Raw genomic sequence first — 111219 nt, 5'->3', positions numbered from 1 at the left:
AGCAGGTCCTGCTCCATCGTGAGCGACACCTCGTAGGCCTTCTTCGCCAGGACCTGGCCCTTGCGGGTGAGGCGCACGTGCTGGGCGCGGCGGTCGGCCTCGCTGCGCACGCGGGTGATCAGCTCGCGTTCCTCCAGCCGGTCGAGCAAGATGGTGGTGTTGGGCGCCGACACGGCCAGCGCCTGGGCGAGCTGCTTTTGCGTGACGTCGGTGTTGTGCAGCACCAGCATCAGGATGGTGAACTCCACCGGGCGCAGCTGCAGCGGCTCGCCGATGTGCTTGAAGAAGATCTTGCGCGTGGGCACCTCGGCCTGGGCGAGCTGGTAGCCCAGCACATGGCGCAGGCAGGTCGCATCGAGGCCGTGGTGGATGGGGTCGCTGGCGGGCGGGCTGGTCATGGCCGCGCCAGTGTACTGGGCGTCGCGCCCGTCCAAGACCATGGTCTTCACCCGGGCTGGGACACCGGCAGCCTGGCCTGGCGTCGCCCCACCTGCTGCAGCCGCCAACCCGCTTCGGGCAGCAACCACTCCAGGCCGTAGCGTGCCGCATCGAACCGGGTGGCGTAGCCGGCATCGGCGCGGCGGGGGGCGGTACAGCGCGCCGTGCGCAACCAGGCCCAGCCCATCAGGACCCAGCCGAAGGCCTGCAGGTAATCGTCGGCCACGCGGTAGGCCCAGGTCGGGTCGTCCTGCCGGCCCACGTAGAGACGGGCCGTGGCCTCGCGCAAGGCATCCACCTGTGCCTGCAACACGGCCGCCAGAGGCTGCAGCTCGGGACCGTCGGCCCGCACCGGTTCGGCGCGGGCGGCCTCGATCTCCCGGTCGATCACGCCCATGACCTCGGCGAAGCGGTGGCAGCCATCCTCGAAGAGCTTGCGCTGCAGCAGGTCGATCGCCTGGATCTCGTTGCTGCCCTCGTAGATCATCGTGATGCGGCTGTCGCGCACCGCCTGCTCGATGCCGTGGTCGCGCAGGTAGCCGTGACCTCCCCAGACCTGCAGCGCTGCATTGACGGCATGGTGGGCCGTGTCGGTGAGAAAGGCCTTGACCACCGGGGTGAGGAGCTCCACCAGCCGCCGGGCCCGTCCGCGCAGCGCCGGCTCGACGTGGTGCTCGGCCTCGTCCAGCCACACCGCCGTGGCCAGGGCCAGCAGGCGCTGGCCTTGAGCCAGGGCCTCCAGCCGCCACAACGTGCGCTGCACCGCGGGATGTTCGGCAATCGCGCTGGTGAGGCCGTCGCGGCGGCCAGGCGCACGCGACTGATGCCGCTGCTGCGCATAGCGCCAGGCATTCTGGCGCGCCATCTCCAGGTGGCCCAGACCCTGAACGCCCACCAGCAGGCGGGCGGCGTTCATCATCACGAACATCGCGGCCAGCCCGCGATGGGGCTCACCCACCAGCCAGCCCGTGGCGCCGTCGAAGCGCAGCACGCAGGTGGCGCTGCCGCGGATGCCCATCTTGTGCTCGATGCCGTCGCAATGCACGGCATTGCGCTGTCCGCCGGGCAGGATCTTCGGCACCAGCGCCAGCGACAAGCCCCGGCTGCCCGGTGGGGCATCGGGCAGGCGCACCAGCACGAGGTGCACGATGTTGTCGGTGAGGTCGTGTTCGCCGCCGGAGATGAAGATCTTGCTGCCGCTCACCTTCACTTCGCCGCCGGATTCGATGGCATCGGCCGCCACCCCGACGGGTTCGGCCCGTGTGCGCACCAGGCCCAGGTCCGAGCCGGCCTGGGCTTCGGTCAGGCACATCGTGGCCAGCCACTCGCCGCTGACGATGCGCGGCAGGTAGCGCTGTTGCAGCTCGGGCGTGCCGTGCGAGCGCAGACACTCGTAGGCCCCATGAGCCAAGCCCGGGTACATGGCCCAGGCATGGTTGGCGCTGTGCAACATCTCGTTGAGCGCCAGATGCAGACCAAGAGGCAGCCCCTGCCCGCCCCACTCGGGGCTGCACGCCAGCGCCGGCCAACCGGCCTGGACATAGGCCCGGTAGGCCTGGCGGAAGCCAGGCGGTGTGCGCACCTCGCCGCCGTGCCAGGTGCAGCCCTCGCGGTCGCCGATGGCATTCAGCGGCGCCAGCACGCCGGCTGCAAAGCGGCCGGCCTCTTCCAGCACCTGCCGCACGGTGGCGGCGTCGGCATCGGCATAGGGCGGCAGGCTCGCCCATCGCGCAGGGGCGTCCAGCAGGTCTTCCAGGACAAACTGCAGCTCACGCAGCGGCGGAATATAAGACCACATCGGGAACAGGACGCAAAACATGCTGGGGCACTTCTTGCCAGCAGACACCGCGGATCCGGCTCGGCCGGTCCGCGGGTGCCGCCCCCTCGAGGGGGGGCTGAACGACGCGAAGTGCGCAGGGGGGGTCGTGAGCCCTCAAGCCTCCGGCTTGAAGCCCACGCGGTTCACGATGGGGCCCCACGCAGCATTCTCGCGTTTGACGGCTGCGGCCAGTTCGGCCGGCGTGTTCGCGCCCGCCTCCACGCCCAGTTGGGCGAAGGCCTCGATCACGTCGGGCGCACTCACCGCGGCCTTGATGGCTTGGGCGGCACGCTGCGTCACTTCCGCCGAGGCTTTGCCGGGCAGGAAGAAGCCGTACCACTCGTTCATCTCCAGCGCCTTGAAGCCCTGCTCGGTGTAAGTGGGCACCTGGGGCGCAAATCGCGAGCGCGTGGCCCCCGAGGTGGCGAGCAGGCGCAGGCGGCCGCTGGCCAGATGGGGCAGGTAGTCGCCCACCGGCGACGAGAAGGCCGCCACCTGGCCACCCAGCAGGTCCTGGATGCCGGGGGCCGAGCCGCGGTAGGGAACGTGGTTGAGCGGCACGCCACTTTCCTTGGACAGCAGGGCCCCCAGGAAGTGCGGCGGCGAGCCTGCGCCGGGCGACCCATAGTTGGCGCCCGCGGGGTTGGCCTTGGCCCACTCCAGGTAGCCCTTGATGTCCTTCACCGACTCGGGCACGGCCGGCCCCACGCCGAAACCGAAGACAATGGTGCCGGCCGTGCACACCGGGGTCACGTCGTCGGGTGTGTAGCTGAGCGAGCGGTAGATGTGCGGGTACAGCGTGATCATCGCTGCCGGTGTGAGCAGCAGATGGGCTCCGTCGTTGGGACTGCGCTTGAGTTCTTCGACCGCCAGCCGGCCGCCCGCCCCGGGCTTGTTCTCGACCAGGGCCACGCGCGCATAGCTGCCGCGCAATTTGTCGGCCACGCGGCGCGAGACCGCGTCGGTGGTGCCGCCGGCCGGAAAGCCGCACAGCACGCGCGCGGTGTCCAGGGTCTGGGCCAGGCTCGGGCCCGGGGCGAACCCGAGACCCGTGGCCGCGGCGGCACCGCCGTAGGCCAGGAACTGTCTGCGATCGATCATGCTTGTCTCCTCTGTTTGGGGGGTCGATCAGGAATCGGACGGCCGCTTCAGCGCGGTGGCAGGCGCAAGGCGCCGTCCAGGCGGATGACCTCGCCGTTGAGCGAGGCGTTGGTGACGATGTGCGCGGCAAGCTGGGCAAACTCCTCGGGCTTGCCCAAGCGCTTCGGGAAGGGAATGGAGGCGGCCAACGACTGCTGCACCTCCTGGGGCAACTCGTGCAGCAGCGGCGTGAGGAAGAGCCCCGGCGCGATCGTGCACACGCGCACGCCGAACTGGGCGAGGTCACGCGCCAGCGGCAGCGTGAGCGAGACGATGCCGCCCTTGGACGCGGCATAGGCCTCCTGACCCACCTGGCCATCGTAGGCCGCCACCGACGCCGTGTTGACGATCACGCCGCGTTCTCCGTCGTCCAGCGCTTCGAGCTTGAGCATCTGCGCGGCCACGAGGCGGATCACGTTGAAGGTGCCCACCAGGTTGACGTTCACGATGCGCTGGAAGTCTTCGAGGGGCATGGGCGTTCCGTCCTTGCCCACCAGGCGCCGCGCACCGCCAATGCCCGCCACGTTCATCAGCATGCGCGCAGGGCCGTGGGCTTCGCGGGCGGCATCGAGCGCGGCGTTCACGCTCGCGCTGTCGGTGATGTCACAACGCAGCGCCAGGCCGCCGATCTCGGCCGCCACGGCCTTCGCCGCCGCCTCGTTGATGTCCAGCACGGCCACCTTGGCGCCACGCCGGGCCAGTTCGCGGGCGGTTTCGGCGCCCAGGCCCGAGCCGGCGCCCGTCACGAGCGCTGCCAATCCGGAGATCTTCATCGTCGGTCCTGCCAGTCTTTGCGGGGAAGGATCACATCGGGGTCGCCGGCCTGCCCCCGGTACAGCGCCTCGACCAGCGCTTCGCGGCAACGCAGCACCGCGCGTTGGTTGATCGAGCCCTTGTCGGTGATCTCGCCCTGGTCGATCGAGGGGGGCTCGACGAGCACATGGGCACGCGCCACCCGGTTGGCGCTGCCGGTGCCCTCGCGCCACAGGCGATCGACCAGCGCCTGGAAGAATTCGCGCACCACCGGGTGATGCAGCACCTCGGCCACTGGCACGTGGGTGCCCAATCCAGCCAATTTGCGGCATTCGTCCACGCGGGGGAAGACCAGCATGCCGATCTCGTCGCGGTTCAGGCCCGTGATCACGGCGTCCTGCACGCAGGGCGCCCCCAGCGCGATGATCTTCGCGCGCAGTGGGCCCACGCTGACGAAGGTGCCGGTGGAGAGCTTGAAATCCTCGGCGATACGGCCGTCGAAGAGCAGGCCCTTCTGCGGATCGGCCGGGTCCACCCACTTCACGGCGTCGCCGGTGCGGTAGTAGCCCTCCTCGTCGAAGGCCTCGGCGCTGAGCTCCGGTTGACGCCAGTAACCCGGCATCACGTTGGGGCCACGGAAGCGGATCTCGGTCTTGCCATACCGGGCATCGCCGTCGGGCACGAGCTTTACCTCCACGCCCGGGCAAGGCAGGCCGATGTGGCCCGAGCGCACTTCGCCCGCCCTGAGCGCAAAGGTGCATGAAGGTGCGGTCTCGGTCATGCCCAGGCCGGTGAAGATCGGGATGCGTTCGCCCACGGTGCGCTCGGCCAGGCGGTCGAGCTGGTCCCACACGGCCTGGCTCAAGCCCGCGCCGGCGAACATGAAGGCCTTGACCTTGCGGAACAGCGACTCGCGCAGCACCGCGTCGTCTTCCATCGCCGCGGCGATCTCCTCGAAACCCTTGGGCACGTTGAAGTACATCGTGGGCGAGATCTCGCGCAGGTTGCGCAGCGTCTCGGCGATGCCGGCTGCCGTGGGCTTGCCCTCGTCGATGTAGAGCGTGCCACCGTTGTAGATCGCAAGCCCCGTGTTGTGGTTGCCCCCAAAGGTGTGGTTCCAGGGCAGCCAGTCCACGAAGACCGGCGGCTCGTCGGCCAGAAAGGGGAAGGCCTGGCGCTTCATCTGCTGGTTGGCGCAGAGCATGCGCTGGGTGTTGATCACCCCCTTGGGCGCCTTGGTGGACCCCGAGGTGAAGAGGAACTTGACGATGGTGTCGGGCCCGACCTTGGCGTGAGCGGCCTCCACCTCGGCGCCGGGCGCCGTGTCGAGCAGCGCGGCAAAGGGCGTGACGCGCCGGCCGGGAAGCTGGCCCTCGGTGAGGACCACCTCCACGTCCGGCCCGACCACCGCCTCGATGGCGCGGCCAAAGCGCGCGTCGGACGCGAACACCAGGCCTGGCGTGACGGTGTCCAGGATGTGGCGCAGCTTGCCGAAGTCCTGCGACACCAGCGAGTACGCTGGCGAGACCGGTGTGTAGGGGATGCCGGCCCACATCGCCCCCAGCGCCAGCGTGAGATGCTCCAGGTCGTTGTCGGACAGGATGGCCACCGGGCGCTGCGGCGACAGCCCGCGCAGCACGAGCGCCTGGCCCACGGCCTGGGCGCGCGCAAGCATCCGGTCGTAGCTCAGGTGACGCCAGGGGCCGCGCGTGCCGTCGGGCCGCCGCTCGCGCTGGGCGACCAGCGTGCGGTCGGGCGCCACGCGGGCCCAGTGCTCCAGGCGGTCGGTCAGACGCGCCGGGTAGGGCTGCAAGGCCTTGGTGGAGCGCAGCACGACGCTGCCATCCGGACGGCGTTCCACGGTGGCCGACAGGCAAGCCCCGACCGGCGTGGCACGGTAGCGCGTCATGACTTGCCCACCTTGCCCGCCTTGCCTTCCAGGAAGGCGCGCATGCGGTCCTTGGCGGCCGGGTCGCCCTGGGCAATGGCCGCGGTGAGCGACTCGACGAACAAGCCCTGGGCCTGCGACATCTCGGCGATGCGCGGCAGGGCCTGCATCACCGCAAAGTTCGACAACGGCGCATTGCTGGCGATCCTGCGTGCCAGTTCGATCGCCTTGGCCACGCCCTGGCCGTCGCCCACGCGGTAGTGCGACAGGCCGGCGGCCTGCCCCTCGTCGGCGTCGAGCACACGCCCGGTGAGCATCATGTCGGTCATGCGCGAAACACCGATCAGTCGCGGCACGCGCGCCGAGCCGCCGCCGCCGACGAAGAGGCCGCGCTGTCCTTCGGGCAGACCGTAGAACGTGGAGTCCTCGGCCACGCGGATGTGGGTGGCCGCCGCCAGCTCCAGGCCGCCGCCCACCACCGCACCGTGCAGCACGGCCACCACCGGCACGCGGCCGAACTGGACCTGCTCGAAAGCCGCATGCCAGGTGCGTGAATGCTCGATGCCCTCGGCCACGCTGCGCTCGGCCAGCTCGGACAGGTCGAGCCCGGCGCAGAAGTGCTCGCCCTCGCCGCTGAGCACCACGGCACGCGTGTTCTCGGGTAAGTGGATGAAGCAGGTGTGGAGCTGGGCCACCAGGGTGTCGCTCAGCGCGTTGCGCTTGGCCGGGCGGTTCAGGCGCACATGGGTCACCGGGCCGTCGTGCTCGATCTTGAGCAGATCAAGGGCGGCCAGCACGGCGTTGGAGGCGGTCTCGGAAGGCATGGGCATGATGTCGATCAATTGATTAACAAGAATAAGCAATTTGCCAAATCCTAGATCAAGGGTTTACCCGCGAACCAGATCCCAGACGCCCCGCCACAGATCTCAGATATCAGGGATTTCCCTGGCATTTCCGGGGGATGTGCGGGGTTACACCGGCCGATCCTGCCTCGCAGGCGTACGATCCCAAGGCTCACCATTTTTGTTACTTTATTGAAGTAATTGAGCCGCCATCCGGAGCCCGCCCGTGAAGACCGAAAACCTCATCGCGATCGACGTCCACACCCATGCCGAGGTGTCCTGCTGGAACCCCTATGACAGCTATGGCGAAGAGTACGACCGGGCCGCGGACAAGTACTTCCGCTCGAGCCGGCGCCCCACCATCGACGAGAGCATCGCCTACTACCGCGAGCGCAACATCGGGCTGGTGATGTTCATGGTCGACGCCGAGGCCCAGCTGGGCCGGCGGCGCATCCCGAACGAAGAGATCGCCGAAGCCGCCCAGAAGAACAGCGACATCATGATCGCCTTCGCCTCCGTGGACCCGCACAAGGGCAAGATGGGGGCGCGCGAGGCCCGCAAGCTGATCGAGGAGCACGGCGTCAAGGGCTTCAAGTTCCACCCCACGGTACAGGGCTTCCACCCCTACGACCGCATGGCCTGGCCGCTGTACGAAGTGATTGCCGAGCACAAGCTGCCGGCCATCTTCCACAGCGGCCATTCGGGCATCGGCTCGGGCATGCGCTGCGGCGGCGGGCTGCGGCTGGAGTACTCCAACCCCATGCACCTGGACGACGTGGCGATCCACTTCCCCGACATGCAGATCGTCATCGCCCACCCGTCCTGGCCCTGGCAGGATGAGGCGCTGAGTGTGGCCATGCACAAGCCCAATGTGTGGATCGACCTGTCAGGCTGGAGCCCCAAGTACTTCCCGGCCCAACTGGTGCAGTACGCCAACACCCTGCTGAAGGACCGCGTGCTCTTCGGCAGCGACTACCCGCTGATCACGCCCGACCGCTGGATGAAAGACTTCGAGGCAGCAGGCTTTCGCGACGAGGTCAAGCCACTGATCTTGAAGGACAATGCAAAGCGGCTGTTGGGCCTCGCGTGACGAGCAAGCCAGGCGGCCAAGACCCGTCGAGTGCGCTCAGACGTCCGACGAGGCCGCACCATCGCCGGAGACGGCGGCGCGCGCGCAAGCCACCTTGTGGAGCAACTCCAGCAAGATGGCATGCTCGCCCGCCGTCAAATGCGCAGCCATGGCCTGACGCTCGGCATCGAGGATGCGCTGCGTGGCCGCGCGTGCCAAAGCCTGCCCTTGCGGCGTGGCATACAGCAGCAGTGAACGCCGGTCGTTGGCGCTGGGTGTGCGCCGCACCAACCCTCGGGACTCCAAGCGATCGATCCACATCGTGATGTTGGGCGCCGTCACCGCCAGCGCCCGCGCCAGACGGGCCAGCGAGCCGCCGGGGTTCTCGACGATCAGCGTCAGCACGGTGTACTCCACCGGGCGCAATCCGAAAGGTTGCCCCACCTGGGCCTTGAAAACGGCGTCGGTGACGATGGCTGCTTGCGCCATCTGGTAACCCAGTACGTCATGCAGCCGGGCCTCTTCGAGACGGCCGGCCGGTGTGGTGTCTGCGCGATGAAACCGCTTGGAGGGCATGTCCCGGATTGTGCCGGCTCGCCAGACCTCTGCCCACATGATGCAGTAGCTGAACGATTCTTATGGGCACTTAGGGTAAGCACCCCTCTCGATCGCCCTGGTTATTAATTAACTTAACTAATGTTCAGGGCGAGCTCGCTCGTCATGAACGACTTGCATTCGACATCCAAGAAGGAGACAAACTCATGCCTGACTCGCCCATCCAACGGACCGCGATGGCCTGCGGCCTGGCCTTGTGGGCCCTGAGCTTCACCGCCTGCGGTGGCGGCTCTTCTGCGCAGCCGCAGATACCCCGGCTGAGCCCGGCCGTGCCGGCCACCTATGCGGGCGCCTGCGAGACCTTGTCCGACACGCTGGCCAGCCTGCCCAACACCCGCATCACGTCGGCTGCACTCGTCGCAGCGGGAAGCTTGAGCGTCGGAGGACAGCCCGTGGCCGAGCACTGCCTGGTCACGGGCCACATGTTCGAGCGCACCGGCCCCATCGATGGCGCCCGCTATGCCATCGGCTTCGAAATGCGTTTGCCGCGCGCGTGGAACGGGCGCTTTTTCTACCAAGCCAATGGCGGCCTGGATGGCAATGTCGTGACGGCCACCGGCAGCTTCGGCGGCGGACCACTCACCCACGCCTTGCATCAAGGATTTGCCGTGCTCAGCTCGGATGCAGGGCACAGCGCCTCGCAAAACCCCTCGTTCGGGCGTGATCCGCAAGCGCGCCTGGACTACGGCTATCAAGCCGTGGGCAAGCTCACCCCGATGGCCAAAGAGGCCATCCGGCGCGTCTATGGCAAGGCCCCTGATCGTTCGTACATCGGCGGGTGCTCCAACGGCGGGCGCCACGCGATGGTGGCTGCCGCCCGTTACGCGCAAGACTATGACGGTTATCTCGTCGGTGCGCCAGGCTTCAATCTGCCCTTGGCGGCCGTGGCCAACATCTGGGGGGCCCAGCGTTACGCCACCGTGGCCACCGATCCCACCAATCTGTCCACGGCCTTCACACCGGTGGAGCGGCAGCTCGTGGCTCAGGCCGTCTTGGATCGCTGTGACGCGCTCGATGGTGCCGTCGATGGTCTCGTGCAAGACACCACGGCCTGTCAAGCGGCTTTCGATCTGTCGCGCGATGTGCCCACCTGCACCGGTGCACGCGACGGCAGCTGTCTGAGCGCCGAGCAAAAGGCAGTCATCACCTCAGTGTTCGCAGGCGCCACCACCAGCGGCGGCACACGTTTTTACGCGAGCTTTCCTTACGACCCCGGTCTGAGCGGCAGCGGTGTGGGCTTTTGGGAGTTCACCGCGCCGCTGGCCCTCGACTCAGGCGCCGTGGGCATCGTGTTCAAGGCGCCGCCGGAAAATCCGGTGGGTTTCAACGGCCCGGCGTTTTCCTTGAACACACCCGTGGACACGCTGTACGAGTACATCCACAGCACCTCGCTGAGCTACACCGAATCGGCCATGAGTTTCATGACGCCGCCCAACCCCAGCCAACTGTCCACGCTGCGTGACCGGGGTGCCAAGATGCTCGTCTACCACGGGGTGGCCGACGCCATTTTTTCGGTCGACGACACCATCCGCTGGTATGAATCGCTCAGCGCCAACCATGGCGGCGATGCTTCCAACTTCGCACGCGTTTTCCGCGTGCCCGGCATGGGCCATTGCAGCGGCGGCCCCGCCACCGATCAATTCGACGTGATCACGCCTTTGGTGCAGTGGGTCGAACAAGGCATCGCACCGGATCGCATCGAGGCTCGCGCCCGCGGTGCTGGCAACCCCGGGGGTGTGAATGCCGAAGTGCCCGGCGAGTGGGCCCCCGATCGCAGCCGACCGCTGTGTCCTTACCCCCTCGTGGCCCGCTACGGCGGCTCGGGCAGTTTGGACAACGCCGACAGCTTCGTGTGTCGCTGAGGCCAGCCAGATCTTCCCCCCCAAATGAGCGGCAGGATGCGTGAAATTCTGCCGCACCCCCCGCATTGCGGGGCTCCACGATGGGCGCCAACGTCCGATACTGACATCGGGCAAGTCCACCCGAGTGTGGAAAGCCGGTGGCTCCAGGCCACCCGCTCATCCGGTTGCAAGGCAGTGCGCCAGCAGTCGGTCTTGCCCGCCAACACCTGTCGGCCCCCGGTTGGGGGCCGACGTCTTTTCGGTCGCTGGCCGCCTTACTCTTCCCCCCACGGCAGCATCAAAGTCACCATCAGCAGCGACTCGAACTCCTGGCGGAACCGGTCGGTGATGGCCTGCGGGTCGGGGCAGAGCTTGCGGTCGGTGATGAGGCCGAACTGCACGCCGCCGCCGTAGGAGAGGATGCTCAAGCCCATGCCGATGTCGCCGGACTGGGGCACCCAGAACATCACCTGTTCGAGCGTGGCGCCACAGAACTTGAGCGGCTCGCGCGGGCCGGGCACGTTGGTCATCACGGCCGTGGCCTTGCGGGCGAAGTAGTTCAGCAAGGTGTGCTGCACAGGCTTGATCAAAAGGCCTGCCATCGCCAGCACGGCAAAGGCCAGCAAGGGCTGGTAGCTGCCCTTGAGCTCAGCCATGCGCGCACGCACGGCCAACACGCGTTCGATGGGGTTGGCGATGCCGATGGGCAGCACCAGCGGCACCAGGCCGAAGCGGTTGCCGAGTTGATGGGCCTCGGCCAGCGGGCGCAGGTTCACCGGCACCATGACACGGATGTCTTTGCCCGTCGGGTCGTCGCCGTGCGCGGCCAGGTAGCGGCCGATGGCCCCGGCCGCGCAGGCCAGCACCACGTCGTTCACCGAGCAGCCCAGGGCCTTGCCGATGGCCTTCACGTCGTCCAGCGGCACAGGCTCGCCCCAGGCCACGCGCTTGGAAGGGCCGGGCTTGCCCTTCAGCCGTGTGGGCGAGTCGTCGCTCATCAATGCAATGGCGGCGGCATCGCTCACCACCTGCACGCCCATGCGCGCGAGGTCGATCGATCCCTGCAGCGGCAGGCCAGGATGGGCCATCAGCTCCATCGACTTGGCCATGCCCTGGCCGGTCAGGCCGATGGCCTTGACCGTGACGTCGGTCAGGGGCTTGAGCACGGCGTCGCTGAGCCAGTCGCGCTCGTCGTCGGGCCGCGGCTCGCGCAGCTTGGGCAGGCTGCCGCCATCGGTGAGCGAGAGCATCACCGTGATGAGCGCGATGCCGTCGGCGATGCAGTGGTGGATGCGCGCGATCAGCACGCTGCCGCCGTCGAAGTCTTCGACCAGACGCAGCTCCCACAGCGGGTGGGCCGGGTCCAGTGGGGTGGCGGCCAGTTCGGCGATGCGCGCCTGCAGGGCCTGCATCGGCGACTGGCCGCGCCGGGGCTTGAGGGTTTCGGCCCGCACGTGGCGGGCGAGGTCGAAGTCGGGGTCGATCACCCAGCTCGCACCCAAGGGGTCCTCGACCACCTTCTGGCGGAAGCGCCGGTACTTGAGCAGGCGCTGCTCGATACGTTCTCGCAAGGCCTGCAGGGTGATGCGCGGACGCAATCGCCACATGCCCACGATGAGCATCAGGTTGGCCTCGGTGTCCATGCGCAGCCAGGCGGTGTCGACCCGGGACATGCGCTGCGTCGTTGCGGGCATGCGTTCGTTCTTTCCTTGAGGAGCCCGCTCTATTCTCGGGGCGGGAAGCGCACTAGCATCTGCACCGCAGCAATATGCGTCAATCGACGTTTCCACCAACCTTGAGGAGCCCCCCATGGCCGACCTGCAAGCCGCCTTCGAGAAGGCCGTCGCCGAATCCAAGTCCCTGCCCGAGAAGCCGGACAACATGACCCTGCTGAAGATCTATGCGCTGTACAAGCAGGCCACTGTCGGTGACGTGGAAGGCTCGCGCCCGGGCTTCACCGACATGGTGGGCCGCGCCAAGTGGGACGCCTGGAATGCCCTGAAGGGCCAAAGCGCCGACGAGGCCAAGCAAGCCTACATCGACCTGATCGAAAGCCTGAAGTGAAGGGCCGCGGCCCGCGCGGCCGCCTCAGCGCATTGCCGGAGTGCATCACTTCTTTCTGGCGGCGGCCTTCTTCGCAGGGGCGGCCGCCTTTTTCCGGGCAGCGGCCCCCTTGCGCGCCTCCAGCGCCAGCAGGCTGTCCAGGTTCTTCCGGATCTCGGCCTCGATGGTCTTGGCGAAGGCCCCCAGCAGGAAGCCAAGCTGGGCCTGCAGCTCGAAATGGTCGGCCGCCACGGTCAGCGTGCCCTTGACCCCAGCGCGGGTGAAATGCACGACGTCGCAGTCCTCGCCCTCCTCCACCGTGCAGTCCATGCCGAACTTCTCCTCGGCATCCTCGGCCCATTGCCAGGCGATCTCGCGGGCCCGGGCCAGGCCGAGCTGGTGTTCACGGTGGATGGCAATCTCGCTCATCGCGCAGGGTCCTTGTCGGCGATCATGGGGGACGTGAGGGCCTGGCGGCGCTCGTCGCGCGGCCGCTGGGCCAGCTCGCGCACGGCATCATAAAACCGCGGAAAGCTCCGGCCCCTTGCGTCGAAAAGCCGCTCGAAGCCGGGCACCAGCTCGGTGTAGGCCGCCAGCACGGCCAGCGAGGCGCCATTGGCTTGCTCGAACCAGCGGTCGTAGCCGGCAAAGCCCTCCCAGGGGCCGGCCTTCAGGCGCGCGTGTTCGGCGCGCATCGCGGCCAACACCTCGGCCTTGCCGCGGCGCTTGTCCTCGTCGCTGCCGGGGCCGGCATAGACCTCCGCCAGGCGGGCGCGGTAGCGCAGGGTCAGGGCCTGGAAATCGCGCCGGCGGGTGTCGAAGCGTTCGTATTCCTCACGCACCGCCGGGCTGGCATGCTGCTGCAGCCATCGCTGCACACCGAGGCGCTCCACCGCGGTGGCGAAGGATTCGTTGAAGGGGGTGTCGTCCTTCACGTAGACCACATGGTGGGCCAGTTCGTGGAAGATGAGGCGCGCCAGTTCGCCCTCCGGGTAGCCGATGAAGGTGTTGAGCAGCGGGTCGCCACCCAGCCATTCCAGCCGGCCCAGCGTGGAATAAGCAGGCACGCCGTAGACGCGCACGTCGTAGCCCTGCGCGCGCAAGCCTTGGGCGAAGGCTTCGGCCTCGTCGCGGTCATAGTAGCCGCGGTAGCCCACGCAGCCCACCACCGGGAAACACCAGGTCTTGAGGGTGAGGCTCAGCTCGGGCACCGCCACCACGTTCCACACCGCGGCCGACCGGCCCAGGTCGGCGTAGCCGCGGTAGCTGCGGGTGTCGGGCAGGGCGAGTTCGTCCACCGCAAAGCGGCGGATACGCTGGCTCAGGAGCAGGCGCTCGCGCAGGCGCTCGGGCGTGGCGCCGTCGGCCAGCCAGTGCTCGACCGGACGGGCCTGCTGCATCAGGCTCAGGTGGCCGTGCACCGTCTGGGCCAAGTAGCCCACGGTGCCGCAGCCCGCCACGGTCAGGCCGCCGCCCAGGACCAGGGCCGCCACGCCGACCACCGCCCACAGACCTCGCCGGCGCATCGCCACCCCCGGGACCTCAGCGCACCGCCGGCGCCGCGGCCACCTCGACCAGCACGTCGTAGAAGCAGGGCGCACGCCCGAGGTCGGTCAGACGCTGGTGGGTGACTTCGTTGACATTGCTGCCGCGCAGGCCCAGCTTGCGCCACCAGATGCCCAGGCCGTTGACCACGCCCGGGCGGGCCCGGTCACTGACACGCGCCGTGCACCAGTATTCGCCACGGTCGTTGAACACGCGCACCACGGCGCCGTCGGCAATGCCGCGGGCGGCGGCATCGTCGGGGTGGATCTCCAGCAGCGGCTCGCCCTCGATGTCGCGCAGGCTCTGCACGTTCACGAAGCTGGAGTTGAGGAAGTTGCGCGCCGGCGGCGAGATCATCGCCAGCGGGTAGCGCGCCGCCAAATGCGGCGTGGCGGTGGGCGACTCGTGGTTGGGCAGGTAGTCGGGCACGCCGTGGCGCGGCGAGTCGATCTCGCAGCGCCCGCTGGCGGTGGGAAAGCCCCCTTCGGCGAAGGGTGCCTCGGGCAGTGGCAGCTTGACCCAGCCCTGCTGGCGCAACTGCGCCAGCGTGATACGTCCGCCGAAGGCCTGGGCGGCGATCTCTTCGTCCGTCTCGGCGAAGCAGGGCTCGGTGTAGCCCATGCGCGCGGCCAGGTCGCGAAAGATCTGCGTGTTGGGCCGGGCCTGCCCCACCGGCGCGATGGCCGGCTCGTTGATCAGCACGTCGGTGTGGCCGTAGCTGGTGTGCACGTCCAGGTGTTCGAGCTGGGTCGTGGCCGGCAGCACATAGTCTGCAAAATCGGCCGTGTCGGTGAGGAAATGCTCCAGCACCACGGTGAAGAGGTCCTCGCGGGCGAAGCCCTGCACCACCTTGGGCGACTCGGGGGCCACCGCGACCGGGTTGCTGTTGTAGACCACCAGCGCCTCGATCTTCGGACCGAAGCCGGGCGAGGCCTCGCGCAGCAGGTCGTCGCCGATCGTGCTCATATTGATCGTGCGGGGATCGCGCCCGGCCAGCAGCTCGGGGCGCTGCAGCGCAGCACGGTCCACCGGGAACCAGCCCGAACTCGACAGCAGCAGGCCGCCGGCGCGATGGCGCCAGGCGCCGGTCAGGCAGGGCAGGATGGCGATCAGCCGCACCGCGTTGCCGCCGCCACGGGCGCGCTGCATGCCATAGTTCAGGCGGATCGCCGCGGGGGTCATCGTGGCGTAGTCGCGCGCCAGACCACGCACCGCCTGCGCCGACACGCCGCATTCGGCCGCCGCCCGCTCGGGCGGCCACTGCAGGGCCCGCTCGCGCAGGGCGGGCCAGCCCAGCGTATGGCGCTCGATGTAGTCGTCGTCGAGCCAGCCGTTGACGATGAGTTCGTGCATCAGCCCCAGGGCCAGCGCACCGTCGGTGCCGGGGCGCAAGGCCAGGTGCTCGTGGCACTTGTCGGCCGTTTCGGTGCGGCGCGGGTCGATGCACACCAGCTTGGCCCCGCGCCGCTTGGCCTCCTGGGCCACGCTCCAGAAGTGCAGGTTCGAGGCGATGGAATTGCTGCCCCAGATCAGGATCAGGCGGCTCTCGGCAAAGTGCTCGACATGCATGCCGACCTTGCCGCCGTAGGTCGCCATGAGAGCCTCGGCCCCGGCGCTGGCACAAATGGTGCGGTCCAGGCGCGAGGCGCCCAGGCGGTGGAAGAAGCGCGCCGACATGCTCTCGCCCTGCACGAGGCCCATGGTGCCGGCATAGCTGTAGGGCACGATGGCCTGCGGGTCACGCGATGCGATGTTCGACAGGCGCTGCGCGATCGCGTCCAGGGCCTCGTCCCAGCCCACCCGTTCGAACTGCCCCGCGCCCTTGGGCCCCACGCGCCTGAGCGGGTGCAGCACGCGCTGCGGATGGTAGGTGCGTTCCACGTAGCGCGAAACCTTGCGGCACAGCGCCCCGTGCGTGGAGGGGTGTTCGGGCCGCCCTTGCACACGCACCGCACGGCCGCCTTCGACCACCACCTGCATCGCGCAGGTGTCGGGGCAGTCGTGCGGGCAGGCCGCGCGCACGATGCGCGCGCCGTCCGCGGCGGCAGGGGACGTCATCATCCGGGGCTCCAGGGCAGGAAGGGTCTTGCGAACACAGGCAGGATCGACAAGGCTACACTGAATCATCGCCATTGCGTGCGGTTGTCCCATGAAGCTGATCGACTCCATCCTGGCCGACGCCGCGGCCGTCACCGCCATCCGGCGCGACATCCATGCTCATCCCGAACTGTGCTTCGAGGAGGTTCGCACCGCCGACGTGATCGCGCGCGCGCTCACCGACTGGGGCATACCCATCCACCGCGGTCTGGGCACCACCGGTGTGGTGGGCATCGTCAAAAACGGCAGCAGCCCGCGCGCCATCGGTTTGCGCGCCGACATCGACGCGCTGCCCATGACCGAGAAAAACCAGTTCCCCCACGCCAGCCGGCACCCCGGCAAGATGCACGCCTGCGGCCACGACGGCCACACCGCGATGCTGCTGGCCGCAGCCAAGCATTTCTCGAAGCACCGCCATTTCGACGGCACGGTCTATCTCGTCTTCCAGCCGGCCGAAGAAGGCGGCGGCGGCGCGCGCGAGATGATCAAGGACGGCCTGTTCGAACGCTTCCCGATGGAGGCCATCTTCGGCATGCACAACTGGCCCGGCATGGCCGTGGGCCAGTTTGCGGTCAAGACCGGCCCCATCTTCGCGTCCAGCAACGAGTTCCGCATCGTCATCCGCGGCAAGGGCGGGCATGCGGCGCTGCCGCACAACACCGTGGACCCGGTGCCCGTGGCCTGCCAGATGGTGCAGGGCTTCCAGACCATCATCACCCGCAACAAGCGGCCCATCGACGCCGGCGTGATCTCGGTGACGATGATCCACGCCGGCGAGGCCACCAACGTGGTGCCCGATGCCTGCGAGATCCAGGGCACAGTACGCACCTTCACGCTGGAGGTGCTCGACCTGATCGAGCAGCGCATGGGCGAGATCGCCCGCCACACCGCGGCGGCCTACGGCTGCGAAGTCGAATTCAGCTTCCACCGCAACTACCCGCCCACCATCAACCACCCCGAAGAGACCGCTTTCGTGCGGCGCGTGATGGGCGAGGTCGTGGGCCCCGAGAACGTGCTCGACTTCGAGCCCACGATGGGCGCCGAGGACTTCAGCTACTTCCTGCAGCACAAGCCCGGCGCCTACTTCCTGATCGGCAACGGCGACGGCACCCACCGCGAAGGCGGCCACGGCCTGGGGCCTTGCGTGCTGCACAACCCCACCTACGACTTCAACGACGAGCTGATCCCGCTGGGGGCCACGCTGTGGGTGCGCCTGGCCGAGGCCTGGCTCAAGCCGTCCGCTTGAGGACCCCGCATGGACCCCACCGCCTCCAGCGCCTTCTCGCAAAGCTACGCCGAGGCCCGCACCAAGTTCCTCGCGGCCTGCGAGGCCCTGGGCCTGGACGTGGAATCGCACATCCACCCGATGCTCGGCCGCGACGGCGAGCTGCTCGCGATGGACGTGGTGCGCCACGGGCCGCGCGACGCCCAACGCCTGCTCATCCTGTCCAGCGCCTGCCATGGCGTGGAAGGCTTTGCAGGCTCGGGCATCCAGATCGCCCTGCTGCGCGATGCGCGCTGGCGGCAGGCCGTGCAGGCCTCGGGCGTGGCCGTGCTCTACATCCACGCGCTCAACCCCTATGGCTTTTCGTGGTGGCGTCGTGTCACGCAGGAGAACGTGGACCTCAACCGCAACTTCCACGACTTCTCCCGCCCCCTGCCGCGCAATGACGCCTACGACGAGATCCACGCCTGGCTGCTGCCGCGGCAATGGCCGCCCGGGCCCGAGGTGGAGGCAGCGATCCAGGCCTACATCGAGCGCCACGGGCCGATGGCCTTCCAGGCCGCGGTCTCACAGGGCCAGTACACGCACGAAGACGGGCTCTACTACGGCGGGCGCAATCCCACCTGGAGCAACGTGACGCTGCGTCATGTGCTGCGAGAACACGGACGCCAGGCCGCCGACATCGCCTGGATCGACCTGCACACCGGCCTGGGGCCCTGCGGCCATGGCGAGCGCATCTTCGCTTCGCGCAACGACGCCACCGAGCTCGAGCGGGCACGGCGCTGGTGGGGCCCCGAGGTCACCTCCATCTATGACGGCTCGTCCAGCTCGGCCGAGCTCACCGGCATGATGTGGCTGTCCATCTTCGACGAGTGCCCGCAGGCCCGCTACACCGGCATCGCGCTGGAGTACGGCACCGTGCCGGTGCTCGAGGTGCTCCACGCCCTGCGGGCCGAGCACTGGGTGGAGAACCATCCCGAGGTGGACGACGTCCGCCGCGCCGCCTTCAAGCGACAGTTGCGCGATGCCTTCTACGTCGACACCGACGACTGGAAGCGCCGGCTCGTCGAGCAGGCCTTCGACGCCGGCCTGCAGGCCCTGAGCGGCCTGCGCGCAGGCGCCTGAGCGGCACCCGCCGCCCACTCGCGTTCAGCCCATAGTCAGCCTCGCGATCGCCCCGCCCCGGCCGGGCCTTCGCAGCGGTGTTCACCTTCGAGACAAGGGGCCCGGGGAAACGCTGACTGCGGATCGGACAGTTTCCCGACCACGAGACATGCGGGGCGACCCGAAGTCCACCGTCTTTCTCCTTTCGCGACAAGCACTTGGTCTGGCTGTCCCAGCGTGGCACAGGCCTTGCGCTGGGAAGAGCATCGTCCGGCCTCGATGCCGGGCGGTGCCGTACACAAAAAGGAGACACCGATGGTCCGTTGGCTGCGCGCCCTGGTTCGAGCCCTGCTCGAAGCCGAGCTCTTCGGCGTGGCCGCCGGCGCCTACACCGGGGCCGAACGGCGCGAATGTCAGGGCAAGCTGCACATCGGCCCAGGGCGGCACCCTCTTCCTCGACGAGATCGGCGACATGCCGCTGGGCGTGCAGGCCAAGCTGCTGCGCGTGCTGCAGGAAAAGGAGCCAGTACGAGCGCCGCCTGATCGAGCAGGCCCTGGCGGAATGCCGCAGCGTGGCCGCCGCCGCGCGGCGCCTGGGCATGGGCCGCGCCACGCTGTACCGCAAGATGGCAGCCTACCAGTTGGGACGCACGGCGCGCTGATTGCGCCTCACGCCCGCAGCCGCCGCAACAGCCCGGCCGTCGAGGCATCCAGTCCCGCGGTGTCGCCCGAGACCAGGCGCGGCAGCAGGTCGTTGCACAAGGCCTTGCCCAGCTCCACACCCCACTGGTCGTAGGAATTGAGGCCCCACAGCGCACCGCTCGTGAAGACACGGTGCTCGTACAGCGCGATCAGCGCGCCCAGGGCGCGCGGCGTGAGCCGCTCCAGCAGCAGCGTGGTGCTGGGACGGTTGCCCGGGAAGGTGCGGTGGCGCGCGATCGTCGCCGCATCCAAAGCACGGCTGGCCGTGGGGGCCTGCTCGCCCAGCGCCTCCTCGGTGGTCTTGCCCCGCATCAGCGCCTGCGCCTGCGCCAGGCCGTTGGCCAGGAGCTTGGCATGCAGATCGGCATGGCCGTGCGTGGGCGTCTTCACCAGGATGAACTCCACCGGGATCACGTCGGTGCCCTGGTGCAGCATCTGGAAATAGGCATGCTGGCCGTTGGTGCCGGGCTCGCCCCAGACCACCGGCGAGGTGCCATAGGGCAGCGGCTGGCCGTCCAGGTCCACACGCTTGCCGTTGGATTCCATCTCCAGTTGCTGCAGGTAGGCCGGCAGGCGTTTGAGGCCCTGGTGATAGGGCGCCACGCTGCGGCTGGTAAAGCCATGGAAGTTGCGATACCACACATCGAGCAGGCCAAGCTGCACCGGGAGGTTGCGCTCCAGCGGGGCGGTGGCGAAGTGGCGGTCCATCGCATGCGCGCCGTCGAGCAGGGCACGGAAGTGCTCGCGGCCCAGCGCGATCGCCACCGGCAGCCCGATGGCCGACCACAGCGAATAGCGCCCGCCCACCCAGTCCCAGAAACCGAAGGTGGTGGTGATGCCGAACGCGGCCGCCGCCTCGACGTTCGTGGTGGTGGCCACGAAATGCTTCGCAGTGTCGGTGCCGCCTTGCTGGACGAACCACTCGCGCGCCACGCGCGCGTTGGCCATGGTCTCCTGCGTGGTGAAGGTCTTGGAGGCGATGATGAAAAGCGTGGTGTGCGGCTTCAGACCGCGCAGCACCGGCTCGATGTCGTGCCCATCCACATTCGAGACGAAGTGGAAGCGCAGCCCCCGATGCACAAAGGCGTCGAGCGCCGGCACCGCCATCTGCGGGCCCAGATCCGAGCCACCGATGCCGATGTTCACCACATCGGTGAAGCCGCTGACCGCCGTGTCGCGCACCCCTTCGGCATAGGCCAGCAGGCGGTCGAGCACCCCGTGAACCTCGTCGCTGAAGGGGCCCTGGCCGCGCGGGGCGCGCAAGGCCGTGTGCAGCACGGCGCGGCCTTCGGTGACATTCACCGCCTCGCCCGCCAGCATTGCGTCGCGCCGCGCCTGCAGGCCGCACTCGCGGGCCAGCTCGGTCAGCAGGCGATGCGTGGCCTCGTCCCACAGGTTCTTCGAAAGATCCGCAAAGACCTCCGGCGCCTCCACGCTGAAGCGCTCGAAGCGCGCCGGATCGCGTGCGAAGGCTTCGCGCAGGTCCAGGTCGCGGCCGTGGGCCTCGAAATGCCCCCGCAAGGCCGCCCAGGCCGTGGTGCGATCGCAGCGGGTCATGCCACCAGCTCCTGGATCAGGGTGTCCAGCTTGGCCGCATCGGCCGCGAAGGCGCGGATGCCCTCGGCGAGCTTCTCGGTGGCCATCGCATCCTCGTTGAGCGCGTAGCGGAAGCTGGCTTCGTGGTAGCTCACGGCCTTGAGCGGCGTGCGCTGCGCAACCTGCGGATCCAGGTGGCGCGTGACGGGGGTGTCGCTCGCCTGCAACTGGGCCAGCAGCTCGGGGCTGATGGTCAACAGGTCGCAGCCGGCCAGGGCGAGGATCTGGCCCACGTTGCGGAAGCTCGCGCCCATCACCTCGGTGGGGATGCCATAGTGCTTGTAGTAGGTATAGATCTGGGTCACCGACTTCACGCCCGGATCGTTCACCCCGGCATGGGCGGCTTCGTCCCATTGCGACCCGGCCGCCTTCTTGTGCCAGTCGTAGATGCGGCCGACGAAGGGCGAGATCAGCCGCACACCGGCCTCGCCGCAGGCCACGGCCTGGCAGAAGGCAAACAGCAGCGTCAGGTTGCAGTGGATGCCCTCGTGCTCGAGCGCACGCGCGGCCTGGATGCCCTCCCAGGTGGCGGCGATCTTGATCAGCACGCGCTCGCGGGCGATGCCGGCCGCCTCGTACATCGCGATGAGGCGCTGCGCGCGCGCGATGGTCGCCGCGGTGTCGAAGCTCAGCCTCGCATCCACCTCCGTGGACACGCGCCCGGGCACCACCTTCAGGATCTCCTGGCCGAAGGCCACGAGCACCCGGTCCACCAGCTCGTCCAGCGCACGCCCCGGATGGGCACGCACCGTGGCCTCCAGCAGCGGACGGTACTCGGGCTGCTGCACGGCCTTGAGGATCAGCGAGGGATTGGTGGTCGCATCCCGCGGTGCGAACTGGGCCAGTTGCTTGAAATTGCCGGTGTCGGCCACCACGGTGGTGTACTGCTTGAGTGCGTCGAGTGAGTTCATGGGAGGGGGGTCGAAGAGAGGGCCCGGTGCAGGGTGCATTGTCGCCGCCGCCGGGCCGAGACCGCGGCGGTGTCGCAGTAACAAGATTACCCGGTAACTCCATCGTAACCTCTCCCGGAAAGCCCCAGCCCGAGCGGTCCACGCGAGTTCGTATTGACGAAACCACCGCTTCGTCGCATGATGCGTTTGTAATTGAATTACATCGACGTGCCCACGCAGGCCCGGTCCGTCGGTGACACCCGCTTACACAGTCCATCCCATCATGTCCTTCGATCTCGTCTTCTTCGGCGGCACCGGCGACCTCACCTGGCGCAAGCTCATGCCGGCCCTGTTCCAGGCCTTCCGCCACGGCAAGCTGCCTGCCGGCGGGCGCATCCTCGCCGTGGCCCGCGACGAGCGCAGCGACGACGAGTACCGCGCCTGGCTGAAGGCGCACTTTGAGGACGTCGAGAGCCCCAAGCGCCCCAGCGACGAGGAGTTCGCCCGCTTTGCCGAACGCCTCTTCTACCGGCGCATGGACCTGTCCCAGCCCGAGCACTACGCCCACCTGAAGGCCTGGCTGGACGAACGCGCGGCCGACACCGTGGTGTTGTATCTGGCCACCAGCCCGCACCTCTTCCCGGTGATCTGCGAACAGCTCGGCGCGGCCGGCCTGAATGCGCCCCACATCCGTGTGGTGCTGGAGAAGCCGCTGGGCCACGACCTGAAGAGCGCGCAGGAGATCAACCGCGTCGTGCGTTCGGTCTTCGACGAGAACCAGGCCTTCCGCATCGACCACTACCTGGGCAAGCCCTCGGTGCAGAACCTGATGGCCCTGCGCTTCGGCAACGCCCTGTTCGAACCCTTGTGGCGGCGCGAGAGCATCGCCAACATCCAGATCACGCTGGCCGAGAGCATCGGCGTGGGCACGCGCGGCGACTTCTACGACCGCACCGGCGCGCTGCGCGACATGGTCCAGAACCATGCGCTGCAACTGCTCACGATGATCGCAATGGAGCCGCCGGCCACCAACGACGCCGATGCCATCCGCGACGAAAAACTCAAGGTGCTGCGCTCGCTCAAGCCCTTCACGCCCGAATCGGTGGCCCGCGACGTGGTGCGCGGCCAGTACCGCGCCGGCAGCGTGGGCGGGCAGCCCGTGCCCGGTTATCTCGAGGAGGCCAAGGTGCCCGCCGACAGCCGCTGCGAGACCTTCGTCGCGCTGCGCACCGAGGTGCAGAACTGGCGCTGGGCCGGTGTGCCCTTCTACCTGCGCACCGGCAAGCGCCTGGCCGCACGCGACGCGCAGATCGTCGTCAACTTCCGCCCCGTACCGCACCCCATCTTCCCTGGCGTCAACCAGCCCAACAAGCTGGTGATCAAGCTGCAGCCCGAAGACGGTCTGGAACTGCACCTGCTCGCCGCCAAGGGCACCGGCCAGCAAGAGGCGCTGGCGCCGGTGTTCCTGGACCTCGACTTCGACAAGGCCTTCCCCACCGAGCGCGTGGGCGCTTACGAGCGATTGCTGCTCGATGCGATCGCCGGGCGGCTCAACCTCTTCGTGCGCAGCGACGAGCAGGAACAGGCCTGGCGCTGGGTCGAACCCATCCTGGACACCTGGGCCCGCGACAGCACCGGCCCCCGCCCCTATGCCGCCGGGAGCTGGGGCCCGGCCGCCGCCAGCGCCTTGGTCGCACGCGACAATTTCACCTGGGCCGAAGAGGCTTGACGCCCTCCGCAGCGCCGCACCCGCCCTTTGCAGGAGCCCGCCCCATGCTCGATCGCATCAAAGCCTCGATCCCCGCCCTGCCCCCGGCCGAGCAGCGCGTGGCCAAACTGGTGCTGGCCGACCCGCGCAGCTTTGCCAGCCTGCCGGTGGCCGAACTCGCCGAGCGGGCCCATGTGAGCAAGCCCACCGTCGTGCGCTTTTGTCGCAGCGTGGGCTACGACGGCCTGGCCGACTTCAAGCTCAAGCTCGCTGGCACGGTCAACGAAGGCGTGCCCTTCGTGCACCGTGCGGTGGACGAGGACGACAAGCCCTCCGACCTCATCGTCAAGGTGATCGACAACGCGGTGTCGGCCCTGCTGAAGTTCCGCAACGACGCGGCCAGCCATGCCTTCGAGCGCGCCATCGAGGCCCTGACGGCTGCCGGCAAGAGCGCTCGGCGCATCGAGTTCTATGGCGTGGGCAACTCGGGCATCGTGGCCCAGGACGCCCAGCACAAGTTCTTCCGGCTGGGGGTGAACGCCGTGGCCTACAGCGACGGCCACGTGCAGGTGATGAGCGCCACGATGCTGCAACCGGGCGACTGCGCGGTGATCATCTCCAACTCCGGTCGCAGCCGCGACCTGCTCGATGCCGCGGAGATCGCGCGCAAGAAGGGGGCCACCACCATCGTCATCACCGCCAGCGGCTCGCCACTGACCCACCATGCCCAGATCCTGCTGGCGGTGGATCACCCCGAGGACTACGACCGCTACAGCCCGATGGTGTCGCGGCTGCTGCACCTCACCGTGATCGACATCCTCACCACCGGCGTGGCCCTGCGCCTGGGCGAGCAACTGCGCCCGATGCTGCAGGAGATCAAGCGCAACCTGCGCGCCAAGCGCTACGCGACCTCGGACTGAACACCCGGCGGCGCGCCGTCGGGCAGCAAAGCGGCCACACCGTACAGGCCGGCCAGGGCGCGCAGCTTGGGCGGCAGGTGGCGCACCTCGAAGCGCTTGCCCCAGGCCCGGGCCAGACGGTGGCATTCGATCAGCACGGCCAGGGCCGAGGAATCGAAGCGCTTGAGCGCGCCGGCATCGACCACCAGGGTCTCGCCCTCCTGAGCCCTCAGGCCCTGGCGCAGCATGCGCACAGTGTCGCGGGCCTCGGCAACCGTCAGCGTGGCCGGCAGCAGCAGCATCGTGCCGTCCTCAGCCGCGGGCAGCCGCCGCCACCTTGTTGCGCTCGGCCAGGCTGTTGATCAGGCCGTCGATGCCGCCCTTGCTGATCTCTTGGGCGAAGGTGGAGCGGTAGTTCTCCACCAGCCAGATGCCCAGCACATTGACGTCGTAGATCTTCCAGCCGTCGCCGGCCTTCTCGAGGCGGTAGTCCATCTGGATCGGCTCACCCGCACCGCGCACCTGCGTGCGCACGATGACCTCGGTATCCTCGGGTCGCGCGCGCATCGGCAGCAGGTGCACCGACAGGTCCTTCACCTGGCTGAGCGCACCGGCATAGGTTCGCACCAACAAGAGCTTGAATTCCTCTTGCAGGCGCTGCTGCTGCGCCGGCGTGGCCTGACGCCAATAGCGGCCGACGGCCGAGGCCGTCATGCGCCGGAAGTTCGTGTGGGGCAGGATCTTGCTGTCCACCAGGGCGATGACCTTGTTCAAATCGCCGTTTTGCAGCGAAGCGTCCTTTTTCGCCGTCTCCAGGATGTCGTTGGACAGCTCGCGGATGAACACATCGGGGGCCTGGGCAGCGGCCTGGGCGAGCGGCGCGGCCATCCAGGCGGCCCAGGCCAGGCCCAGGGTGGCGAAGTGGCGTCGATTCATGCAGTGAATTCCCTTCCTTGTTGTGGTGCGGCGGGGCACCGGACCTGGTTATGACCCGCAGGGGCCCGCAGGGTTCGCCGATCCGGCTCGATTGTGAACAAACGTCACCCGGCGACGGACTGGAAGCAATTCCTTACCATTGTCGCCCCTTCGCTCACGGGGCCGAGGCCGCCGGCGCCGGTGGGGCGGCAGCCTCGGCGTCCCAATCGTCCTCGTCCTCGGACGGCGGGTTGCCATCGTAGACCAGGTTGCGGCGGCGCTGCAGCCAGGCATCGCGGGTGAAGAGGTATTTGTCCAGCGCCACGTCGTCCAGCATACGGGTCGCGCCCAGCAGGCGCGCACGCGTGTCGACGATGCGCAACCCGGTCAGGCCGTAGGCCGTCGCGGCGTCCTGGGTGAGATGGCCGGTCGCGGTGGCCTGCATGTCCAGCGGCAGCGCCGCGGTGTCGCGCAGCGTCGACGGCCCCAGGAAGGGCAGCACCAGGTAGGGCCCGGGGCCCAGCCCCCAGCGGCCCAGGGTCTGGCCGAAGTCTTCCGGCTCGGCGCGCAGCCCGGCCTCGCTGGCGATGTCCAGCACTCCGCCAAAGCCGAAGAAGGTGTTGAGGCCCACCCGCAGCGTGCTGTGCAAGCCGTTCTCGATCTTGAGCTGCAAGAAGCTGTTGACTGCCGACCACAGGTCGCCGATGTTGCCGAAGAAGTTGCTCACCCCCTTGCGCACCGGGCCGGGCACCACGTCGCGGTAGGCCCGGGCGGTGGGTTCGAGCACCGCGCGGTCCACCGCATCATTGAAAGCAAAAACCTTGCGGTTGAGCGGCTCGAGGGGGTCGTTCGGGTGGGTCGTCGCACAGCCGGCGGCCAGGCCGAGGCTGGCGACGAGCAGGATCAGGCGACACGGCCGGCGGTGCATGGACGTCTCCTTGCGCGCAGTGCTCAGGGGCGCGAACCGCCGGCGCCGTCGCCGGCCTCGGCCGCACGGTTGAACAGGAATTGGCTGATGAGGTTCTCGAGCACCACCGCCGATTGGGTCTGGGTGATCGTGTCGCCTTCGGCCAGCACCTGCTCTTCGGCCCCCGGCTCCAGCCCGATGTACTGCTCACCCAGCAGCCCGGCCGTCAGGATCTTGGCCGAGCTGTCCTTCGGAAAGGCGAAGCGCTTTTCCAGGCTGAGCGTGACGCGGGCCTGATAGGTCTGGTCGTCGAAGGTGATCGACTCGACCCGGCCGACCACCACGCCGGCACTGCGCACCGCCGAACGCGGCTTGAGCCCGCCGATGTTGTCGAAGCGGGCCTGCACGCGATAGGTCTCCTCGAAGGACAGCGACAGCAGATTGCCCGCCTGCAGCGCCAGGAATAGCAGGGCCGCGCCGCCCAGCAGCACGAACAGGCCCACCCACACATCATGTCGAGACTGAGGCATCACACCACTCCTGCCGCCGGCGCCGCCGCCCGCGGCTCATCAGATCGAGAACATCCAGGCGGTGAGCATGAAGTCCAGGCCCAGGACGAACAGCGAAGCCACCACCACCGTGCGCGTGGTGGCCCTCGAGACCCCCTCGGGCGTGGGCTTGGCCTCGAAACCCTGCCACAGGGCGATGAAGCTCACCGTCACGCCGAACACGAAACTCTTGATCAGGCCGTTGCCGACGTCAGACCACACGTCCACGCCGGCCTGCATCTGCGACCAGAAGGCTCCGCCGTCCACACCGATCATCACGACGCCGACGATCCAGCCCCCGATGATGCCCACCGTGCTGAACACCGCCGCCAACAGGGGCATCGCGAGGATGCCGGCCCAAAAGCGCGGCGCCAGCACGCGCTGCACCGGATCGACGGCCATCATCTCCATCGCCGCGAGCTGCTCGCCGGCCTTCATCAGGCCGATCTCGGCCGTCAGCGAGGTGCCGGCACGGCCGGCGAACAGCAAGGCCGTGACCACCGGCCCGAGTTCGCGCACCAACGACAGCGCCACCATCAGGCCCAGCGCCTCGGATGACCCGTAGCGCTGCAAGATGTAATAGCCCTGCAGCCCCAACACGAAGCCCACGAACAGGCCCGACACCGCAATGATGGCCAGCGAGTAATTGCCCAGGAAGTGGATCTGGTCCACGACCAGGCGCGGCCGCGCAAAAGCCTTGCCGCCCAATGCGAACAGATGGATCAGCAGGCGTGCCGCGCGGCCCAGCTCGGCCAGGAAGCCCCGCACGGCGCGGCCCACCCGCTGCGGATGCAACCAGCCGATCATGCGCGCCCCCCGGGCAGCCGGTAATCCTCGGCCACGTCGCAGGCCGGATAGTGGAAACGCACGGGGCCATCACCTTCGGCACCCACGAACTGGCGCACCAGCGGGTCATCGGTCGAACGCATCTGCGCCGGCGTGCCCTGGGCGGCAATGCGCCCATTGGCCAGGAACACCACGTGGTCGGCGATCAGGAAGGTCTCATCCACGTCGTGCGAGACCACCAGGCTGGTCACGCCCAGGGCCTGGTTGAGCTGGCGGATCAGGCGCGCGGCCACGCCCATCGAGATCGGGTCGAGCCCGGCAAAGGGCTCGTCGTACATGATGAGGTCCGGGTCGAGTGCGATCGCGCGTGCCAGCGCCACGCGCCGCGCCATACCGCCCGAGACCTGGGAGGGCATCAGGTCGCGCGCGCCCCGCAGGCCCACCGCATCGAGCTTCATCAGCACGAGGTCGCGGATCATCTCCTCGCTCAGCTGCGTGTGCTCGCGCAATGGGAAGGCCACGTTGTCGAAGACCGAGAGGTCGGTGAACAAGGCGCCGAACTGGAACAGCATGCCCATGCGCCGGCGGATGGCGTACAGCGCATCGCGATCCATCGCCGCGACGTCCACGCCGTCGAAGAGCACCTGGCCCGCTCTCGGCTTGACCTGCCCCCCGATGAGGCGCAGCACCGTGGTCTTGCCGCCGCCGGAAGTGCCCATCAGGGCCACCACCTTGCCGCGCGGCACCACGAGGCTCACGTCCTCCAGGATCATGCGCTCGTCATAGCCGAAGCTCACCCCGCGCAGTTCGACCAGCGGCGGCGGGGGCGTCTCGGAGGCGAGGGTGTGATTCAGCATGCCGGACAAAAAAGCCGGTGGGGATGAGTCACCGGCCCGCCGATGATAGGGGAAAACACGGGAGCGGTCCGGCTGCAGCACGGGCCCCCGTCCCCGAAGGTCCGGGGAAAGTGTCGCGCCGGCGCAACACCCAGGCGCCGGTCGAGTCCTGCTCGCGCCCCCAGACACCACAGCCCCCTCGACGGTGGCCGTGGCGGCCAGGGCCTGTCAGCACCGCGAAGGGCGGTGCACGGGTTTCAGCGCGGCAGGTCGCTCGTGCCCATCAGGTACTCGTCCACCGCGCGGGCGGCCTGGCGGCCTTCGCGGATGGCCCAGACCACCAGCGACTGGCCGCGGCGCATGTCGCCGGCGGCAAAGACCTTGTCGACGTTGGTGCGGTAGCCGCCGATGAAGTCGGTGCTGGCCTTGGCATTGCCGCGGGCGTCCTTGTCCACACCGAAGGCCTCGAGGACGGAACCCACCGGGCTGACAAAGCCCATGGCCAGCAGCACCAGGTCGGCCTTGAGCACCTGCTCGGTGCCCGGCACCTCGGTCATCTTGCCGTCCTTCCACTCGACGCGCACGGTCTTCACGCCGGTGACGCGCCCCTTCTCGCCGAGGAACTCCTTGGTGGCGATCGCAAACTCGCGCACACAACCCTCCTCATGGCTGGAGGAGGTGCGCAGCTTGTAGGGCCAGTAGGGCCAGGTCAGCGGCTTGTCCTCGTGCTCAGGCGGCATGGGCAGCAGCTCGAACTGGGTCACGCTCTTGGCGCCGTGGCGGTTGGAGGTGCCCACGCAGTCGGAGCCGGTGTCGCCGCCGCCGATCACGATGACATGCTTGCCCGCGGCGGAGATCTGGTTCTTGAGCTTGTCGCCAGCCACCACCTTGTTCTGCTGGGGCAGGAATTCCATCGCGAAGTGGATGCCGTCGAGGTCGCGGCCCGGCACCGGCAGGTCGCGCGACTGTTCGGCCCCGCCGGCCAGCAGCACGGCGTCGAAGTCCTTGCACAGTTGCTCGGCGCTGAGGGTTTCCTTGGCCCAGTTGGTGACCTTGGAGCCCTCGGGCATCCGGCCCACCAGCACGCCGGGGCGGAAGCTCACGCCCTCGGCCTTCATCTGCTCGATGCGGCGATCGATGTGCGACTTCTCCATCTTGAAGTCGGGGATGCCATAGCGCAGCAGGCCGCCGATGCGGTCGTTTTTCTCGAACACGGTCACGTCATGGCCGGCACGCGCCAACTGCTGGGCCGCGGCCAGGCCGGCCGGGCCGGAACCCACGATGGCAACCTTCTTGCCGGTGCGGTGTTTCGGCGGCTGCGGCACCACCCAGCCTTCGGCCCAGGCACGGTCGATGATGGCGTGTTCGATGGACTTGATGCCCACCGGGTCGTCGTTCACGTTGAGCGTGCAGGCCGCCTCGCAGGGAGCCGGGCAGACGCGGCCGGTGAACTCGGGGAAGTTGTTGGTCGAGTGCAGCACCTCGATGGCCTGGCGCCATTGGCCGCGGTAGACCAGGTCGTTGAAGTCCGGGATGATGTTGTGGATGGGGCAGCCGTTGTTGCAGAACGGCGTGCCGCAGTCCATGCAGCGCGCACCCTGGATCTTGGCCTCGTCCTCCTTGAGGCCGATGACGAACTCCTTCCAGGTCTTCAGACGCTTCTCGACCGGCTCATAGCCCTCTTCGAGGCGCTCGTACTCGAGGAAGCCAGTGACTTTTCCCATGTGTTGAACTCCTGACGTGCGGCTCAGGCCTTGGCCTTGGTGGACTTGGGCTTGTCGGCGGCTTTGGCCCGCTCGATGGTCTGCGCCGCCTCGACGCGGGCGTGCAGCTCGCCCAGGGCGCGCTTGTACTCGTGCGGGAAGACCTTGACGAACTTCGCGCGGGCCTCCTCCCAGTGGTCGAGGATGTCGCGCGCGCGCTGCGAGCCGGTCCAGCGGTTGTGGTCCTGCACGAGCTTGCGCAGCAGCTCCTCGTCGGTCTGGCCCTTGTGCCAGATCGCCGGGTCGACGCTGGCGCGCTGCTCGGCCGCGGGCAGCACCTTCTCCAGGCCCACCATCGCGGTGTTGCAGCGCTTGGCGAACTGGCCGTCCTCGTCGTAGACGTAGGCGATGCCGCCGCTCATGCCCGCGGCGAAGTTGCGGCCCGTCTTGCCCAGCACGACCACGGTGCCGCCGGTCATGTACTCGCAGCCGTGGTCGCCCGTGCCCTCGACCACCGCCGTGGCGCCGGACAGTCGCACAGCAAAGCGCTCACCGGCCACGCCGCGGAAGAAGGCCTCGCCGCTGGTGGCGCCGTAAAGCACCGTGTTGCCGACGATGATGTTGCGCGTGGCATCTCCACGGAAGTCGATGCTGGGTCGCACCACCACGCGGCCGCCGGACAAGCCTTTGCCGGTGTAGTCGTTGGCATCGCCGATCAGGTACAGCGTGATGCCCTTGGCCAGGAAGGCGCCGAAGCTCTGGCCGCCGGTGCCCTCCATCTGGATGTGGATGGTGTCGTCGGGCAGACCCTCGGGGTGGCGGCGGATCAGCTCGCCCGAGAGCATCGCCCCCACGGTGCGGTTGACATTGCGCGCGGTCTCGATGAACTGCACCTTCTCGCCTTTGTCCAGTGCGGGCCGCGAACGCTCGATCAGGCGCACGTCCAGCGCGCGCTCCAGCCCATGCTCCTGGGATTCGACGTGGTGGCGTGCCACGTCCTGGGGCACTTGCGGCTGGTGGAAGATGCGGCTGAAATCCAGGCCGCCGGCCTTCCAGTGCTCGATGCCGCGACGCATATCCAGCAGGTCGGAGCGGCCGATCAGGTCGTCGAACCTGCGGATGCCCAGTTGGGCCATGATCGAGCGCGCTTCCTCGGCCACGAAGAAGAAGTAGTTCACCACATGCTCAGGCTTGCCCTGGAACTTGCGGCGCAGCACCGGGTCCTGCGTGGCCACGCCCACCGGGCAGGTGTTCAGGTGGCACTTGCGCATCATGATGCAGCCCTCGACCACCAGCGGTGCGGTGGCGAAGCCGAACTCGTCGGCCCCCAGCAGCGCGCCGATCACCACGTCGCGGCCGGTCTTCATCTGGCCGTCGGCCTGCACGCGGATGCGCCCGCGCAGGCGGTTGAGCACCAGGGTCTGCTGCGTCTCGGCCAGGCCCAGCTCCCACGGCGTGCCGGCGTGCTTGATCGACGACCAGGGCGAGGCGCCCGTGCCGCCGTCATGGCCGGCGATCACGACGTGGTCGGCCTTGGCCTTGGCCACACCGGCGGCGATGGTGCCCACGCCCACTTCCGACACCAGCTTCACCGACACGTCGGCCCGCGGGTTGACGTTCTTGAGGTCGTGGATGAGCTGCGCCAGGTCCTCGATCGAGTAGATGTCGTGGTGCGGCGGCGGACTGATGAGGCCCACGCCAGGCACCGAGTAGCGCAGGAAGCCGATGTACTCGGACACCTTGCCGCCGGGCAACTGGCCGCCCTCGCCGGGCTTGGCGCCCTGGGCCATCTTGATCTGGATCTGGTCGGCGCTCACCAGGTACTCGGTGGTCACGCCGAAGCGGCCCGAGGCCACCTGCTTGATCTTCGAGCGCAAGGAGTCGCCGGCCTGGAGTTCGTAGTCGGCCTCGATGACTTTGGCGCCCACGACATCGGACACCTTGGTGCCCTGCTGGATGGGGATGCCCTTGAGCTCGTTGCGGTAGCGCGCCGGGTCCTCACCGCCTTCGCCGGTGTTGGACTTGCCGCCGATGCGGTTCATCGCAATGGCCAGCGTGGTGTGGGCCTCGGTGGAGATGGAGCCCAGGGACATCGCGCCGGTGGCAAAGCGCTTGACGATCTCGGACGCGGGCTCGACCTCCTCGATGGGGATGGCCTTGCTCGGGTCGAGCTTGAACTCGAACAGGCCGCGCAGCGTCATGTGGCGACGCGACTGGTCGTTGATGATCTGGGCGTATTCCTTGTAGGTGTCGAAGCGGCCGGCGCGCGTGCTGTGCTGCAGCTTGGCGATGGCATCCGGCGTCCACATGTGCTCCTCGCCCCGCGCACGCCAGGCATATTCGCCGCCGGCGTCGAGCATGTCGCGCAGCACCGGGTCGTCGCCGAAGGCTGCCATGTGCATGCGGATGGCTTCTTCGGCCACCTCGAACACACCGATGCCACCCACCTGCGAGGCCGTGCCGCGGAAGTACTTGTCGACCATCTCCTTCCTCAGGCCGATGGCCTCGAAGAGCTGGGCGCCGCAGTAGGACATGTAGGTGGACACGCCCATCTTGGACATGATCTTCGACAGGCCCTTGCCGATCGCCTTGACGTAGTTGTGGATGGCCTTCTCGGCCGACAGCTCGCCGGGCAGCTCGGCATGCATGGCCGCCAGCGTCTCCATGGCCAGGTAGGGGTGCACGGCCTCGGCGCCGTAGCCAGCCAGCACGGCAAAGTGGTGCACCTCGCGGGCCGAGCCGGTCTCGACGACCAGGCCGGCCGTGGTGCGCAGGCCTTCGCGCACCAGGTGGTGGTGCACGGCCGACAGCGCCAACAGCGCGGGGATCGCCACCTGGCCGCGGCTCATGTAGCGGTCGGTGATGATGAGGATGTTGTGGCCGGTGCGGATGGCGTCCACGGCCTCGGCGCACAGTGAGGCGAGCTTGGCCTCCACACCTTCACGCCCCCACTGGAGCGGGTAGGTGATGTTGAGCTCGTAGCTCCTGAACTTGCCGCCGGTGTGGCGCTCGATCTGGCGCAGGCGCGCCATGTCGTCGAAGTCGAGGATGGGCTGCGAGACCTCCAGGCGCATCGGCGGGTTGACCGCGTTGATGTCCAGGAGGTTGGGCTTGGGGCCGATGAAGGACACCAGCGACATCACGATGGCCTCGCGGATCGGGTCGATCGGCGGGTTCGTGACCTGGGCGAAGAGCTGCTTGAAGTAGTTATAGAGCGGCTTGTTCTTGTCCGACAGCACGGCCAGGGGCGAGTCGTTGCCCATCGAGCCGATGCCCTCCTCGCCGGACTGGGCCATCGGGCTCATCAGGAACTTGAGGTCTTCCTGGGTGTAGCCGAAGGCCTGCTGGCGGTCGAGCAGCGATTCGGTGAACGTCGGCGGCTCGCCCACCACGTCGATCGAATCGAGCTTGATGCGCACGTTCTCGATCCACTGGCGGTAGGGCTTGGCCGAGGCGTAGAGGTTCTTCAGCTCCTCGTCATCGACGATGCGGCCCTGCTCGAAGTCGATCAAGAACATCTTGCCCGGCTGCAGGCGCCACTTCTTGACGATCTTGTTCTCGGGGATGGGCAGCACGCCGCTCTCCGAGGCCATCACCACCAGGTCGTCGTCGGTGACGATGTAGCGCGCCGGGCGCAGGCCGTTGCGGTCGAGCGTGGCGCCGATTTGGCGGCCGTCGGTGAAGACCATCGCGGCCGGGCCGTCCCAGGGCTCGAGCATCGCGGCGTGGTATTCATAGAAGGCGCGGCGGCGTTCGTCCATCAGCGTGTGCTGCTCCCAGGCCTCCGGGATCATCATCATCGCCGCATGGGCCAGCGGGTAGCCGGCCATGGTGAGCAGCTCCAGCGCGTTGTCGAAGGTGGCCGTGTCGGACTGGCCCTCGAAACTGATCGGGTAGAGCTTGGGCAGGTCGTCGCCGAGCACGGGCGACTTCATCACGCCCTCGCGCGCACGCATCCAGTTGAAGTTGCCCTTGACGGTGTTGATCTCGCCGTTGTGCGCCACCATGCGGTAGGGGTGGGCCAGTGGCCACTCGGGGAAGGTGTTGGTCGAGAAGCGCTGGTGCACCAGGGCCAGGGCCGAGACCACACGCGGGTCCTGCAGGTCCTTGTAGTAGGTGCCGACCTGATCGGCCAACAGCAGGCCCTTGTAGATCACCGTGCGGCAGCTCATGCTGGGCACGTAGTACTCGCGCGAGTGGGTGAGCTTGAGGCGCTGGATCGCACTGGAGGCCGTCTTGCGGATGACGTAGAGCTTGCGCTCCAGGGCATCGGGCACGATGATGTCCGGGCCGCGGCCGATGAAGATCTGACGGATCACCGGCTCCTTCTCGCGCACGGCCGGCGACATGGGCATGTCCTTGTCCACCGGCACGTCGCGCCAGCCCAGCAGCACCTGGCCCTCGGCCTTGACGGCGCGCTCGAGTTCCTGCTCGCAGGCCAGCCGCGAGGCATGCTCCTTGGGCAGGAAGATCATGCCCACGCCGTACTCGCCCGGCGGCGGCAGCTCGACGCCCTGCCGAGCCATCTCGGCACGGTAGAACTCGTCGGGGATCTGGATCAGGATGCCCGCACCATCGCCCATCAGCTTGTCGGCCCCCACCGCACCCCGGTGGTCGAGGTTCTCGAGGATCTTCAGCCCCTGCTCAACAATGCTGTGGGCCTTCTGGCCCTTGATGTGGGCCACGAAGCCCACGCCGCAGGCATCTCGTTCGTTCCGGGGGTCGTACAGGCCCTGTTCGGCCAGGGCACGGATTTCTTCGGGGGTGGCTCCCCCATGGGCGGCCTGTGGCATGGCGCACTCCGGGTCATCGTTAGGGATTCCGCGAGAGTACTGCAGCCACCCGGGGACTTCAAGCGCAATTAAATGGGGTCAGACTCTAATTAAATGGTTCACCAATTCGGTGCGCAATTAAATGGGGACATACTTAAGGCGCGGGCGACTTGCGGGGGCGTCCCCGCGGGCGCGGCTGCACGGGACGGTTCGAGGCCTCGGCCAGGCGGGCGAGGAAGCCGGGGCTGCCCAGCCCCCAGCCGCGCCCGCAGGCCGCCTCCAGGGCCTGGATGCGGCGCGTGTCGAGCCCCTCCTCGGTGCGCCGCGCATAGGCCGCCTCGCGGTCGAAAGGGGTGTTGCCCAGCCGCCAGATCTCGGCGTGTTCGCTCAGCAGCGGGTCTCGCAGCCGCCCCAGGTGGTGGGGCAGGCTGGACCAGGCCCAGTCGTGCGGCCGGGCACACAGGCCCAGGCGCACCGGCAGGGCCTCGATGTACAGGCACAGGTCGATGAAGCCGGTTTCGGGCTCGACGATCGTGACCCGGTAGCGTCCATCCCACAGGCTGCCGCGGCGCGCATGGCGGCGGTTGAACCAGGCCCCGTGGCGGCGCCCGATGGACTGCATCATGCGCGACAGGCCCTCGGGCCGCTCGGGCACCACCAGGAGCTGCACCTCGCGGGGCACCAGCACATAGGCATGCACGGCCACCCCATGCGTGCGTGCCGCGTCACGCAGAGCCTCGAGGTAGGCGCGGTGGTCGGCCTCGTCGCCGAATACCGGCTGTCCGGCGTGCGCACGCAGGATCACGTGGTGGGGCAGGCCGGGCAGAACGAGGCGGGGCAGTCGGGCCATGGGCAAGGCCGGGTCGGCGAGATGGGGTTGCGGCGATGATATCGACGCGGCCGCCCTATCATCGACGCACCAGGCGGGGCCCTTTGCCTTGCCGCACCGCTGCTCACACCATGTCTGCCGACCTGCACCTCGCCGTGGTCGGCGCCGGGCCCTGCGGCCTGGCGCTGGCCCTGCTGGCCGCGCGCGAACTGCCCCGCGCCCGCATCACCGTCTTCGACGCCCGGCCGCCCGGGCATGACGTGGCGGCCGATCCGCGCACCCTGGCGCTGTCGCTGGGCAGCGTGCAATTGCTGCAGCGCCTGAAGGTCTGGCCGGCCGCTGCCGTCGAGCCGATCCGGCGCGTGCATGTGTCGCAGCAGCAACCGCTGCTGCTGGCGCCGCGCCAGCCCGAGGTGGTGATCGACGCCCTCGAGGAAGGGGTGCCCCTGTTGGGCGCCGTGCTGCGCTACGGCAGCCTCGTGGCCCCGCTGCAGCAGGCCTGGCAGCAGGCCTGTGCTGCCCAGCCGCAGCGCCTGGCCCTGCGGCTGGGCACGCCGGTGCGCTCGCTGAAGAACCTGGGCGGCGCGGTCGAGCTGGACGCCGACATTGCCGAGCGCTTTGACCTGGCGGTGGTGGCCGAAGGGGGGGTCTTCGCCGACCAGGCCCGCAAGGCGCTGAGCCACGACTATGCCCAGACGGCCTGGGTGGGCCAGGTCACGGTGCGCGGCCTGCCGGCCGGCACGGCCTACGAGCGCTTCACCGCCCACGGCCCGGTGGCGCTGTTGCCGCGCGGGGGCGAGGAGGCCGCGCTGGTGTGGTGCGTGCCGCGCGACGACGATCCGGTGCAGCCGCTCGACGATGCGCAACGCATCGCCGTGCTCAACCATGTGCTGCATCCCGACACCGGGCGCGTGGTGGCGATCAGCCCGCTCAAGGCCTTCGCGCTGGGGCTCAATGCCGAGCGCAGCCTGGTCGAAGGCCGCACGGTGCGCATCGGCAACGCCGCCCAGACGCTGCATCCGGTGGCCGGCCAGGGTCTGAATCTGGGCCTGCGCGATGCCTTCGAGCTGGTGCAGCGGCTGCGCCGTCACGAAAGCGATGTGGACGCGGCGCTGCGCCGTGTGGCATGGGCCCGCGCGAGCGACCGCTGGGGCACCATCGCCGTCACCGACTTTCTCGCACGCAGCTTCACCTGGAGCCTGCCCGGTCTGGGCACGGCCCGCGCACTCGCGCTGGCGGCGCTGCAGCGGCTGTCGCCGGCCAAGTCGCTGCTGGCGCGGCAAATGATGTTCGGCCGGCGGTAGCCAGCCCACCCCCTGGACGCGGCGCGCGGCGCGCGCAGGGGGCGTTCACAGGTCCGGCTCGTCCGCGGCATCCGGCGGGTCGGTCAGCGGGATCTCCACCGTCAGCACCGTGCCGCCGCCTGCAGCAGGCCCGATCTCGAAGCGCCCGCCAAAGGCATCGACCCGGTGCTTCATGCCGCGCAGGCCATGGCTCTTGAGCTTGCGCGTCTGGGCCGGGTCCAGCCCCACGCCGTCATCACGCAGGCGCAGCAGCAGGCGGTCGTCGCGCGTTTCGAGCACCAGGTCGACCCGGGAGGCACGGGCGTGCTTCTGCACGTTGGTGAGGGCCTCCTGGACCAGACGGAAGACGGCAATGCTGCGCTCGCGGTCGAGGTCCAGGGCCTCGGGCAGGTCGCGCTCGATGCGCAGGCCCGACTGGGCCTGCACCTCGTCGGCCAGGGCGTCGAGCGCGGCGACCAGGCCCAGGTGGCTGAGCGTGGAGGGCATCAGCCCCTCGATCACGCGGCGCTTGAGCTGCACGCCCTGCTCGAGGTTGGCCTGCACACGCTGCAAGGCCTCGATCGCGCCTTGCGGCGGCTGCAAACCGCGGCGCAGGAGCATCGAGACGTCCATCTTGCTGGCCGTCAGCAGCGCCCCGAGCTCGTCGTGCAGCTCGCGGGCCAGCCGGGCCTTCTCCTGCTCGGCCACCTCCTGCAGGTGGGTGGCCAGCTCCGACAGCTCGCGTGTGCGCAGGCGCACGGCGCGTTCCAGCCGGTCGCGCTCGTCTTGCAGGCGCTGGGCCATGCGCTGCTCCTCCTCGAACTCGCTGCGATAGGCCTGGAAGAGCAGCACGAGCAGCATCAAGCCGGCCGCCAGCGTGGCCAACGAGACCCAGCGCTGGCGCTGCAGCTCGGTGGCCGCCTCGGCCTCGGCGCGCTCGAGCAGGGCGCGCTCGCGCGCAACCATGCGGCCGATGGCTTCACGCAGGCTGCCGTCGGGCACGGGGTTGGGCCGCAGCGCCGCCTCGACCTGCGCGGCCGGGGCGGCCGGTCCCAGGGCGTCGAGCCGCGCCAGTTCCTCGCGTTCGCCGTCGATGTAGCGCAGCGTCACTGCGAGATCGTCCGGGTCGGCGCGCAGCGCACCGCCTTCGAGCAGGGGCTGGTGCATCGCGCCGATCTGCTGCAGCGTGGAGCGGTGGCGCGACAGGCTCTCGGACGTGCGCGTGAGCAGGTACTCGGCCTGCGTGGCATCGGCGCGGGCCGCCAGGAAGGACAGGCTGTTGAGGTTGGCCGAGAACACCCGCGAGCCCTTGAGCTCGGCGTAGGTGCGCTCCAGACGCTCGTAACCGCGTTCGGTCACCCACAGCATGCCCGCCCCCAGGGCCAGGGCCAGCGGCAGCGCCAGCTTGAGCACGGCCAGGCGGCGCAGCAGCCGGGCGGGCACCTGGCCGGAGCGCGCGGCGGCGGCCTGCACCTCCTCGTGAGCCTGACGCAGCCGGCGCAGGGCCTCGCGCCACAGGCTGCGCAGCGACCAGGACGAAGGAACGGGTGAGGGCCTCATCGATGTCAGCGGATTCCGACAGGCCGGCGGGGTGGAGGGATGACACGGGCCGTCACGCCGCGTTTCTACCATGAGCCCATCGGTTACGGCTGGTCCCACCAGCGGTGGCCGTGTCGCCACGGATCCCTCCTCCTCCCCCCGCTCATGTCCGTGGTGTTTGGAGGGGCTGCATGGTGCAGCCCCTCGTTTTCTTCCCGGAGGTGCGCATGCCCGAGTCCGACTTGGCGAACCCCGCCGTGCTGTGCCAGACTGGGCGCCCCCTGGCTTGGCACCCTCGCATGGAACGCAAACGCATCTTGCTGGCCGACGATCACCAGATCGTGCGGGCCGGCCTGCGCCAGTTGATCGATGCCGAACCCGACCTGGTCGTCGGCGGGGAGGCCTCGACCAGCGCCGAGACCCTGGCCCTGCTGCGTGAAGGCGCCTGGGACCTCGTGCTGCTGGACATCTCGCTGCCCGACCGCACGGGCGTGGACACGCTGCGCCTGATCCGCCACCACCTGGGCGAGGTGCCGGTGCTGATCGTCAGTGCCTTCCCTGAGGAGCAGTATGCGATCAACCTGCTGCGCGCCGGCGCCAACGGCTATTTGAAGAAGGACGCCGACGGCGCGGAGATCCTGCGCGCCATCCGCGTGGTGCTGCAGGGCCGGCGGTACCTGAGCCCCGTGGTGGCCGACCTGATGGCCGAGCGGCTGGACCAGCCCGGCGCCGGGCCGGCCCACCAGGACCTCTCCGAACGCGAGTTCCAGGTGCTGTGCAAGCTCGCCTCGGGCATGTCGGTCACGCAGATCGCCGACGAGCTGTTCATCAGCGTCAAGACGGTGAGCACCTACCGTGCGCGGCTGCTGGCCAAGTTGCAGTTGTCGAGCAACGCCGACCTGACGTACTACGCGGTCAAGAACGGACTGATCCAGTAGGCCTCGGGGGTGTGCACGTAGGCCCGCGCCTACAGACGTGCGAGGCCGGCCGCGCTAGGCTTGTTCCATCATGAATGCCAGCCCGTCCGCCGCCGCCCTCACCCGCGTGCCCGCACCCCCGCGCGCGGTGCTGGTGATCGAGGACTCGGCCCTGATCCGCGAGCGCCTGGTTGAGCTGGTGCACAGTTGCGAGGGCTTCCGGGTCACGGCCCAGGCCGACACCGAGGCGGGAGCCCTGGCCGCGCTGCGCGAGCAGGCCTTCGATGCCGTGGTGGTGGATCTGCAATTGCGCGAGGGCAGCGGCTTCGGGGTGCTCCAGGCCCTGCAGCGCCTGCAGCCGCGGCCGCTCACGCTGGTGCTGACGAACACCGCCACGCGGGCGGTGCGGCTGCGCTGTGCGGCCCTGGGGGCCGAGCATTTCTTCGACAAGTCCTACGAGTTCGACCACGTGGCGCTGGCCCTGCAGGCGCTGCGTGAGCCAGCCCCGCCAGACAAGACCCCATGACGCGCTGCGATGCAGCGCGTTGCGTGGCCCGCCCTGCCTAGAATGGGCCGGTTCCTCCCCCTTCATTGATCACAGGAGAACGACATGTCTGCCAATTCCCCCACCGAAGCCGCCGCTGCCGCCGCCGAACGCACCGGGCAGGCCGCCCGCCGTGCGGCCCGCGGGGTGAGCCAGGCTGCGCACGACAGCGCCACCACGCTGGAGCGCGAATGGGCCGACCTCAAGGCCGACCTGGCCGAGCTGATGTCCAACCCCGCCGTGCGCGACCTGCCCGAGGTGCGCGCACTGAAGGAAAAGCTGCAGGACTCCTTCCACCGCGCCAGCGAGGCGGTGGCCGACGTGACGCACGACATCGGCCGCCGGGTGCGCCACACCGCGGCGGTGGCCGACGAGTACGCCCACGAAGAGCCCTGGAAAGTGGCCGGCATCGCCGCCCTGGCCGGCCTGCTGGTGGGCGTGCTGATCGCCCGCCGTTGACGGGCCGGCCCGCGGCATCCCATGCTGGCGCGGCTGTTCGCCCCCCAGATCGATGCGCTGGTCGAACGGCTGCAGCGCGGCGTGGCTCTGGGCGTCGAGGTGGCTGCCGACCGGGTGGCCCTGGCCCAGCTCGAATGGCAGGACGAGAAGCGGCGCCTGGCGCGGCTGCTCGTGAGCCTGCTGGCGGCCGTCTGGCTGGCCGGCCTGGCCGTGACCTTCCTCGGCGCACTCGTCATCATCGCCTGCTGGGACACGCCCTGGCGCGTCGGGGCCGCCGCCGGGGTGGCGCTGGCCCTGTGCCTCGGCCTGGCCTGGGCCCTGGCCCAGGTGCAGCGCCTGCTCAGGCAGGGTGAGCAGTCCTTCGTTTTGCTGCGCCGCGAGCTGGCGGCCGATCTCGAGACCCTCAGGCGCCTGCGCGAGGGCGAGGCCCCGTCGGCACCGCAGGCCGGCGATGCGGCGCCTTCGACCCCTCCCTCCCACCCATGAGCGCCTCGCCCTTGGACCACTCGGCCGAACAGCAACACCGCGATGCCGAGCGCGAACTGTTGCTGCTGCGCATGGCGCGCCAGCGCGCACAGTTGCGCGCCCTGGTGGCCCCGCGCCCGGCATCCGCGCCGCGCGGGGCGGCTGAGCCGCCCGACCATGATCTCGGCCCCGGCGATGCCGACTGGCCGGCCCATCCCCGCCTGAGCACGGCCTTCCCGCGCAGCCAGAGCCTGCGCTGGATCCTGGCCAACCCGGGGGCCCTGGCCCTCGGGGCCGTGGTAGCGGCGCTGGTGCTGGTGGCGGGCCCGCGCCGGGTCGGCCAGGCGCCGGTGTCGGTCACGCGCGCGGCCGTGGGCTTCATGCGGGGCCTGCGCGAGGGCCTGGCCTGGCTGCAGCCGCTGCTGCCGCTGCTGGGCGTGTGGCTGAGCCGGCCGCGGCCGGTGCGTCCCCCGCGCCGCCCCCCTGCCTGGCCGCGCGAGCGCAGCGCCCACCGGCGCCCGCCGGCCGACGATTCGCCCTTCTTCTGACCCCGGCGCCGGGGCTCACAGCTGGCGGTGCGCCAGGGCCGGCAAGCGCTGCCGCACCTGCGCCATGCGCGTCGTGTCGATGTCGGCCCAGGCCACGCCCTCGCCGTCCTCCACACGCGCCAGCACCTCGCCCCAGGGGTCGACGATCAGCGTGTGGCCGTGGGTGCGGCGCCCGTTCTCGTGGCGCCCGCCCTGGGCTGGGGCCATCACGTAGCACTGGTTCTCGATGGCCCGCGCACGCAACAGCACCTCCCAGTGCGCCTGGCCGGTGGTGTGGGTGAAGGCCGAGGGCACGGCAATCAGGTCGCACGGCGGGCGCATCAGCGCCCGGTACAGCTCGGGAAAGCGCAGGTCATAGCAGATGCTCAGGCCCAGGCGCAGCGCGGCACCCTGGCGCGGCTGCACATCCAGCGCCACGGGCTGGCTGCCCGCGCGCAGCACGACGCCCTCGTCGTAGAGCCGGGGGCCCTCCGGGCCCTGCTCCTCGTAGCGAAAGAGGTGGATCTTGTCGTAGCGCGCACGGCAGCGGCCCTGCGGGTCGAAGACGAGCGTGGTGTTGGTGACGCGCTGCGCCTCCTCGGTGCGCAGCGGCAGGCTGCCGCCGATCAGCCAGACGCGGTGCTCGCGCGCGGCCTGCGCCAGCCCCTGCTGCAGCGGCCCGTCCCCGGGGGGCTCGGCCAGTGCCAGCTTGTCAGCGTCAGCCCGCCCCATGAAGGCGAAGTTCTCGGGCAGGCCCACGAGTTCGGCCCCTTGCGCGGCGGCCTGGGCGATGAGGGCCCGGGCGCGCTCGAGGTTGTGGGCCGGACGGGTCGAGGACACCATCTGAACGGCGGCGATGCGCATGGACGCTCCTTTCTTGCGGCAGGGCTCAGCCCCCCGGGGCGGCCGCGGGGCCAGGGCCGCGCGTGGCCGCCGGCGCCGAGGGCGAAGAGGCCCCGGGACGGGGCACGGCCTGCACCTGCGGGTCGCCCCAGGGGCCGGTGATGCGGAACTCGCGTGTGTTGGCCTCGATCATGGGCTTGCGCAGGAAGAGCTGCGCCAGGAAGGAGCCCAGGCCGACGGCCGGGTTGATCGCGGCATAGACCAGCGAGGCGCCACCGGCGTTGATCTCGGGCACCACGACCACGCGCAGCTCCTGGGTCTCGTGGTGCAGGTCGGCGCGGCCTTCCATCAGGACGGCGGCGGCCACGCTACGCATGCGCAGGTTCTCGGTGTGGGCCACGCCACGCTCGATGCGGATGTCGCCGCCGAAGTCGTCGAAGACGAAGCCTTCGCTGAAGACATCGCGGAAGTCGAGCATCAGCCGGCGCGGCAGGGCTTGCAGGCTGAGCACGCTGACCAGCCGCGCCGCGCCGGGGTCGGCCTTCAGGAAGCGGCCACGCTCGACGTCCACGCGCAATTGCCCGTCCAGGCTGGCCAGGTCGGGTGCCAAGGGCGGGCCCTGCCAGCCGATGCGCCCGCTCGCGCGGCCCTTGCCGCCGCTGAGCACGCCCGCCTGGCCCCATTGCTCGAGCAGGGCGCCGCTGTCGGCCACGTCGAGCTCGAAGTCCAGCTCGGTGCGGGCCGTCGCCGCACCGACACCTTCGCGCACGGCCAGCCAGGCCCCGCTGGCCCCGAGGCGGGCCACGGGGTTGTGCAGCGACAGGCGCCGCAGCCGCCACTCGCGGAACTCGCCGGTACGCCGGCTCTCGGCCTGCACCTCCAGGCGCCCGAGGGCGCGCGAGCCCCAGCGGAAGTCCTCGACCTCGATGTCCAGGGCCGGCGCTGGACGGTCGGAGACGGCCGTCACGGGGGCCGGCCCGTCGCCCGGGTCGGCCTCGGGCCAGTTCAGGCGGGACAGCCGGGCCTGGAGCTGGCCGCCCGTCGCCCCGGGCTGCCATTCGATGCGCCCGTCGAGCTGGTCGGAGCGCACCTGGCCGCGCCAGCCCTCGCCGGCGCGTTCGCCGCTCAGGCGCACCGCGGTGAAGCGGCGGCCGGCCGCACGCACGGCTGCACTGCGCAGCTCGATGCGGTCGGGCGCGTAGCCGGCCCCGGGGGCGCCAGGGGCGGCCAAGCCGGCTTCGAAGCTCTCGGCCACGGCGCGCCAGTGGTCCAGGTCGAGCTGGGGCAGGGCGACCCGGGCGCGCACCCCCCCGGCAGGCAGGGCCTGGGCCTGGGCCTCGCCCAGGCCGATGGTGCCGGCCAGCACCCGCGTGGGCTGGCCCGTCGCCTCGTCGCCCAGCGCACGCCGGTAGTGCACCCACAGCGACTGGCCGAGCTGGACGCGCAACTGGTCGCGCGGCGCGCGGCCCGGCAGCAGGCTGTCGGGATCGACGGCCAGCGTCACGCGCAGCGGCCAGGGCCGCGCGGCGGGTTTGTCCAGCGGGGCAGGCAGGTTCGAGGCCAGGCCGATGAGGTCGCTGCTCAGGTTCAGCTCGGGCCAGCCCTGCACCAGGCCGAACTGGAGCCGGTAGGCCGTCTGGCCCTGCAGGTGTTCGGCCAGATAGGGCAGCAGGCCCAGCTCATGCACCTCGCGCAGGCCGGCCGCGGTGGCCGTGCCCTGGCCTTCGAAGCGCACGCTGCCGTCGCGCGCCGTGCCGCCTTCGAACTGGAGTTCGCCGCCCAGCACCCGGGCGGTGGCCCCATGCACTGCGAACCCCGCGTCGGAGAAGCTCACGTCGCCGCGCGTGCGCACCAGCAAAGGGGTGTCGGGGCGCAGGCGCAGGTCGTTGCCGTCCAGACGCACGCGGCCCTGCACACGGGCCCGATCCAGATCGTCCAGCGGCAGTTGCACCGACAGGCGCAGTTCGGCGCTGCCGCTGCCGCTGGCCTGGGCCAGCGCACGCTGGGTCCATTCGCCCACCGGGGTGTCGTTGATGAAGCGCAAGGCATCGGCCAGTGGCCCGGTGCCGCCCCCGCTCAGACGCAGCACAGGCTGGTGGGCCAGGTCCTCGATGCCGCCGTCCACCCCCTGCAGCTCGAACCCGAAGAGCCGGGCCCGGGCGTTGCGGATCTGCATGGACTGTCGATCGAACACGAGCTCGCCGCGCACATGGGTGAAAGCCGGCCACGGCGAGGGCCGCCCCTCCTCGCCCGGTGCGTAGGCCAAGCTGGCCTGCTCGATGCGCGAGGCGATGCGGAAGGTGCCCTCCTGGCCGGGGGCATAGGGAAAGTCCCAGAGATCCCCCTGGACGCGGAAGTCCACTTCGCTGGCGTGGCCGGCCAACACCGCGCGGCGCACATAGTCGCGCACGGAGGCCGGCAACTGGCGGGGCAGGTAGCGCCAGATGCGGGTGGCATCGGCACGATCGAGCCGGCCCTGAAGGTCGAGCACACCGGGCAGCCGCGCGCCGCGGCCCACGCCGGGCGCTGCGCCGGTGCGCCACTGGCCGCTGAACGCGCCCTGCGCGTCGGCATTGGCAAAGCGCGCATCGCGCACCTGCACGGCCACTGCGGGGCCGTCCTCGCCGGGCGTGACGGTCCAGGCCAGTTCGGCCTGCAGCTCGTTCAGCGGCACCTGCGGCTCGTCGAAGACGCCGGGGAAGACCAAGGCGCCCTCGCGGATGTGCAGGCGTGCCGATCCCCCGGCTTCGCTGGCCTGGAAGGCCAGATCGGCTCCTTGCAGCCCGGGGCGGCCCACGGACGGCCCATCCGCCTGCGCGGCCAGGCTCAGCCCGCGCAACTGGCCGCTGGCCTGGTAGGCCCGCGGTGCGCGCCAATCCCCCTGCCATCGCAGCAACAAGGGCTCGGCCCGGCCGGCCGGTTGCAGCTCGGCCAGGCCGGCGTGCAGCGACGCGGGCAACGGCAGGCGCCGGGCCAGGGCGGCCAGGGCGGCCAGATCGGCACGCGGCACCTGCAATGCCCCCTCCTCGGTGAGACCCGCCGTGGCAGCAGCACGCCAGCGCAATTCGAAGGCCGCCGGCAGCCCCGCCCAGTGCGCGGCCTGCTCCTCGCTCGCCTGCGCAGCTGCGGTCGCGCTCAGGCCCTGCAGGGCCACGACCTGCTGCGCACCCTCCTCGCGCCAGATCAGACGCCCCCGCAGTGCGGCCAGGTCCAGGGCCTCGTCGGCCGCCTCGAAGCGGGCCCTCAGGTCGGCCAGGTCGAGGTCCAGGGTCAGGCCGGTCCAGCGCCCCGCGGTCATGTCCGCCCAGGCCCGCAGGCCGCCTGAGCCGCGCTCCAGATGCACTCCGGCCGGCAGGTGGCGGTGCAGGGCCTGCAGGTCCACCCGCGGCAGCTCGGCATAGGCCTGGCCGCTCCAGCGCGAGCGGTCGGACGAGCGGGTCAGCAACGGCTGCGTGAAGCGGGCACGCAGCGACAGGCGTTCGCCCCAGCCGTCCACCGGTGTGGCATCGAGCCGGAACTCATGCCGGCGCAGCGCCGGCGCACTGTTGCGCATCACGGCCTGCACGTCGCCGAGCTCCAGGGGTGGCAGCGCGCGCTGCTCGTCGATCCAGCGCACCCGGCCGCCATGCACCCGGAATTCCGGCAGCGAGAGGAACCACTCCAGGGCCCCGGGCGAGGCCGAGGCGCTGGCGGTGGTCTCGCCCAGGTCCAGGCCGGCCACATGCAGCCGGCCCTGGGGGTCGCGGCGCACGGCCAGCTGGGGGGCCTCGATCTCCAGGCGGCCCAGGCGCAGCTCGAAATGCCACAGCGAGGCCCACGACCAGGTGGCGCGCAGCCGCGGCAGGCGCAGGGCCTCGCGGCCCTGGGTGTCGAGCAGGCGCAACTCCTCGATTTCGAAGACCGGCGTCCAGACGTGAGATTGCGCACGGATGCGCCCGATCTGCACCGGCACCCCCAAAGCCTGGGTGGCCGAGCGCTCGATCGGCGCACGCCAGGCGTCGATTCGCGGCAGAATCGCTGCGTGCACCACCAGCCACACCAGCAGCATGAGGCCCAGGGCCGCGACCGCCATCCAGCGCACCAGGCGCACAACCCCCCCAGCGGCCCGATGGGGCCGTTGGAGCCAGGATTGCAGCAAGACAGCAGGACTCATGGGAACGATGACGGCAGCCGCCGCACCACGCGCGGCAACGCGCAGGCCATCGGCACCCTGCGCGAAGGTGCGCTCGCAATCTAGCACAGGCATCAGGTCAGACCCCGGGACGGGCCATGGGTTTCAGCGAAGTTGTCACTGGCGGTAGCTCCGCCGCCGCCCCCCGGGTGGGGGCTGAGCACTCCCGCTTCGTGCAACGGGTGCGCCGTCGTCATGGCGATATCCTGGCGCTGCTGCCTCCTGGCCTGCCCGACCCGGCCCGCATCGAGACCCTGATCGACGCCCTGCTCGATCGCGGACTGGCGCTCGGAGCTGCGCTGCGACAGGCCCGCCAGCTCACGCTGGAACGCCTGGCCGTGCTCGACATCGAAGGCGCCGCGACCATGCCCGAGATCGGCCTGGCGATGACGGCCCTGGCGGAGGTGACGCTCGACCGGGCGCTGGCTGCCGCCCTGGCCGAGCAGGACGAACGCCACGGCGCCCCGCTGAACGAGGCCGGGCAACGCATCGACTTCTGGGTCGTGGGCATGGGCAAGCTCGGCGGGCGCGAGCTCAACGTGTCGTCCGACATCGACCTGGTCTACGTCTACGAGGAGGCCGGCACGACCGCCGGCAACGCCCAGGGCAGCGGCCGCATCTCGGCGCACGAGTATTTCTCGCAGGTGGCACGCAGCCTGTACACGCTCATCGGCGACACCACCGAGGACGGCTTCGTCTTTCGCGTCGACCTGGCCCTGCGGCCCAATGGCAACTCCGGGCCGCCGGTGGTGAGCCTGGCGATGCTGGAGGAGTACTTCCTCGTGCAGGGGCGCGAGTGGGAGCGCTTTGCCTGGCTCAAGAGCCGCGTGGTGGCGCCGCGCGCCTCGGTGGCCTCGGGCCGGGCGCTGCAGCTGCGCGACGTGGTCATCCCCTTCGTGTTCCGCCGCTACCTCGACTACGGTGTCTTCGAGGGGCTGCGTGGCCTGCATCGTAAGGTGCGCGAGGAAGCCGCACGCCGCGCTGCCGGCCGGCCCGAGCGCGCCAACGACGTGAAGCTCTCACGCGGCGGCATCCGCGAGATCGAGTTCATCGTGCAGCTGCTGCAGGTGGTGCGCGGTGGGCAATACCCCGAGATCCGCACGCGCTCGACGCTGCGCGCGCTGGAACGACTCGCTCAGGTGGGCGTGATGGAGCCTGCGACGGCGCAGCGGCTCGCCCAGGCCTACATCTTCCTGCGTCAGGTCGAGCACCGCATCCAGTACCTCGACGACCAACAGACCCACCAATTGCCCACCAACGACGAGGATTTACGCTGGATCGCCGGCAGCCTGGGACTGGCGTGCAGCCGCGATGCCTGCGAGCTGATGGACCGGCTGCTCGAAGTGCGCGAGTTCGTGGCGCTGGAGTTCGATGCCTTGCTGCACGATGGCCAGTCTCCCAAGCCCACGGGCTGCAAGGGCTGCGGCCAAACCCTGCCGGCGCTGGACAGCGAGGCCTTGCTCGAGCGGCTGCCGCCGGCCCTGGCCGAGCGCGTCAAGCCCTGGGTGGCCCAGCCGCGCATCACGGCCTTGCGCGAGGACAGCAAGCAGCGGCTGGCCAAGCTCGTGCTGCGCTCGGCCCGTTGCGTCGAACAAGGCGAGATCCCCGACGAGGCGGCCGTTCGTTTCATCGACTGGCTCGAACCCCTGTTGCGCCGGGAGAGCTACATCGCGATGCTGGTCGAGCGGCCCGAGGTGCAGCAACGCCTGCTGCGTCTGCTGGGCCTGGCGCGCTGGCCGATGCGCTACCTGATGCGCCACCCCGGCGTGATCGACGAGCTGGCCGACCCGCGCCTGATCTACACCCGTTTCGACCCGGCCGGCTTCGTGCACGACCTGGAGCAACGCCACGAGGCCTGGACGCGCTCGGGACAGGCCGACGAAGAGGCCCTGCTCGACACCCTGCGCCGCGCCCACCATGCCGAGGTCTTCCGCACCCTGGTGCGCGACGTCGAGGGCCACATCACCGTCGAGCAGGTGGCCGACGACCTCTCGGCCCTGGCCGACGCCACCGTGGAATGCACCCTGCGCTGGGCCTGGCCGCACCTGCGCCAGCGCCATGCCGAGCAGCCGCGCTTTGCCGTCATCGCCTACGGCAAGCTCGGCGGCAAGGAGCTGGGCTACGGCAGCGACCTCGACCTCGTCTTCCTCTTCGACGACGAGGACGAGCGTGCCCCCGAGGCCTATGCCGCCTTCGCGCGCAAGCTCATCACCTGGCTGACGCTGCGCACCAGTGCCGGCGAGCTCTTCGAAATCGACACGGCGCTGCGCCCCAACGGCAATTCCGGCCTGCTCGTGACCTCGCTGGCCTCTTTCGAGGCCTACCAGAAGGGCCGCGGCAGCAACACCGCCTGGACCTGGGAGCACCAGGCCATCACACGGGCACGCTTTTGTGCCGGCGCGCCCGACATCGGTGCGCGCTTCGAGCAGGTGCGCCGCGAGGTGATCGCCGCCCCGCGCGATGCCGCCGCGGTGCGCGAGGAGATCCGCACGATGCGCGCCAAGGTGCGCGAGGCCCATCCGGTCAAGCCCGGACTCTTCGACGTCAAGCACAGCGAAGGCGGCATGATGGATGCCGAGTTCGCGGTGCAATGCCTGGTGCTCGCCCACGGCGCCACCCACCCCGAGCTGCACGACGACGTGGGCAACATCGCGCTGCTGCAGCGCGCGGAAAGCGCCGGGCTGCTGTCCAGCGGCACGGGCCGTGCGGCGGCCGATGCCTACCGCGAACTGCGTCGGGCCCAGCACCGCGCCCGCCTGGACGAGCGGCCCACGCAGTTTCCGTCCGACCAGTTCGCCGCGCCACGCGAGGCGGTGCGCACCCTGTGGCGCGAGGTTTTCGGCGGCTGAGCGCCCCCGGCGCCGCTTGGGCCGCACTGGCGGCCGTGGCGGCCCTGGGCTCGCTGCTGGCCGCCGGGGCCGGCCTGGCCGGCGCCCCCGCCCACGAGAGCCTTGCCTGGCTGCGCAGCGCCCCCGGCCAGGTCTGGCGCTGCTGGACGGCCGCCTTCGTGCACCTGGGGGCCGCCCATCTGGGCGCCAACCTGGCCGGCAGCGCCCTGCTGGGCCTGCTGGGCTGGCAGGCCCGGCTGCCCGTCTCGGCCGCGGTGGCCTGGGCCCTGGCCTGGCCGTTCACCCATGCCCTGCTGTGGCTGGCCGCCCAGCCCGATCGCTACCTGGGCCTGTCGGGCGTGCTGCACGCCGGCGTCGCGGTGGGGGCCGTGATGCTGCTCGGACGCCCCGGCGGGGGCTGGCGGGGGCTGGGAGGGGGCCTGGCCCTGGGCCTGACCGCCAAGCTCGCCCTGGAGGCCCCCTGGAAAGGCGCCGTCCAGGTCTCGCCCGACTGGTCCTTTCCGGTGGCTGTGGGGGCCCATGCCGCCGGCGCCGTCGCCGGGACCCTGTGCGCCATCGTCGTGCGGCTCGCGCTTCGCTGGGCGGGCACGGTGTCGCCAAGGCGATAGCGCGCCGCGCCCGCCCGGTTTGCACTTGCGGCTTCCACTGCTTTCAGGAGAACTCCGATGTTCGTGCTCTGCGGTTTCCCCTTGTCCAACTACTACAACAAGGTCAAGCTGGCCCTGCTGGAAAAGGGCGTGCCCTTCACTGAGGAAGACGTGGCCACCGGCGAGCCCGCGCGTTCGGCCGGTTCGCCGCTGGGCAAGGTGCCGTTCGCCCGCACCGAGCACGGCGTGATCTGCGAGAGCGAGGCCCTGATGGACTACATCGAGACGCGCTGGCCCACCCCGGCGCTGCTGCCTGCCGACCCCTGGCAGCGCGCCAAGGTGCGCGAGCTGACGATCTTCCTCGACCTGCACCTGGAACTGGTGGCGCGCGAGCTTTACCCCCAGGCCTTTTTCGGCGGCAGCGTGAGCGAGAAGAATCGAGAGCGCGTGCGAGCGCTGTTGGACAAGCACCTGACCGGCTTCCAGCGGCTCGCGAAGTTTGCACCCTATGTGGCCGGCGAGCACTTCACGCAGGCCGACTGCGCGGCCTATGTGCACCTGCCGCTGGTGGCCCTGTCGACCAAGCTGGTGCTGGGCGAGGACCTCGTGGCCGCGCACGGCATCGACTGGAAGGCCTATGTGAAGCTCGTGGGCGAACGGCCCAGCGCCCAGAAGGTCACGGCCGACCGCAAGGCCGACCAGGCGCGGCGGGCCGCGAACGCTTCCCGGCCTTCCTGAGCGCGCTCAGCCCACCAGCTTGAGCCCCAGGATGCCGACGATGATCAGGCCCACGCACAGCAGGCGCAGCAGCGTGGCACTGTCGCCGAAGAGCACGATGCCCAGGATCACAGTGCCCACCGCACCGATGCCCGTCCACACGGCATAGGCGGTGCCCACCGGCAGCTCGCGCATGGCCAGCCCCAGCAGTACGACGCTGGCGACCATGGCCGTCACGGTCAGCGCCGAGGGCCAGAAGCGGCTGAAGCCGTCGGTGTATTTCAGGCCGATGGCCCAGGCCACCTCGAACAGGCCGGCGATGAAGAGCAGGATCCAGGACATGGCAACATTCCCCTCGTGAAAGGCCGCGATGCTATCGGGATAGGGCCCGATCATCGCTGATCGGGCCCCTCCCACACCACCCGGCATGCGGGTCCGCACCGGGCGGTTCGAGAAGTTGAGGTCAGGACAATCGTGGGACTCCCAGGCGGTCGAAGTAGGCAGTCGGCAAGACCCGGTTCAGGCCCATGGCGCTGTTGCGCCACCAGCGGCGGGCGTGGCCCGCGATGCGGGCTGCCAGATCCGCGCTCGCGCCCAACCGGCACAGTTCCCGCAAGACCGTTGTCCCCCGGCGCCCCTGCTTCAACTGCACGGCACGTAGCCGGTGTCACAGCCACTCGTCCAGTTCGCGATGACCTTGGGGGTCTGCGCCAGCCGGTCCATCAGGATGTCGTGATTCACGCGGTCGAAGAATCTCTCCAGGTCCACGTCCACCACCTACCGATAGCCAGCCTGCACATACTGCTGCGCCTGCATCACCACCCCATGCGTACCGCGTCCCGACCTGAAACCGTGGCTTTGCGCGCTGACCGTCGGGGCGATGAGGGGCGATCGCCGCATTGACGTCACCTGGCCTTTGGCCACGAGAGCTTCGCAGTCACATGCCTGCTCGCCCTGGCCGGCGCTGCCTCCGATGCGGTTCGTGTACATCGGCTCACGGTTGACGCTCCGCGCTTCCTCCCCACGCTCGGTCACCCTCACGCAGTTGCGCCTCGCTCGCCTCGCTGTGGCCAATTCGGCCGGGAACTCACACCCCGAAGATCGCACCCATGCTGGGTGCACAAAGAAATGCCCCCGCAGGCCGAGCCTGCGAGGGCCAAGGCCCGGCCCTCCAGGGAGGTGATGATTCATTGGCCGGGCGGAGTGACTCAAAAGAACGAAGAACGGCGGCTCAATCCCCCTGCCGCTCGTCCCACTGCCAGATGGTCAGGCCGTAGTCGGCGTGCAAGTCGGGCATGATCTGGCCGGCCTGGAAGTGACGGCGGCTGTCGGCCTTGGCGGGGGTGAACCACCAGCCCGTGCGCGGGCAGGGCTGGCCGGCGTCGCACTTGAGCCGCAGCGCCGCCGGCCCGGCCTGCGGCAGCCAGTGGCTGCCGCCTTCGTCGGCCACGCGCTCGACCAGCGTCCACACGGTGGGCTCGCGGCGGCTTTGCGGCATGGTGTCGTCCGGGTCGCGCAGCAAGTCCTCGGCGTTTGTGCACACCTCGGTCTCGATGGCCTTCTGGCCCTCAATGAGCAAGGCTGCGGCGGCGGGCCCGGCCTCGGGCAGGTAGATGCCCGTCTTCGGCACCTTCTCGCCGCTGCGCACCCGCACCGCCTCGTGGAGCCGGTACACCGGCCAACTGGCCGGTGGGTTCAATGGGCCGCGTGACGGTTCGTGATACGCAAAACTCAGATCCCCGAAATCCCAACTCCCCTGCTCGGTATGGGAGATGTTGGAGGCCATTTTCCAGGAGGCACGTAGGGCCGCCATGTAGCGATCCTGATACGGCTGCGCCATCCAGTCGATGTGATAGTCGCGGTTGATGGACGCGAAGGTCGTGCGCACGTTGCCCGCAAACCCCAATCCATCCAGATCGCCATGTGAGATACGGATATAACCGTCGTTCAAGCCGGCCAGCGCCCACTGCATGTTCGGAATCACCCTCTCGCCCCACACCGCGTCAGGCTGCTGGTGCAGCGGGCGGCTGCGATAGTCCGGCGGGAGGTGACGCATGAACTCGGCCAGCGCCTCTTCGGCGGCCTTGACACACTCGGCGAAGTGGTCGCGCATCTGGCCAAAGTAGTCGAGCGAGCTGTAGCGCTCCAGCAGATAGATCTCTTGCGGAATCAACGGAATGGTCATGGCTCAGTTCGCTTCGAACCAGTTGTGTTGCAAGATGGGCACGCCCACCAGATCGACCTGGATGTCGCCCTCGTCATACCCCCAGCCGGTGAACTGGCGCGGGCCCAGGTGCTGGCGCTTGAGATCGGCCGGGTTCACCACGATCTGCTCGGCGCCGCCGTCGAGCCAGTACAGATTGCCCTGGGCATCGGCCTGCACAGGCCGGCCGTTTCGATCTTTGAGTTCTTGTGACGCCGTGGTCCCCCGCCACACCCTCAAGCCCTCGCCGGGCGGCACGGTGTAGGTGACGAACTCGCCATTGTGGTTCCAGTGGCGCCACACGGCGAACCGCTGGCGCCACTCGGGCTTGCTGCGCAGTTGATCAAACTCGGCCTGGGTCATCCAGCACAGGCTGTTGTCGTTGCTCTTGGGGTCCACCACCCGGTACAGCACCGTGCCTGGCGGCAACACATCGGGGCGCACGGTGTGGAAGGTACTGAACGCATTGGTCAAGGGCGGAGGCGCGTTCTCGCTGATGTCGAAATGCCCGCGAGGCACTTGCGGAGCTTTCCTGAGCGCCCGGTACTTCGCCGCCTTCCCCACCACCACCCACTCCGGCTTGCTCTTGCGCAGCACCTCGATCTCGGCATCCAGGCTGAAGCGGTTGAAGTTGTGAGGCGTGAGGCTGTTGGTCTGCGCCCGGTAGTTCAGGCGATGCTCAACATCCAACCTTTGCGCCAGGCGGTTGAGCCAGTTCTGTACCGGCTGGACTGCCTGGGCCAGGGCGCGGTCAGCCTGGCGACGCACGCCATCGAGCATCTGCAGGGTCTGCTGGGCGCGGCGAGCCAGGTCCGAGCCTCCCCAGAGCTTGACCATCTCCAGCAATTGGCGCGCCGGGCCCAACGCGCTGTCCATGGCAGACGTCAGTCGTCTCACCTGCAGTTGGGCTGCGACGTTGCGCGTTTGCTCGGCCAGGTAGCGGTAAGGCTGATCGATGCGCAGGACAGAGAGTGCCCGGCGCACCTCGGGGCGGGCGAGGTGGTCGTTGAGCTTGGCGATGCCATGTTCGACGTAGGGCCGCGTGGCTTGCCACATGTCGCTGTCCAGCGCCTGGCGGCCGGCGTTGAAGACCGCCTTGCGCCCATACGCAAACAGGATCTTCAGGCATCCCTTGGCCAGGCTGCCCAGGGTCGGGAACAGGCCGATCAGGGTGAGCACCAAGGCCACCCAGGCCCATTGGTTGGTGCGGTCCTCGTGGATCTTCTTGCAGTTGGCGATGAGGTCACGCACGTCGCAGACCTGATCCACCAGAGGGATCATCGAGATCACCGTCCCGGTGACCACCTGGGCGGTGGTCTGCTCCTCGGCAAAATCGCCTTGCAGCACCACCCAGATCCATTCGGCGGCGGCCCCGAGGTCTTGCCGGGCGCTTTGCAGCCACCGTCCCGGCGCGGACCGGAACCATCCCAGCGCGTTTTCCAGATCCTCCCAGGTGGCGCTCATGGCCGGCCTCCGAGCTTGGCCTGTGCCGCTGCCACCACGTCGCTCAGCGCGGGCCATGGCTTCTCGGGTTGCGGCTGGCGAGGCTCATACTCCACGTGCAGCGCCTGCGCAGGCACGTTCTCGTGCCGTGCGTGGCCTTGTGCATCGAGCTGGCCGCTGACGACGACATGGCCCTCGAAGAAGATCTTGTAGCCCTGCCCCGCCATGGGTTCACCGTCCGGCCCCGAGTGGCGAATGGCGATCCAATTGGGGGGCCGATCGAGCTCCCCCTCAGGCAAATGCGGCAGCTCCGCCGCCGCACGGCTGCCCCCGCCCCACTCATGGGTGGCCGCCTGCACGGTGAAGGCGCCCGGGCAGGTGAAGGTGATGTCTCCGCCGTCGAGCACGATGCGGCTCGATCCGCAGGTGAGCTCGATGCGCGTTTGGGCCTGGACGTGGATCTCGTCGTGGGTGCTGGTGATCGTGGCCTGGCGATCGGCGTGGATGGACAGCGTGTCGGTGTGCGCGCGCAGGCTCAGCGCCCCGGCGGCAGCCTTGAACTGCAGGCCGTGGTCGTGGGCGTACAGGCTCACCGTGCCGCCGGCAATCGTGCTGGCGGTGTGGGCGGCGGTGTGTTGCACGTCGCCTTGGGCCACCCAGCTGTGGTCTTGCCCGGCGAAGGCCACCGCGCTGGCTTCGGTGCTGAACAGGGCGCTGGCGGCCGCATCGAAGAGCATGAGCGGCTGCGCAAACCGCGGCACCGGGTCGCCCGGGGCGCGGCTGCCGGGCTGGGCCTGGCGCGGGTCTTGGCCGCCGACCGCTTGCGTGTGGCGCCCGTCCTGGGCGGGGTCGATGCGGCGCAAGAACTCCTGCCAGGCAGCACCGGGGTCGTGGCTGTGCAGCGGCTGGGCCGCTTGAGGCCGGGCGGCCTCAGCCAGGCGAGCGCCCAGCTCGTGCGCGGCCTTCGCTTGCGCCAGGGCCTCCTGGCTGTCCATCTGGGCGCCTTGCACGCTGTCGCCGTGGGCCGCTCGGGCGGTGCTCGACAGCAGCAAGCCGGATCCGGCGCGCACGATGGTCCAGCCCGCGCTGGCCAGCTCGAAGCCCGAGCCGCGCCAGGGCCCGCGTTGCGCGCCCGTGGGGGCTTGTTGGATGAGGTGGCCCAGGCCCAGCTCGCTCATCGTGTGGGTGCACAAAAAGCGCATGCGCAGCTGGCCGGTGGCGTCGTCGATCGCCCAGGCGTTGTGGCCCTCACCGCTCAGGCTGTGGCTGAGCCAGCCCGACACCGTGCCGGGGTGGTTGACGCCCGAGCCCTCGCCGGCGGCATAGGGCGGGGGGTCGGCTTCGTTGTAGAGCTGGCCCACGATGAGGGGACGGTCGATGTCGCCGTCGAGGAAGTCGACCAGCACTTCGGTGCCCACGCGCGGGACGAACACGGCGCCCCAGTTGGGGCCGGCCACGCCTTGGGCCACGCGCACCCAGGCGCTGGCGCGCTCGTCGCCCGGGGCGTGACCCTGGGCATCGACGGGGCTGTCGTGGCCCAGGCCGCCGCTCAGCGGGCGTTGCCCGCGCTGCCAGGGAAACTGGAGCTTCACGCACGCGTTGCGCTCGGTGTGCACCGGCGCGCCTTCCACCCCGGTGACCACGGCGGCTTGCACGCCCGGGGCCGCCGGCTTGGGGAGATCGGGCGGCACCCAGGGCTCTTGGGCGGGCTGGGCGATGAAGTGGTTGCTGTAGCGGCCGGTGGCGCTGTCGTCTTCGTCGGCAAACGCTGCATCACCGCCCCTGGGCAGGGCCGAGCCGAGGTTGTTGGTGATGTGGTGGGTGAGCTCGGTCAGGCGCCAGCGCCGGCCGGCCAGGGTGTCGTGGGAGCCCAGGTCGAAGAGCCCGCCGGGGGCGAACCGGCGCACGCTGCTGCGGCCTTCGAGACGCTGGGTGGGCTGCTGCAGGGCTTGGGCGCGGCGCTGGGCCTGCGCGTGGGCGTGGGCCGCATCGGTGTAGCGCTGCTGCCCGGCGCCGTCGTAGACGGCCAGCGCGGGCCAGTGCGGCGCGGCGCGGCCGGCGGCCTGGGCGGTGAGGCCGGCCAGGTGCTGGGGGTGCCAGCTGCCCAGCACGACTTCGGTGGGCCCGCCGCGGTGGTGCTCGGCGGCGGCGCTGAGGGCTTCGCGAGCCTGGGACCCCAGGCGCAGGTCGCCGCGCCCGAAGGGCACGGTGCCCAGATCGGCCGGCGCCGGCGCTTGGGCGTCGGTGATGACCATGAGGTGATGGGCCGGCTCGTCGCCTTGCGCGTCGTGGTGCTCGAAGTGGTAGCCCAGGCCTTCTTCGGCCAGCAGCCGCTCGATGAAGGCCTGGTCGCTCTCGCGGTACTGGCAGCACAGCTCGCGCACGGGCACGCGGCGGCGCACGTCCACGCGCCAGCGGGCCTGGGGGTGGTCGCGCAGCACGCCGGCGATGATGTCCAGCGCGTGGCGGTCTTGGTAGACGAAGCTGTCTCGGCGCGCACCCAGCAGGCTCAGCCAGGGGCCCACGGTGAGGCGGTAGCGCGCCAGCCCGCCGTCGGCCCCGCAGAACTGGGCGCCCAGCACGTGGCCGTGCCAGGCCCGCAGGCCCCCATCGGCGCATTGCAGCTGCAGTAGCAGCTCATGGCCCAGCCAGGCGGCCACGGGCAAGGCAGCCGCAGGGCTCAGGGCGTCGATCTCCAGGCAAAAGGGCTGGCTCAGCGCTTCGCGAATCACGGCCCGCTCGGGGATCAGGCCGGCCCGGGCCGCCCCTTCCAGGGCTTGGCACTGCAGGCGCAGCAGCCGCGTGGCTTGGCTGAAGGGCACGCCAAAGATCGAATCGAGGCGCGCTGGGGCGGCCTCGCGCAGCGACACGTCCATTCATCCTCCCTGGATGCGGCGGGTCCAGCCCGCTCGTGGTCACGTCATGGTCTCGGATGGAGCGGCGGGAGTATGTCCAGGGGACGCCCCTCCAGGGAAGGGGGCGGGGGTTGTTTTTACAAAGGGTTGCTTCGTGAAGCGAGCTGTTACCCGTACCGGGCGGCGCAGAGCATGCATCCGAACAAGCCGGCCCGCGGGCCGGTCGTGGCACGCCCTCCCAGACGGTGAAGGGTCGTCGGGCCGGGCGCTGAGGGATCAGGCCGGCTGAGGGGCGCTGCCCTCGGGGCGCGCCGAGGTTGCCAACTGGGCCGCCAGTTCCTTGCGAAAGCGGTTGAGCTCCTGCACGCTCTTGAAGCTGCGCTCCATCAGCAGGCTCATGTTGTGCAGGATGCGCTCGACGACCTTGCTCTCCCACACGGCGTCGAATTTGATCTGCTGATCGAGCCAGCGCTCCAGCCACTCGGGATTGGGCAGGCGGCTTTGCACGGTGTCGCGCGGGAAGAGCTTGGCGTTGACGTGCAGGTTCGTGGGGTGCAGGGCCTGGGCCGTGCGGCGCGCACTGGCCATCAGCACCCCCACCTTGGCAAAGGCCGCCTTGGCCTCGTCGCCGAAGCGGGCGATGGCGCGCTTCATGTAGCGCAGGTAGGCGCCGCCGTGGCGGGCCTCGTCGCGCGCCAGCGTTTCATAGATGGCCTTGATGACCGGCTCGGTGTGCCATTGGGCGGCGCGGCGGTACCAGTGGTTCAGCCGGATCTCGCCGCAAAAGTGCAGCATCAGGGTTTCCAGCGCGGGCGCCGGGTCGAACTCGAAGCGCACCTCGTGCAGCTCTTCTTCGGTGGGCACGAGGTCGGGGCGGAAGCGGCGCAGGTACTCCATCAGCACCAGCGAGTGCTTCTGCTCCTCGAAGAACCACACGCTCATGAAGGCCGAGAAGTCGCTGTCGTCACGGTTGTCGCGCAGGAACATCTCGGTGGCCGGCAGCGCCGCCCACTCGGTGATGGCGTTCATCTTGATGGTCTGGGCCTGCTCATCGCTGAGCTTGGACGCATCGAACTGGTCCCAGGGGATGTCCCGCTCCATGTTCCAGCGCACGGCTTCGAGTTGCTTGAAAAGCTCGGGGTACAGCATGTCGGTTCCTGTGGCGACAAAAGTGCAATGAGAGGCTGGCTCGGAGCGTTCTACGCACCGCCCGGACCGGCGGACGCAAGCCCTAGAGGCGGTCGAGGTTTTGCAGCAGATCCTGCGCCGTCTCGCGCAGGGCCTGGCGCTCGGCCTCGCTCCAACGGTCCAGGTGCATCGTCATGGGCCGCGTGCGGGGGTTGGCGCGCAACGCCAACCGGTGATTGTCCAGGAAGTGCCAATACAAGATGGTGAAAGGGCAGGCCCGGGGCCCGGTTTTCTCTTTGGGGCGATATTCGCACGTTTTGCAGAGATTGCTCTGCCGGTCGATGTAGGCCCCGGAAGCCACATACGGTTTGCTCGTGAAGCGTCCGCCGTTGGCGTGCAAGGCCATTCCGAGGGTGTTGGGCGTCTCGACCCATTCCACCGCATCGATGTAGACCGCCCGGTACCAGTCGCTCACCTGGGCTGGCTCGATCTGGGCCAGGATGCCGAACAGGCCGGTCACCATGAGGCGCTGGATGTGGTGGGCGTAACCATGGGCCAAGGTCTGCGTCAGGGCCTCGCGCAGGCAGGCCATGCGTGTGTTGCCGGTCCAGTACCAGGCCGGCAGCGGCCGGTGGTGGCCGTAGTGGTTGGCCTGGCGCAGGCCCGGCATGTCCAGCCAGTACACGCCGCGGATGAATTCGCGCCAGCCGAGGATCTGGCGGATGAAGCCTTCCACGCCCGCCAGCGGCGCGCGCCCCTCGCGGTAGGCCGCTTCGGCCGCGGCGATCACCTCGCGCGGGTCCAGCAGGTGCAGGTTCAGGCTGGACGAGAGCAGCGAATGCCAGCCCCAGGGCGTGTCGGTCCACATCGCGTCCTGGTAGGGCCCGAAGCCCACCAGGCGGTGCTCGATGAAGCGCCGCAGCGCCGTACGCGCCTGGTCGGGCGTGACCGGCCAGGCGAAGTGGGTGAGCGAGCCGGGGTGGTCGGCGAAGCGGCGCGCCACGAGCGCCAGCACCTCCTGCGTGATCGCATCGGGCAGGAACCGGGCGGGCGGCGGGATGGCCCCGGGGCCGCCCTTCGGGTAGGGCTGGCGGTTGTCGGCGTCGAAGTTCCAGGCGCCGCCTTCGGGCCCGCCCTGGGCGTCCAGCAGCACCCGGTGCGCGCGACGCATCTCGCGGTAGAAATGCTCCATGCGCAGGGACTTGCGCCCCTGGGCCCAGCGGGCGAAACGCTCGCGCGAGCACAGGAAATGCGGGTCGGCCCACCAGCGCAGCGGCACGCCCGCCTGTGCCGCGGTGGCCTCGATCAGCCGCTCGATGCGCCACTCGCCCGGCTCCATCACCCACAGCTCGCTGGGCTGCAGGCGGCGCAGGGTCTGGGCCAGGCGGTGCTCCAAACCCGCCGGCGCCTCGGGCGCTTCGCTTTCCAGGTCGAGGTAGTCCACCGTCCAGCCCCGCTCGCGCAAGGCGTCACGGTGATGGCGCATGGCCGCCAGGAAGAGCGCGATGCGGGCCTGGTGGCTCCAGACGGCGGTGGCCTCGCCGGCGGTCTCGATCATCAGCACCCGGTCGCGCGCCGCGTCGAGCGCCGCCAGGGCCGGGTGCTCGGGCGCCAACTGGTCGCCCAAGATGAGCAGGACGCGCCCGGTCATCGCGGCGGTGCACGCCGCGCCTCGCGGCGACAGCGCTGGCTGCAGTAGCGCACCTCGTCCCACACCCGGGCCCAGCGCCGGCGCCAGCTCATCGGCCGGCCGCAGTGGGCGCAGGGCTTGTGGGGCAGGGCCTGCTTGTGACCACGCCATCCCGGCATGCCCGGCTCCTCAGCCGGCGGCGGCCGAGGCGCGCCAGGCGGCCACGGCCGGCCCCAGGTCGGACAGGCTGGCCAGCGGCATGATGCCGGACCGGGGGTGCTGGCTCAGCCAACGGTGCATCCCGCCGACCCAGAGCTGCACCGGTTCGGGCAGGGCCGCGCGCAACACCGTCAGGCCCTCGAGCACCGAGCGTCGCGCTGGCGCCGACGCGAAGCTCAGGGCCAGGATGTCCGAGCGGTGCGCCCGCGCGGCCTGCGCCAGGTCGTCCAGCGGGGTCTGCACGCCCAGCGAGAGGCAATCGCAGCCCTCCAGCGCCAGCAGGGCCTCGGCCATCAGCAGGCCCAGACCATGGGCCTCGCCGGGGAAGGTGCTCAGCAGCACGCGCGGCCGGGCCCCGGCGGCCGGCACCGGCACGCTGGCGATGGCCTGACGCAACACGCCCTGCATGACCTCGGAGAACACATGCTCCTGGTAGACCTGGAGCTGGCCGCGCATCCAGGCCTGCCCGACCGCCAGCGCAAACGGCAGGGCCTTGCCGGTGACGAAGCGGGCCAGGCCCTCGCGCAACTGGGCCTGGGACAACTCGCGCCGCAGCGTGGCCACCTCCAGCCCGCCCAGCCGGTCCAGCCAGCGAGCGATTTCGGGGTCCGTAGCCGGGACCGACTGAACGCGGCTGCGGTCGATCAGGGCCTGCAGCTCCTCCACCGGACGGGTCATCAGCCGGCCGGGACGATGACCAGCCCCGATCAGGCGCTGCAGCAGGCGCAGCTTGTGCACCTGCTCAGGCGGGTAGACCCGCTCGCCCGCCGCATCCCGCAGCGGCCGGGGAAAGCCGTAGCGCCGCTCCCAGATGCGCAGGACGTCCTTGCTCAGGCCGGTGTCCCGCTCGACCGCGGCAATCGACGACATCGCGCCGCCGCCGCGGCCGGGGGCCTCTTCGGCGGCGTCCAACCCGGGGGTGGGCGACAAGGTCTGCATCTTGTCCATGACACTTCATCTCCGGGCCGGCATTCGCATCCCGGCATGTCCCATTTCAAGCCAACAGCCCCGGGCAGTCCAGGCGCTCCCCCCTGGACAAACCCGAAGCCCCTCAAATTCTGCTGGACAAATGAACCATTCGATGCAAAATGATACTACACAGTTATATTCAGAACCGCAAAGTACAACCATGACCCTGTCGCCCCTCTCCCCCCCCCTGATCGACGGCCTGGCCTGCCGCGGGGGAACTTCCCGTGCGGCAGCGTCTCTGATGCAACACGGGCATGCGCGTCGGCAGCGGTCGACCCGCTCGCCCGCAAATCCGGTTTTTGTGCTGCGAAGACGGCCGGCGGTGCCGGTTGCAATCCCGAGGCGTCTCTCCTCCTCCTCCCTCCCTCCCTCCTTCGTCTCGGGGCGCTTCGCAGCACCTTTGTCTTCCAGCCTCGCCGCCGGGCGGCGGGCCCGGGCTTGCTGAGGGATGGCCATGCGACGCATCGCCATCGTCGGCTCGGGCATCGCAGGCCTGGCCGCGGCCCACCGGCTGGCCCCCCATGCCCAGGTCACGCTTTTCGAGGCCGGCGACTACTTTGGCGGCCACACCCACACGGTGGACGTGACCCTGCCCGATCGGTCCGGCCGGCCGGTGACTCATGGTGTGGACACGGGCTTCCTGGTCTTCAACCACCGCACCTACCCGGAGCTGGTCAAGCTCTTTGCCGAGTTGCAGGTGGACACGGCCGCCTCGGACATGTCGTTCTCGGTGCAACTGCCCGCGCTCGACCTCGAATGGAGCGGCAGCAACCTCGACACGGTCTTTGCGCAACGCCGCAACCTGTGGCGAGCGGCCTTCTGGCGCATGCTGCGCGACCTGCTGCGCTTCAACCGCGTGACCACCGAGCTGGCGCGCCAGGGTGCAGACGCCGCCCTGGCCGAACCCATCGGCGCCTTCCTCGACCGCCACGGCTTCGGCCCCGAGTTCCGCGAGTGGTACTTCCTGCCCATGGTGGCGTGCATCTGGTCCTGCCCGGCCGGGCAGATGCTGCGCTTTCCGATCGGCACGATGATCCGCTTCTGCCACAACCACGGACTCCTCCAGATCACCGACCGGCCGCAGTGGTACACCGTGCGCGGCGGCGCCAAGCACTACGTCGCCAAGATCCTCGCAGGCCTGGCCGATGCCCGGCTGAACACGCCCGTGCGCCAAGTGCGCCGCGTGCCGTCCAGTCACGGCGAGGGCGGCGTGGTCGTGAGCACCGAGCGCGGCAGCGAACGCTTCGACGAGGTCGTGCTGGCCTGCCACGCCGACCAGGCCCTGGCCCTGATTGCCGACCCGCTGCCCCAGGAGCGCGAGCTGCTGGGCGCCATCGGCTACCACCCCAACGTGGCCGTGCTGCACACCGACACCACGCTGATGCCGCGGCGCCGCAAGGCCTGGGCGGCCTGGAATTACGAGCGCGCGCATGACACCGGCCGCGAAGCCGGTGCGGTGTGCCTGCATTACTGGCTGAACCGGCTCCAGCCGCTGCCCTTCCGCGACGAGGTGATCGTCTCGCTCAATCCGGTGCGCGCGCCGCGGCCCGAGACCGTGCTGGGCCGCTATGAATACGCCCATCCGGTGTTCGACCTGTCGGCGGTGGCCGCGCAGCGCCGCCTGAGCGAGATCCAGGGCCTGGGCCGGGTGTGGTACTGCGGCGCCTGGGCAGGCTATGGCTTCCATGAGGACGGGCTGAAGTCCGGCCTGGCGGTGGCGCGCAGCCTGCTCGAGCGCGGGCAGCATGATGCCGTGAGGGTGGCCGCATGAACCGCCACCCGGCGCGTGCACTCATCGGCTTCGGCCAGGTGCGGCACACGCGCTTGCGCCCCGCACGCAACGCGTTCGCCTACCCCACCTACTTTCTGCTGCTGCCCATGCGCAGCCTGGCCCGTGAGCCCGACCCGGTGCTGCCGCGCAACCGCTTCGGCCTGATCAGCTTCCACGACGCCGACCATGGCGACGGCCGTGGCGATGCGCTGGGCTGGCTCGAGGACTTGTTGGCCGGTGAAGGCCTCACCGACATCGACGGCGAGGTGTGGTTGCACACCTATCCGCGCGTACTGGGCTATGTGTTCAAGCCAGTGAGCTTCTGGTACTGCCACCGCCGCGACGGCTCGCTGGCGGCCATCGTGGCCGAGGTGAACAACACTTTCGGCGAACGCCACTGCTACCTGCTGGCGGGGCCTGGGCTCGGCTGGGGCCGCGAGCTGCAGGCCCGCAAGGTCTTCCACGTCTCGCCCTTTTGCAAGGTGGAAGGGCGCTACCGCTTCCGCTTCCTGCGCACGCCGGCCGATGGCGTGCATCCGGCACGCACCGTGGCGCGTATCGACCACGACGATGCGCAAGGCCCGCTGCTGCTGACCAGCGTCAGCGGGGTGCTGGAGCCGCTCACGCGCACCAGCCTGCGCCGCGCCTTCTTCGGCCACCCGCTGATGAGCGTGGGCGTCATCGCGCGCATCCACTGGCAGGCCCTGAAGCTCTGGATCAAGCGGGTGCCTTTCTTCTCCAAGCCCGAACCGCCCGAATCCCTGGTGACGCGATGAACCACACGACGACGACCTCCGCCCTCGCACAAGGCCTGCGGCAACTGCCGTCTTCGGCCCCGGCAGCTGCCCGCACGGTGCTGCGCATGCTCTCGCACCTGCGCCACGGCAGCCTGGACGTGCAACTGCCCGACGGCAGCACGGCCCACTTCGGCACGCCCGAAGGCCCGCGCGCGGCCCTGAGGCTGCACAACTGGAATGTCTGCGCGCTGGCGCTGAAGTCCGGCGACATCGGCTTTGCCGAGAGCTATATCGCCGGCGACTGGACCACGCCCGACCTGCCGGCCCTGATCCGGCTGTTCATCGCCAACCGCGAGGACATCGAATCCGTCGTGTACGGCACCTGGTGGGGCCGGCTGCTGTACCGCTTGCGCCACCGGCTCAACCGCAACTCGCGCGAAGGCAGCCGCAGGAACATCCACGCCCACTACGACCTGGGCAACGAGTTCTACCGCCTGTGGCTCGACCCGAGCATGACCTACTCCAGCGCCTGGTTCGAGGGGCGCTACGACCGCCCGCTGACCGAGGCCCAGGAGGCCAAGGTGCGCCGCGCGTTGCGCGAGTGCGGCCTGCGCCCGGGCGACCGCCTGCTGGAAATCGGCTGCGGCTGGGGCGGGCTGGCCGAGGTGGCCACCACCGAGTTCGACGTCCACGTCACTGGCGTCACGCTCTCGACCGAACAGCTCCGTTACGCCCAGGACCGTCTGGCCGCACTGGATCGCTCGCACCAGGCCGACCTGCGCCTGCAGGACTACCGCGACATCGACGACGGCCCCTTCGACGCGATCTGCTCGATCGAGATGTTCGAGGCCGTGGGCCGCGAGTACTGGGACGACTACTTCGCCACCCTGGCCCGCCAGCTCAAGCCGGGCGGTCGTGCGTGCATCCAGAGCATCACCATCCGCGACGACCTGTTCGAGCGCTACGTGCGCGGCACCGACTTCATCCAGCAGTACATCTTCCCCGGTGGACTGCTGCCCAGCCCCCGCGAGTTCCGCGCGCATGCGAACAAAGCCGGCCTGGAGGTGGTCAACGAGCTGGCCTTCGGCGCCGACTATGCCGAGACGCTGCGCCGCTGGCGCGAACGCTTCCTGGCCGAGGACACCCGCGTGCGCAAACTGGGCTTCGACACCCGCTTCATGCGCATCTGGGAGTTCTACCTCGCCTACTGCGAAGCCGCGTTTGCGATGGGCAACACCGACGTCATCCAGTTCACGTTGCGCAAGCCATGAAGCGAAGGGCCGTGCTCGCACTCGGTGGCCTCGCCTGGGTGGCGGCACGAGCCGGCGTGCCCGCACCGCCGCCCGAGGTGCAGCGGGTGTGGCCCGAGGTCAGACTGCAAGGGCAGGCGCGCATGACCTTCCTCGGCCTGCGTGTCTACGACGCCCGCCTGTGGGTGCCCTCCCAGGCCGATGCACAGCGCTACGAGGACGCCCCGCTGGCCCTGGCGCTGCACTACCTGCGCCGGCTGAATGGAGCGGCTATCGCTGAGCGCTCGATCACCGAGATGCGCCGTGTGGGGGCCTTCTCCGAAGCCCAGGCCGGCGCCTGGCTGGAGGCAATGAAGCGTGCCTTTCCGGACGTGGGTGACGGCGACCGGCTGGTGGGGCTGCACCTGCCCGGCCGGGGTGCCCGCTTCTACTTCAATGGCCAGCGCACCGCCGAGATCGACGACCCCGAGTTCGCACGCCTGTTCTTCGGCATCTGGTTGTCGCCGCGCACCTCGGAGCCGCGCTTGCGGGAGCAACTGCTCGGCCGCTCGGGCCGCGAGGGCGCCCCATGAGCTTGCGCACGGCCATGCCCCGTCTTTCCGGCGCCACGCCCTCGTCCCGGCACAACGAGCCCGCGGCAGGGGCCTGGACGGGCCATCCGCTCCAGGGCCTGTCCTACGGCGCCCTGGGCCTGCCACTGGCCTTCGTGGCCCTGCCCTTGTACGTGGTGCTGCCGGCCCACTATGCCGCCGAGTTCGGCGTGCCGCTGGCGCTGCTGGGCGCGGTGCTGCTGGGCGCCCGCCTGGCCGACGCCCTGGTCGACCCCTGGATCGGCCGTGTCGTGGACGGGCTGTTCCACCGCTCGGCCCGCCGGGCATGGGTGGTGGCGCTGGCCATGGGTGGGGTGCTGGCGGCCGGCTTCGCGGCCCTCTTCTTCCCTCCCGTGCAGGGCACCGCGCCGCTGCTGGCCTGGTGCGCCGCCCTGCTGCTCGTCACCTATTTCAGCTATAGCGCCCTGAGCGTGACCCACCAGGCCTGGGGCGCGATGCTGGGCGGAGGCGCCGGCCAGCGGGCGGGCGTGGTGGCCTGGCGCGAGGGCTTTGCGCTCGGGGGCGTGCTGGTGGCCAGCGTGCTGCCCAGCGTGGCCGGCATGGGCGTCACCGCCACCGTCTTTGCCGTGCTGCTGGCCGCCGGCCTGTGGGCGCTGGGCCGGGCGCCGCAGCCGCGCAGCGCGCCGGTGCTGCGCGACCCGAGCCAGGTGCGCCCCTGGCGCGTGGGCGGCTTCCGCCGGCTGCTGCTCATCTACCTGCTCAACGGCATTGCCAGCGCCATCCCGGCCACGCTGGTGCTCTTCTTCATCCGCGACCGCCTGCAGGCCGCCGCCTACGAGCCCCTCTTTCTTGCGCTGTACTTTGCGGCGGCCGCGCTGGCCGTGCCGCTGTGGGTGCGCGCGGTGGCGCGCTTCGGTCTGGCACGCAGTTGGCTGGCGGGCATGCTGCTGGCCGTGGCGGCCTTCGTGTGGGCCGCGACGCTGGGCAGCGGCGACGTGGTCGCCTACGCGCTCGTGTGCGCCGCCAGCGGCGTCGCCCTGGGCGCCGACCTGACCCTGCCGCCGGCGCTGCTGGCAGGTGTGATCCAGCGCGCCGGCCACCAGGGGCGCTCGGAAGGCGCCTACTTCGGCTGGTGGAATTTTGCAACCAAGCTCAACCTGGCCCTGGCCGCCGGAGCGGCCCTGCCGCTGCTGCAACTGGCCGGCTATGAGCCCGGCGCGCGTGATCCAGGCAGCCTGGCGGCCCTCACGCTGGCCTACTGCCTGCTGCCTTGTGGGCTGAAGCTCGCCGCCGCCGGCGCGCTGTATGGCTTGTGGATGCGGCATGACACCGGAGTGGAACGATGAAACGACGCCTTGTGCTGATGGGCGGTGCCGCCGCCGCGGCAACGCTGCTCAGCGGTTGCGCGAGCCAGACCCTCGACGCCTACGCCGGCGAGCGCCCGGAGCTGGACCTGCGCCGCTACTTCAACGGCCGGCTCACCGCCTACGGCATCTTCCAGGACCGCTCGGGCCAGGTGGTGCGCCGCTTCACCGTGGTGATGGATGGCCGCTGGGACGGCGACCAGGGCGTGCTCGACGAGGCCTTCACCTACAGCGACGGCCGCACCGAGCGCCGCGTGTGGCGCCTCACGCGCCAGGCCGACGGCCGCTACACCGGCCGCGCCGACGACGTGGTGGGCGAGGCCAGCGGCCAGGTGCGCGGCAACGCCTTCCACTGGCGCTACACGCTGCGCCTGCCGGTCGATGGCCGCACCTACGACGTGCAGTTCGACGACTGGATGTACCTGATGGACGAGCGCGTGATGCTCAACAAGGCGGTGATGAGCAAGTTCGGCATCCGCCTGGGCGAAGTCACCCTCACCTTCGTGAAACCCTGAAAGTCCGCCATGGCCCTCAATCCCAAGCTCACCGACTGGCAAGGCCGTACCGCCTGGCTGGTGGGCGCGTCCACCGGCATCGGCCGCGCCACCGCGGCCGCCCTGCACGCCCGTGGCGCCCGTGTCATCGTGTCGGCGCGCAACGTGCAGGCGCTCGAGGCCTTCACCGCCCAGCACCCGGGCAGTGAATTCATCGCCCTGGACGCCACGAACCGCGAAGCCCTGCGCGCCGCAGCCCAGGACCTGGCCGAGCGCCATGGCCGGCTGGACCTGGTGGTCTATTGCGCCGGCCACTACCGCGCGATGCGTGCCACCGCCTTCGACCTGGACGAGGCCCTGCGCCACCAGCAGGTCAACTATGTGGGCGCGCTCTACCTGCTCGATGCCGTGCTGCCGGTGCTGCAGCGCCAGCGCAGCGGCCACCTGAGCCTGGTGGCCAGTGTGGCCGGCTACCGCGGCCTGCCCAACTCGCTGGCCTATGGCCCGACCAAGGCCGCATTGATCAACCTGGCCGAGACGCTCTACCTCGATCTCGAACCCCTGGGCGTGGGCGTCTCGGTGATCAACCCCGGCTTCGTCGAGACCCCGCTGACGGCACAGAACCGCTTCCGCATGCCCGCGCTGCTCACCCCCGAGCAAGCCGCCCAAGCCATGCTCGACGGCTGGGCGCGCGGGCGCTTCGAGATCCACTTCCCGCGCCGCTTCACGCTGTGGCTCAAGGCCTTGCGCTCCCTGCGCGACAGCGTCTATTTCGCCGCGGTGCGCCGGGCCACCGGCCTGTGAAGGCCTGGGCCGGGCGCCGGCCCTACACTGCCGCCCCATGATGACCCACGATGACCCACGCGTGCAGCGCGTGATCGACTTCTTCGAAGCCCTCACCCCCGAGTCGGTGGCCCACTTCGGCCGCTACTACACGGACAACTGCCACTTCAAGGACCCCTTCAACGAGGTGCGGGGCCTGGCCGAGGTGCAGCGCATCTTCCACCACATGGACGTGGCGCTGCGCGAGCCGCGCTTCGTGGTGACGGCCGCCGTTGCGCAGGGCGACCAGTGCTTCCTCACCTGGGATTTCCTCTTTCGCTTGCGTCGCTACAGCGACGCCCCCCAGGTGGTGCGTGGCGCCTCCCACCTGGTGTTCGCCCCCGACGGCCGCATCGCCGTGCACCGTGACTACTGGGATGCTGCCGAGGAGCTCTATGAAAAGCTGCCGGTGGTGGGCCTGTTGATGCGTTGGCTCAAGCGGAGGGCCCGCGCATGACGATCTCCCGCGTCGCCCTCATCGGCGCCGGCCTGGCCGGCCTGACCTGCGCGCATGAACTCGCCGCCGCCGGTGTGCAGGTGCAGCTCTTCGACAAGAGCCGCGGCCCTGGCGGGCGCCTGTCCACGCGGCGCAGCCCGGCCGGCCCCTTTGACCATGGCGGTGCCGACTTTGCAGCTGTCGGCAGCGACTTCGCGCAACAGGTCGAACAGTGGACACAGGCCGGCTGGCTCGCGCGCGTGGACGATACGCGCCACACCGGCATGGGCAGCATGAACGCCTTGCCGCGCGCCCTGGCCCAAGGCCTGCCCGTGCAGCTCGAAGCCGAGATCGCCGCGATCGAACCCGACTCACAGGGCCTCTGGAAGCTGCGGGCCCACCAGGCCGTGCCCGGCCTGGCCGAGCAGGTCTTCGACGCCGTCGTGGTGGCCGTGCCCGCCGAGCAGGCCGTGCCTCTGCTGGGCGCGGCCCCGGCCCTGGCCGACGCCGTGCGCCCGGTGCGCAGCGACCCCACCTGGACGGTGATGGCCGCCTGGCCGCTGCCCCTGCCCGCGCGCAGCGACCGCCTGCGGCCGGCCACGGGCCCCTTGCGCGAGGCGCGCCGCGACGACACCCGCCCGGGCCGCGAGCGTGTGGCGGGGGTGGGCTGCCGCTGGGTGCTGCACGCCACGCCCGACTGGAGCGCCCACAACCTCGACGCCCCGCCCGAGCAGGTGCTGCGCCGCCTGCTGGAGGCTTTCAGCGAGGCGCTGGGTGTGCGCCTGGCCCGCCCGGTGCATGCCGTGGCCCACCGCTGGCGCTACGCCCAGGTGCCTGCGCCCCTGAGCGAGCCCTGCGGCTGGGACGCCGCCTTGCGCATCGGCGCTTGCGGCGACGGCTGGCATGGCGCAACGGGCGCCGAAGGCGTCGAGCGCGCCTGGCTCAGCGCACGCGCCCTGGCCCAACGTCTGCTCAACGGCTGAACGGGGGGACGCTGCGCTGCGCCTGGTCCCCAGCGCGGCGCACCAGGGCCTCGGTCCGGGGGTGCTACTTGAGCCAACCCTTCTTGCGGAAGTACCAAAACGGCGCGATCACCGTCATCGCCATGAGCGCCAGCGAGAACGGATAGCCGTACTTCCATTGCAGCTCGGGCATGTACTCGAAGTTCATGCCGTAGATGCTGGCCACCAAGGTCGGCGGCAGCAGGGCCACGCTGGCCACCGAGAAGATACGGATGATCTTGTTCTGGTTGATGTTGATGAAGCCGACCGTGGCATCCATCAGGAAGTTGATCTTGTCGAACAGGAAGGCGGTGTGCGAGTCGAGCGAATCGATGTCGCGCATGATCTGGCGCGCCTCCTCGAACTGCTCGGCATTGAGCAGCCGCGAGCGCATCAGGAAGCTCACCGCACGGCGCGTGTCCATCACGTTGCGGCGGATGCGGCCGTTCAGGTCCTCCTCGCGGGCGATGGCAGCCAGGGCCTCGGCGGCGGCGGTGTCGTTGACCTCCTCCTTGAGCACCAGGGCGCTGACCTTCTCCAGCGAGTCGTAGATGCCCTCGAGCGAGTCGGCCGAGTACTCGGCGTCGGCATCGTAGAGCTTGAGCAGCACGTCCTTGGCGTCCTCGATCAGCCCGGGCATGCGCCGCGCGCGCAGTCGCAGCAGACGGAACACGGGCAGGTCGTGGTCATGGATCGAGAACAGGATGTTGCGATGCAGGATGAAGGCCACACGCACGTTGCGCGAGGTGTCGTCCTCGTCGATCAGGAAGTCCGAGCGGATGTGCAGCTCGCCGTTGTCTTCCTCGTAAAAGCGGGCCGATTCCTCCAGGTCCTCGTCCACCACGTCCTGCGGGATGCTGACACCGAAGCGCCCGGCGATCCAGCCCTTCTCCTCGGGCGTGGGCGCTTCGAGATCCACCCACACCGGCTGCACCTGTGCCAGCGCCTCGGGGCGATCGATCTCCTGCTGGACGAGCCGGCCGTTGGCCAGCGTAAAGACGTTGAGCATGAACTCTCCAACCAGGGCGCCGCCTCGATCTGGCGGCGCTCACGTGTTTCGGGTTTGCGTAGGGGTCAGGGTCGGTCACCGTCTCACCCCAACGCCGCCGGCGGCAACCACCGGCCACGCCGTTACAACGCGCGGGCCCGGGTTGGAGTGGACGGCCACCGAGGCTGGGGGCTGTCCAAAGAAGTCTCCGTGATGGAACCGGGGCCGATTATGGCACCGCTTCATGACCTCAGGGGCGCGATACGCTGCGCGCGTCGAAGAAGGCTTCGAGCTGCGCGCGCCGCGCCCAGGCATCGGCATGGCCCAGCTCGATGAGCGAATGCACGAAGGGCGGCTCGAACAGCAAATAGCTGGCCAGGGCAGCGCCGGCCGCCTGGGTGCCGCCCAGCATCTTGAGCAGGCCGAACACCGGCTCGGGCAAAGCCCGCACATGGGCCAAGGCCAAATCGTCCAGCGAACGCGAGGGCTGGATCGCCAACACCTGCACCGCCCGGTAAGGCCAGGGCGCGGCCGAGCCGCCCCGTTGCGACCAGCGCTTCAAGCCGGCATTGACACGCTCGGCCTGCTCGACATCGGCCTCCAGCGTGTCGTGAAACACACTGGCCATGGCATGGGTGGCGATCTGCGCCAGCGACGGATAGCTCCCCGGCGCTGCAGCAGCCGCGCCCAGGGCGCCGCGCTCGGGTTGGCCCACCCCGATGGCCAGGATGCGCGTGGCCCCCAGGTTGAAGGCCGGCGACAACGGAGCGGTCTGGCGCATCGAGCCATCGCCGAAATACTCGGTGCGTCCCTCCACCTCCAGGGGCACGGCGGGAAACAGGTACGGGATGGCCGCCGACGCCAGCAGGTGCTCGGGCCCGATGACTTGCGAGCCCGCGCGGCGGCCGGGGCGCCGCCACGCCGGCCGACGCCAGCGCTCGCCGGTTTGGAAAAAAGTCCAGTGCAATCCACTGGTGTAACTGGAGGCAGTCACGGCCCAGGCCTGCAAGTGCCCCTGGGCCAAGGCCTGCGCAATGCGTGCAGGGCGCACCACCCGGCCGAGCAAGGCCGCCAGCGGTGCCGGGTCGAGCAGCCAGCGCGGCAGCCGACGCAACAACCACGCCGGCGAGATCAGGCCGGCCCAGCGCATCCCCGGCGTCATCCGCCACGGCTGGACCCGGTAGACCTGATCGGCGTGCAAGCCCGTCCACAAGCGCGCCAGTCGATCCACCGCCACCGCCCCCACCGGCGCTTGGTCGGCCAGGCAGGCGGCGTTCAGCGCGCCGGCCGACGTGCCCACCAGGATGTCGAACCAGCCCCCGGTGGGCGAGCCCAGCAATTCGGCCAGCCCCTGCAACACCCCGACCTGGTAGGCCGTGCGGGCCCCGCCCCCCATCAACACCAAGGCGGTGCGCGGCGCAGCGGCCTGCTCGTCCGGCGCATCGAGCAAAGAACCAAAAGCAGTGCCCAAAGTCATGGCACCAATTGTGCGCAGCGGACCACGCCAGCGAACACTCACATTCCCTAAGTGCGCGGTTTCACTGGCACTTGTACGTCGAAATCAGTCGTTGGTAGGCGTCCCAGGTGCGCTCGGCGGCCTTGCGCTCGCGCAGGAAATGCAGGTCGTGGAAGTAGCCAAGCATCAGCGTGTTCATCTCCCACACGAGTTGGGCCGGCTCGGTCTCGGGGCGCAGATGCCCCTCCTCGATGGCCTGCAAGACCGTGCGCGCCAGGGTCTTGCGCCAGCGCGCCACCCCGGCGCGCACCTTTTTGCGCAGCGGCGACTCCATCGGGTGCAGGTCGAAAGCCGCCACCGCATGCAGCGAGCCGGCCATGGACCGGCGGCCCACGCCGCGGCCAATCCACAGCTCCATGATGCGGTCCAGCCGGGGCAGGCCGCGCGGGGCCTGCAACGCCGGCAGGAAGACGTGCTCGGCAAAGAGCTGCTCGTAGCGTGCCAGCACCAGGTCCTGCAGGTTCTCCACCGAGCCGGTACGCACGAACACCCCGCTCTTGCTGATGCCCAGGCGCTTGGCCACCTCGCCCAGCGACATGCTGGACAGCCCCTGGGTGATCGCCAGCTCCAGCGCAGTGTTGACGATGGCGCTGAGCGTGCGCTCGCTCTTTTTCTTCGGGATGGGTTCGGTCATGGCGTGGCGGGCCGGTCCCCGGCCATGCCGGACTGCACAGCGAAACGAGGCCCGGTGAAAAGCCGTGATGGTACGCGCCTGCGCCGCCGCCGTGGGGGGGCCGGTGGCCGCCCGGCCCCGGGCCCCTCTGCCCCGAACGGCAGGGGGAGCCTGGTGCTTCAGCGAGAATCGCGCCTGTCACGAAACCGTCATCGTGGCGTCATCTGCCCGTCTGCCGGGCCCTGCGACATGGAATTCAAGAACATCGCCAAGATCGAGAAGGCCACCCGCCGTGGCCGCAACGACTCCTTCCGGCTGGGGGTAGGCCTGCTCTTTGCTGTGGGCATCTTGCTCTACACCAGCCTGTCTCTGGGGGTGAGCGGCCCCCATGCCACCTTGCTGGTGGCCGCCAGCGTGATCGGCGGCTACATGGCGATGAACATCGGCGCCAACGACGTGGCCAACAACGTCGGCCCGGCCGTGGGCTCGCGCGCCATCTCGATGGTGGGCGCGCTCCTCATCGCCGCCGTCTTCGAAGCCGCCGGCGCGCTGATCGCCGGCGGCGACGTGGTCAACACGATCCAGAAGGGCATCATCCGCCCCGAGGCCATCGGGGGCACCGACCGCTTCCTGTGGCTGATGACGGCCTCGCTGCTGGCCGGCGCGATCTGGCTGAACGTGGCCACGGCCGTGGGCGCGCCGGTGTCCACCACGCATTCCGTCATCGGCGCGGTGCTGGGGGCCGGGGTGGCCGCCGGCGGCGTGAAGGCGGCCAACTGGGCCCAGCTGGGCGAGATCGCCGCGAGCTGGGTCATCTCGCCGGTGCTGGGCGGGCTGATCGCCGCCGCCTTCCTTTACTGGATCAAGCACAGCATCGTCTTTCGTGACGACATGGTCGGCGCAGCGCGGCGCACCGTGCCGGTGCTGATCGGCCTCATGACCTGGGCCTTCTCGTCCTACCTGATGCTCAAGGGCCTCAGTCGCGTGTGGAAGGTGGATTTCCCGCTGGCCCTGGCGATCGGTGCCGGCCTGGGCCTGGCCGCCTGGGGCCTGGTGCGGCAGTGGGTGCAGGTGCGCGCCACAATGCTGCCCAACACCCGCGAGGGCATCAACTCGCTGTTCACCCTGCCGCTGATCTGCGGCGCGGCCCTGCTGAGCTTCGCCCATGGCGCCAATGACGTGGCCAACGCCGTCGGCCCGCTGGCGGCCATCGCCGAAGCGGTGCGCACCGGCGCAGTCTCCGGGCAGGCCAGCATCCCGCTGTGGGTGATGATCGTCGGCGCGGCAGGCATCTCGCTGGGCCTGCTGCTCTACGGCCCCAAGCTGATCCGCAAGGTGGGCAGCGAGATCACCGAGCTCGACCAGATCCGGGCCTTCTGCATCGCGATGTCGGCAGCCCTGACCGTGATCGTGGCCTCGCAACTGGGCCTGCCGGTGAGCTCCACCCACATCGCCGTGGGAGCGGTGTTCGGCGTGGGCTTCCTGCGTGAGCACCTGCAGCGGCGCCAGGCCCATGCCCTGGAGTTCATCCGCAGCCAGCACGCGGATGCCCCGGACGGCGTGCTCGAGCGCTACCTCGAGGAGTTCTCGCGCGCCAGCGTCGAGAAGAAACGCGACATGCTCGCGCAGCTCAAGCGCCGCACGATCGGCACCGAGCTGACCAAGTTCGAGCGCAAGACGCTGCGCAAGGTCTATCGCGAAGAGCTGGTCAAACGTTCCGAGCTGGTGAAGATCGCCGCGGCCTGGGTGATCACCGTGCCCGCCTCGGCGCTGCTGGCGGCCATGCTGTATTTCATGATTTTCGGAATGGTCAACGCCTGAGCCAGACCGTCGAAGGGAACCTCGGACGCAAAAACGGCACTATGGCGGGTCATCCCCACCACAAGGAGCCTGCCGAGATGATCCGACTCTCGTCCCTGCTTGCCTGGCTGGCTGCGGCCGCTTTCGCCGTGCCCGTAGCGGCCCAGACCATGGTCAGCATCAACCGGCCCGAGGTGAACCTGCGCGCCGGCGCCGGCACCCAGCATGAAGCACTGTGGGTCGTCCGCCACGGCTATCCCCTGCAAGTCACCGGCCGCCAGGGCTCCTGGCTCAAGGTGCGTGACTTCGAGAATGACGAGGCCTGGGTCTACCAAGCGCTGACCAGCCGCACGCCGCATCATGTGGTGAAGGTGGGGACCGTCAACATCCGCAGCGCACCTTCCACGCGCAGCCGCATCGTCGGCCAGGCCGGGTACGGCGAGGTGCTGCGCACGCTGGAAAAGCGTCCGTCCTGGGTGCGCGTGCGCCAGGAGGACGGCGGCGTGACGGGCTGGGTGGCCCGCCACCTGCTCTGGGGCTGGTAGGCCAGGCCCCCCCGGGAAGCCCGATCCCGGTGCATCATGGAGGCCATGCCGATGCCACCTGATTCCCGTTCGAAGGAAGGACCCCGATGAAACGCATCCTGCTGTTCGTGATGACCAACCTGGCCGTGATCGTCGTGCTGGGCATCGCGGCCAACGTGCTGGGCCTGAACCGCTTCCTGAGCGCCCAGGGCCTGGATCTGGGCGCCCTGCTCGGCTTTGCGGCGCTGATGGGCTTCGGCGGCGCGCTCATCTCGCTGCTCATCAGCAAGCCGGTGGCGAAGTTCAGCACCGGCGCGCAGGTGATCAACGACTCGCCCGACCCCACCCACCAATGGCTCGTCCACACCGTGCGCCAGTTCGCGCAGCGAGCCGGCATCGGCATGCCCGAAGTGGCGATCTATGAAGGCCCGCCCAACGCCTTCGCCACCGGCGCGTTCAAGAACTCGGCCCTGGTGGCCGTCTCCACCGGTCTGCTGCACAGCATGACCCGCGAGGAGGTGGAGGCCGTGATCGGCCACGAGGTGGCCCACATTGCCAACGGCGACATGGTGACGATGACGCTCATCCAGGGTGTGATGAACACCTTCGTCGTTTTCATCTCGCGCGTGGTGGGCTACGTCGTCGACCGCGTGGTGCTGCGCAACAACAGTGACCACCCGGGCATCGGCTATTACGCCACCACCATCGTGATGGACCTCCTGCTGGGCATCCTGGCGGCGGTGATCGTGGCCTGGTTCTCGCGCCAGCGCGAGTTCCGCGCCGACGCCGGTGCCGCACAACTGATGGGCCGCAAGCAGCCCATGATCAACGCGCTGGCCCGCCTGGGCGGGCTCGACCCGGGCGAGATGCCCAAGCAACTGCAGACCATGGGCATCAGCTCGCGACCGACGGGCTTCATGGCCCTGCTGTCGAGCCATCCGCCCATCGAGGAGCGCATCCGCGCGCTGCAGCAGCAGCCCTGAGCCCGGGCGGCGGCGCGATGCGACTCCCTAGAATCGGCAGCGTCGACTGAAAGGCCCTGTCATGGACACCCTCGCCCCGCCCCAGGCCGCCGTGCGTGAGCGCATCGCCCGGCTGCGCGACGCCCTCGACCAGCACGGTGTGGACGCCGTGCTGGTGCCGTCGAGCGACCCCCACCTTTCGGAATACCTGCCCGAACGCTGGAAGGCCCGCGAGTGGCTGAGCGGTTTCACCGGGTCGATGGGCACGCTGGTGGTCACACGCGACCACGCCGGGCTGTGGGCCGACAGCCGCTATTGGGTCCAGGCCGAGGCCCAGCTCGCCGGCACCGGCATCGTGTTGATGAAACTCTCCAGCGGCGCGAGCACCCAGTACATCGACTGGCTGGCCACCCACCTGCGCGCAGGCCAGACCCTGGCCGTGGACGGCGAGATCCTCGCACTGGCCGCCTCACGCGCGTTGCGCGCGGCCCTGGAGCCCCGCGGCATCCGCGTGCGCACCGACCTGGACCTGCCCGGACGCATCTGGCCGGACCGGCCCGCCCGGCCCACCCCCCCGGTCTACGAGCACCGTGCGCCCCAGGCCCCGCTGGGACGCGGCGACAAACTCGCCGCGCTGCGCCGCAGCCTGCGGGCCCAGGAGGCGCAATGGCATGTGCTGTCCACGCTGGACGACATTGCCTATCTCTTCAACCTGCGCGGCGCGGACGTGTCGTACAACCCGGTGTTCGTCGCCCATGCCCTGGTGGGGCTGGAGGCGGCCACGCTGTTCCTGGACCTGCCCAAGGTTGACGAGTCCCTGCGCCGCACGCTCGAGGCCGACGGGGTGCGCCTGGCCCCCTATGAGGAGGCCCCCTCCGCACTGGCGGCGCTGCCGGCCGGCACCACCGTCTTGATCGACCCCCGGCGCATCACGCTGGCCCTGCGCGAAGCCCTGCCCGCCACGGTGCGCGTGATCGAGGCCACCAACCCCACCACACTGGCCAAGTCGCGCAAGACCCCGGCGGAGGCCGACTTCATCCGCGCCACGATGGCGCAGGACGGTGCCGCACTGGCCGAGTTCTTCGCGTGGTTCGAGCAGGCCCTGGCGCGCGGCGAACGCCTGACCGAGCTCGACATCGACGAGCGGCTCACCGAGGCGCGCGCGCGGCGCGAGGGCTTCGTCAGCCCGAGCTTTGCCACGATTGCCGGCTTCAACGCCAACGGCGCGATGCCGCACTACCGCGCCACGCCGCAGTCCCACGCCGTGATCGAGGGCACGGGATTGCTGCTGATCGACTCGGGCGGCCAGTACCTGGGCGGCACGACCGACATCACCCGTGTGGTGCCGGTGGGCACGCCCACGGCGGCCCAGCGGCGCGACTTCACGCTGGTGCTGCGGGCGATGATGGCCCTGTCGCGTGCGCGCTTCCCTCGCGGCATCCGCTCGCCGCTGCTCGACGCCATCGCACGCGCGCCGCTGTGGGCCGAGGGGCTCGACTACGGCCACGGCACCGGGCATGGCGTGGGGTACTTCCTCAACGTGCACGAAGGCCCCCAGGTGCTCAGCGTGCATGCACCAGCCGAGGCGCACACCGCGATGGAGCCGGGCATGATCACCTCGATCGAGCCCGGGCTGTACCGCCACGGCCAATGGGGCATCCGCATCGAGAACCTGGCGATGAACGTCGAGGCCGGCCGCACCGAGTTCGGTCAGTGGCTGGCCTTCGAGACGCTCACGCTGTGCCCGATCGACACGCGCTGCATCGAGCCCTCGCTGCTGCACGAGGATGAGCGCACCTGGCTCGATGCCTACCACGCCATGGTGCTCGAACGCGTGGGCCCGCTGGTGCATGGCGCAGCCGCGGACTGGCTGACCGAGCGCACCCGGCCACTGCCGCGCTGAGCCGCCTCAGCGCCAGCCCACCACCTCGGTGTGACCGATGTGCAGCGACAGCCTGCCCGCCTGCGCCTGCCGCCGCGCCGCCCAGGCGCGGAAGGTGGCGGCCTGGGCGGGCTGCTGTTCGCAGGCCGCCGCGCGGATGCCCTCGATCAGGGCCCGACGCAGGGCCGTGGCGGCGGGGCCGTCGAGCCGCCAGTCCGACGCCGTGGTGGTCACGCGATAGCCGGCATCGGCCAGCCTTTGGGCCAGCACCTGCGGGGCCCGTGGGCCCAGGGCCAGGCCGAAGCCCTTGTCGCGGCCTTGGTGGGCACGAAAGGCGGCCTCCACCACGGGGTCATCCGGGTCGTCCGGGGCCCAGCGGTCGCGGCCGTCGACACCCAGGGCCATCCACAACGCGGCGCCATGAGCGCGGCTGGCCGCCACCAGCCGCTGCAGCCAGGCCTCGGAGACGAGATCGATCAGCGCCGAGGCGGTGAGGAGCTGCACGCCCTGCCACGGCAGGCGGTCGAGTTCGGTGGCGAGGTCCAGGCGCCGGGCCTGCCAGCGCACCTGCCAGAGGCCTTGCGCGCAGCGCAGCGTTCCACTGCGCCCGCCAGCGTCGACATGACTGGCATGGCCTTGCAGCTGCGCCCACTGCTGCAGCGTCACGGGCAGGGCGTCGAGCAGCGCCGGGTCGTGGTCGACGAGGGTCCAGTGTTGTTCGCCGCCGAATTGCGGCGCGAGCTCGCGCAGGTTGGCGCCTGTGCCGCAGGCGAGGTCGAGCACGCCCAGGGGGCCGCCGGCAGGGCGCAGGCCACCGGCCAGCGCGGCGGCGTCGAGACGGTGCGCCGCGGCTTGGCGGGCGGCGTGGTCCCAGGGCTCGCGCAGGGCCAGCCAGTCGGCCGAGAACCCGCTCATGGCCGCACACCCACCTCGAGCAGCAGCCGGGCCATCCGTTCGACCGCCTGCTCCCAGCGAGGCAGGCGGTCGCGCGCCTGCAGCGCCCCTGCCGCGAGCTTGGCGCGCAGCCGGGGGCTGGTGAGCCAGCGGTGCAGGGCCTCCCGCAGAGCGCGCACGTCGCCGGGCGGCACCATCAGGCGGGCCGGCTCGGGTACGGTCTCGGGGCTGGCGCCACCGCTGGTGCACACCACCGGCAGGCCGCGGGCCAGGGCCTCGGTGTAGACCATGCCGTAGCCTTCGTACCACGAGGGCAGCACGAACAGATCGGCCCCGGCGTACAGCGCATCCAGCGCCTCGTCCTCGACCACACCGGCCAGGTGCACGCGGCCGGTCAGCCGGTGGCGCTCGAGGGCCGAGCGCACGGCCTGGGTGGCTTCAGGGTCCCGGGTGGTGCTGCCGGCGCACACCAGCTCCCAAGGCAGGTCGGTCAGACCGGCCAGGGCGTCGATGAGCTCGGCCTGGCCTTTGCGCACGCTCAGGCTGCCCACACACAGCAACCGCGGCACACCGCCTTGCGCCAGGGAGCCGGTGGCCACGGCGGCGGGAGCGACACCGGGTTCGATCACCTCCACGCGCCCCGGGGTCACGCCCCAGCCCTGGCGGCCAGGGGCGGTGAGGGTGCGCGCCGTGGTGGGGCTGGTCACGACGATGCGCCGGGCGTGCGACAGCGCACGGGCTTCGCTGTCGCGCAGCACGGCCTGATGCTCGGGCCACAGACCGGTCTCCAGCGCGAGCGGGTGGTGGACGATCGCCACCCAGCGCAGGCGCAGGGCATGCTCGGCCGCCAGTGCGGGCAGCGCACCGAAGGCCAGGCCGTCGGCCAGCACGCATTCACCGTCGGGCAGCGCGGCCACGGCCCGCGTCGCCTCCCGTTCGGCGGCTTCGGTGGGCCACGGGTAGTGGCCCGGCAGGCTCAGCACGTCCACGCGCCAGCCGGCTTGCCGCAGGCCGCGCACGAGGGCGCGGTCGTAGCGGTAGCCGCCGGTGGGCGTGTCGAGATCACCGGGGATGAGCAAGGTGCAGCCGGGCACGATCAGGCCTGCAGCGCGGTGCGGGGCAGGGGCAGTGCGGCCTCGTAGGCGGCCCAGGCCACGTGGGACTCGTGCAGTGTCACCTTGGCGTGGGTGAGGCCCAGGGCATGGGCCCCCAGTTCACCCCGGGCGATGCGTTCGGCCACGCGGTCGAAGACCACGCGGGCAAGGAACTCGGTGGTGGTGTTGCGCCCTCGGAAGGCGCTCTCCTCGTCGAGGTTGCGGAAGTTGAGCTCAGACAGGATCTCGCGCAGCACCGTGGTGGCGCGGCCGATGTCCACCACCACGCCATCCGCATCGAGCTCGGGACGGCGCAGTTCCAGATCGACGACATAAGTGGCGCCATGCAGGCGCTGCGCGGGGCCGAAGACGGCACCCTGGAAGCTGTGGGCGATCATGAAGTGATCGCGGACGTTGACGCTGTACATGGACAAGCAGGCTTTCGTGGGTCAGTCGTAATCGATGCGGTGGCACAGCACACCGCGGGCATCGTGCGCGAGCTGCTTCAGCACCTCGGGCAATTGCGTGAAGGGGGCGTGGTGGGTGATCAGCGCATCCAGGCGGTCGTCGGCCAGCAGCGCCAGCGCACGCTCCAGGCGCCGCCGGTGGGTCCAGCGTGCGCGCATGGGCGCAGCCACCTGGCCCACCTGCGAGCTGCGCAGCACCAGCCGTTGCGCATGGAAAGCCTGGCCGAGCGGAAGTTCCACCGCGCGCGTGCCGTACCAGCTCAGTTCCAACACGGTGGCCTCGAAGCCAGCCAGGGCCAGGGCGGTGCGCAGGCCGGCCGGCTGGCCGCTGGCATGCACCACCAGGTCGGCGTCGCCGCGGGCGGTCTCGGGCGAAGCAAAGCCCAGGCCCAGGTGGGCGGCCACGCTGGCGCGGGCCGGGTCGATGTCCACCAGCTCCACCTCGCAGCCGGGCGTGCGCGCAGCCAGCCAGGCCACCAGCAGGCCCACCACCCCGCCGCCCACCACGCTGATGCGCCCGCCGGGCGGCGCGGGCGCGTCCCACAGCGCGTTCAGCGCGGTTTCCATGTTGGCGGCCAGCACGGCGCGCGCCGGCGGCAGGCCTTCGGGCAAGGGCAGCACGGCCTGCGCCGGCACCACGTAGCGGCTCTGGTGCGGGTACAGGCAGAACACCGTGCGGCCGATCAGGGCTTGCGCACCGGCCTCCACCACACCGACACTGGCATAGCCATACTTGAGCGGCGCCGGGAAGTCGCCGGCCTGGAAGGGTGCGCGCATGCGATCGTGCTCGGAGGCCGGCACTTCGCCGCGGAAGACCAGGGTTTCGGTGCCGCGGCTGATGCCGCTGTGCACGGCGCGCACCTGAACCTCGGCGGCGCCGGGCGCTCGAACGGGTTCGGGCCGCAATTCGGCCCGCCCCGGCTCGGCAACCCAGCAGGCCCAGGCCGGTGCGGTGTCGAGGAGGCGCGCTGAAGAAGGATGGGAAGGCATAGCCGCGAGCATCTTATGTCGGAGACGATGGACACAGGCACACCAGGGACGTCGGCACCCGCAAGCGCGGGGGCCGAAGCCTTGCGGCGCGACGCCCATCGCTCGCTGCTGGCGGGCGCGGCGCTGGTGGTGGTGACGGGCTGGGGCCTGCACGCGGCCTGGCCTTCGCTCTTTGGTGCGGGCTATGCAGGCAAGGCCATCGCCGTGTACGGGATGGCGGCCGGATTGCTGTTGCACGGCCTGCGGCATCACCGCAATGCCCACGGCGAGCTGCACCGTCGCTTTGGCGCGGCCAACCAGGTGAGCCTGCTGCGGCTGGGCATGCTGGCGATGCTCGCGGCCCTGGTGGGCGAAAGCGCGGCACGTGCCGGCAGCTCCGGTGCCGAGGCGCTGGGCTGGGCCGTCGTCGTGTGGGCCACGGTAGGGGCCGTGCTGGATGCCGTCGATGGGCCGCTTGCGCGCCGCAGCGGCCTGGCCAGCGAGTTTGGCGCGCGCTTCGACATGGAAACCGATGCGGCCCTGATGCTGGTGCTGTGCCTGCTGATCGTGCAATTCGGCCAGGCCGGGCCCTGGGTGCTGGCCGCCGGCTTGATGCGCTATGCCTTCGTGGCCGCCAGCTGGGTGTGGCACTGGCTTGCGCGCCCGCTGCCGCCGAGCATGCGCCGCAAGACCGTGTGCGTGGTGCAAATCGTCACCCTGATCACGGCCCTGGGCCCCATCATTGCCCCGGCCGCGGCCGCGCTCATCGCCGGCGCGGGCCTGGCCCTGCTGGTGTATTCCTTTGCCGTCGATGTGCGATGGCTGGCCCAGCGACGTCACCTTCCCCTGGAGAACGCACCATGACCCTCCCCTCCTTGCATCGGCGCGCCTGGATGCTGGCCGCCTCGTTGCTGTTCCTCACCGGAGGCGCCGCGGCCCAGGCTCCCCGCTACGTGCTCGACGCCGAACACCTGTCCATCGGCTTCCTGGTCGACCACATCGGCTACGCCAAGGTGCTGGGCCTGTTCCGCGAGGCCAAGGGCTCCTACCGTTTCGACGAAGCCACCGGCACGCTCAGCGACGTGCGCATCGAGGTGGCCACGGAAAGCGTCTTCACCAACCACCGCGCGCGTGACAACCACCTCAAGGGGGCGCAGTTCCTCAACGTGAAGGAGTACCCGACGATGGTCTTCACGGCCGACAGCGCCAGACGCGTGGGCGAGCGCCAGTACGAGATCACCGGCCAGCTCGAGCTGCTGGGCCAGCGCCAGCCGCTCACGCTGCGGGCCACCTGGAATAAGAGCAACACCTACGAGATCCCCGGCCAGGGCCGGCCCTATGTGATGGGGGTGTCGGCGCGCGGCAGCTTCAAGCGCAGCGCCTACGGGATGAACTACGCCGTGGCCAATGGCTGGGTGGGTGACGAGATCGAGCTGATCATCGAGTTCGAAGCGCGCCGCCAATGACGGGGGCAACCCACGTTCTACCGCCACCACGAACTGCAGGCCGCGCTGGCCGAGCCCGTGTCGTGGACGCGGCCCACCGAGGCCTGCCTGCAGCAAGCGATCTGCGCAACCACGCACCGGCCGACCTGCTCACGATCGTCGTGGGCGACCACCCGCCCATCGCCAGCGTGACCGGCCCGAATGCGTCCTCGGACGTGCCGGTGCACCTCATCAGCCGCGATGCCGCCCTGTTGCTGCGCTTCGAGGCGGCGGGCTTCGTGCCGGGCCTGGAGCCCTCGGCTCACAGGCTCGGGCCGCCCGCCTGAGCGCCGGCCTGCCCGTCGAGCCGAGCGAGGATGTCGCCCGAAGGCGCGTCGTCCCCTAGGCTGCGCAGCCAGGCCCGCATCGCCTCGGCTTCGAGCGCGGTCTCGGGCTGCAGCCGCAACTGCTCACCCACACTCCATTGGTAGCGATAGCGCCCCAGTGCTTCCAGCCGGTCGATGCAGCCCAGGGCCAGGTCGCGCACGGGGGCCAGGAACTCGAAGGACAGCGCCGGCACCGGCTGGCTCAGTCCCTTCAGCACCTCCAGCTCGAAGCCTTCGACGTCGATCTTGATGAAGTCGGGCCGGCCATGCTGCGCGATCAAGGCGTCGAGCGTGGTCACCGGCACCACCGGCCCCGGCGACCAGCGCACCCCCTGGAAGGACGCGGTGGCGCCCGCACGCTGCGCCCAGTCGGCCGACAGCGTGCTCACGGTGGGCGTGGCCTCGCTGGCCAGCAACTGCGCCTGACCGGGCTCGCGCCCCAGGGCCACCGGCAGCACCGTCACGCCCGCATCGCGCGCGAACCAGCGCGACAGCAGCGCCACGAAATCGGGCTGCGGCTCCACCGCCACCACCCGCGCGCCCAGCGCCCGAAAGGCCCGCACCCGGTTGCCCGCATGCGCCCCCACATCGAAGGCCAGCCCGCCAGCCGGCACCACGGGCGCATAGAAGCGCCGCAACTGCGCCGCCCGCCACGGAATGCCGTGGTAGATCGCAAGGGAGCGCAGGAGGCCGAAGGTGCGGGCAAGCCGGGGCATACACCGGCATTGTGCGCGAGGGACGGCACAGGCCCTAGACTGGCGTGATGCGCCTGCAACTGCTGTCTGACCTTCACCTCGAAAACGACCCGGGCTTCGTGCCCCAGGCTGCGCCGGGCGCCGACCTGCTCGTGCTGGCGGGGGACATCGGCTCCTACCAGGCCGGCTCGCGCCTGGACGAACCCGACTTCGGCCTGCGGCGCTTTTCGCCGCGTCACGGCCCGTGGCGCACCGTGCTCTACGTGCCGGGCAACCATGAATACGACGGCCTGGAACACGACGATGCCCACGCCCGGCTGCGTGACGCCTGCGAACGCCTGGGTCTGACCTGGCTGGAACGCGAGACGGTGGTGATCGACGGCGTGCGTTTCGTGGGCACCACGCTGTGGACCGACTTCGAAGCCCTGGTGGACCCGCGGGCCGACGTGACCCGCCAGCGCCAGCAGCGCGAGAAGGCCCACCGCGCCGCGAACTTCTACCTGCGCAAACACACCAGCCTGCGCCAAGGCCGGCCCCGCCTGGCCGATGACTTGGCCGACCTCGGGCGCGCATGCCAGCGCTGGCTGCGCGAAGCTCTGGCCACCCCGTTCGACGGCCCCACGGTGGCGGTGACGCACTTTGCGCCTTCGCTGCGCAGCGCCGACCCCCGCTATGGCCTGGTGCCGGGCACGGCGGGCTTTTGCAACGCGCTGGACGAGCTCCTGCCCCACACCCGGCTGTGGATGCATGGCCATCTGCACTGCCCGGTGGACTACACCGTGGAAGGCATCCACGAGGGCCGCCCCTGGCGCTGCCGCGTGGTGGCCAACCCGCTGGGCTATGCGCACAAGGGCGAGCAGGCAGGCTTCAAGGCGGACTGGACGGTGGACGTGCCCGCTGCCGCTATACTTTGAGGCACAGCGCCGATTTGTTCCGGCTTGCGGGCGCTTTAGAAATGCAGCTAAAGGGGGCACGGCGACCCGGCCTCACCTTCAGCGTGATGCCGGGTTTGTCGTTTTGGGCCCCATGACTTCACGATCGATCGGACACGTCGTCCCGCAGTCCCTGCACTTTGCCGAGCCGCTGCCGCTGCGCAGCGGGGCGAAGCTGGCTGATTACACCCTCGTCTACGAGACCTACGGCACGCTCAATGCCAGCAAGAGCAATGCCGTGCTCGTGTGCCATGCGCTCAATGCCTCGCACCACGTGGCCGGCACCTACGAAGGCCAGGAGCGCAGCGAAGGCTGGTGGGACAACCTCGTGGGCCCCGGCAAGCCGCTGGACACCGACCGCTTCTTCGTGATCGGCGTGAACAACCCCGGCTCGTGCTTCGGCTCCACCGGACCGATGCACACCAACCCCGCGACCGGCCAGCCCTATGGCGCCGACTTCCCGGTGGTGACGGTGGAGGATTGGGTCGATGCCCAGGCCCGGCTGCTCGACCGTCTGGGCATCGATCAACTGGCCGCGGTGATGGGCGGCAGCCTGGGCGGCATGCAGGCCCTGGCCTGGACGCTGCGCTACCCGCAGCGCGTGCGCCACTGCATCGCCATTGCCACCGCGCCCAACCTGTCGGCGCAGAACATCGCCTTCAACGAAGTGGCGCGCCGCGCCATCATCACCGACCCCGACTTCCATGGCGGGCACTACCAGCGCCATGGTGTGGTCCCCAAGCGCGGCCTGCGCGTGGCCCGCATGATCGGCCACATCACCTACCTCAGCGACGACGTGATGGAGCAGAAGTTCGGCCGCCAGTTGCGCGCCGCCGAGCTGGGCTACAGCACCCAGGAGATCGAGTTCCAGATCGAGAGCTACCTGCGCTACCAGGGCGACAAGTTCAGCGAGTACTTCGACGCCAACACCTATTTGCTGATCACTCGCGCGCTCGACTACTTCGACCCCGCCGCCGAGCACGGCGGCGACCTCACCCGCACGATGGCCGTGGCCCAGGCGAAGTTCCTGGTGGTGAGCTTCACCACCGACTGGCGCTTTTCGCCGGCGCGCTCGCGCGAGATCGTCAAGGCCCTGGTCGACAACCGTCGCGAGGTGAGCTACGCGGAGATCGACGCCCCTCACGGGCACGACGCCTTCCTGCTCGACGATGCGCGCTACCACGGCGTGGTGCGGGCCTACTACGAGCGCATCGCGAAGGAGGTGTCGGCATGAGCGAAAGGAAGGACCTGGAGCTGATCGCCGAATTGGTGCCCGCGGGCTCGCGCGTGCTCGACCTGGGCTGCGGCACCGGCGAGCTGCTGGCGCTGCTGCGCGACCGCAAGGGCTGCACCGGCTATGGCGTGGAGATCGACGATGCCAAGCTGCTGGCCTGCGTGCAGCGCGGCGTGAACGTCATCCAGCTCAACCTCGAGGAGGGGCTGGCGATGTTCGAGGACCAGAGCTTCGACGTGGTGCTTCAGCTCGACAGCCTGCAGCACATCCGCAACACCGAGACCATGCTGCGCGAGACCGCCCGGGTGGGCCGCATCGGCATCGTGAGCTTTCCCAACTTCGCGCACTGGCCCAACCGCCTGCAGGTGGCTCTGGGCCGCATGCCGGTCACGCGTGTGCTGCCCTACGAGTGGTACGACACGCCCAACATCCGCGTGGGCACCTATGCCGACTTCGAGGTGCTGGCGCGCAAGAACGGCTTGCAGGTGCTCGATGCCTTCGGCATCCAGGCCGGCCGTGTGGTGCGGCGCCGGCCCAATCTGCTGGCCAGCGTGGCGGTGTTCAAGTTCACGCGCGGCTGAGGGCTCAAGGCGGCTTCAGGTAGCCGGATTGCTGCATTTGGGAGCGCACGAGGGTTTGCGCCCGGGCCAGCTGATCGGCCACTGGCAGGCGCTGTGGCGGCAAAGTTTGCGACAGCAAATACCCCACGGCCGTTCCCAGCGCTTGGAACTCGGGGATGCCCACCCACTGGATGCCCACGTAAGGCACGGGCAGGACGCTGGGCTTGCGCGGATCGGCCGTTTCCAGCGCCGATTTTTCAACCAGCGCATGCGGGAAGCGGGCGATGAAGCCCGGTTGCTCGTACAAGCCCCGGCGCACCCCGGCAGGCACGGCCGACCAGCCCAGCTCACGCGCGGCCAGTCGCTGATAGTCCGTCGATGTCGCCCATTCGACGAATTGACGCGCCAGCTGCGGATGACGGCTGCTCGCCGGCACTGCCAAGGCCCAGATCCACAGCCATTGAGACCCTTCGATGTGTTGGCCCACCGGCGCCGCCGCATACGACACGCGTCCGGCTACACGTGACAACTCGGGGTTTTCCAGCGTGTAGCCGGCCACCGTGGCATCCACCCACAACGCGCAACGCCCCGCAGCGAACAGTGAGAGGTTCTCGTTGTAGCCATTGGCCACGGCATCGGGTGGGCCGTAGAGCGTGAGCAACTCCTGGTAGCGCGTGAGAGCCGTTTGCCACGCCTCGGACGTCAACTGGGGCTGCCATCGCAGATCGAACCAGCGTGCCCCATGGGTATGCGCCATCGTGGTCAGCAAGGCCATGTTCTGACCCCAACCGGGTTTGCCGCGCAAGCACACGCCGTAAATCCCCTGATCCGGCCGGTGCAGACGGGACGCCCACAGGCCGATCTCCTCCCAAGACGGCCGATCGTTCCACGGCAAGCCAGCGGCGCCGAGCAAGTCGCGCCGCACCATGGTCATGGTGCTTTCCGCATAGAACGGCAGCGCGATCCAGCCCCCCTCTTGCTTGAGCGACCGGCGCACGCTGGGCAAGATATCGTCTTCGTCATAGGACACCGAGGGCTGCAGGCGTGACAACCACGGCTGCCCGGCCCAGGATTGGGCCTCGTAGTTGCCCAGCGTGACCACATCGAACCGGCCTTCGCCTTTGATGACATCGCGGCTGACGGCCTGTCGCAGTTGGTCCTCATCCAAAGTCACCCAGCGCAAACGCACTGCCGGATGGGCCGCCACGAAACGGCTGCTGAGCCGCTGCAGCTGCAACATGTGCTGATTGTTGACCGTGGCGATCACCAGCTCCGTCGGCCGCTGAGCCTTCGGCTCTGCCAGTGATGTCTGGGCTGCACTGCCGAGCATCAGCGCGGCCCACACCGACAGGACCGCCCCGATACGCGGCTTGTCAGAGCGGCGGCACAGGCCGTATGCTGCGCGTGCTGCCTGTGTCGCCGCCAGGCAGGCAGGCCAGTGCGCAGTGGCTGGTTCGGCAGGGCAGGCTTGCGGCATCACGGTGAACGGCAGGCGGGTCGAGGCGGCGCGGGGGACCATCGTATCCAAGCTCCACCTGGCTTCGCAACGCAATGGCTCGGGGTCAAGGATGAGTGGCATTGGGCGGCCGATCAATCGGGTCGATCCCCGTTACAGCGTGCGCGCACGCATCGCTTGGGTGGCCGCGCTATGTGCGGTAGGCTTCGCATTGGCGATGTCGGCCGCTTTGTGGCTGGACCAGCGGGCCCGGACCACGCAAATTGTCCAACGCGCGGTTGATCAGCAAGCCCAGCTTTACAGCAGCGTCTTGCGTCAGGCCATCGCACAGCAAACCGAATCCTTGGCGGGATTGGCCGCCTTGCCCGATCTGGCCAGCGGCTTGATGGATTCGCACTTCGTGCGCTTGAAGCTGGAGCAGGCCCGTGTTTACTTTCCTCCGGGGACGCAGTGGTTGGCCTGGATCGGTGCTGATGCCCGGGTGCGGGCTGCCACGGGGCATTTGCTTGAAGGGGAGAAAGCTGCCTTTGCCGCGGATCTTGATCCGGAGGCCACGGTCTGGGTCCGTGCCCCGCGCCGCGTGCCCGAGCTGGAGCCTTACCTGCCGCTCGATTCCCAATCCCGATCGCCTTTGTTGATGGCGGTGGGAGTAGCCATCGTGGGGCCCGATGGCCGCTCGCACGGGCACCTGATCAGTTTGGTCGATTGGGATCGCGTGGGTCGTTACCTGATCCCCCTGGCGGACGACGCGTCCTCGGAGCGGCGGGTGTTGTTGGTTTCTGACGAGGGCGATATCTTCGCCGCTCCGTCCGATTTCGACCCGAAGCGGTGGTCGGCCCGCATTTTTGCCTCCTTGCCGCCGTCGTCTGCCCCGCATCTGGCCGAGTGGCCCCAGTGGGGCCGGCAATGGACAGCCTCGGCCCCGGTGTATTGGGGCGCCAATGGTCAGACCTCGCTGGGGCGGGTGGTGCTCTTGTACGACACCCAACGCGGCTGGGCGGCCACACCGGCATGGTCGTGGCGTTGGATCGGCGTGGCAGTGGCAGGCATGGGCTTGTTGACGTGGGGCATGTGGTGGATCAGCGGGCGCTTGACGCGCCGGCTCGATCAACTGTCCGCTGCAGCGCAGCGATACCGGCATGGCCAGTCGCCCCAGTGGCAGCCGCCGCGCGAGGTGTTCGATGAAATCGATGTGCTGGCCGACGCTTTGGCGCAAATGCACGCAGCCTTGCGCGAGCGTATCGAGGAGGTCATGCAACATCGTGACGAGCTGGAGCAACGGGTGCGCCAGCGCACCGAAGAGCTGCAAGCCGCCAAACAGCAAGCCGAACAAGCCAACGTGGCCAAAGGCCGCTTCGTGGCGATGTTCAGCCACGAGATCAGAACGCCGATCAATGCGATCATCGGCGTCTCTTACATGCTCCAGCATGGCCTGGCCGGCGAGCAGCGCGACCGGCAATTGCGCATGCTGGATGAAGCGGCCCGGCATTTGCTGGACATTGTCAACGACGTGCTGGACCTGTCCAAGATCGAAGCGGGCATGTTCAAGTTGGCCGATGAGGTGTTCGATTTGCACGAGGCGCTCGGCAGCGTGGTGTTGATCATGGAACCCAAGGCGCACGCCAAGGGTTTGCGGTGGGAACACGACTACGCCGGGGTGCTGCGGGCGGTGCGCGGAGACGCGGTGCGCATCCGGCAAGTGGTGCTGAACCTGGTGTCCAATGCGATCAAGTTCACCGATCAGGGCTTCGTCGCCTTGAACGTCGAAGAGCGCGATCGCAGCGAGCAATCCGTGACGCTCAGCATCCGGGTGCGCGACAGCGGGCCAGGCATGAATGAGCAACAAGTCGCCCGCCTGTTCCAACCCTATGTGCAGGTGCATGAAGGCAGCGATGCGAATCGCCCCGGCACGGGTCTGGGCTTGGCCATCACCCGCATGCTGGTGCAGCAAATGGGAGGCGAGATCGGCGTGCACAGTCAACCGGGGCAGGGCAGCACATTTTGGTGCACGGTGCGGCTGGCCCGCGCCCACCTGAACACGCAGTTCGGCGAGCCCAGCCCGGTCTCGCAAGCGCATACCGCTTCGTAGTTCATGGCGGCTCGCATGGCGAGCCCGCCGCTTCAACGACCTTCGAGCCGGTGGGGCAAGATGCAGCCTCGTTGCATCGACCCCGAAGACTTGGACAATCTCGGACATGAGAATCGACTTCGTCTCCGACATCGTCTGCCCCTGGTGTGCCATCGGCCTGAGCGCCCTGGAACAGGCCCTCGAACGCCTGGGCCCGGGTGTGGCGGTGAGCCTGCATTTCCAGCCTTTCGAGCTCAACCCCGACATGCCGCCCGAAGGCCAGGACATTGGCGAGCACCTCGCGCAGAAGTACGGCCTCACGCCCGAGCAGGTGGCGGCCAACCGCGAGATGATCCGCCAGCGCGGCGAGGACGTGGGCTTCACTTTCCGCATGGATCCACGCAGCCGCATCGTCAACACCTTCAACGCCCACCGCCTGCTGCACTGGGCGGGCGAACAGGGCGGCGATGCCCAGCACCGCCTCAAGAAAGCCCTGCTGGGCGCCTACTTCACTGAAGGGCAGAACCCGAGCGACATCGCCGTGCTGCTGAGCGTGGCAGGGGCGGTGGGCCTGGACGAAAGCCGTGCGCGGCAGATCCTGGAGGGCGACGACTACACCGAGGCCGTGCGCGAGCGGCAGCGCTTCTACGCTGAGCAAGGCATCCGCGCCGTGCCCTCGGTCATCCTCAACAACCGCCACCTGATCCAAGGCGGCCAGCCGGTCGAGGTGTTCGAGCAGGCCCTGCGACAGGTGGCGGCGGCTGAAGGCTGACGCGCGTCATGCTCTGGTCCCTGGCGGCGGCGGCACACAGCGAACTGCTCATCAAGAAAAGCCGCTTTCTCGGCTGCGTGGAGCCCGTGCCCGATCGCGCAGCGGCCGTGGCGCGTGTGGCCGCGCTGCGGGCCGAACATCCCGGTGCGGCCCACGTGTGCTGGGCTCTGATGGCCGGCGGACAGTCGGCCGCGCACGACGATGGCGAGCCCGGCGGCACCGCGGGCCGCCCGATGCTGGAGGTGTTGCGCCATCACGAGCTGGACGGCGTGCTGGCCACCGTGGTTCGCTACTTCGGCGGCGTGAAGCTCGGGGCCGGCGGGCTGGCGCGCGCCTACGCCGACACCGTGGCCCAAGCACTGCTGCGGGCCGAAAAGGTGGCCGTGCAGCGGCGCGTGCACCTGGCCTGTGCCTTGCCCTATGCGCTGGAAGGCCTGGTGCGGCGCGAGTTCGAGGCCGTTGGCGGTACCCTGGTCAGGGTCCGCCACGGCGATGAGGTGATGCTCGCCTATCAGCTGTTCGAGCCTGCCGCGAAGACTGTGCGCGAGCGGCTGGCCGAATTGGGCCGGGGCCGTATCCACTGGTTACCCGGGGATTGAGCGCCGATGCGTGGACAATGCGCCCTTTTGCCCCGATGTCGGGGTGTCAGAGGGTGGTCCTTGTTCAAGAACCTGAGCTTGTTTCGCATCGGGGCCGCGTGGTCGGCCTCGTCCTCGCAGGTGGAAGACCTGCTGCAAAAGGATGTGTTCCTGCCTTGCGGGGCCTCGCAGCCGCAGTCGGCCGGCTGGGTGCCGCCGCGCGGGCAGGCCCATGGGCCCTTGCTGGAAGTGGTCGACGGCCAATGGGTGTTGCGCCTGAAGATCGAGCGCAAGCTGCTGCCCGGCTCGGTGGTGCGCGAGCGAGCCGACGAGATCGCGCAAGGCATCGAGCACAGCACGGGCCGCAAGCCCGGGCGCAAGCAAATGAAGGAGCTGCGCGAGCAGGCCATGCTGGAACTGCTGCCCCAGGCCTTTACGCGGGCCTCGGCCCTGTGGGTGTGGATCGATCCAGCCCGGCACCTGCTGGCCATCGACACCAGCAGTGCGGCGCGCGCCGAAGAGGTCATCACGCTGCTGGTGAAGGCCCTGCCCGGTTTCGAGGTTCGCCAGATCCACACGGCCCAGTCGCCGCAGGCGCTGATGTCGGACTGGCTGGTGAGCGGCGAGCCCGCAGCCGGTTTCACCGTGGACCGTGAATGTGAGCTCAAGTCGGCCGACGAGATGAAGTCGGTGGTGCGCTATGCCCGCCACCCGCTCGACACCGACGAGGTGCGCGCGCACATCCAGGCCGGCAAGCAGCCCACACGGCTGGCGCTGACCTGGGCCGAGCGTGTGTCCTTCGTGCTCACCGAAGGACTGCAGCTCAAGCGGCTGGACTTCCTGGACGGCGTCTACGAAGGCCGCCCCAGCGTGGGGGCTGACGAAGCCTTCGACGCCGATGTGGCGATCGCCACCGGCGAACTGCGCCGCCTCATTCCCGACCTGATCGAGGCCTTGGGCGGCGAGCAGGAACCCGGTGTGACGGCGGCCGCGCCGGCCTCGGTGCTCGACACCACGCCCGCCGAGGCCGAGGCCGCGCCCTGGTGAGCGCTCAGCCCTGCTTCGCCGCTTCCTCGCCGTGGTGGAGCATCTCGGTGAGCTTCAGGCCGGTGAGCGCCTTGGCACCCTGCACCAGGTAGTACAGCACGCCGGCCATCATCAGCATCGAGGGCAGGGCGATCATCGGGTAGCTCACGAGCGTGAGCCGCCCGAGCTCTTCGTTGAAGGCCTCGGTGCCCGAAGGGCTGGTGACGATCCAGCGCGCCAGGAGGTAGTTCATCACCGACGAAAACGCGAAGGTGCCGGCCACCAGCAGCGTGCCGGTGCGCAGCCGCGCTTCAAAGGCCTCCACATGGCCGCGTTCTTGCAGGTGGCGGTGCACACGTTGCACGTCGAGCACGGTGTCGTTGTAGACCAGCGCGCGGATCAGCGGCGTACGCGTGAAGGCCGAGGCGAACACCACCAGGCCGATGATCCCTGGAACGGCCGCTTCCTTGACGGCCAGCCACTGGGTGTCGAGCTGCATCAGCCCGATGCCGCCGGTGAGCAGCGTGCTCACCAGGCCCAGGGCCGCGATCCAGCTCAGGTGACGGTTGCGGATGCCGTCGTACAGGCCCCAGCCCAACGGGAAGGCCAGCGCCAGCACCAGCGCCCGCACAGGCCCCAGGTCTTCGGCGCCGCTGAACCTCATCAGGATCACCGCCGGGATCACGATGGCGATCACGACTTCGAGCAGCGGGGAGGTCTGGCGCTTGGGTTTCATCGGGAATGCTTCAGGACACGACCCTCATAGCTTAGCCGCCCGAGGCAGATGCCCCACCGTCGTGCAGGGAGATCACCCCCGCCTCGCGCAGCGCCTCGATCTCGCCGTCGCGATAGCCCAGCTCGTGCAGCAGCTCGCCACTGTGCTCGCCGATGGACGGCGGCGCGCGGCGCAGGGGCAGGCGTTGGCCGTCGAGGGTGAGCGGCAGCAGGGGCACGACGGTGTCGATGGCCAGGCCGCCGCCTTGGGTGTCGGCTGCCAGGCGCACCGGGGCCAGACCGCCGGTGGCCCGCAGATGCGGGTCGTCGAAGAGCTCGTGCGGGCGCGTGATGGGTGCAAAGGGCAGGCCGTGGGTTTCGAAGCGATGCGCGATCTCCTCGGCCGGCAGTCCGGCCAGGTGCTCGCGCAAGCGCGGGATCAGCCAGTCGCGCGCTCGCACGCGGTCGTTGTTGCTGCGCAGGCGCTCGTCTGCGGCCAGCGCCTCCAGGCCGAAGGCCGCGCAGAAGGTGGCCCATTGCGCGTCCGACACCACGGCCAGGAAGATCTGCCCGCCGTCCTTCACGGTGAAGACGTCGTAGATGCCCCAGGCCGAGATACGTGCGGGCATGGGCGCAGCCGGCTGCCCCGTCACCGCGAACTGCATCATGTGCTGCGCCACGAGGAAGACGTTGTTCTCGAAGAGCGCGGCCTGCACTTCCTGGCCACGACCGGTCTTTTCGCGCTGGGCCAGCGCGGCCATCGCGCCCAGCGCGCCGAAGAGGCCGCCCATGATGTCGTTGACGCTGCTGCCCGCGCGCAGCGGCTGCCCCGGCGGGCCGGTCATGTAGGCCAGGCCCCCCATCATCTGCACCACCTCGTCCAGCGCCGTGCGGTGCTCGTAGGGGCCGGGCAGAAAGCCCTTGTGCGACACGTAGACCAGCCGCGGGTTCAGCGCCGAGAGCGCGGGGTAGTCGAGCCCCAGCGCCGCCATGGCGCCGGGCTTGAAGTTCTCGCAGAACACGTCGGCGCCGGCCACGAGGCGCAGCAGCACCTCGCGCCCGCGCGCGTCCTTCAGGTCCACCGCAAGGCTGCGCTTGTTGCGGTTGAACATCGCAAAAAAGCCCGCACCCGAGCCCAGCAGCCGGCGCGTGGGGTCGCCGCCGGGCGGCTCGATCTTGATCACGTCGGCGCCCAGGTCACCGAGCAGCAGGCCGCAACTCGGGCCCATCACCATGTGGGTGAGTTCGACCACACGCAGCCCGGCACAGGGCAGCACAGTGTCAGGGGCGTCCGTCGGGTTCATGGGGCTGGACAGTCGGGGGCCATGCAAGCATAGTCCAGCCGGGTCCACTGCTCACGCACACCATGACGAACGCCTCCACCGCCACCGTGTCCACGCTGTCGGCCTACGACGGCACGCTGCTGAGCCTGCGCACCTGGCCGGCCCCTGAGGGCCGCGTGCGCGCCACGGTGCTGATCGTGCACGGGCTGGGCGAGCACAGCGCACGCTACGAACACGTGGCCACGCGCCTGCGTGACTGGAGCTTCCAGGCCGTGGGCTACGACCACCGCGGCCACGGCCTGTCGCTGGGCCCGCGCGGCAGCCTGCAGAAAGACGACGACCTGCTGACCGACCTGGCCACCGTGATCGACCGTGTGCGCGAGCAGCACCCCGGGCCTTTGGTGCTCTTCGGGCACAGCATGGGCGGGCTCACGGTGGCGCGCTTCGTGGCGGGGGAGCTGCGCCCGGTCGATGCGGTCATGCTGTCCTCGCCGGCGCTCGACATCGGCCTGTCGACCTTGCAGCGCGGGGCCCTCAAGGCCAGCTACAGCCTCACACCCACGCTGCAACTGCCCAACGGCCTGGACGTCAGCGGCATTTCGCGCGACCCGGACGTGGTGATCGCCTACAAGAACGACCCGCTGGTGCACGACAGGATCACGCCGCGCCTGGTGCACTTCATGCTGACCGGGGGCGAGTTCGTGCGCGCCCGGGCCTCGCTGTGGAAACACCCCACGCTGCTGATGTGGGCCACCGCCGACCGCCTGGTGCGCCCGGCCGGCAGTGCGACGTTTGCAGCGCTCACACCGAAGGACCTGGTGCAGGCGCATCCTTTCGAGGGCTACTTCCACGAACTGTTGAACGAGCCGCTGCAGGCGCGCGAGCGGGTGTTCGACACGATGCGCGGCTGGCTGGACGAGCGTTTTCCGCGCGACTCCGGGCCGCTCCCGGGATAGTTCACACCTGAAACATCCCCGGATAGGCATGTCCAGGGTTGCCGGCCTACACTGTGCGGATTCCTCCTGACGTCGTTTCAAGGAGCCCCGCATGAACGCCCCCGACCGCCTGCCGCTCAATCCCCTGGCCGACCCCGACGGCCTGCAAGCCTTCGTCAACGAGACCTGGGACCGCGAGATCGTCCCGCGGCTGTCCGACTACATCGCGATCCCCGCGAAATCGCCGGCCTTCGACCCGCAATGGGCCCAGAACGAACACATCGAGACGGTGATCCGCAACGCGGCCGCCTGGGTCGAAAGCAAGAAGGTGGCGGGCCTCACGCTCGAAGTGGTGCGCCTGACTGATGCCGCCGGCCGGCCGCGCACGCCGGTGATCTTCTTCGAGGTGCCGGCCACGAAGGCGGGGAGCACCGACACCGTGCTGATGTACGGCCACCTCGACAAGCAGCCCGAGTTCAGCGGCTGGCGGTCCGATCTCGGCCCCTGGACGCCCAAGTACGAAGACGGCAAGCTCTATGGCCGCGGCGGGGCCGATGACGGCTATGCCGTGTACGCCTCCATCACAGCCTTGCTGGCCTTGCAGCGCCAGGGCATTGCGCATCCGCGCGTGGTCGGGATCATCGAGACCTGCGAGGAAAGCGGCTCTTACGACCTGCCGGCCTACATCGACGCTTTGCGTCCACGCCTGGGCGAGGTGAGCCTGGTGGTGTGTCTCGATTCCGGCGCCGGCAACTACGATCAACTGTGGCTCACCACCTCGCTGCGCGGCATGGTCAGCGGCGTGCTCAAGGTGGAGGTGCTCACCGAGGGCGTGCACTCGGGCGATGCCAGCGGCCTGGTGCCCTCGAGTTTGCGCATCCTGCGCCGCCTGCTCGACCGCCTGGAAGACAGCGCCACCGGCCGCCTGCTGCCCGAGAGCTTCCACTGCGAGATCCCCGCCGAACGCATCGAGCAGGCGAAAGCCACCGCACAGATCCTGGGTGACGAGGTCTGGAAGCGCTTCCCCTGGGCCTGCGGCGCTGATGGCACCTTCACCCTGCCCACCACCACCGACCCCACCGAGGCCTTGCTGCGGCGCACCTGGAAGCCCACGCTCAGCGTGACCGGCGCCGAAGGCTTCCCAGCCCTGGGCGATGCGGGCAACGTGCTGCGCCCCTATACGGCCTTCAAACTCTCGCTGCGCCTGCCGCCGCTGGTCGATGCCGCCCAGGCCGCGCAGGAGCTGCAGGCCCTGCTCGAGGCCGACCCGCCGTATCAGGCCAAAGTCACCTTCCACAGCGACCACGGCGCCGCCAACGGCTGGAACGCTCCTACGCTCGCGCCCTGGCTGCACCAGGCGCTCGACAATGCCTCGCAGGCCTTCTACGGCGCGCCGGTGGGCTTCATCGGCCAGGGCGGCACCATCCCGCTGATGAACCTGCTGCAGCAGGGCTTCCCCAAGGCACAGATGATGGTCTGCGGCGTGTTGGGCCCCAAGAGCAACGCTCACGGGCCCAACGAATTCCTGCACGTGCCCTATGGCAAGAAGCTCACCGCGGCCGTGGCCGGTGTGATCGCGGCGATGCCTTGAGGGGGCACGATGAAGCTGATGCGATACGGCGAGCCGGGTCGGGAACGCCCGGCCCTGGTCGATGCGCACGGCCGGGTGCGCGACCTCTCGGGCGTGATCCCCGACATCTCCGCGCAGACCCTCACGCCCGCGGGCTTGGCGGCCCTTCGGAAGCTCGATGCGGATGCGCTGCCGGTGGTCGATTCGCCCGGCCGCATCGCCCCGCCCTGGTCGGGCCTGGGCAAGTTCGTCTGCGTGGGCCTGAACTACAGCGACCACGCGGCCGAGGCCGGCATGCCCGTGCCCAAGGAGCCCATCCTCTTCCTCAAGCCCAGTGACTGCGTGGTGGGCGCGAATGACACCATCGTGCTGCCGCAAGGCGCGGTCAAGGGCGACTGGGAGGTGGAGCTCGGCGTCGTGATCGGCCGCACGGCGCGTTATGTGAGCCAAGACGAAGCGCTGCGATACGTGGCCGGCTATTGCGTGGTCAACGACGTGTCCGAGCGCGAGTACCAGCTCGAACGCGGCGGGCAGTGGGACAAAGGCAAGGGCTGCGAGACCTTCGGCCCGGTGGGGCCCTGGCTCGTCACCGCCGACGAGGTGGGCAATCCCCAGGCCCTGGACCTCTGGCTCGACCTCAACGGCGAGCCGCGCCAGCGCGGCAACACCCGCACCATGGTCTTTGGTGTGGCTGAGCTCGTGAGCTACATCAGCCGCTTCATGACCCTGCGCCCCGGCGATCTCCTGAGCACCGGCACACCGCCTGGCGTGGGCATGGGCGCCAAGCCCCCGCGCTTCCTGCGCGATGGCGACGAGCTGCGCCTGGGCATCACCGGCCTGGGCGAACAGCACCAGCGAGTGCGCGCCTGGGATGCGGCGCTGCTGCGCGACTGACGGGGACGATCAAGCAGCCGCCACGCGCCGCCGCTGCACCGTCAGCCACAAAATGCCGCCAGCCACCACGGCCACGGGCAGCAGCGAGCCCCAGTTGAGCCAGGTCCAGCCCTGCGAGGTGATCAGCGCCCCCGAAGCGAAGGACGTGACGGCCATCGTGCTCATCACCCAGAAATCCATCGCGGCCTGGGCGGTGGTGCGTTCCTCGGGGCGGTAGGCCTCGGTGAAGAGGGTGGTGCCTCCCACGTAAAGGAAATTCCAACCCACGCCCAGCAGCAGCAGCGCCACCAGGAACTGCATCAGGTCCACGCCCGACAGCGCCACCGCGATGCAACCCAGGTTGAGCGCCACGCCGGCCCACAGCACCTTCACCACGCCAAAGCGCTTGATCAGGTGGCCGGTGAAGAAGCTGGGCACGAACATGCCCAGCACATGCCATTCGAGCACCAGCGCGGTGTGGCGGAACTCATGGTGGTGGTGCTGCATGGCAATCGGCGTGGCGGCCATCAGCAGGTTCATCACGCCAAAACCCAGCGCGGCGCACATCACCGCCACGATGAAGACGGGCTGGCGCGCGATCTCGCGCAGGGGCCGGCCGGGACGGGCAGGGTCGGCCTTGGGCAGCGCAGGGAAACGGATGAAGCTCATCACGGCGAGCGACAGCAGGGCCACGCCCGCCAAGGCCGCATAGGCGCCCGCGAAGGGCACGCTGAACCAGTCGCGGGTGTGGTGGGCCAGGTTGGGGCCGATCACTGCGCCCAGGATGCCGCCGGCCAGCACCCAGGAGATGGCTTTCTCCTTGGACTGCGGCGGCACCAGTTCGACCGCGGCAAACCGGTAGAGCGCGGCATTGGCGTTGTAGTAGCCGGCGATCACTGTGGCGGCCACCAGCAGCCAGAACTGGCTCGTGGCCGCTGCATAGGCACACAGCGCGGCCGCGCCGATCGCCACCAGAAGGCCGGCCTGGAAGGAGCGCTTGCGGCCCCATGCGCGCTGCGTGCGGGCCACCACGCCGGTGGCCAGGGCCCCGCCCACCACATAGCCCATCACCGGCAGCGTGGCCATCCAGGCCACCGGCGCCAGCGCCAGCCCCACCAGCCCGTTGATGGCGATGAAGGTGACGTTGTTGGTCATGAAGAAGCCCTGACACAGGGTCAGGAGTGCGAGGTGGCGGTTCATGAGGTCAGGCAGCAGGGCATTGGCGCAGCCCCCAGTGTCGCCGCAAACGCGCGGGCGCGTCAGGCCACGGCAAGGGCGGCCAGCACGGCCAGCGGTGCGGTGTCGGCGCGCAGCACGCGCGGCCCCAGGTTCACAGGGTGGTGGCCGAGCGAGCGTGCCAGGTCCTCCTCGGCAGGGCTCAAGCCCCCTTCGGGGCCGCTGAGCAGCACCAGGGAGGCGCCGGGCGGCAGTTCACGCAGCGCCTGCGGCAGCGGCATGGCATCGTCGCGCAGGCTGAGCACCCAGCGCACGGTGCCGGCCTCGATCGTTGCCAGGGCGTCGCGCAGGGCCTGCACCGGCCCCACGGTAGGCACGCGGGTGCGTCCACACTGCTCGGACGCGGCCACGGCCACGGCCTGCCAGTGGGCCTGCTTCTTTTGGGCGCGCTCTCCGGACAGGCGCAGCACCGAGCGCTCGCACATCAGCGGCATGAAGGCCGCGGCGCCCAGTTCGGTGGCCTTTTCCACCAGAGCGTCCATGCGCTCGTTGGCAGGCATGCCCACGGCCAGCGTGACGCTGCGCGGCAGCTCGCGGGCGGTGTCCCAATGCCGGTCGATGCGCACGTCCACGGCCTGACGACCCATGCGGGTGACGGTAGCGGCCCATTCGCCGCCCTGGCCGTTGAAAAGCACCAGACCGTCGCCGGGTTGCAGGCGCAAGACCTGCACGTGCCGGGACGGTCCGGGGGGGAGGGTCAGAGACTGGCCTGCAGCCAGCGCGAGATCGACATAGAGGCGGGGCATGGGGCACAGTGTGCCAAATGCCGCCGCCTGGGGCGGCATGGATCAGCCGCCGCGGCGCTGACGGCGCAGGTGCTCGATGGCTTCGGCGCGCACTTCCTCGCGGGTGCGCACGCTGGCGAATTGCTCCTGCGGGAACAGGGTGGCTTCGCCGCCGAAGCTCCAGCCCTCGCGCAGGGCCTGGCGCGCCTCGGCGCGCACTTCTTCGCGGCTGCGGCCCTGGGTCGGCGCCGCCTCGGCGAACACCGTGGCTTCGCCGGCGAACAGCACGTCGCGGTCAGCCTGCTGGATCTGCGCCTTCACCTCGGCGCGACTGAGCTCGGAGGTGGTGGGGATCTCGAAGATCGTGGCTTCCTGGGCAAAGGCACCGGCGGCAAAACCGGCGGAGACAACGGCGGCAATCAAGGTCTTGGCATTCATGGTGACAGCTCCTGGGTGAGAGTTTCCGAACCGGGCCGACCGGGCTCATCCTGAGCGGCCCCTCGCTGAACCGGCCTCCTCGTGGCAGGCCTCTCGTTCATCGATGGAAGGAACTGTAGGTGTTAACCCTGAGCAGAAAAACGTCTTGGGCTTCAATGAACAATTGCGGAATCTGCAAGGAACTCGGGGCTTGATATGGATCGATTGCACTCTATGCGCGTATTTGCCAAGGTGGTCGAGTGCGGCAGCTTTGCCGCCGCGGCCCGGGCCCTGGACCTCTCGGCGGCCGTGGTGACGCGGGCCGTGGCCGACCTGGAGGCCCACCTGGGAGCCCGGCTGATCCAGCGCACGACCCGCCGCCTGAGCCTCACCGACACCGGCGAGGCCTATCTCGACCGGGTGCGTCAGATCCTGGCCGACATCGACGAGGCCGAGGCCCTGGCCCAGGCCGCGGTGCGCGAGCCTGGCGGCCATCTGCGGGTGGTGTGCCCCCCGGCGTTCGCCGTGCACCAGCTTGCCAAGCACCTGCCGCGCTTTCGCGCCCGTTACCCGCAAGTCACGCTGGAGCTGACCGTGCCCGGGCCGGTCGAAACGGTGCACGAATCGCACGATGTGAGCATCCTGATGCTGGGCCGCAAGCCCCTGGACGGCCATTTCGTGGCTCGTCGCCTCGCACGCTCGGAGGTCATCACCTGTGCCTCGCCGGAATACCTGGACCGCCGCGGCCGGCCGCGTCACCCCGAGGATCTGAAGCAGCACGATTCCCTGCTGCCGCCGCCCAGCATCCTGCAAGGCGGCATCACGTTCCAGCGGGGCGTGGACGCGCGCGGACAGGCCCAGGAGACGGTGGTGTTGGAAGCCCAGGCCACGGCCCTGAGCACCTCGCACCTGGACACCACCTATGCCGCCGCACTGGCCGGCCTGGGCATCGCGGGCTTGCCGTCCTTCGTGGTGGCAGACGCCCTGCTCGAGCACGCGCTGGAGCGGGTGCTGCCGCAGTGGCAGGTGCTCACGACCCAGATCTATGCCGCCATCCCCACGCGCAAGCATCTGCCGGCGCGCACTCGGGTGTTCCTGGATTTCCTGGTCGAGACTTTCGGCGGCGAGGACCGCGACCCCTGGCTGGCAGCCGCCGGCTGCGAAACCCCCGACAGTTGGTGCGGAGCGGCCTCCACCGAATCGGCGCTGCGCGCGGCGATGGCCTAAGGCCCGGCGCTCGGCCGCCCGAAGCCGGGCCGTTGCCCCCGCGGGGGGCGGGCGATAGCCTGGGGGCCAACAGGTCCGCCCGGCGCTCGGCCGCCCGAAGCCGGGCCGTTGCCCCCCCGCGGGGGGCGGGCGATAGCCTGGGGGCCAACAGGTCCGCCCGGCGCCCGGCCGCCCGAAGCCGGGCCGCCGGTCAGAAGGTGTAGCCCACTTGGCGCTCCTGCCCGGCCACCTTCTCCAGCAACCGCGCCAGCGCGGCGAACTCGCGGTAACGGCTGGCCACGCGGTGGGCATGGCGCCACACCAGCGGCAGATCCTTCAGATAGCCGTCCTTGCCGTCGCGGTGATAGAGGCGGCAGAAAATGCCCAGCACTTTGAGATGGCGCTGCAGGCCCATCCATTCGAAGTCGCGCCAGAACTCGCCGAAATCGGGGTTCACCGGCAGGCCGGCGCGGCGGGCGGCTTCCCAGTAGCGCACGGCCCAGTCGATCTGACGGGCCTCGTCCCATTCGACGTAGGCATCGCGCAGCAGCGAGACGAGGTCGTAGGTGATGGGGCCCCACACCGCATCCTGGAAATCGAGCACCCCGGGGTTGGCGGGGTCGCCCGGCCCGCCACAGACCATCAGGTTGCGGCAGTGGTAGTCACGGTGCACCAGCACCCGCGGCTGGGCCAGCGCGTTGGCGAGCAGGTGCTCGAAGCTGGCGGCCAGCACGGCCTGGTCCTTCGTGTCCAGGGCCAGGCCCCGGTGACGGGCCACGTACCACTCGGGGAAGAGCTCCATTTCGCGCAACAGCAAGGCGCGGTCGTAGACGGGCACCCGGTCGGCCGCCTCGATGCGCTGCAGGGCCACCAGCGCCGTCAGCGCGTCACGGTACAGGGCGTCGGCCTGGCCCGGGTGCGCCTGCAAGGCCTGCAGGTAGGTGGTCGAGCCCAGGTCGGACAACAGCATGAAGCCGTCGGCCTCATTCCAGGCCAAGACCTCGGGGGCGTTCAGGCCGGCCTCGCGCAACAGCCGCGCCAGCGCCACGAAGGGACGGCAGTCCTCGTGCGCCGGCGGGGCGTCCATCACGATGCGTGGGCCGGCCGGGCTGTCCAGCCGCAGGTAGCGGCGAAAACTCGCGTCCGCACTGGCCGCCCGCAGGCTGGCCGGCACCAGGCCGAAGCCGTCCAGGCGGCCGATCCAGGCCTGGAAGGCCGCTTCACGGGCGGGGTCCGGCCAAGCCACCGGAGCAGGTTCGGCGCAGGGGGGCGAGGACACGCTGGCGTTCATGGGCGGATGGGGGGCAGGACGGGCGGCCTGAGCAGAGACTGCCCGTGGGGACGTGAAATAATCCGCCGATTCTACAAACCGCCCCCGGCCGGGCGTTCCGACCCCGTCTTGCCGCCTGCCTTGTCACGCCGCCCAAACTTCGCCCTGTTCCGCCCGTCCCGCGGCCGCCTGCGCGGCAGCGCCGCTTGCCTGACGGCACTTGTGCTGGCCCTGTCGGCGGCCCGGGCGCAGCCACCCTCCCCCCCGGGCCCCGCGGCGTCCCCGGCGGCAGCGCCCATCGTGATCCGCGCCCGAGAGCTGGGCGGCCGCACCGGGCAGACCACCGTGGCCGAAGGGGAGGTCGAACTGACGCAGGGGCCGGTGGAGATCCGCGCCGACCGGCTGTCCTACGACCATCGCCAGGGCGTGGCCAAGGCCACCGGCAGCGTCGTGGTCCGGCGCGACGGCAACGTCTTCAGCGGCCCCGAGGTGCAGCTCCAGGTCGAGCGCTATGAGGGCTTCTTCCTGCACCCGGCCTACCATTTCGCGGTCACCGGCGCCGGCGGCCAGGCCGCGCGGCTGGACTTCCTCGGCCGCAACCAGGTGGCCGCGATCGATGCCACCTATTCAAGCTGCACCCCCGACGACACGGGCCAATACGCCTGGGTGCTCGAGGCCAGCGGGGTCAAGCTCGACTTCGAGAACAACGAGGGCGTGGCCACCGGCGCGGTGCTGCGTTTTTACGGTGTGCCCATCCTGGGCGCGCCGGTGCTGAGCTTTCCGGTCTCCGAGGCGCGCAAATCAGGCTGGCTGCCCCCTTCAGTCAACCTCGACAGCCGCAGCGGCTTCGAGCTGGCCGTGCCCTACTACTGGAACCTCGCGCCGCAACTGGACATGACGCTCACGCCGGGCCTCGCCACGCGCCGGGGCGCCTTCCTGGGCAGCGAGCTGCGCTACCTCACGCCCGCCCATGCCGGTGAGCTGCAGTTCGACCTGATGCCCGAGGACCGCAGCACCGGTGAGGCCCGCCACCTGCTGCACCTGCAGCACCGCGGAGCCCTGCCGCTGCAGGGGCGCTACCGCTGGACGCACACCCGAGCCTCGGATGACGACTACTGGAAGGATTTCGAGCGCAACATCCCGAGCCTGACGCCGCGCCTGCTGGCCAGCGATGCCCGGGCCGACTGGGGTGGCTCCGGCCCATGGCAGGCTTATGCCCGTGTCCAGCGCTGGCAGGTGCTGCAAGATCTGGACGCGCCGATCGACGCCCCTTATGCACGCATGCCCCAGCTCGGCGTGCGTCGCTCCTGGGGGCAGGCCCTGGGCCCGAGCTTCGACCTCGAGCTGGAGTACAACCGCTTCGAGCTGCCCGATGGCAGCCAGGCCGCTCGCCCCGAGGGCGAGCGTGCCCATGCCTTGGGCCATTTCGTCTGGCCCCTGCTCGACACCCCGGGCGCCTTCCTCACACCGCGGCTGTCGTTCAACGCCGCCAGCTACCGGCTCGACGAGCCCAGCCAAAGCGGTGGGCGCGAGCGCGCCTCGAGGCTGATCCCGAGCCTGAGCCTGGACGCCGGGCTGCGCCTGGAACGCGAAACCCGCTGGTTTGGCCGCGACTACCTGCAGACCCTGGAGCCGCGGCTGTTGCTGGTGAACACCCCGTTCCGTCGTCAGGAAGACCTGCCCAACTTCGACAGCGCCGGCAAAGACCTGAACTTCACCACGCTGTTCGACAGCAACCCCTTCTCGGGCGTGGACCGCGTGGCCGATGCCCGCGCCGCCACCGCCGGGGTCTCTTCGCGCTTCATCGAGCCCACCAGCGGTGCCGAGGCCCTGCGGCTGGGTGTCGCGCAGCGCTTCCTCTTTGCCGATCAGCGCATCACCCCCGAAGGCGTGCCCTTCACCCAGCGCTCCAGCGACCTGCTGCTGCTGGGCGAAAGCAGCATCATTCCCCACTGGCACCTGGGCGGATCGGTGCAGTACAACCCCGAGATCAAGCGCACCGTGCGCTCCAACCTGTCGGTGCGCTTCCATCCGGGGCCTTTCCGCACCGTGGGGGCGCGCTACAGCCTGGTGCGCGGGGCCAGCGAGCAACTCGACATCGGCTGGCAATGGCCGATCTACACCGGCACGCGGCGGGAAGCCGATGCCGGCTGTTCGGGGCGCTGGTACGGCGTGGGCCGCCTGAACTACAGCCTGGCCGAGTCGCGCCTGACCGACACCTTGCTGGGCCTCGAATACGACTCGGGCTGCTGGATCGGACGCATCGTCGCCGAGCGTCGATCCACCGGCCAGCAAGAAGCCGTCACCCGGTTGATGCTGCAGCTCGAGTTCGTGGGCCTGTCCCGGCTGGGCAGCAACCCGCTGAAGACCTTGAGGGACAATATCCCCGGCTATCAGCTGCTGCGCGAGTGAACCCGCGCGCACCTTCCAGGATCTCCATGTCCATGACTTTCCTTTCCACCGGCCTCGCCGCATGGCGCCGCCTGGTCGCGCTGGCCGCTGCGGCGGCGCTGCTGTCGGGTGCCTGGGCCCAGGGCCGCACCCCCCCGCGGGGCGACTACATCGTGGCCGTCGTCAACCAGGAGCTCGTCACCTACAGCGACGTGATGCGCCGGCTCGAAGCCATCGAGCAGGAGGCGGCGCGCAGCGGCGCGCGCCTGCCGCCGCGCGCCCAGCTCGTCAGCGAGATCGTCAATGCCCTCATCGACGACCGGGCCCAGCTCTCGCATGCGCGCGACACCGGCGTGCGGGTGGACGAGGCCGAACTCGACCGCGCCGTGGCCAACGTGGCCGCACAGAACCAGCTCACCCCGCAGCAATTGCGTGAGCGCCTGGCCTCCGAGGGGCTGGACTACGCACGCTTTCGCAACAACCTGCGCGACCAGATCCTGCTGCAGCGCGTGCGCGAGCGCGAGGTGCAGGCCCGCATCCGCGTGACCGAGGCCGAGATCGACGATCACCTGGCCGAACAGCGCACCCGCCAGGCAGGTGCCGCCGAGTACGACATCGCCCAGCTCCTCGTGGCCGTGCCGGAAGGGGCGGGCGATGCAGTCGTCGCCGAGCGGCGCGCCAAGGCCGAAAGCCTGCTGGCCCAGGCCCGTGCAGGGGCCGATTTCGCAGCGCTGGTCCGGGCGCATTCCGATGCAGCCTCCCGCGAGGACGGCGGCCGCCTGGGCCTGCGGCCGGCCTCGCGCCTGCCCGAGCTCTTCCTGTCCGCCGTCGAGCCCCTCCAGGCCGGCGAGGTGGCGCCGGCCCTGGTGCGTTCAGGAGCGGGGTTCCACATCCTCAAGCTGCACGAGCGCCGCGCGGCCCGCACCGATCTCATCACCCAGACGCGCGCGCGGCACATCCTGCTGCGCCTGTCCCCGCAGTTGTCGGCCGAGACGGCGCTGCGCCGGTTGGGCGAGTACAAGCGCCGCATCGAGCAGGGCGAGGCCGGCTTCGCACAGCTCGCGCGCGAATACTCCGAGGACGGCAGCGCCACGCAGGGCGGCGACCTGGGCTGGGCCAGCCCCGGCCAGTTCGTGCCCGAGTTCGAGCGCGTGATGAACGCGCTGCCCACCGGGCGGCTCTCCGATCCCTTCCTGTCGCGTTTCGGCGCCCACCTGGTGCAGGTCACCGATCGCCGCGAGACCCGCATCGACCCGCGCGAGCAGCGCGAGCTGGCGCGCAACGTGCTGCGCGAGCGCAAGTACGAGCAGGCCTACGAGGAGTGGGCGCGCGAAATCCGCGAGCGGGCCTACATCGACATCCGCGTCCGGCCCGAGCTGTGAAGCACACCCCGCGCAAGCGCTTTGGCCAACATTTCCTGAACGACACGGCCGTCCTGGACGCGATCGTGCGGGCCATCGACCCGCAGCCGGGGCAGGCCGTGGTCGAGATCGGCCCCGGTCTGGGGGCGCTGACCGAGCCCTTGCTGGAGCGCTGCGAACGCCTGACCGTGATCGAGCTCGACCGTGACCTGGCCGCACGACTGCGCAAGCGCGCAGCCCTGCAAGTCATCGAGGCCGATGTGCTCACGGTCGACTTCCATGCCCTGGCGCGGCAACAGGGGCAGCGCCTGCGCGTGGTGGGTAACCTGCCCTACAACATCTCCTCGCCCATCGCCTTCCATCTGCTGGCCCAGGTGGATGCCATCATCGACCAGCACTTCATGCTGCAAAAAGAGGTGGTCGAGCGCATGGCCGCCGCCCCCGGCGACAAGGACTATGGCCGCCTGAGCGTGATGCTGCAGTGGCGTTACGAGATCGAGAACCTCTTCGAAGTGCCACCCGAGGCCTTCGAGCCGCCACCGCGGGTGGATTCGGCGGTCGTGCGCATGACGCCGCTGTCCCACCCCGCGGCCGTCGATGTGGCCTTGCTGGGCGAGCTGGTGGCCGTGGCCTTCTCGCAGCGGCGCAAGCTGCTACGCCACACCCTGGGCCGCTGGCTCGAGGCCCGGGGCTTCGGCGGCCAATTCGACGTGCAGCGCCGCGCCGAGGAGGTGCCCGTGGCCCAATACGTGGCCCTGGCGCAGGCGGTGGGGGGCTGAACACCACCGTTTCCGCAGGCCCCGATCTGCGGGGGCCAAGCCCCGGCCCTCCACGGAAGTGATGCGCAATGCACAGGCCGGGGCCAGCTTGCACGCGGGCCATGCGCTACAAGCTTCAATCGTCTTCCCGCGTATCCCACTGCCAAATCGTCAGGCCCCAATCGGCGTGCAGGTCCGGCATGATCTGGCCGGTCTGGAAGTGGCGCCGGCTGTTCGCCTTGGCCGGCGTGAACCACCAGCCCGTGCGCGGGCAGGGCGATCCGGCAGGGGTGGAGGGCGGGTGAGCCTGGGCCGCAGGCTCCACGGGGGCAAGATACTGCCCTTCTTCCTCGGGGATCGTGCCATCCAGGTAACGCTCGTCTTTCCAGATGAGCCGCCACGTCACCGGCCAGGGCTTGTCGCGCTCCTCGTCGCGATAGGTGGGGGCCACCGTGTGCTTCACGAGATAGTTCATGCAGCCGATGTGCCGGCCGCGCACCAGGGGCTGGGGTGCCGGTTCGAACAGGCTGGGCCGCCGCTCCATGGCAGCCTGCATCCGCGCCCACAGCCCCGGCTCGGGCCGCACCGGCTCTCCCCACTCGGGCTCATAGATTCCATCCAAGGGCACCTCGTCGCCGGTGTGCACGGTGATGTCGGTGGGAGGTGGAACGTCGGGTAATTGATCAGGAAAGTTGTACGGGCCCCAAAACGGATCAAAAACAAACGCGCTTCCCCAATTTGCACTGTCCCCAAGGGTAAGGCGTTCCATAACAGAACCAAGACCGAGTCTTTCCCGGCTTATGTTCTGAGCTGCTTCTAGAACTTCATTTTTGTTTTTCATCCAGTCGAAGACGTACTCGACGGGATTCATAATTTTCTCGACGAAGTAGACTTCATGAGCAGCCTGCTTCAGTGGCCCCCACGCCGCAAAACTTTTGCTGTAATTGCCGCGCCACACCGATCGGTCGCCCTTCTTGAGCCGGGCCAGCCCTTTCTCGAAACCGATGCGGCCGGTGAGGATGCTCTTGGTGGCGTCCTGATTGAACTCGTCGATGTCTGCATCGTCGGCCATGCGCATGGCCTTCATCCACGCATCGGCGAACCGGTAGTAGGCCTGCGCCAAGGCCTCCCAGGCCGTGTAGGAGCTGTACTTCTTGAGCAGCCAGAACACCTTGCGGCGTTCTTCCTCGCTCATTCGGGTGGGCTGGTCTTGGCTCATGGGCCGGTTCCTGTCATCTTGGTGCGCACTTCATTGGCCGCCAGCCGCTCGAGTTCGATCTCGCCGATGGCAGCATCGGCCTGCGGGCCGTAACCATAACGCTTCGTCGTCTTGCCCCATCCGGTGGACAAGGCGGGCAACTGGACCACCTCAGCCTTGATGTGCGCAGGAAAGTCCACGAACAACTGCTCGCCCCCGCCGGGCAGGTACTGTCCCACCTCGCCATCGAACTGCTCAGCCGCTTTGCCCTTCCACGCCTTGAGCGTGGTGCCTTCGGGGATGGTGTACTTGATGAAGAAGTTGTTCGTGTTGAACTTGTCGCCGGGCAGCGGGGCCGGCAAGGGGTTGGTGATGTGGTGGCGCACCCGGGTTAAGCGCCAGCGCCGGCCTTGCAGCGCCGCGTGTGCGCCGATCTCGATCAGCGTCCCGGGGACGAGCCGGCGCACGCTGGGGCGTGCGTGCAGGCCATACGCGGCAAGCTTCAATCGTCTTGCCGCACATCCCACTGCCAAATCGTCAGGCCCCAGTCGGCGTGCAGGTCCGGCATGATCTGGCCGGCCTGGAAGTGGCGGCGGCTGTTCGCCTTGGCCGGCGTGAACCACCAGCCCGTGCGCGGACAGGGCGATCCGGCAGGGGTGGAGGGCGGTCGGGGCCTTGCATCGCCGGGAAGATCGACTTCTTCCCTCCAGTTGGCCGGCCAGTCGATGGGGCCGGTGTACTTTTCGTCGAGGATCCAGTCTTGATCATCTGGATCTTCCTCCCAACGATCATCAACCGTGTATGCAATGTTCTGCGCCATCCTCGCCATCGGCCCCCAGTAGCGCCCCAATTCGCGGTGTTCGTCCGGGGTAAGCCAAGACAGGAAGTCGCCTTCGCTGACGAGGTAGCGGTTGTAGTCGGGGATGGAGCGAAAAAGACCCGATGCGTAGTACTTGTCCCAAAGCTCGCGTTTGTAGTCGCCAGGCTTGGGCTTGGCCTCGATCAAAGGCATGGCGGTTTGGGCAAAGTTCTTCGCAACAGCAGCTTCACCGGGGCACTGTTGCTGCCATTGAGCATCAGTCAATGCACGATTCAAAGCGCGACGCAGAACGCCGCGCCACTGCTCATGCGTTCGGACCAATTCCTCGTGATACTCGAAGGATGAGAACTTTTGCTTGAGCCAGGCCTTGCGCGCGCGCTTCTCGTCCTCGGGCATGGCCTTGATGTGCGCGGGCAGTTGCAGCGGGTTGTCCTTGGCTTGGCTCATGGTGCGTTTCCTGTGGGCTGGGGTGGGGGCACGGCCACATCCAGAGGCACGACCTCGAAGCAAGGGCCGTCCTTGGGCACGATGTTGCCGATCTTCGCGTCGAAATCCGTAAAGTTCGTCGCTTGCCTTTGGGTGATGAAGCCGTGGCGCTGCAGCACGGCCAACTGCTCACGGTCGAAGAACTGCTGCTGTCCTCCACCGGGCAGGTACCAGTCGTCGGGAACTTTGGTGCCATCGGGGAGCTGCTTTTCATAGACCTGAGAGGCGGCCGGACCTTCCCAGAACTTCAGCTCCTCGCGGTACTTCACGGGGCCGCCTGCGGCCTTCTCCTGCAAGGCGTGCAGTTCCTTCCACACCGGATGGCCTTTGGGCGGCACGCGCAGCTCCACGTATTGACCGTCCTTGTTCCAGCCTTCCTTGACCGACAGATCGGCGCGCATCGCCTGCCCGTCGGCCGGCAGCGCGCGCGTCCAGAAGGCGCCGCGGTCCATGAAATCGCCCTTGTCGTGACTGACCAGCCGCTTGAAGGTCTGCGCGCTGCCTGCGCTGATGCGCTGCGCGCGCAAGGTGCCGAGAAGGTGTCGTCGTCGGTGTTGGTGAGGGGGCGCGCTGGGCGTGCACGCTCAAGCGGTTGCTGTGGGTGTGCACGCTCAGCGCCCCGGCAGCGACAGAAAACGTTCCCGCCGCCCTCAACCTGCGAGGGGGGCAATGCCCAACGCACGGGCCGGGCCAAGCTTGCGCGTGGCCATGCGCTGCAAGCTTCAATCGTCTTGCCGCATATCCCACTGCCAAATCGTCAGGCCCCAATCGGCATGCAGATCGGGCATGATCTGGCCGGCTTGGAAGTGGCGGCGGCTGTTCGTCTTGGCGGGCGTGAACCACCAGCCCGTGCGCGGGCAGGGCGCTCCGGCGTCGCATTTGAGGCGCAGCGCCGCCTCCCCGGTGGCCGGCATGGGATTGTCCCCACCCTCGTCGGCCACGCGCTCGACCAAGGTCCACAGCGTGGGCTCGCGGCGGCTTTGCGGGCGAGCCCTTTTAGGGTCTCGCAACAGCTCCTCAGCATTGATGCACATCTCGGCATCGATGGCCTTTTGCCCCTCGATCAGCAAGGCGGCCGCGGACGGGCCGTTTTGCGGCAGGTAGATGCCGGTGCGCGGCACCTTCTCACCGGTGCGCACCTGCACCTCAGGATTGAGGCGGTACACCGGCCAACTGGCCGGTGCATTCAGCGGGCCGCGCGCATCTTCCCTGTATCTGAAACTCAACGTGCCGTAGCTCCAATTCCCCTGCTCGGTATGCGAGATGTTGGAGGCCATCTCGCTGGCCAGCCGTTCGGCTCGATCGTACTGGTCTTGAAAAGGCTGCGGCATCCACTCGATGCGGTAGTCGCGGTTGATGGAGGCGACGGTCGTCTCGACGTTGCCCGCGAACCCCAAGCCGTCCAGATCGCCATGCGAGATGCGGATGTAGCCGTCGTTCAGGCCGGCCAGCGCCCACTGCATGTTGGGGATGACCCGCTCGCCCCACACCGCATCGGGCTGCTGGTGCAACGGGCGGCTGCGGTAGTCGGGCGGAATGTGACGCATGAACTCGGCCAGCGCGTCTTCGGCGGCCTTGACACACTGGGCGAAGTGGTCGCGCATCTGGCCGAAGTATTCCAGCGAGCTGTAGCGCTCGAGCAGGTAGATTTCTTGCGGAATGAGCGGAATGGTCATGGTTGGGTTGGTTTGGGTTCAGTTCGCTTCGAACCAGTGGTGTTGCAAGATGGGCACGCCCACCAGATCGACCTGGAGGCCGCCTTCGTCATAGCCCCAGCCGGTGAACTGGCGCGGCCCCAGGTGCCCGCGCTGGAGGTCGGCCGGGTTGACCACGATCTGCTCGGCGCCGCCGT

The 111219-nt window shown here is 69.5% G+C and carries 101 protein-coding genes, 1 pseudogene and 1 riboswitch (1 of these 103 only partly in view); of the genes and pseudogenes, 48 read left to right on the top strand and 54 right to left on the bottom strand.

What is annotated here, in order from left to right; translation table 11 throughout:
- From AC1ECW_RS11530 to AC1ECW_RS11505, 6 genes are all read right to left on the bottom strand, one after another.
- Positions 1-440, bottom strand: the 5' portion of a protein-coding gene (locus AC1ECW_RS11530; protein WP_409703056.1) for a MarR family winged helix-turn-helix transcriptional regulator. It extends 76 nt beyond the left edge of the window; 440 of the gene's 516 nt are visible here — the first part of the coding sequence; the start codon lies at positions 438-440; its stop codon lies beyond the left edge, outside the window.
- A gap of 5 nt (positions 441-445) precedes the next feature.
- A complete protein-coding gene (locus tag AC1ECW_RS11525; RefSeq protein WP_481201877.1) occupies positions 446-2257 on the bottom strand; it encodes an acyl-CoA dehydrogenase in 1812 nt (603 codons plus the stop codon).
- Between the two features lie 114 nt (positions 2258-2371).
- Complete coding sequence (locus AC1ECW_RS11520; protein ID WP_481201876.1) at positions 2372-3358, bottom strand: Bug family tripartite tricarboxylate transporter substrate binding protein; 987 nt, start codon at positions 3356-3358, stop codon at positions 2372-2374.
- 47 nt (positions 3359-3405) lie between these two features.
- Complete coding sequence (locus tag AC1ECW_RS11515; protein ID WP_481201875.1) at positions 3406-4170, bottom strand: SDR family NAD(P)-dependent oxidoreductase; 765 nt, start codon at positions 4168-4170, stop codon at positions 3406-3408.
- Positions 4167-6059, bottom strand: a complete 1893-nt coding sequence (locus AC1ECW_RS11510; protein ID WP_481201874.1) for a feruloyl-CoA synthase — start codon at positions 6057-6059, stop codon at positions 4167-4169. The genes AC1ECW_RS11515 and AC1ECW_RS11510 overlap by 4 nt, the downstream gene beginning before the upstream one ends.
- Positions 6056-6868, bottom strand: a complete 813-nt coding sequence (locus AC1ECW_RS11505) for a crotonase/enoyl-CoA hydratase family protein (protein ID WP_481201873.1) — start codon at positions 6866-6868, stop codon at positions 6056-6058. Before AC1ECW_RS11505 ends, AC1ECW_RS11510 begins: the two co-directional genes overlap by 4 nt.
- A 238-nt stretch (positions 6869-7106) precedes the next feature.
- Here AC1ECW_RS11505 and AC1ECW_RS11500 point away from each other — a divergent pair, with 238 nt between their 5' ends.
- Positions 7107-7970 carry an amidohydrolase family protein gene (locus AC1ECW_RS11500; protein WP_409703008.1) on the top strand — a complete coding sequence of 288 codons (864 nt, stop codon included), beginning with the start codon at positions 7107-7109 and terminating at the stop codon, positions 7968-7970.
- A gap of 36 nt (positions 7971-8006) precedes the next feature.
- Here the strand turns inward: AC1ECW_RS11500 and AC1ECW_RS11495 are convergent, their stop codons facing one another.
- A complete protein-coding gene (locus AC1ECW_RS11495; RefSeq protein ID WP_409703010.1) occupies positions 8007-8525 on the bottom strand; it encodes a MarR family winged helix-turn-helix transcriptional regulator in 519 nt (172 codons plus the stop codon).
- 185 nt (positions 8526-8710) lie between these two features.
- Here AC1ECW_RS11495 and AC1ECW_RS11490 point away from each other — a divergent pair, with 185 nt between their 5' ends.
- The gene (locus AC1ECW_RS11490; protein WP_409703012.1) at positions 8711-10426 is read left to right on the top strand and encodes a tannase/feruloyl esterase family alpha/beta hydrolase; all 1716 of its coding nucleotides are present in this window, start codon (positions 8711-8713) and stop codon (positions 10424-10426) included.
- A gap of 254 nt (positions 10427-10680) precedes the next feature.
- On the opposite strand, the gene AC1ECW_RS11485 is transcribed toward AC1ECW_RS11490, so the two are convergent.
- Entirely contained in the window at positions 10681-12099 is a 1419-nt protein-coding gene (locus AC1ECW_RS11485; RefSeq protein WP_481201872.1) for a wax ester/triacylglycerol synthase family O-acyltransferase, read from the bottom strand.
- Positions 12100-12214: 115 nt separating this feature from the next.
- On the opposite strand from AC1ECW_RS11485, the gene AC1ECW_RS11480 reads away from it, so the two are divergent.
- A complete protein-coding gene (locus tag AC1ECW_RS11480; RefSeq protein ID WP_409703018.1) occupies positions 12215-12469 on the top strand; it encodes an acyl-CoA-binding protein in 255 nt (84 codons plus the stop codon).
- A gap of 45 nt (positions 12470-12514) precedes the next feature.
- Here the strand turns inward: AC1ECW_RS11480 and AC1ECW_RS11475 are convergent, their stop codons facing one another.
- The 3 genes from AC1ECW_RS11475 to AC1ECW_RS11465 are packed head-to-tail and all read right to left on the bottom strand — an operon-like array spanning position 12515 to position 16054.
- Entirely contained in the window at positions 12515-12877 is a 363-nt protein-coding gene (locus AC1ECW_RS11475) for a polyhydroxyalkanoic acid system family protein (protein WP_409703020.1), read from the bottom strand.
- Entirely contained in the window at positions 12874-13974 is a 1101-nt protein-coding gene (locus tag AC1ECW_RS11470; RefSeq protein ID WP_481201871.1) for an aminopeptidase, read from the bottom strand. Before AC1ECW_RS11470 ends, AC1ECW_RS11475 begins: the two co-directional genes overlap by 4 nt.
- 16 nt (positions 13975-13990) lie before the next feature.
- On the bottom strand, positions 13991-16054 hold the full coding sequence (locus AC1ECW_RS11465; RefSeq protein ID WP_409703024.1) for a molybdopterin-containing oxidoreductase family protein: 2064 nt from the start codon (positions 16052-16054) through the stop codon (positions 13991-13993).
- An 88-nt stretch (positions 16055-16142) separates the two neighbouring features.
- Between AC1ECW_RS11465 and AC1ECW_RS11460 the strand changes: the two genes are divergently transcribed.
- The 4 genes and pseudogenes from AC1ECW_RS11460 to AC1ECW_RS11445 all read left to right on the top strand — a co-directional run bounded on the left by AC1ECW_RS11460 (position 16143) and on the right by AC1ECW_RS11445 (position 19081).
- Complete coding sequence (locus tag AC1ECW_RS11460) at positions 16143-17336, top strand: M20 aminoacylase family protein (RefSeq protein WP_481201870.1); 1194 nt, start codon at positions 16143-16145, stop codon at positions 17334-17336.
- Between the two features lie 9 nt (positions 17337-17345).
- Positions 17346-18440, top strand: a complete 1095-nt coding sequence (locus AC1ECW_RS11455; RefSeq protein WP_481201869.1) for a M14 family metallopeptidase — start codon at positions 17346-17348, stop codon at positions 18438-18440.
- 312 nt (positions 18441-18752) lie between these two features.
- Positions 18753-18942 (top strand): annotated as a pseudogene (locus tag AC1ECW_RS11450) (sigma 54-interacting transcriptional regulator); the annotation flags it as partial.
- A gap of 49 nt (positions 18943-18991) precedes the next feature.
- Positions 18992-19081: a helix-turn-helix domain-containing protein gene (locus AC1ECW_RS11445; protein ID WP_409703030.1), complete on the top strand. Its 90-nt coding sequence runs from the start codon at positions 18992-18994 to the stop codon at positions 19079-19081.
- Positions 19082-19088: 7 nt separating this feature from the next.
- Here the strand turns inward: AC1ECW_RS11445 and pgi are convergent, their stop codons facing one another.
- Positions 19089-20678 carry a glucose-6-phosphate isomerase gene (pgi, locus tag AC1ECW_RS11440; RefSeq protein ID WP_409703032.1) on the bottom strand — a complete coding sequence of 530 codons (1590 nt, stop codon included), beginning with the start codon at positions 20676-20678 and terminating at the stop codon, positions 19089-19091.
- Positions 20675-21628, bottom strand: coding sequence for a transaldolase (tal, locus tag AC1ECW_RS11435; protein ID WP_409703034.1), 954 nt, complete (start codon positions 21626-21628; stop codon positions 20675-20677). Before tal ends, pgi begins: the two co-directional genes overlap by 4 nt.
- A gap of 262 nt (positions 21629-21890) precedes the next feature.
- Between tal and zwf the strand changes: the two genes are divergently transcribed.
- Both zwf and AC1ECW_RS11425 read left to right on the top strand, forming a co-directional pair.
- Complete coding sequence (gene zwf / locus AC1ECW_RS11430) at positions 21891-23336, top strand: glucose-6-phosphate dehydrogenase (protein WP_409703036.1); 1446 nt, start codon at positions 21891-21893, stop codon at positions 23334-23336.
- Between the two features lie 44 nt (positions 23337-23380).
- On the top strand, positions 23381-24235 hold the full coding sequence (locus tag AC1ECW_RS11425; protein WP_409703038.1) for a MurR/RpiR family transcriptional regulator: 855 nt from the start codon (positions 23381-23383) through the stop codon (positions 24233-24235).
- On the opposite strand, the gene AC1ECW_RS11420 is transcribed toward AC1ECW_RS11425, so the two are convergent.
- The 9 genes from AC1ECW_RS11420 to AC1ECW_RS11380 form a co-directional block, all read right to left on the bottom strand.
- Positions 24217-24516 (bottom strand): STAS domain-containing protein, encoded by a 300-nt coding sequence (locus AC1ECW_RS11420; protein WP_481201868.1) that lies wholly within the window; start codon positions 24514-24516, stop codon positions 24217-24219. The genes AC1ECW_RS11425 and AC1ECW_RS11420 overlap by 19 nt on opposite strands.
- Before the next feature lie 10 nt (positions 24517-24526).
- The gene (locus AC1ECW_RS11415) at positions 24527-25150 is read right to left on the bottom strand and encodes an MlaC/ttg2D family ABC transporter substrate-binding protein (protein ID WP_409703042.1); all 624 of its coding nucleotides are present in this window, start codon (positions 25148-25150) and stop codon (positions 24527-24529) included.
- Between the two features lie 154 nt (positions 25151-25304).
- Entirely contained in the window at positions 25305-26057 is a 753-nt protein-coding gene (locus AC1ECW_RS11410) for an MlaA family lipoprotein (RefSeq protein ID WP_409703044.1), read from the bottom strand.
- Positions 26058-26080: 23 nt separating this feature from the next.
- On the bottom strand, positions 26081-26566 hold the full coding sequence (gene mlaD, locus AC1ECW_RS11405; RefSeq protein ID WP_409703046.1) for an outer membrane lipid asymmetry maintenance protein MlaD: 486 nt from the start codon (positions 26564-26566) through the stop codon (positions 26081-26083).
- A gap of 39 nt (positions 26567-26605) precedes the next feature.
- The gene (gene mlaE / locus AC1ECW_RS11400) at positions 26606-27391 is read right to left on the bottom strand and encodes a lipid asymmetry maintenance ABC transporter permease subunit MlaE (protein ID WP_481201867.1); all 786 of its coding nucleotides are present in this window, start codon (positions 27389-27391) and stop codon (positions 26606-26608) included.
- Positions 27388-28227: an ABC transporter ATP-binding protein gene (locus tag AC1ECW_RS11395; RefSeq protein WP_409703050.1), complete on the bottom strand. Its 840-nt coding sequence runs from the start codon at positions 28225-28227 to the stop codon at positions 27388-27390. The genes mlaE and AC1ECW_RS11395 overlap by 4 nt, the downstream gene beginning before the upstream one ends.
- A gap of 236 nt (positions 28228-28463) precedes the next feature.
- Entirely contained in the window at positions 28464-29930 is a 1467-nt protein-coding gene (locus AC1ECW_RS11390; protein WP_409703052.1) for a glutamate synthase subunit beta, read from the bottom strand.
- A 23-nt stretch (positions 29931-29953) separates the two neighbouring features.
- Positions 29954-34702, bottom strand: a complete 4749-nt coding sequence (locus AC1ECW_RS11385) for a glutamate synthase-related protein (protein WP_481201866.1) — start codon at positions 34700-34702, stop codon at positions 29954-29956.
- A gap of 133 nt (positions 34703-34835) precedes the next feature.
- Complete coding sequence (locus AC1ECW_RS11380; protein WP_409709912.1) at positions 34836-35531, bottom strand: transposase; 696 nt, start codon at positions 35529-35531, stop codon at positions 34836-34838.
- Between the two features lie 110 nt (positions 35532-35641).
- Between AC1ECW_RS11380 and AC1ECW_RS11375 the strand changes: the two genes are divergently transcribed.
- Positions 35642-36814, top strand: coding sequence for an FAD-dependent monooxygenase (locus AC1ECW_RS11375; protein ID WP_481201865.1), 1173 nt, complete (start codon positions 35642-35644; stop codon positions 36812-36814).
- Between the two features lie 45 nt (positions 36815-36859).
- Here the strand turns inward: AC1ECW_RS11375 and AC1ECW_RS11370 are convergent, their stop codons facing one another.
- Positions 36860-38353, bottom strand: a complete 1494-nt coding sequence (locus tag AC1ECW_RS11370; RefSeq protein ID WP_409706476.1) for a sensor histidine kinase — start codon at positions 38351-38353, stop codon at positions 36860-36862.
- A gap of 278 nt (positions 38354-38631) precedes the next feature.
- Between AC1ECW_RS11370 and AC1ECW_RS11365 the strand changes: the two genes are divergently transcribed.
- The 5 genes from AC1ECW_RS11365 (at position 38632) to AC1ECW_RS11345 (ending at position 41265) form a co-directional block, all read left to right on the top strand.
- The gene (locus tag AC1ECW_RS11365) at positions 38632-39270 is read left to right on the top strand and encodes a response regulator (protein ID WP_409706500.1); all 639 of its coding nucleotides are present in this window, start codon (positions 38632-38634) and stop codon (positions 39268-39270) included.
- Between the two features lie 70 nt (positions 39271-39340).
- Entirely contained in the window at positions 39341-39775 is a 435-nt protein-coding gene (locus AC1ECW_RS11360) for a response regulator (protein WP_409706479.1), read from the top strand.
- 84 nt (positions 39776-39859) lie between these two features.
- Positions 39860-40252: an ElaB/YgaM/YqjD family protein gene (locus AC1ECW_RS11355; protein WP_409706482.1), complete on the top strand. Its 393-nt coding sequence runs from the start codon at positions 39860-39862 to the stop codon at positions 40250-40252.
- A gap of 21 nt (positions 40253-40273) precedes the next feature.
- Entirely contained in the window at positions 40274-40738 is a 465-nt protein-coding gene (locus AC1ECW_RS11350; protein WP_409706485.1) for a phage holin family protein, read from the top strand.
- A complete protein-coding gene (locus AC1ECW_RS11345) occupies positions 40735-41265 on the top strand; it encodes a hypothetical protein (RefSeq protein ID WP_409706488.1) in 531 nt (176 codons plus the stop codon). The genes AC1ECW_RS11350 and AC1ECW_RS11345 overlap by 4 nt, the downstream gene beginning before the upstream one ends.
- A gap of 15 nt (positions 41266-41280) precedes the next feature.
- Here the strand turns inward: AC1ECW_RS11345 and AC1ECW_RS11340 are convergent, their stop codons facing one another.
- Positions 41281-42108 carry a carbon-nitrogen hydrolase family protein gene (locus AC1ECW_RS11340; protein WP_481201864.1) on the bottom strand — a complete coding sequence of 276 codons (828 nt, stop codon included), beginning with the start codon at positions 42106-42108 and terminating at the stop codon, positions 41281-41283.
- Positions 42109-42133: 25 nt separating this feature from the next.
- Positions 42134-46240, bottom strand: a complete 4107-nt coding sequence (locus tag AC1ECW_RS11335) for a YhdP family protein (protein ID WP_409706494.1) — start codon at positions 46238-46240, stop codon at positions 42134-42136.
- Between the two features lie 116 nt (positions 46241-46356).
- Here AC1ECW_RS11335 and glnE point away from each other — a divergent pair, with 116 nt between their 5' ends.
- From glnE to AC1ECW_RS11320, 3 genes are read left to right on the top strand one after another with little or no spacing between them, the layout of a single operon-like run.
- Positions 46357-49107, top strand: a complete 2751-nt coding sequence (gene glnE / locus AC1ECW_RS11330) for a bifunctional [glutamate--ammonia ligase]-adenylyl-L-tyrosine phosphorylase/[glutamate--ammonia-ligase] adenylyltransferase (RefSeq protein WP_481201863.1) — start codon at positions 46357-46359, stop codon at positions 49105-49107.
- The gene (gene rrtA / locus AC1ECW_RS11325; protein WP_481201862.1) at positions 49083-49715 is read left to right on the top strand and encodes a rhombosortase; all 633 of its coding nucleotides are present in this window, start codon (positions 49083-49085) and stop codon (positions 49713-49715) included. Before glnE ends, rrtA begins: the two co-directional genes overlap by 25 nt.
- Before the next feature lie 57 nt (positions 49716-49772).
- On the top strand, positions 49773-50432 hold the full coding sequence (locus AC1ECW_RS11320) for a glutathione S-transferase family protein (protein ID WP_481201861.1): 660 nt from the start codon (positions 49773-49775) through the stop codon (positions 50430-50432).
- A 6-nt stretch (positions 50433-50438) separates the two neighbouring features.
- Here the strand turns inward: AC1ECW_RS11320 and sugE are convergent, their stop codons facing one another.
- The 9 genes from sugE to AC1ECW_RS11275 all read right to left on the bottom strand — a co-directional run bounded on the left by sugE (position 50439) and on the right by AC1ECW_RS11275 (position 60837).
- A complete protein-coding gene (sugE, locus tag AC1ECW_RS11315) occupies positions 50439-50753 on the bottom strand; it encodes a quaternary ammonium compound efflux SMR transporter SugE (protein ID WP_481201860.1) in 315 nt (104 codons plus the stop codon).
- A 300-nt stretch (positions 50754-51053) separates the two neighbouring features.
- Complete coding sequence (locus AC1ECW_RS11310) at positions 51054-51179, bottom strand: hypothetical protein (RefSeq protein WP_409663802.1); 126 nt, start codon at positions 51177-51179, stop codon at positions 51054-51056.
- A gap of 463 nt (positions 51180-51642) precedes the next feature.
- Positions 51643-52596, bottom strand: coding sequence for a hypothetical protein (locus AC1ECW_RS11305; protein WP_481201859.1), 954 nt, complete (start codon positions 52594-52596; stop codon positions 51643-51645).
- Between the two features lie 3 nt (positions 52597-52599).
- Positions 52600-54078, bottom strand: a complete 1479-nt coding sequence (locus tag AC1ECW_RS11300) for a hypothetical protein (RefSeq protein WP_481201858.1) — start codon at positions 54076-54078, stop codon at positions 52600-52602.
- Positions 54075-56933: a type VI secretion system Vgr family protein gene (locus AC1ECW_RS11295; RefSeq protein WP_481201857.1), complete on the bottom strand. Its 2859-nt coding sequence runs from the start codon at positions 56931-56933 to the stop codon at positions 54075-54077. Before AC1ECW_RS11295 ends, AC1ECW_RS11300 begins: the two co-directional genes overlap by 4 nt.
- A 255-nt stretch (positions 56934-57188) precedes the next feature.
- On the bottom strand, positions 57189-58061 hold the full coding sequence (locus tag AC1ECW_RS11290; protein ID WP_481201856.1) for a ferritin family protein: 873 nt from the start codon (positions 58059-58061) through the stop codon (positions 57189-57191).
- 82 nt (positions 58062-58143) lie between these two features.
- Positions 58144-59691, bottom strand: coding sequence for a cryptochrome/photolyase family protein (locus tag AC1ECW_RS11285; protein ID WP_481201855.1), 1548 nt, complete (start codon positions 59689-59691; stop codon positions 58144-58146).
- Positions 59688-59849 carry a DUF2256 domain-containing protein gene (locus tag AC1ECW_RS11280; protein WP_409705692.1) on the bottom strand — a complete coding sequence of 54 codons (162 nt, stop codon included), beginning with the start codon at positions 59847-59849 and terminating at the stop codon, positions 59688-59690. The genes AC1ECW_RS11285 and AC1ECW_RS11280 overlap by 4 nt, the downstream gene beginning before the upstream one ends.
- Positions 59850-59859: 10 nt before the next feature.
- Positions 59860-60837, bottom strand: coding sequence for a MerR family transcriptional regulator (locus AC1ECW_RS11275; RefSeq protein WP_409705695.1), 978 nt, complete (start codon positions 60835-60837; stop codon positions 59860-59862).
- Between the two features lie 475 nt (positions 60838-61312).
- Between AC1ECW_RS11275 and AC1ECW_RS11270 the strand changes: the two genes are divergently transcribed.
- From AC1ECW_RS11270 to AC1ECW_RS11230, 9 genes are read left to right on the top strand one after another with little or no spacing between them, the layout of a single operon-like run.
- A complete protein-coding gene (locus tag AC1ECW_RS11270) occupies positions 61313-62629 on the top strand; it encodes an NAD(P)/FAD-dependent oxidoreductase (RefSeq protein ID WP_481201854.1) in 1317 nt (438 codons plus the stop codon).
- Positions 62626-63405, top strand: coding sequence for a DUF1365 domain-containing protein (locus tag AC1ECW_RS11265; RefSeq protein WP_409705701.1), 780 nt, complete (start codon positions 62626-62628; stop codon positions 63403-63405). Before AC1ECW_RS11270 ends, AC1ECW_RS11265 begins: the two co-directional genes overlap by 4 nt.
- Positions 63402-64637 (top strand): class I SAM-dependent methyltransferase, encoded by a 1236-nt coding sequence (locus AC1ECW_RS11260; protein WP_409705704.1) that lies wholly within the window; start codon positions 63402-63404, stop codon positions 64635-64637. Before AC1ECW_RS11265 ends, AC1ECW_RS11260 begins: the two co-directional genes overlap by 4 nt.
- Positions 64634-65188 (top strand): chalcone isomerase family protein, encoded by a 555-nt coding sequence (locus tag AC1ECW_RS11255; protein WP_409705707.1) that lies wholly within the window; start codon positions 64634-64636, stop codon positions 65186-65188. Before AC1ECW_RS11260 ends, AC1ECW_RS11255 begins: the two co-directional genes overlap by 4 nt.
- On the top strand, positions 65185-66513 hold the full coding sequence (locus AC1ECW_RS11250; protein WP_481201853.1) for an MFS transporter: 1329 nt from the start codon (positions 65185-65187) through the stop codon (positions 66511-66513). Before AC1ECW_RS11255 ends, AC1ECW_RS11250 begins: the two co-directional genes overlap by 4 nt.
- A complete protein-coding gene (locus AC1ECW_RS11245) occupies positions 66510-67046 on the top strand; it encodes a DUF3833 domain-containing protein (protein ID WP_409705713.1) in 537 nt (178 codons plus the stop codon). Before AC1ECW_RS11250 ends, AC1ECW_RS11245 begins: the two co-directional genes overlap by 4 nt.
- A gap of 9 nt (positions 67047-67055) precedes the next feature.
- Entirely contained in the window at positions 67056-67829 is a 774-nt protein-coding gene (locus AC1ECW_RS11240) for an SDR family NAD(P)-dependent oxidoreductase (RefSeq protein ID WP_409705716.1), read from the top strand.
- A gap of 37 nt (positions 67830-67866) precedes the next feature.
- Positions 67867-68304: a nuclear transport factor 2 family protein gene (locus AC1ECW_RS11235; protein WP_409705719.1), complete on the top strand. Its 438-nt coding sequence runs from the start codon at positions 67867-67869 to the stop codon at positions 68302-68304.
- Entirely contained in the window at positions 68301-69266 is a 966-nt protein-coding gene (locus tag AC1ECW_RS11230; protein WP_409705722.1) for an NAD(P)/FAD-dependent oxidoreductase, read from the top strand. Before AC1ECW_RS11235 ends, AC1ECW_RS11230 begins: the two co-directional genes overlap by 4 nt.
- Before the next feature lie 64 nt (positions 69267-69330).
- Here AC1ECW_RS11230 and corA read toward each other — a convergent pair whose 3' ends face one another.
- The 3 genes from corA to AC1ECW_RS11215 all read right to left on the bottom strand — a co-directional run bounded on the left by corA (position 69331) and on the right by AC1ECW_RS11215 (position 72422).
- Positions 69331-70293, bottom strand: coding sequence for a magnesium/cobalt transporter CorA (gene corA / locus AC1ECW_RS11225; protein ID WP_409705725.1), 963 nt, complete (start codon positions 70291-70293; stop codon positions 69331-69333).
- A 229-nt stretch (positions 70294-70522) separates the two neighbouring features.
- Positions 70523-71749, bottom strand: coding sequence for a patatin-like phospholipase family protein (locus AC1ECW_RS11220; RefSeq protein WP_481201852.1), 1227 nt, complete (start codon positions 71747-71749; stop codon positions 70523-70525).
- A 61-nt stretch (positions 71750-71810) separates the two neighbouring features.
- Positions 71811-72422 carry a TetR/AcrR family transcriptional regulator gene (locus AC1ECW_RS11215; protein WP_409710259.1) on the bottom strand — a complete coding sequence of 204 codons (612 nt, stop codon included), beginning with the start codon at positions 72420-72422 and terminating at the stop codon, positions 71811-71813.
- Positions 72423-72650: 228 nt separating this feature from the next.
- On the opposite strand from AC1ECW_RS11215, the gene AC1ECW_RS11210 reads away from it, so the two are divergent.
- The 4 genes from AC1ECW_RS11210 to AC1ECW_RS11195 all read left to right on the top strand — a co-directional run bounded on the left by AC1ECW_RS11210 (position 72651) and on the right by AC1ECW_RS11195 (position 77590).
- A complete protein-coding gene (locus AC1ECW_RS11210) occupies positions 72651-74222 on the top strand; it encodes an inorganic phosphate transporter (RefSeq protein WP_481201851.1) in 1572 nt (523 codons plus the stop codon).
- A gap of 77 nt (positions 74223-74299) precedes the next feature.
- Positions 74300-74746, top strand: a complete 447-nt coding sequence (locus AC1ECW_RS11205; protein ID WP_409707798.1) for an SH3 domain-containing protein — start codon at positions 74300-74302, stop codon at positions 74744-74746.
- Between the two features lie 86 nt (positions 74747-74832).
- A complete protein-coding gene (gene htpX / locus AC1ECW_RS11200) occupies positions 74833-75708 on the top strand; it encodes a protease HtpX (protein WP_409707801.1) in 876 nt (291 codons plus the stop codon).
- 61 nt (positions 75709-75769) lie between these two features.
- Positions 75770-77590: an aminopeptidase P family protein gene (locus tag AC1ECW_RS11195; protein WP_481201850.1), complete on the top strand. Its 1821-nt coding sequence runs from the start codon at positions 75770-75772 to the stop codon at positions 77588-77590.
- Between the two features lie 6 nt (positions 77591-77596).
- Here AC1ECW_RS11195 and AC1ECW_RS11190 read toward each other — a convergent pair whose 3' ends face one another.
- The 4 genes from AC1ECW_RS11190 to AC1ECW_RS11175 are packed head-to-tail and all read right to left on the bottom strand — an operon-like array spanning position 77597 to position 81014.
- Complete coding sequence (locus AC1ECW_RS11190) at positions 77597-78484, bottom strand: class I SAM-dependent methyltransferase (RefSeq protein ID WP_481201849.1); 888 nt, start codon at positions 78482-78484, stop codon at positions 77597-77599.
- Positions 78481-79557, bottom strand: a complete 1077-nt coding sequence (locus tag AC1ECW_RS11185) for a glycosyltransferase family 4 protein (protein ID WP_481201848.1) — start codon at positions 79555-79557, stop codon at positions 78481-78483. Before AC1ECW_RS11185 ends, AC1ECW_RS11190 begins: the two co-directional genes overlap by 4 nt.
- A 2-nt stretch (positions 79558-79559) precedes the next feature.
- Positions 79560-79985, bottom strand: coding sequence for a 6-pyruvoyl trahydropterin synthase family protein (locus AC1ECW_RS11180; protein WP_409707813.1), 426 nt, complete (start codon positions 79983-79985; stop codon positions 79560-79562).
- 21 nt (positions 79986-80006) lie between these two features.
- Positions 80007-81014, bottom strand: coding sequence for a zinc-dependent alcohol dehydrogenase (locus AC1ECW_RS11175; RefSeq protein ID WP_409707816.1), 1008 nt, complete (start codon positions 81012-81014; stop codon positions 80007-80009).
- 27 nt (positions 81015-81041) lie between these two features.
- On the opposite strand from AC1ECW_RS11175, the gene AC1ECW_RS11170 reads away from it, so the two are divergent.
- The 3 genes from AC1ECW_RS11170 to AC1ECW_RS11160 all read left to right on the top strand — a co-directional run bounded on the left by AC1ECW_RS11170 (position 81042) and on the right by AC1ECW_RS11160 (position 82764).
- Positions 81042-81857 carry a CDP-alcohol phosphatidyltransferase family protein gene (locus AC1ECW_RS11170; RefSeq protein ID WP_409707819.1) on the top strand — a complete coding sequence of 272 codons (816 nt, stop codon included), beginning with the start codon at positions 81042-81044 and terminating at the stop codon, positions 81855-81857.
- Complete coding sequence (locus tag AC1ECW_RS11165; RefSeq protein ID WP_409707822.1) at positions 81854-82459, top strand: YceI family protein; 606 nt, start codon at positions 81854-81856, stop codon at positions 82457-82459. The genes AC1ECW_RS11170 and AC1ECW_RS11165 overlap by 4 nt, the downstream gene beginning before the upstream one ends.
- Positions 82460-82521: 62 nt before the next feature.
- Positions 82522-82764: a hypothetical protein gene (locus tag AC1ECW_RS11160; protein WP_409707825.1), complete on the top strand. Its 243-nt coding sequence runs from the start codon at positions 82522-82524 to the stop codon at positions 82762-82764.
- Here AC1ECW_RS11160 and AC1ECW_RS11155 read toward each other — a convergent pair.
- Positions 82740-83519 carry an FkbM family methyltransferase gene (locus AC1ECW_RS11155; RefSeq protein WP_481201847.1) on the bottom strand — a complete coding sequence of 260 codons (780 nt, stop codon included), beginning with the start codon at positions 83517-83519 and terminating at the stop codon, positions 82740-82742. The genes AC1ECW_RS11160 and AC1ECW_RS11155 overlap by 25 nt on opposite strands.
- A 47-nt stretch (positions 83520-83566) precedes the next feature.
- Between AC1ECW_RS11155 and AC1ECW_RS11150 the strand changes: the two genes are divergently transcribed.
- From AC1ECW_RS11150 to metW, 3 genes are all read left to right on the top strand, one after another.
- Positions 83567-84412: a metallophosphoesterase gene (locus AC1ECW_RS11150; protein ID WP_481201846.1), complete on the top strand. Its 846-nt coding sequence runs from the start codon at positions 83567-83569 to the stop codon at positions 84410-84412.
- A riboswitch (SAM riboswitch) is annotated at positions 84409-84484 on the top strand. It overlaps the preceding gene by 4 nt.
- A gap of 40 nt (positions 84485-84524) precedes the next feature.
- Positions 84525-85664 (top strand): homoserine O-succinyltransferase MetX, encoded by a 1140-nt coding sequence (gene metX / locus AC1ECW_RS11145; RefSeq protein WP_409707481.1) that lies wholly within the window; start codon positions 84525-84527, stop codon positions 85662-85664.
- Complete coding sequence (metW, locus tag AC1ECW_RS11140; RefSeq protein ID WP_409707478.1) at positions 85661-86245, top strand: methionine biosynthesis protein MetW; 585 nt, start codon at positions 85661-85663, stop codon at positions 86243-86245. Before metX ends, metW begins: the two co-directional genes overlap by 4 nt.
- 4 nt (positions 86246-86249) lie before the next feature.
- On the opposite strand, the gene AC1ECW_RS11135 is transcribed toward metW, so the two are convergent.
- A complete protein-coding gene (locus AC1ECW_RS11135; RefSeq protein WP_481201845.1) occupies positions 86250-87818 on the bottom strand; it encodes an ABC transporter substrate-binding protein in 1569 nt (522 codons plus the stop codon).
- A 79-nt stretch (positions 87819-87897) separates the two neighbouring features.
- Between AC1ECW_RS11135 and AC1ECW_RS11130 the strand changes: the two genes are divergently transcribed.
- From AC1ECW_RS11130 to AC1ECW_RS11115, 4 genes are all read left to right on the top strand, one after another.
- Positions 87898-89769, top strand: a complete 1872-nt coding sequence (locus AC1ECW_RS11130) for a sensor histidine kinase (RefSeq protein WP_409707472.1) — start codon at positions 87898-87900, stop codon at positions 89767-89769.
- 106 nt (positions 89770-89875) lie between these two features.
- Entirely contained in the window at positions 89876-90520 is a 645-nt protein-coding gene (locus tag AC1ECW_RS11125) for a DsbA family oxidoreductase (RefSeq protein WP_409707469.1), read from the top strand.
- An 8-nt stretch (positions 90521-90528) separates the two neighbouring features.
- The gene (locus AC1ECW_RS11120) at positions 90529-91119 is read left to right on the top strand and encodes an IMPACT family protein (RefSeq protein WP_409707466.1); all 591 of its coding nucleotides are present in this window, start codon (positions 90529-90531) and stop codon (positions 91117-91119) included.
- 60 nt (positions 91120-91179) lie between these two features.
- Positions 91180-92145 carry a recombination-associated protein RdgC gene (locus AC1ECW_RS11115; RefSeq protein WP_409707463.1) on the top strand — a complete coding sequence of 322 codons (966 nt, stop codon included), beginning with the start codon at positions 91180-91182 and terminating at the stop codon, positions 92143-92145.
- Between the two features lie 4 nt (positions 92146-92149).
- Here AC1ECW_RS11115 and AC1ECW_RS11110 read toward each other — a convergent pair whose 3' ends face one another.
- Positions 92150-92860 carry a VC0807 family protein gene (locus AC1ECW_RS11110; RefSeq protein WP_409707460.1) on the bottom strand — a complete coding sequence of 237 codons (711 nt, stop codon included), beginning with the start codon at positions 92858-92860 and terminating at the stop codon, positions 92150-92152.
- 31 nt (positions 92861-92891) lie between these two features.
- A complete protein-coding gene (locus AC1ECW_RS11105; RefSeq protein ID WP_481201844.1) occupies positions 92892-94142 on the bottom strand; it encodes a CaiB/BaiF CoA transferase family protein in 1251 nt (416 codons plus the stop codon).
- A 62-nt stretch (positions 94143-94204) separates the two neighbouring features.
- Here AC1ECW_RS11105 and AC1ECW_RS11100 point away from each other — a divergent pair, with 62 nt between their 5' ends.
- The 3 genes from AC1ECW_RS11100 (at position 94205) to AC1ECW_RS11090 (ending at position 97520) form a co-directional block, all read left to right on the top strand.
- Positions 94205-95077, top strand: a complete 873-nt coding sequence (locus AC1ECW_RS11100; protein WP_481201843.1) for an alpha/beta hydrolase — start codon at positions 94205-94207, stop codon at positions 95075-95077.
- Positions 95078-95168: 91 nt separating this feature from the next.
- Positions 95169-96647, top strand: a complete 1479-nt coding sequence (locus tag AC1ECW_RS11095; protein WP_409707151.1) for a M20/M25/M40 family metallo-hydrolase — start codon at positions 95169-95171, stop codon at positions 96645-96647.
- Between the two features lie 9 nt (positions 96648-96656).
- Positions 96657-97520 carry a fumarylacetoacetate hydrolase family protein gene (locus AC1ECW_RS11090; protein ID WP_481201842.1) on the top strand — a complete coding sequence of 288 codons (864 nt, stop codon included), beginning with the start codon at positions 96657-96659 and terminating at the stop codon, positions 97518-97520.
- 9 nt (positions 97521-97529) lie between these two features.
- On the opposite strand, the gene AC1ECW_RS11085 is transcribed toward AC1ECW_RS11090, so the two are convergent.
- From AC1ECW_RS11085 to AC1ECW_RS11075, 3 genes are read right to left on the bottom strand one after another with little or no spacing between them, the layout of a single operon-like run.
- Positions 97530-98699 carry an MFS transporter gene (locus AC1ECW_RS11085; protein WP_409707145.1) on the bottom strand — a complete coding sequence of 390 codons (1170 nt, stop codon included), beginning with the start codon at positions 98697-98699 and terminating at the stop codon, positions 97530-97532.
- A 59-nt stretch (positions 98700-98758) separates the two neighbouring features.
- Positions 98759-99481, bottom strand: a complete 723-nt coding sequence (locus AC1ECW_RS11080) for a 16S rRNA (uracil(1498)-N(3))-methyltransferase (RefSeq protein ID WP_409707143.1) — start codon at positions 99479-99481, stop codon at positions 98759-98761.
- Positions 99482-99523: 42 nt separating this feature from the next.
- Positions 99524-99898, bottom strand: coding sequence for a hypothetical protein (locus tag AC1ECW_RS11075; protein ID WP_409707140.1), 375 nt, complete (start codon positions 99896-99898; stop codon positions 99524-99526).
- A gap of 213 nt (positions 99899-100111) precedes the next feature.
- Between AC1ECW_RS11075 and AC1ECW_RS11070 the strand changes: the two genes are divergently transcribed.
- Positions 100112-101104, top strand: coding sequence for a LysR family transcriptional regulator (locus tag AC1ECW_RS11070; RefSeq protein ID WP_481201841.1), 993 nt, complete (start codon positions 100112-100114; stop codon positions 101102-101104).
- Between the two features lie 190 nt (positions 101105-101294).
- On the opposite strand, the gene AC1ECW_RS11065 is transcribed toward AC1ECW_RS11070, so the two are convergent.
- Positions 101295-102374: an aminoglycoside phosphotransferase family protein gene (locus AC1ECW_RS11065; protein ID WP_409707134.1), complete on the bottom strand. Its 1080-nt coding sequence runs from the start codon at positions 102372-102374 to the stop codon at positions 101295-101297.
- Between the two features lie 120 nt (positions 102375-102494).
- Between AC1ECW_RS11065 and AC1ECW_RS11060 the strand changes: the two genes are divergently transcribed.
- From AC1ECW_RS11060 to rsmA, 3 genes are read left to right on the top strand one after another with little or no spacing between them, the layout of a single operon-like run.
- Complete coding sequence (locus AC1ECW_RS11060) at positions 102495-104765, top strand: LPS-assembly protein LptD (RefSeq protein WP_481201840.1); 2271 nt, start codon at positions 102495-102497, stop codon at positions 104763-104765.
- Positions 104766-104797: 32 nt separating this feature from the next.
- The gene (locus AC1ECW_RS11055; RefSeq protein WP_481201839.1) at positions 104798-106126 is read left to right on the top strand and encodes a peptidylprolyl isomerase; all 1329 of its coding nucleotides are present in this window, start codon (positions 104798-104800) and stop codon (positions 106124-106126) included.
- A complete protein-coding gene (gene rsmA / locus AC1ECW_RS11050) occupies positions 106123-106884 on the top strand; it encodes a 16S rRNA (adenine(1518)-N(6)/adenine(1519)-N(6))-dimethyltransferase RsmA (RefSeq protein WP_409710332.1) in 762 nt (253 codons plus the stop codon). Before AC1ECW_RS11055 ends, rsmA begins: the two co-directional genes overlap by 4 nt.
- Positions 106885-106999: 115 nt before the next feature.
- Here the strand turns inward: rsmA and AC1ECW_RS11045 are convergent, their stop codons facing one another.
- The 5 genes from AC1ECW_RS11045 to AC1ECW_RS11025 form a co-directional block, all read right to left on the bottom strand.
- On the bottom strand, positions 107000-108082 hold the full coding sequence (locus tag AC1ECW_RS11045) for an Imm71 family immunity protein (RefSeq protein ID WP_409710335.1): 1083 nt from the start codon (positions 108080-108082) through the stop codon (positions 107000-107002).
- Positions 108079-108567 carry a hypothetical protein gene (locus tag AC1ECW_RS11040; RefSeq protein WP_409710338.1) on the bottom strand — a complete coding sequence of 163 codons (489 nt, stop codon included), beginning with the start codon at positions 108565-108567 and terminating at the stop codon, positions 108079-108081. Before AC1ECW_RS11040 ends, AC1ECW_RS11045 begins: the two co-directional genes overlap by 4 nt.
- The gene (locus tag AC1ECW_RS11035) at positions 108564-109328 is read right to left on the bottom strand and encodes a hypothetical protein (RefSeq protein ID WP_481201838.1); all 765 of its coding nucleotides are present in this window, start codon (positions 109326-109328) and stop codon (positions 108564-108566) included. Before AC1ECW_RS11035 ends, AC1ECW_RS11040 begins: the two co-directional genes overlap by 4 nt.
- Complete coding sequence (locus tag AC1ECW_RS11030) at positions 109325-109894, bottom strand: hypothetical protein (RefSeq protein ID WP_481201837.1); 570 nt, start codon at positions 109892-109894, stop codon at positions 109325-109327. The genes AC1ECW_RS11035 and AC1ECW_RS11030 overlap by 4 nt, the downstream gene beginning before the upstream one ends.
- Positions 109895-110089: 195 nt before the next feature.
- The gene (locus AC1ECW_RS11025) at positions 110090-111043 is read right to left on the bottom strand and encodes a hypothetical protein (protein ID WP_481201836.1); all 954 of its coding nucleotides are present in this window, start codon (positions 111041-111043) and stop codon (positions 110090-110092) included.
- Between the last annotated feature and the right edge of the window lie 176 nt (positions 111044-111219).

The organism is Caldimonas hydrothermalis (assembly GCF_056746695.1).
Note: the sequence above shows the minus strand (reverse complement) of the source record. Positions and strands in the feature narration are given on the sequence as shown.

Coding starts and splice junctions, on each gene's coding strand:
- AC1ECW_RS11210 (WP_481201851.1), top strand. CDS start 72,651: ATGGAATTCAAGAACATCGCCAAGATCGAGAAGGCCACCCGCCGTGGC.
- AC1ECW_RS11095 (WP_409707151.1), top strand. CDS start 95,169: ATGAACGCCCCCGACCGCCTGCCGCTCAATCCCCTGGCCGACCCCGAC.
- AC1ECW_RS11125 (WP_409707469.1), top strand. CDS start 89,876: ATGAGAATCGACTTCGTCTCCGACATCGTCTGCCCCTGGTGTGCCATC.
- pgi (WP_409703032.1), bottom strand. CDS start 20,678: ATGACCCGCTGCGATCGCACCACGGCCTGGGCGGCCTTGCGGGGGCAT.
- zwf (WP_409703036.1), top strand. CDS start 21,891: ATGTCCTTCGATCTCGTCTTCTTCGGCGGCACCGGCGACCTCACCTGG.
- AC1ECW_RS11425 (WP_409703038.1), top strand. CDS start 23,381: ATGCTCGATCGCATCAAAGCCTCGATCCCCGCCCTGCCCCCGGCCGAG.
- AC1ECW_RS11035 (WP_481201838.1), bottom strand. CDS start 109,328: ATGAGCCAAGCCAAGGACAACCCGCTGCAACTGCCCGCGCACATCAAG.
- AC1ECW_RS11250 (WP_481201853.1), top strand. CDS start 65,185: ATGAGCTTGCGCACGGCCATGCCCCGTCTTTCCGGCGCCACGCCCTCG.
- AC1ECW_RS11355 (WP_409706482.1), top strand. CDS start 39,860: ATGTCTGCCAATTCCCCCACCGAAGCCGCCGCTGCCGCCGCCGAACGC.
- AC1ECW_RS11415 (WP_409703042.1), bottom strand. CDS start 25,150: ATGAATCGACGCCACTTCGCCACCCTGGGCCTGGCCTGGGCCGCCTGG.
- AC1ECW_RS11390 (WP_409703052.1), bottom strand. CDS start 29,930: ATGGGAAAAGTCACTGGCTTCCTCGAGTACGAGCGCCTCGAAGAGGGC.
- AC1ECW_RS11490 (WP_409703012.1), top strand. CDS start 8,711: ATGCCTGACTCGCCCATCCAACGGACCGCGATGGCCTGCGGCCTGGCC.
- AC1ECW_RS11300 (WP_481201858.1), bottom strand. CDS start 54,078: ATGAGCGCCACCTGGGAGGATCTGGAAAACGCGCTGGGATGGTTCCGG.
- AC1ECW_RS11270 (WP_481201854.1), top strand. CDS start 61,313: ATGCGACGCATCGCCATCGTCGGCTCGGGCATCGCAGGCCTGGCCGCG.
- AC1ECW_RS11320 (WP_481201861.1), top strand. CDS start 49,773: ATGTTCGTGCTCTGCGGTTTCCCCTTGTCCAACTACTACAACAAGGTC.
- AC1ECW_RS11465 (WP_409703024.1), bottom strand. CDS start 16,054: ATGATGACGTCCCCTGCCGCCGCGGACGGCGCGCGCATCGTGCGCGCG.
- AC1ECW_RS11175 (WP_409707816.1), bottom strand. CDS start 81,014: ATGCCTTCCCATCCTTCTTCAGCGCGCCTCCTCGACACCGCACCGGCC.
- AC1ECW_RS11480 (WP_409703018.1), top strand. CDS start 12,215: ATGGCCGACCTGCAAGCCGCCTTCGAGAAGGCCGTCGCCGAATCCAAG.
- AC1ECW_RS11420 (WP_481201868.1), bottom strand. CDS start 24,516: ATGCTGCTGCTGCCGGCCACGCTGACGGTTGCCGAGGCCCGCGACACT.
- AC1ECW_RS11255 (WP_409705707.1), top strand. CDS start 64,634: ATGAAGCGAAGGGCCGTGCTCGCACTCGGTGGCCTCGCCTGGGTGGCG.
- AC1ECW_RS11285 (WP_481201855.1), bottom strand. CDS start 59,691: ATGACCGGGCGCGTCCTGCTCATCTTGGGCGACCAGTTGGCGCCCGAG.
- AC1ECW_RS11085 (WP_409707145.1), bottom strand. CDS start 98,699: ATGAACCGCCACCTCGCACTCCTGACCCTGTGTCAGGGCTTCTTCATG.
- AC1ECW_RS11335 (WP_409706494.1), bottom strand. CDS start 46,240: ATGAGTCCTGCTGTCTTGCTGCAATCCTGGCTCCAACGGCCCCATCGG.
- htpX (WP_409707801.1), top strand. CDS start 74,833: ATGAAACGCATCCTGCTGTTCGTGATGACCAACCTGGCCGTGATCGTC.
- AC1ECW_RS11220 (WP_481201852.1), bottom strand. CDS start 71,749: ATGACTTTGGGCACTGCTTTTGGTTCTTTGCTCGATGCGCCGGACGAG.
- AC1ECW_RS11240 (WP_409705716.1), top strand. CDS start 67,056: ATGGCCCTCAATCCCAAGCTCACCGACTGGCAAGGCCGTACCGCCTGG.
- AC1ECW_RS11055 (WP_481201839.1), top strand. CDS start 104,798: ATGACTTTCCTTTCCACCGGCCTCGCCGCATGGCGCCGCCTGGTCGCG.
- AC1ECW_RS11110 (WP_409707460.1), bottom strand. CDS start 92,860: ATGAAACCCAAGCGCCAGACCTCCCCGCTGCTCGAAGTCGTGATCGCC.
- AC1ECW_RS11195 (WP_481201850.1), top strand. CDS start 75,770: ATGGACACCCTCGCCCCGCCCCAGGCCGCCGTGCGTGAGCGCATCGCC.
- AC1ECW_RS11275 (WP_409705695.1), bottom strand. CDS start 60,837: ATGGACAAGATGCAGACCTTGTCGCCCACCCCCGGGTTGGACGCCGCC.
- AC1ECW_RS11280 (WP_409705692.1), bottom strand. CDS start 59,849: ATGCCGGGATGGCGTGGTCACAAGCAGGCCCTGCCCCACAAGCCCTGC.
- AC1ECW_RS11350 (WP_409706485.1), top strand. CDS start 40,274: ATGCTGGCGCGGCTGTTCGCCCCCCAGATCGATGCGCTGGTCGAACGG.
- AC1ECW_RS11025 (WP_481201836.1), bottom strand. CDS start 111,043: ATGACCATTCCGCTCATTCCGCAAGAAATCTACCTGCTCGAGCGCTAC.
- AC1ECW_RS11120 (WP_409707466.1), top strand. CDS start 90,529: ATGCTCTGGTCCCTGGCGGCGGCGGCACACAGCGAACTGCTCATCAAG.
- AC1ECW_RS11170 (WP_409707819.1), top strand. CDS start 81,042: ATGGACACAGGCACACCAGGGACGTCGGCACCCGCAAGCGCGGGGGCC.
- AC1ECW_RS11245 (WP_409705713.1), top strand. CDS start 66,510: ATGAAACGACGCCTTGTGCTGATGGGCGGTGCCGCCGCCGCGGCAACG.
- mlaD (WP_409703046.1), bottom strand. CDS start 26,566: ATGCCTCAGTCTCGACATGATGTGTGGGTGGGCCTGTTCGTGCTGCTG.
- AC1ECW_RS11510 (WP_481201874.1), bottom strand. CDS start 6,059: ATGACGCGCTACCGTGCCACGCCGGTCGGGGCTTGCCTGTCGGCCACC.
- AC1ECW_RS11520 (WP_481201876.1), bottom strand. CDS start 3,358: ATGATCGATCGCAGACAGTTCCTGGCCTACGGCGGTGCCGCCGCGGCC.
- AC1ECW_RS11100 (WP_481201843.1), top strand. CDS start 94,205: ATGACGAACGCCTCCACCGCCACCGTGTCCACGCTGTCGGCCTACGAC.
- AC1ECW_RS11265 (WP_409705701.1), top strand. CDS start 62,626: ATGAACCGCCACCCGGCGCGTGCACTCATCGGCTTCGGCCAGGTGCGG.
- AC1ECW_RS11375 (WP_481201865.1), top strand. CDS start 35,642: ATGTCTGCCGACCTGCACCTCGCCGTGGTCGGCGCCGGGCCCTGCGGC.
- AC1ECW_RS11525 (WP_481201877.1), bottom strand. CDS start 2,257: ATGTTTTGCGTCCTGTTCCCGATGTGGTCTTATATTCCGCCGCTGCGT.
- tal (WP_409703034.1), bottom strand. CDS start 21,628: ATGAACTCACTCGACGCACTCAAGCAGTACACCACCGTGGTGGCCGAC.
- AC1ECW_RS11305 (WP_481201859.1), bottom strand. CDS start 52,596: ATGACCATTCCGTTGATTCCGCAAGAGATCTATCTGCTGGAGCGCTAC.
- AC1ECW_RS11340 (WP_481201864.1), bottom strand. CDS start 42,108: ATGCGCATCGCCGCCGTTCAGATGGTGTCCTCGACCCGTCCGGCCCAC.
- AC1ECW_RS11495 (WP_409703010.1), bottom strand. CDS start 8,525: ATGCCCTCCAAGCGGTTTCATCGCGCAGACACCACACCGGCCGGCCGT.
- AC1ECW_RS11065 (WP_409707134.1), bottom strand. CDS start 102,374: ATGAACGCCAGCGTGTCCTCGCCCCCCTGCGCCGAACCTGCTCCGGTG.
- AC1ECW_RS11080 (WP_409707143.1), bottom strand. CDS start 99,481: ATGCCCCGCCTCTATGTCGATCTCGCGCTGGCTGCAGGCCAGTCTCTG.
- AC1ECW_RS11410 (WP_409703044.1), bottom strand. CDS start 26,057: ATGCACCGCCGGCCGTGTCGCCTGATCCTGCTCGTCGCCAGCCTCGGC.
- AC1ECW_RS11205 (WP_409707798.1), top strand. CDS start 74,300: ATGATCCGACTCTCGTCCCTGCTTGCCTGGCTGGCTGCGGCCGCTTTC.
- metX (WP_409707481.1), top strand. CDS start 84,525: ATGACTTCACGATCGATCGGACACGTCGTCCCGCAGTCCCTGCACTTT.
- AC1ECW_RS11180 (WP_409707813.1), bottom strand. CDS start 79,985: ATGTACAGCGTCAACGTCCGCGATCACTTCATGATCGCCCACAGCTTC.
- AC1ECW_RS11470 (WP_481201871.1), bottom strand. CDS start 13,974: ATGCGCCGGCGAGGTCTGTGGGCGGTGGTCGGCGTGGCGGCCCTGGTC.
- glnE (WP_481201863.1), top strand. CDS start 46,357: ATGGGTTTCAGCGAAGTTGTCACTGGCGGTAGCTCCGCCGCCGCCCCC.
- AC1ECW_RS11235 (WP_409705719.1), top strand. CDS start 67,867: ATGATGACCCACGATGACCCACGCGTGCAGCGCGTGATCGACTTCTTC.
- AC1ECW_RS11395 (WP_409703050.1), bottom strand. CDS start 28,227: ATGCTGAATCACACCCTCGCCTCCGAGACGCCCCCGCCGCCGCTGGTC.
- AC1ECW_RS11155 (WP_481201847.1), bottom strand. CDS start 83,519: ATGCCCCGGCTTGCCCGCACCTTCGGCCTCCTGCGCTCCCTTGCGATC.
- AC1ECW_RS11190 (WP_481201849.1), bottom strand. CDS start 78,484: ATGAGCGGGTTCTCGGCCGACTGGCTGGCCCTGCGCGAGCCCTGGGAC.
- corA (WP_409705725.1), bottom strand. CDS start 70,293: ATGCTCAACGTCTTTACGCTGGCCAACGGCCGGCTCGTCCAGCAGGAG.
- AC1ECW_RS11130 (WP_409707472.1), top strand. CDS start 87,898: ATGTCGGCCGCTTTGTGGCTGGACCAGCGGGCCCGGACCACGCAAATT.
- AC1ECW_RS11385 (WP_481201866.1), bottom strand. CDS start 34,702: ATGCCACAGGCCGCCCATGGGGGAGCCACCCCCGAAGAAATCCGTGCC.
- AC1ECW_RS11075 (WP_409707140.1), bottom strand. CDS start 99,898: ATGAATGCCAAGACCTTGATTGCCGCCGTTGTCTCCGCCGGTTTTGCC.
- AC1ECW_RS11215 (WP_409710259.1), bottom strand. CDS start 72,422: ATGACCGAACCCATCCCGAAGAAAAAGAGCGAGCGCACGCTCAGCGCC.
- AC1ECW_RS11260 (WP_409705704.1), top strand. CDS start 63,402: ATGAACCACACGACGACGACCTCCGCCCTCGCACAAGGCCTGCGGCAA.
- AC1ECW_RS11360 (WP_409706479.1), top strand. CDS start 39,341: ATGAATGCCAGCCCGTCCGCCGCCGCCCTCACCCGCGTGCCCGCACCC.
- AC1ECW_RS11070 (WP_481201841.1), top strand. CDS start 100,112: ATGCGCGTATTTGCCAAGGTGGTCGAGTGCGGCAGCTTTGCCGCCGCG.
- AC1ECW_RS11090 (WP_481201842.1), top strand. CDS start 96,657: ATGAAGCTGATGCGATACGGCGAGCCGGGTCGGGAACGCCCGGCCCTG.
- AC1ECW_RS11515 (WP_481201875.1), bottom strand. CDS start 4,170: ATGAAGATCTCCGGATTGGCAGCGCTCGTGACGGGCGCCGGCTCGGGC.
- AC1ECW_RS11505 (WP_481201873.1), bottom strand. CDS start 6,868: ATGCCCATGCCTTCCGAGACCGCCTCCAACGCCGTGCTGGCCGCCCTT.
- AC1ECW_RS11455 (WP_481201869.1), top strand. CDS start 17,346: ATGGACCCCACCGCCTCCAGCGCCTTCTCGCAAAGCTACGCCGAGGCC.
- sugE (WP_481201860.1), bottom strand. CDS start 50,753: ATGTCCTGGATCCTGCTCTTCATCGCCGGCCTGTTCGAGGTGGCCTGG.
- AC1ECW_RS11165 (WP_409707822.1), top strand. CDS start 81,854: ATGACCCTCCCCTCCTTGCATCGGCGCGCCTGGATGCTGGCCGCCTCG.
- AC1ECW_RS11295 (WP_481201857.1), bottom strand. CDS start 56,933: ATGGACGTGTCGCTGCGCGAGGCCGCCCCAGCGCGCCTCGATTCGATC.
- AC1ECW_RS11290 (WP_481201856.1), bottom strand. CDS start 58,061: ATGCTGTACCCCGAGCTTTTCAAGCAACTCGAAGCCGTGCGCTGGAAC.
- AC1ECW_RS11345 (WP_409706488.1), top strand. CDS start 40,735: ATGAGCGCCTCGCCCTTGGACCACTCGGCCGAACAGCAACACCGCGAT.
- AC1ECW_RS11045 (WP_409710335.1), bottom strand. CDS start 108,082: ATGAGCCAAGACCAGCCCACCCGAATGAGCGAGGAAGAACGCCGCAAG.
- AC1ECW_RS11105 (WP_481201844.1), bottom strand. CDS start 94,142: ATGAACCCGACGGACGCCCCTGACACTGTGCTGCCCTGTGCCGGGCTG.
- metW (WP_409707478.1), top strand. CDS start 85,661: ATGAGCGAAAGGAAGGACCTGGAGCTGATCGCCGAATTGGTGCCCGCG.
- AC1ECW_RS11370 (WP_409706476.1), bottom strand. CDS start 38,353: ATGAGGCCCTCACCCGTTCCTTCGTCCTGGTCGCTGCGCAGCCTGTGG.
- AC1ECW_RS11485 (WP_481201872.1), bottom strand. CDS start 12,099: ATGCCCGCAACGACGCAGCGCATGTCCCGGGTCGACACCGCCTGGCTG.
- mlaE (WP_481201867.1), bottom strand. CDS start 27,391: ATGATCGGCTGGTTGCATCCGCAGCGGGTGGGCCGCGCCGTGCGGGGC.
- AC1ECW_RS11365 (WP_409706500.1), top strand. CDS start 38,632: ATGGAACGCAAACGCATCTTGCTGGCCGACGATCACCAGATCGTGCGG.
- AC1ECW_RS11460 (WP_481201870.1), top strand. CDS start 16,143: ATGAAGCTGATCGACTCCATCCTGGCCGACGCCGCGGCCGTCACCGCC.
- AC1ECW_RS11380 (WP_409709912.1), bottom strand. CDS start 35,531: ATGGCCCGACTGCCCCGCCTCGTTCTGCCCGGCCTGCCCCACCACGTG.
- AC1ECW_RS11150 (WP_481201846.1), top strand. CDS start 83,567: ATGCGCCTGCAACTGCTGTCTGACCTTCACCTCGAAAACGACCCGGGC.
- AC1ECW_RS11475 (WP_409703020.1), bottom strand. CDS start 12,877: ATGAGCGAGATTGCCATCCACCGTGAACACCAGCTCGGCCTGGCCCGG.
- AC1ECW_RS11230 (WP_409705722.1), top strand. CDS start 68,301: ATGACGATCTCCCGCGTCGCCCTCATCGGCGCCGGCCTGGCCGGCCTG.